The organism is Fodinicurvata sp. EGI_FJ10296 (assembly GCF_040712075.1).
GTDB lineage: Bacteria > Pseudomonadota > Alphaproteobacteria > DSM-16000 > Inquilinaceae > JBFCVL01.
The window spans coordinates 638,992-753,044 of sequence record NZ_JBFCVL010000001.1; the positions used below are offsets into that span (position 1 = coordinate 638,992).

Annotated in this window: 105 protein-coding genes and 1 tRNA gene (1 of these 106 running past the window's edge); 54 read left to right on the forward strand and 52 right to left on the reverse strand. The window is 64.0% G+C overall.

What is annotated here, in order from left to right; all coding sequences use genetic code 11:
* The 3 genes in view from ABZ728_RS02875 to ABZ728_RS02885 are tightly spaced (at most 19 nt apart) and all read left to right on the forward strand, a layout consistent with a single transcriptional unit that may run on beyond the window.
* Positions 1–606, forward strand: the 3' portion of a protein-coding gene (locus tag ABZ728_RS02875) for an acetyltransferase (protein ID WP_366654189.1). The gene continues 30 nt to the left of window position 1, outside the view; only the last 606 of its 636 coding nucleotides appear in the window; the start codon falls outside the window, past its left edge; the stop codon is at positions 604–606.
* Between the two features lie 19 nt (positions 607–625).
* Positions 626–1,681, forward strand: coding sequence for a nucleotidyltransferase family protein (locus tag ABZ728_RS02880; protein ID WP_366654191.1), 1,056 nt, complete (start codon positions 626–628; stop codon positions 1,679–1,681).
* Complete coding sequence (locus ABZ728_RS02885; RefSeq protein ID WP_366654193.1) at positions 1,678–2,379, forward strand: acylneuraminate cytidylyltransferase family protein; 702 nt, start codon at positions 1,678–1,680, stop codon at positions 2,377–2,379. The genes ABZ728_RS02880 and ABZ728_RS02885 overlap by 4 nt, the downstream gene beginning before the upstream one ends.
* A 42-nt stretch (positions 2,380–2,421) precedes the next feature.
* Here the strand turns inward: ABZ728_RS02885 and ABZ728_RS02890 are convergent, their stop codons facing one another.
* The 3 genes from ABZ728_RS02890 to ABZ728_RS02900 all read right to left on the reverse strand — a co-directional run bounded on the left by ABZ728_RS02890 (position 2,422) and on the right by ABZ728_RS02900 (position 7,092).
* Positions 2,422–3,042: an outer membrane lipoprotein carrier protein LolA gene (locus ABZ728_RS02890; protein WP_366654194.1), complete on the reverse strand. Its 621-nt coding sequence runs from the start codon at positions 3,040–3,042 to the stop codon at positions 2,422–2,424.
* 108 nt (positions 3,043–3,150) lie between these two features.
* Positions 3,151–5,814 carry a DNA translocase FtsK gene (locus tag ABZ728_RS02895; protein WP_366654196.1) on the reverse strand — a complete coding sequence of 888 codons (2,664 nt, stop codon included), beginning with the start codon at positions 5,812–5,814 and terminating at the stop codon, positions 3,151–3,153.
* Between the two features lie 3 nt (positions 5,815–5,817).
* Positions 5,818–7,092, reverse strand: coding sequence for an aminotransferase class I/II-fold pyridoxal phosphate-dependent enzyme (locus ABZ728_RS02900; protein WP_366654198.1), 1,275 nt, complete (start codon positions 7,090–7,092; stop codon positions 5,818–5,820).
* A gap of 305 nt (positions 7,093–7,397) precedes the next feature.
* On the opposite strand from ABZ728_RS02900, the gene ABZ728_RS02905 reads away from it, so the two are divergent.
* The 5 genes from ABZ728_RS02905 to ABZ728_RS02925 all read left to right on the forward strand — a co-directional run bounded on the left by ABZ728_RS02905 (position 7,398) and on the right by ABZ728_RS02925 (position 11,827).
* Positions 7,398–7,784, forward strand: coding sequence for a hypothetical protein (locus ABZ728_RS02905; RefSeq protein WP_366654200.1), 387 nt, complete (start codon positions 7,398–7,400; stop codon positions 7,782–7,784).
* A gap of 76 nt (positions 7,785–7,860) precedes the next feature.
* Positions 7,861–8,391: a DUF305 domain-containing protein gene (locus tag ABZ728_RS02910; protein ID WP_366654201.1), complete on the forward strand. Its 531-nt coding sequence runs from the start codon at positions 7,861–7,863 to the stop codon at positions 8,389–8,391.
* Between the two features lie 93 nt (positions 8,392–8,484).
* Positions 8,485–8,958, forward strand: a complete 474-nt coding sequence (locus ABZ728_RS02915; protein WP_366654203.1) for a DUF411 domain-containing protein — start codon at positions 8,485–8,487, stop codon at positions 8,956–8,958.
* A gap of 98 nt (positions 8,959–9,056) precedes the next feature.
* Complete coding sequence (locus ABZ728_RS02920; protein WP_366654204.1) at positions 9,057–11,402, forward strand: heavy metal translocating P-type ATPase; 2,346 nt, start codon at positions 9,057–9,059, stop codon at positions 11,400–11,402.
* A 50-nt stretch (positions 11,403–11,452) separates the two neighbouring features.
* Entirely contained in the window at positions 11,453–11,827 is a 375-nt protein-coding gene (locus ABZ728_RS02925; RefSeq protein WP_366654205.1) for an SHOCT domain-containing protein, read from the forward strand.
* 20 nt (positions 11,828–11,847) lie between these two features.
* On the opposite strand, the gene ABZ728_RS02930 is transcribed toward ABZ728_RS02925, so the two are convergent.
* From ABZ728_RS02930 to ABZ728_RS02990, 13 genes are all read right to left on the reverse strand, one after another.
* Positions 11,848–12,912: a dihydrodipicolinate synthase family protein gene (locus ABZ728_RS02930; RefSeq protein ID WP_366654207.1), complete on the reverse strand. Its 1,065-nt coding sequence runs from the start codon at positions 12,910–12,912 to the stop codon at positions 11,848–11,850.
* 61 nt (positions 12,913–12,973) lie between these two features.
* On the reverse strand, positions 12,974–13,666 hold the full coding sequence (locus ABZ728_RS02935; protein WP_366654208.1) for a TetR/AcrR family transcriptional regulator: 693 nt from the start codon (positions 13,664–13,666) through the stop codon (positions 12,974–12,976).
* Entirely contained in the window at positions 13,653–14,687 is a 1,035-nt protein-coding gene (locus tag ABZ728_RS02940; RefSeq protein WP_366654209.1) for an NAD(P)-dependent oxidoreductase, read from the reverse strand. The genes ABZ728_RS02935 and ABZ728_RS02940 overlap by 14 nt, the downstream gene beginning before the upstream one ends.
* Before the next feature lie 68 nt (positions 14,688–14,755).
* Positions 14,756–16,219 carry a hypothetical protein gene (locus ABZ728_RS02945; protein ID WP_366654211.1) on the reverse strand — a complete coding sequence of 488 codons (1,464 nt, stop codon included), beginning with the start codon at positions 16,217–16,219 and terminating at the stop codon, positions 14,756–14,758.
* Positions 16,216–17,064 (reverse strand): sugar phosphate isomerase/epimerase family protein, encoded by an 849-nt coding sequence (locus ABZ728_RS02950; RefSeq protein WP_366654213.1) that lies wholly within the window; start codon positions 17,062–17,064, stop codon positions 16,216–16,218. The genes ABZ728_RS02945 and ABZ728_RS02950 overlap by 4 nt, the downstream gene beginning before the upstream one ends.
* 5 nt (positions 17,065–17,069) lie before the next feature.
* Positions 17,070–17,591: a tripartite tricarboxylate transporter TctB family protein gene (locus ABZ728_RS02955; protein WP_366654214.1), complete on the reverse strand. Its 522-nt coding sequence runs from the start codon at positions 17,589–17,591 to the stop codon at positions 17,070–17,072.
* Positions 17,588–18,649, reverse strand: coding sequence for a Gfo/Idh/MocA family oxidoreductase (locus tag ABZ728_RS02960; RefSeq protein WP_366654216.1), 1,062 nt, complete (start codon positions 18,647–18,649; stop codon positions 17,588–17,590). The genes ABZ728_RS02955 and ABZ728_RS02960 overlap by 4 nt, the downstream gene beginning before the upstream one ends.
* The gene (locus ABZ728_RS02965; RefSeq protein WP_366654217.1) at positions 18,642–20,210 is read right to left on the reverse strand and encodes a tripartite tricarboxylate transporter permease; all 1,569 of its coding nucleotides are present in this window, start codon (positions 20,208–20,210) and stop codon (positions 18,642–18,644) included. The genes ABZ728_RS02960 and ABZ728_RS02965 overlap by 8 nt, the downstream gene beginning before the upstream one ends.
* Positions 20,211–20,332: 122 nt before the next feature.
* Positions 20,333–21,358 carry a tripartite tricarboxylate transporter substrate binding protein gene (locus tag ABZ728_RS02970; protein WP_366654218.1) on the reverse strand — a complete coding sequence of 342 codons (1,026 nt, stop codon included), beginning with the start codon at positions 21,356–21,358 and terminating at the stop codon, positions 20,333–20,335.
* 159 nt (positions 21,359–21,517) lie between these two features.
* Positions 21,518–21,634: a cytochrome bd-I oxidase subunit CydX gene (cydX, locus tag ABZ728_RS02975; RefSeq protein WP_366654219.1), complete on the reverse strand. Its 117-nt coding sequence runs from the start codon at positions 21,632–21,634 to the stop codon at positions 21,518–21,520.
* Positions 21,635–21,658: 24 nt separating this feature from the next.
* Positions 21,659–22,804, reverse strand: a complete 1,146-nt coding sequence (cydB, locus tag ABZ728_RS02980; protein WP_366654220.1) for a cytochrome d ubiquinol oxidase subunit II — start codon at positions 22,802–22,804, stop codon at positions 21,659–21,661.
* Between the two features lie 10 nt (positions 22,805–22,814).
* Complete coding sequence (locus ABZ728_RS02985; RefSeq protein ID WP_366654221.1) at positions 22,815–24,431, reverse strand: cytochrome ubiquinol oxidase subunit I; 1,617 nt, start codon at positions 24,429–24,431, stop codon at positions 22,815–22,817.
* 81 nt (positions 24,432–24,512) lie between these two features.
* On the reverse strand, positions 24,513–24,731 hold the full coding sequence (locus ABZ728_RS02990) for a hypothetical protein (protein WP_366654222.1): 219 nt from the start codon (positions 24,729–24,731) through the stop codon (positions 24,513–24,515).
* Here ABZ728_RS02990 and ABZ728_RS02995 point away from each other — a divergent pair.
* Positions 24,707–25,489 (forward strand): AAA family ATPase, encoded by a 783-nt coding sequence (locus tag ABZ728_RS02995; protein WP_366654223.1) that lies wholly within the window; start codon positions 24,707–24,709, stop codon positions 25,487–25,489. The genes ABZ728_RS02990 and ABZ728_RS02995 overlap by 25 nt on opposite strands.
* 28 nt (positions 25,490–25,517) lie before the next feature.
* Here ABZ728_RS02995 and ABZ728_RS03000 read toward each other — a convergent pair whose 3' ends face one another.
* Positions 25,518–26,192, reverse strand: a complete 675-nt coding sequence (locus ABZ728_RS03000; protein WP_366654224.1) for a lipid-binding SYLF domain-containing protein — start codon at positions 26,190–26,192, stop codon at positions 25,518–25,520.
* A gap of 118 nt (positions 26,193–26,310) precedes the next feature.
* Positions 26,311–26,979, reverse strand: coding sequence for a histidine phosphatase family protein (locus ABZ728_RS03005; protein WP_366654225.1), 669 nt, complete (start codon positions 26,977–26,979; stop codon positions 26,311–26,313).
* Positions 26,980–27,097: 118 nt separating this feature from the next.
* On the opposite strand from ABZ728_RS03005, the gene chrA reads away from it, so the two are divergent.
* From chrA to ABZ728_RS03025, 4 genes are all read left to right on the forward strand, one after another.
* Positions 27,098–28,321, forward strand: a complete 1,224-nt coding sequence (gene chrA, locus ABZ728_RS03010) for a chromate efflux transporter (protein WP_366654226.1) — start codon at positions 27,098–27,100, stop codon at positions 28,319–28,321.
* A 107-nt stretch (positions 28,322–28,428) separates the two neighbouring features.
* On the forward strand, positions 28,429–28,920 hold the full coding sequence (locus tag ABZ728_RS03015) for an Lrp/AsnC family transcriptional regulator (protein ID WP_366654227.1): 492 nt from the start codon (positions 28,429–28,431) through the stop codon (positions 28,918–28,920).
* 176 nt (positions 28,921–29,096) lie between these two features.
* The gene (locus tag ABZ728_RS03020) at positions 29,097–30,239 is read left to right on the forward strand and encodes a glycine cleavage T C-terminal barrel domain-containing protein (RefSeq protein WP_366654229.1); all 1,143 of its coding nucleotides are present in this window, start codon (positions 29,097–29,099) and stop codon (positions 30,237–30,239) included.
* A gap of 161 nt (positions 30,240–30,400) precedes the next feature.
* On the forward strand, positions 30,401–32,566 hold the full coding sequence (locus tag ABZ728_RS03025; RefSeq protein ID WP_366654230.1) for a M64 family metallopeptidase: 2,166 nt from the start codon (positions 30,401–30,403) through the stop codon (positions 32,564–32,566).
* 347 nt (positions 32,567–32,913) lie between these two features.
* On the opposite strand, the gene ABZ728_RS03030 is transcribed toward ABZ728_RS03025, so the two are convergent.
* From ABZ728_RS03030 to ABZ728_RS03050, 5 genes are all read right to left on the reverse strand, one after another.
* Positions 32,914–33,375: a helix-turn-helix transcriptional regulator gene (locus tag ABZ728_RS03030; protein WP_366654232.1), complete on the reverse strand. Its 462-nt coding sequence runs from the start codon at positions 33,373–33,375 to the stop codon at positions 32,914–32,916.
* 515 nt (positions 33,376–33,890) lie between these two features.
* Positions 33,891–35,342, reverse strand: a complete 1,452-nt coding sequence (locus tag ABZ728_RS03035) for a D-aminoacylase (protein ID WP_366654234.1) — start codon at positions 35,340–35,342, stop codon at positions 33,891–33,893.
* Positions 35,343–35,411: 69 nt separating this feature from the next.
* Positions 35,412–35,963 (reverse strand): TRAP transporter small permease subunit, encoded by a 552-nt coding sequence (locus tag ABZ728_RS03040; protein ID WP_366654235.1) that lies wholly within the window; start codon positions 35,961–35,963, stop codon positions 35,412–35,414.
* A 15-nt stretch (positions 35,964–35,978) separates the two neighbouring features.
* Positions 35,979–36,965, reverse strand: a complete 987-nt coding sequence (locus ABZ728_RS03045; protein ID WP_366654236.1) for a TRAP transporter substrate-binding protein — start codon at positions 36,963–36,965, stop codon at positions 35,979–35,981.
* Positions 36,966–37,011: 46 nt separating this feature from the next.
* Positions 37,012–38,295: a TRAP transporter large permease gene (locus tag ABZ728_RS03050; protein WP_366654237.1), complete on the reverse strand. Its 1,284-nt coding sequence runs from the start codon at positions 38,293–38,295 to the stop codon at positions 37,012–37,014.
* Positions 38,296–38,453: 158 nt separating this feature from the next.
* Between ABZ728_RS03050 and ABZ728_RS03055 the strand changes: the two genes are divergently transcribed.
* On the forward strand, positions 38,454–39,350 hold the full coding sequence (locus ABZ728_RS03055; protein WP_366654238.1) for a LysR family transcriptional regulator: 897 nt from the start codon (positions 38,454–38,456) through the stop codon (positions 39,348–39,350).
* Positions 39,351–39,460: 110 nt separating this feature from the next.
* On the opposite strand, the gene ABZ728_RS03060 is transcribed toward ABZ728_RS03055, so the two are convergent.
* From ABZ728_RS03060 to cobS, 3 genes are all read right to left on the reverse strand, one after another.
* Positions 39,461–41,155, reverse strand: coding sequence for an NAD(P)/FAD-dependent oxidoreductase (locus tag ABZ728_RS03060; protein WP_366654239.1), 1,695 nt, complete (start codon positions 41,153–41,155; stop codon positions 39,461–39,463).
* Positions 41,156–41,404: 249 nt separating this feature from the next.
* Positions 41,405–42,025 carry a LysE family translocator gene (locus tag ABZ728_RS03065; RefSeq protein WP_366654240.1) on the reverse strand — a complete coding sequence of 207 codons (621 nt, stop codon included), beginning with the start codon at positions 42,023–42,025 and terminating at the stop codon, positions 41,405–41,407.
* A 22-nt stretch (positions 42,026–42,047) separates the two neighbouring features.
* Positions 42,048–42,947 carry an adenosylcobinamide-GDP ribazoletransferase gene (cobS, locus tag ABZ728_RS03070; RefSeq protein WP_366654242.1) on the reverse strand — a complete coding sequence of 300 codons (900 nt, stop codon included), beginning with the start codon at positions 42,945–42,947 and terminating at the stop codon, positions 42,048–42,050.
* 17 nt (positions 42,948–42,964) lie between these two features.
* Between cobS and cobT the strand changes: the two genes are divergently transcribed.
* The 3 genes from cobT to ABZ728_RS03085 are packed head-to-tail and all read left to right on the forward strand — an operon-like array spanning position 42,965 to position 46,111.
* Positions 42,965–43,996, forward strand: a complete 1,032-nt coding sequence (cobT, locus tag ABZ728_RS03075) for a nicotinate-nucleotide--dimethylbenzimidazole phosphoribosyltransferase (RefSeq protein WP_366654244.1) — start codon at positions 42,965–42,967, stop codon at positions 43,994–43,996.
* 54 nt (positions 43,997–44,050) lie between these two features.
* Entirely contained in the window at positions 44,051–45,520 is a 1,470-nt protein-coding gene (locus ABZ728_RS03080; protein ID WP_366654245.1) for an ActS/PrrB/RegB family redox-sensitive histidine kinase, read from the forward strand.
* 18 nt (positions 45,521–45,538) lie between these two features.
* Positions 45,539–46,111: an ActR/PrrA/RegA family redox response regulator transcription factor gene (locus ABZ728_RS03085; protein WP_366654349.1), complete on the forward strand. Its 573-nt coding sequence runs from the start codon at positions 45,539–45,541 to the stop codon at positions 46,109–46,111.
* 22 nt (positions 46,112–46,133) lie between these two features.
* Here ABZ728_RS03085 and ABZ728_RS03090 read toward each other — a convergent pair whose 3' ends face one another.
* On the reverse strand, positions 46,134–46,601 hold the full coding sequence (locus ABZ728_RS03090; protein ID WP_366654247.1) for an OsmC family protein: 468 nt from the start codon (positions 46,599–46,601) through the stop codon (positions 46,134–46,136).
* Here ABZ728_RS03090 and ABZ728_RS03095 point away from each other — a divergent pair.
* Positions 46,600–47,175 (forward strand): GNAT family N-acetyltransferase, encoded by a 576-nt coding sequence (locus tag ABZ728_RS03095; protein ID WP_366654249.1) that lies wholly within the window; start codon positions 46,600–46,602, stop codon positions 47,173–47,175. The two genes, ABZ728_RS03090 and ABZ728_RS03095, sit on opposite strands and share 2 nt — an antisense overlap.
* Before the next feature lie 20 nt (positions 47,176–47,195).
* On the opposite strand, the gene ABZ728_RS03100 is transcribed toward ABZ728_RS03095, so the two are convergent.
* The 3 genes from ABZ728_RS03100 to ABZ728_RS03110 all read right to left on the reverse strand — a co-directional run bounded on the left by ABZ728_RS03100 (position 47,196) and on the right by ABZ728_RS03110 (position 50,139).
* On the reverse strand, positions 47,196–48,503 hold the full coding sequence (locus ABZ728_RS03100; RefSeq protein ID WP_366654251.1) for a hypothetical protein: 1,308 nt from the start codon (positions 48,501–48,503) through the stop codon (positions 47,196–47,198).
* A gap of 230 nt (positions 48,504–48,733) precedes the next feature.
* A complete protein-coding gene (locus ABZ728_RS03105) occupies positions 48,734–49,285 on the reverse strand; it encodes an MmcB family DNA repair protein (RefSeq protein WP_366654252.1) in 552 nt (183 codons plus the stop codon).
* Between the two features lie 35 nt (positions 49,286–49,320).
* The gene (locus ABZ728_RS03110; protein WP_366654254.1) at positions 49,321–50,139 is read right to left on the reverse strand and encodes a thermonuclease family protein; all 819 of its coding nucleotides are present in this window, start codon (positions 50,137–50,139) and stop codon (positions 49,321–49,323) included.
* 171 nt (positions 50,140–50,310) lie between these two features.
* Between ABZ728_RS03110 and pip the strand changes: the two genes are divergently transcribed.
* From pip to ABZ728_RS03210, 20 genes are all read left to right on the forward strand, one after another.
* Positions 50,311–51,261, forward strand: coding sequence for a prolyl aminopeptidase (pip, locus tag ABZ728_RS03115; protein ID WP_366654256.1), 951 nt, complete (start codon positions 50,311–50,313; stop codon positions 51,259–51,261).
* A 162-nt stretch (positions 51,262–51,423) separates the two neighbouring features.
* Positions 51,424–52,122, forward strand: a complete 699-nt coding sequence (locus tag ABZ728_RS03120; protein ID WP_366654258.1) for a response regulator transcription factor — start codon at positions 51,424–51,426, stop codon at positions 52,120–52,122.
* A 139-nt stretch (positions 52,123–52,261) separates the two neighbouring features.
* Positions 52,262–54,094 carry a stimulus-sensing domain-containing protein gene (locus tag ABZ728_RS03125; RefSeq protein WP_366654260.1) on the forward strand — a complete coding sequence of 611 codons (1,833 nt, stop codon included), beginning with the start codon at positions 52,262–52,264 and terminating at the stop codon, positions 54,092–54,094.
* 61 nt (positions 54,095–54,155) lie between these two features.
* The gene (locus ABZ728_RS03130) at positions 54,156–54,794 is read left to right on the forward strand and encodes an HPr kinase/phosphatase C-terminal domain-containing protein (protein ID WP_366654261.1); all 639 of its coding nucleotides are present in this window, start codon (positions 54,156–54,158) and stop codon (positions 54,792–54,794) included.
* A complete protein-coding gene (gene rapZ / locus ABZ728_RS03135) occupies positions 54,787–55,755 on the forward strand; it encodes an RNase adapter RapZ (protein ID WP_366654263.1) in 969 nt (322 codons plus the stop codon). Before ABZ728_RS03130 ends, rapZ begins: the two co-directional genes overlap by 8 nt.
* Before the next feature lie 56 nt (positions 55,756–55,811).
* Positions 55,812–56,246 (forward strand): PTS sugar transporter subunit IIA, encoded by a 435-nt coding sequence (locus tag ABZ728_RS03140; RefSeq protein ID WP_366654265.1) that lies wholly within the window; start codon positions 55,812–55,814, stop codon positions 56,244–56,246.
* A complete protein-coding gene (locus ABZ728_RS03145; protein WP_366654267.1) occupies positions 56,243–56,545 on the forward strand; it encodes an HPr family phosphocarrier protein in 303 nt (100 codons plus the stop codon). The genes ABZ728_RS03140 and ABZ728_RS03145 overlap by 4 nt, the downstream gene beginning before the upstream one ends.
* A 78-nt stretch (positions 56,546–56,623) precedes the next feature.
* A complete protein-coding gene (gene ptsP, locus ABZ728_RS03150; protein WP_366654269.1) occupies positions 56,624–58,402 on the forward strand; it encodes a phosphoenolpyruvate--protein phosphotransferase in 1,779 nt (592 codons plus the stop codon).
* Positions 58,403–58,640: 238 nt separating this feature from the next.
* Positions 58,641–59,027: a succinate dehydrogenase, cytochrome b556 subunit gene (sdhC, locus tag ABZ728_RS03155; protein WP_366654271.1), complete on the forward strand. Its 387-nt coding sequence runs from the start codon at positions 58,641–58,643 to the stop codon at positions 59,025–59,027.
* Positions 59,028–59,030: 3 nt separating this feature from the next.
* A complete protein-coding gene (gene sdhD, locus ABZ728_RS03160) occupies positions 59,031–59,426 on the forward strand; it encodes a succinate dehydrogenase, hydrophobic membrane anchor protein (RefSeq protein WP_366654272.1) in 396 nt (131 codons plus the stop codon).
* Between the two features lie 6 nt (positions 59,427–59,432).
* On the forward strand, positions 59,433–61,235 hold the full coding sequence (gene sdhA / locus ABZ728_RS03165; protein WP_366654273.1) for a succinate dehydrogenase flavoprotein subunit: 1,803 nt from the start codon (positions 59,433–59,435) through the stop codon (positions 61,233–61,235).
* A 131-nt stretch (positions 61,236–61,366) separates the two neighbouring features.
* Positions 61,367–62,149 carry a succinate dehydrogenase iron-sulfur subunit gene (locus ABZ728_RS03170; RefSeq protein WP_366654274.1) on the forward strand — a complete coding sequence of 261 codons (783 nt, stop codon included), beginning with the start codon at positions 61,367–61,369 and terminating at the stop codon, positions 62,147–62,149.
* Entirely contained in the window at positions 62,149–63,411 is a 1,263-nt protein-coding gene (gene zapE, locus ABZ728_RS03175) for a cell division protein ZapE (protein ID WP_366654275.1), read from the forward strand. Before ABZ728_RS03170 ends, zapE begins: the two co-directional genes overlap by 1 nt.
* Positions 63,412–63,636: 225 nt before the next feature.
* Entirely contained in the window at positions 63,637–64,596 is a 960-nt protein-coding gene (locus ABZ728_RS03180) for a hypothetical protein (RefSeq protein WP_366654276.1), read from the forward strand.
* 302 nt (positions 64,597–64,898) lie between these two features.
* Positions 64,899–65,849 carry a malate dehydrogenase gene (mdh, locus tag ABZ728_RS03185; RefSeq protein WP_366654277.1) on the forward strand — a complete coding sequence of 317 codons (951 nt, stop codon included), beginning with the start codon at positions 64,899–64,901 and terminating at the stop codon, positions 65,847–65,849.
* Between the two features lie 279 nt (positions 65,850–66,128).
* A complete protein-coding gene (gene sucC, locus ABZ728_RS03190) occupies positions 66,129–67,325 on the forward strand; it encodes an ADP-forming succinate--CoA ligase subunit beta (protein ID WP_366654278.1) in 1,197 nt (398 codons plus the stop codon).
* Positions 67,325–68,200, forward strand: a complete 876-nt coding sequence (sucD, locus tag ABZ728_RS03195; protein ID WP_366654280.1) for a succinate--CoA ligase subunit alpha — start codon at positions 67,325–67,327, stop codon at positions 68,198–68,200. The genes sucC and sucD overlap by 1 nt, the downstream gene beginning before the upstream one ends.
* A gap of 289 nt (positions 68,201–68,489) precedes the next feature.
* Positions 68,490–71,420, forward strand: a complete 2,931-nt coding sequence (locus ABZ728_RS03200) for a 2-oxoglutarate dehydrogenase E1 component (protein ID WP_366654281.1) — start codon at positions 68,490–68,492, stop codon at positions 71,418–71,420.
* Positions 71,421–71,574: 154 nt separating this feature from the next.
* Complete coding sequence (gene odhB / locus ABZ728_RS03205; RefSeq protein ID WP_366654282.1) at positions 71,575–72,897, forward strand: 2-oxoglutarate dehydrogenase complex dihydrolipoyllysine-residue succinyltransferase; 1,323 nt, start codon at positions 71,575–71,577, stop codon at positions 72,895–72,897.
* 39 nt (positions 72,898–72,936) lie between these two features.
* The gene (locus ABZ728_RS03210) at positions 72,937–73,845 is read left to right on the forward strand and encodes a CoA ester lyase (protein ID WP_366654284.1); all 909 of its coding nucleotides are present in this window, start codon (positions 72,937–72,939) and stop codon (positions 73,843–73,845) included.
* On the opposite strand, the gene ABZ728_RS03215 is transcribed toward ABZ728_RS03210, so the two are convergent.
* Positions 73,842–74,654: a M48 family metallopeptidase gene (locus ABZ728_RS03215; protein WP_366654285.1), complete on the reverse strand. Its 813-nt coding sequence runs from the start codon at positions 74,652–74,654 to the stop codon at positions 73,842–73,844. The genes ABZ728_RS03210 and ABZ728_RS03215 overlap by 4 nt on opposite strands.
* Positions 74,655–74,940: 286 nt before the next feature.
* Between ABZ728_RS03215 and glpK the strand changes: the two genes are divergently transcribed.
* The 5 genes from glpK to ABZ728_RS03240 all read left to right on the forward strand — a co-directional run bounded on the left by glpK (position 74,941) and on the right by ABZ728_RS03240 (position 81,008).
* Positions 74,941–76,440: a glycerol kinase GlpK gene (gene glpK, locus ABZ728_RS03220; protein ID WP_366654286.1), complete on the forward strand. Its 1,500-nt coding sequence runs from the start codon at positions 74,941–74,943 to the stop codon at positions 76,438–76,440.
* Positions 76,441–76,707: 267 nt separating this feature from the next.
* Positions 76,708–78,021: a sn-glycerol-3-phosphate ABC transporter substrate-binding protein UgpB gene (gene ugpB, locus ABZ728_RS03225; RefSeq protein WP_366654287.1), complete on the forward strand. Its 1,314-nt coding sequence runs from the start codon at positions 76,708–76,710 to the stop codon at positions 78,019–78,021.
* 150 nt (positions 78,022–78,171) lie between these two features.
* Positions 78,172–79,062 (forward strand): sn-glycerol-3-phosphate ABC transporter permease UgpA, encoded by an 891-nt coding sequence (ugpA, locus tag ABZ728_RS03230; RefSeq protein WP_366654288.1) that lies wholly within the window; start codon positions 78,172–78,174, stop codon positions 79,060–79,062.
* Positions 79,062–79,904, forward strand: a complete 843-nt coding sequence (gene ugpE / locus ABZ728_RS03235; RefSeq protein ID WP_366654290.1) for a sn-glycerol-3-phosphate ABC transporter permease UgpE — start codon at positions 79,062–79,064, stop codon at positions 79,902–79,904. Before ugpA ends, ugpE begins: the two co-directional genes overlap by 1 nt.
* Positions 79,905–79,910: 6 nt before the next feature.
* A complete protein-coding gene (locus ABZ728_RS03240) occupies positions 79,911–81,008 on the forward strand; it encodes a sn-glycerol-3-phosphate import ATP-binding protein UgpC (protein WP_366654291.1) in 1,098 nt (365 codons plus the stop codon).
* A gap of 48 nt (positions 81,009–81,056) precedes the next feature.
* Here ABZ728_RS03240 and ABZ728_RS03245 read toward each other — a convergent pair whose 3' ends face one another.
* Complete coding sequence (locus ABZ728_RS03245; RefSeq protein ID WP_366654293.1) at positions 81,057–82,184, reverse strand: aminotransferase class V-fold PLP-dependent enzyme; 1,128 nt, start codon at positions 82,182–82,184, stop codon at positions 81,057–81,059.
* Positions 82,185–82,466: 282 nt separating this feature from the next.
* Here ABZ728_RS03245 and ahcY point away from each other — a divergent pair, with 282 nt between their 5' ends.
* Both ahcY and ABZ728_RS03255 read left to right on the forward strand, forming a co-directional pair.
* Entirely contained in the window at positions 82,467–83,771 is a 1,305-nt protein-coding gene (ahcY, locus tag ABZ728_RS03250; protein WP_366654294.1) for an adenosylhomocysteinase, read from the forward strand.
* Between the two features lie 356 nt (positions 83,772–84,127).
* Entirely contained in the window at positions 84,128–86,548 is a 2,421-nt protein-coding gene (locus ABZ728_RS03255; RefSeq protein ID WP_366654296.1) for an ATP-binding protein, read from the forward strand.
* Positions 86,549–86,856: 308 nt separating this feature from the next.
* On the opposite strand, the gene ABZ728_RS03260 is transcribed toward ABZ728_RS03255, so the two are convergent.
* From ABZ728_RS03260 to ABZ728_RS03275, 4 genes are all read right to left on the reverse strand, one after another.
* Positions 86,857–87,255 (reverse strand): nitrile hydratase accessory protein, encoded by a 399-nt coding sequence (locus tag ABZ728_RS03260; protein ID WP_366654298.1) that lies wholly within the window; start codon positions 87,253–87,255, stop codon positions 86,857–86,859.
* A complete protein-coding gene (gene nthB / locus ABZ728_RS03265) occupies positions 87,252–87,938 on the reverse strand; it encodes a nitrile hydratase subunit beta (RefSeq protein WP_366654299.1) in 687 nt (228 codons plus the stop codon). Before nthB ends, ABZ728_RS03260 begins: the two co-directional genes overlap by 4 nt.
* Complete coding sequence (gene nthA / locus ABZ728_RS03270) at positions 87,935–88,621, reverse strand: nitrile hydratase subunit alpha (RefSeq protein ID WP_366654300.1); 687 nt, start codon at positions 88,619–88,621, stop codon at positions 87,935–87,937. Before nthA ends, nthB begins: the two co-directional genes overlap by 4 nt.
* A 73-nt stretch (positions 88,622–88,694) precedes the next feature.
* Positions 88,695–89,750, reverse strand: a complete 1,056-nt coding sequence (locus ABZ728_RS03275) for an NAD(P)/FAD-dependent oxidoreductase (RefSeq protein ID WP_366654301.1) — start codon at positions 89,748–89,750, stop codon at positions 88,695–88,697.
* A 134-nt stretch (positions 89,751–89,884) separates the two neighbouring features.
* Between ABZ728_RS03275 and tsaE the strand changes: the two genes are divergently transcribed.
* From tsaE to trxA, 4 genes are all read left to right on the forward strand, one after another.
* Positions 89,885–90,373, forward strand: a complete 489-nt coding sequence (gene tsaE, locus ABZ728_RS03280; RefSeq protein WP_366654302.1) for a tRNA (adenosine(37)-N6)-threonylcarbamoyltransferase complex ATPase subunit type 1 TsaE — start codon at positions 89,885–89,887, stop codon at positions 90,371–90,373.
* Positions 90,370–93,417: a double-strand break repair protein AddB gene (gene addB / locus ABZ728_RS03285; protein ID WP_366654303.1), complete on the forward strand. Its 3,048-nt coding sequence runs from the start codon at positions 90,370–90,372 to the stop codon at positions 93,415–93,417. The genes tsaE and addB overlap by 4 nt, the downstream gene beginning before the upstream one ends.
* Positions 93,414–96,977 carry a double-strand break repair helicase AddA gene (gene addA, locus ABZ728_RS03290; protein WP_366654304.1) on the forward strand — a complete coding sequence of 1,188 codons (3,564 nt, stop codon included), beginning with the start codon at positions 93,414–93,416 and terminating at the stop codon, positions 96,975–96,977. The genes addB and addA overlap by 4 nt, the downstream gene beginning before the upstream one ends.
* Positions 96,978–97,167: 190 nt before the next feature.
* Positions 97,168–97,494, forward strand: coding sequence for a thioredoxin TrxA (trxA, locus tag ABZ728_RS03295; protein WP_366654305.1), 327 nt, complete (start codon positions 97,168–97,170; stop codon positions 97,492–97,494).
* Positions 97,495–97,501: 7 nt separating this feature from the next.
* Here the strand turns inward: trxA and ABZ728_RS03300 are convergent, their stop codons facing one another.
* The 13 genes from ABZ728_RS03300 to aroA form a co-directional block, all read right to left on the reverse strand.
* Positions 97,502–97,864, reverse strand: a complete 363-nt coding sequence (locus ABZ728_RS03300) for a response regulator (protein WP_366654307.1) — start codon at positions 97,862–97,864, stop codon at positions 97,502–97,504.
* A gap of 116 nt (positions 97,865–97,980) precedes the next feature.
* On the reverse strand, positions 97,981–99,360 hold the full coding sequence (locus tag ABZ728_RS03305) for a hypothetical protein (RefSeq protein ID WP_366654309.1): 1,380 nt from the start codon (positions 99,358–99,360) through the stop codon (positions 97,981–97,983).
* A gap of 33 nt (positions 99,361–99,393) precedes the next feature.
* Complete coding sequence (locus ABZ728_RS03310) at positions 99,394–100,740, reverse strand: folylpolyglutamate synthase/dihydrofolate synthase family protein (protein ID WP_366654310.1); 1,347 nt, start codon at positions 100,738–100,740, stop codon at positions 99,394–99,396.
* Positions 100,691–101,845: an acetyl-CoA carboxylase, carboxyltransferase subunit beta gene (gene accD / locus ABZ728_RS03315; protein ID WP_366654311.1), complete on the reverse strand. Its 1,155-nt coding sequence runs from the start codon at positions 101,843–101,845 to the stop codon at positions 100,691–100,693. Before accD ends, ABZ728_RS03310 begins: the two co-directional genes overlap by 50 nt.
* An 80-nt stretch (positions 101,846–101,925) precedes the next feature.
* On the reverse strand, positions 101,926–102,834 hold the full coding sequence (gene trpA, locus ABZ728_RS03320; protein WP_366654312.1) for a tryptophan synthase subunit alpha: 909 nt from the start codon (positions 102,832–102,834) through the stop codon (positions 101,926–101,928).
* A gap of 7 nt (positions 102,835–102,841) precedes the next feature.
* The gene (trpB, locus tag ABZ728_RS03325) at positions 102,842–104,083 is read right to left on the reverse strand and encodes a tryptophan synthase subunit beta (protein ID WP_366654313.1); all 1,242 of its coding nucleotides are present in this window, start codon (positions 104,081–104,083) and stop codon (positions 102,842–102,844) included.
* 227 nt (positions 104,084–104,310) lie between these two features.
* Positions 104,311–104,964: a phosphoribosylanthranilate isomerase gene (locus ABZ728_RS03330; RefSeq protein ID WP_366654314.1), complete on the reverse strand. Its 654-nt coding sequence runs from the start codon at positions 104,962–104,964 to the stop codon at positions 104,311–104,313.
* 3 nt (positions 104,965–104,967) lie between these two features.
* A complete protein-coding gene (gene pyrF, locus ABZ728_RS03335; RefSeq protein ID WP_366654315.1) occupies positions 104,968–105,696 on the reverse strand; it encodes an orotidine-5'-phosphate decarboxylase in 729 nt (242 codons plus the stop codon).
* Positions 105,697–105,781: 85 nt separating this feature from the next.
* The gene (locus ABZ728_RS03340; protein WP_366654316.1) at positions 105,782–106,183 is read right to left on the reverse strand and encodes a LapA family protein; all 402 of its coding nucleotides are present in this window, start codon (positions 106,181–106,183) and stop codon (positions 105,782–105,784) included.
* Between the two features lie 295 nt (positions 106,184–106,478).
* Positions 106,479–106,769 carry an integration host factor subunit beta gene (ihfB, locus tag ABZ728_RS03345; RefSeq protein ID WP_366654318.1) on the reverse strand — a complete coding sequence of 97 codons (291 nt, stop codon included), beginning with the start codon at positions 106,767–106,769 and terminating at the stop codon, positions 106,479–106,481.
* 290 nt (positions 106,770–107,059) lie between these two features.
* Positions 107,060–108,781: a 30S ribosomal protein S1 gene (gene rpsA, locus ABZ728_RS03350; protein WP_366654319.1), complete on the reverse strand. Its 1,722-nt coding sequence runs from the start codon at positions 108,779–108,781 to the stop codon at positions 107,060–107,062.
* A gap of 143 nt (positions 108,782–108,924) precedes the next feature.
* Positions 108,925–109,548 (reverse strand): (d)CMP kinase, encoded by a 624-nt coding sequence (gene cmk / locus ABZ728_RS03355; RefSeq protein WP_366654321.1) that lies wholly within the window; start codon positions 109,546–109,548, stop codon positions 108,925–108,927.
* Positions 109,545–110,957 (reverse strand): 3-phosphoshikimate 1-carboxyvinyltransferase, encoded by a 1,413-nt coding sequence (gene aroA / locus ABZ728_RS03360; protein WP_366654323.1) that lies wholly within the window; start codon positions 110,955–110,957, stop codon positions 109,545–109,547. The genes cmk and aroA overlap by 4 nt, the downstream gene beginning before the upstream one ends.
* A 262-nt stretch (positions 110,958–111,219) precedes the next feature.
* Between aroA and ABZ728_RS03365 the strand changes: the two genes are divergently transcribed.
* The gene (locus ABZ728_RS03365) at positions 111,220–111,627 is read left to right on the forward strand and encodes a TIGR02300 family protein (protein ID WP_366654324.1); all 408 of its coding nucleotides are present in this window, start codon (positions 111,220–111,222) and stop codon (positions 111,625–111,627) included.
* A 200-nt stretch (positions 111,628–111,827) separates the two neighbouring features.
* A tRNA-Ala gene (locus ABZ728_RS03370) sits at positions 111,828–111,903 on the forward strand.
* Positions 111,904–111,995: 92 nt separating this feature from the next.
* Here the strand turns inward: ABZ728_RS03370 and ABZ728_RS03375 are convergent.
* Entirely contained in the window at positions 111,996–112,286 is a 291-nt protein-coding gene (locus ABZ728_RS03375; RefSeq protein ID WP_366654325.1) for a tyrosine-type recombinase/integrase, read from the reverse strand.
* 168 nt (positions 112,287–112,454) lie between these two features.
* Between ABZ728_RS03375 and ABZ728_RS03380 the strand changes: the two genes are divergently transcribed.
* Entirely contained in the window at positions 112,455–112,694 is a 240-nt protein-coding gene (locus ABZ728_RS03380) for a methyl-accepting chemotaxis protein (protein WP_366654350.1), read from the forward strand.
* Positions 112,621–112,800 (forward strand): hypothetical protein, encoded by a 180-nt coding sequence (locus ABZ728_RS03385; protein ID WP_366654351.1) that lies wholly within the window; start codon positions 112,621–112,623, stop codon positions 112,798–112,800. Before ABZ728_RS03380 ends, ABZ728_RS03385 begins: the two co-directional genes overlap by 74 nt.
* Positions 112,801–112,805: 5 nt before the next feature.
* On the opposite strand, the gene ABZ728_RS03390 is transcribed toward ABZ728_RS03385, so the two are convergent.
* Entirely contained in the window at positions 112,806–113,210 is a 405-nt protein-coding gene (locus ABZ728_RS03390) for a response regulator (RefSeq protein ID WP_366654326.1), read from the reverse strand.
* Between ABZ728_RS03390 and ABZ728_RS03395 the strand changes: the two genes are divergently transcribed.
* Positions 113,194–113,628 (forward strand): hypothetical protein, encoded by a 435-nt coding sequence (locus tag ABZ728_RS03395; protein WP_366654328.1) that lies wholly within the window; start codon positions 113,194–113,196, stop codon positions 113,626–113,628. The two genes, ABZ728_RS03390 and ABZ728_RS03395, sit on opposite strands and share 17 nt — an antisense overlap.
* On the opposite strand, the gene ABZ728_RS03400 is transcribed toward ABZ728_RS03395, so the two are convergent.
* Positions 113,625–114,053 (reverse strand): IS110 family transposase (locus ABZ728_RS03400; RefSeq protein ID WP_366654329.1); only part of this gene is annotated, 429 nt, incomplete at its 5' end. The genes ABZ728_RS03395 and ABZ728_RS03400 overlap by 4 nt on opposite strands.

Consider the following 114,053-nt stretch of genomic DNA (forward strand, 5'->3'; position numbering starts at 1 on the left):
GGCGCGGGTGGCCATGCCCGGGTTTTGCTTTCAGTGATGCGGGCGAATAGACTTTCTGTAGACGGTTGCATTTCCCCCGATGCGCCAAATGCGCTCTGGCCCGGCGACGTCCCGTGGCTCGGGGGTGACGAGGTCATGTCCGGACTTGATATTTGCCGATCCCAACTGATTAACGGCATAGGATCGACCGGTGACACAGACCGAAGGCAGAGAGTGTTCGATGCTGCAAAGTCTAAGGGATTTGATTTTCTGTCGATCCGACATGCATCCGCCATTATTGCAGACGGAGTATCGCTGGGAGAAGGGACTCAAATTCTTCCGCGGGTCATTGTTCAGACCGGATGCCGGATCGGTAATAACGCAATCTTAAACTCCGGATGCATTATAGAGCATGATTCAGTGATCGGAGATCACTGTCACATTGCTCCCGGAGCCTGTCTTTCAGGTTCGGTCGTCATCGAACACGGTGCTCATATCGGAGTGGGTGCCGTCCTGAAGCAGGGTATTCGGGTCGGCGCCAACGCGATCGTTGGCGCAGGTGCTGTCGTGTTGCGCGACGTCGCCAACGAATCAACCGTTGTGGGGAATCCTGCCCGTCCACTGTAAGTAGTTTCTGGAGAGAGTCTTGAGGGAAGAAATAACGCACCTACTGATTTCGCCGGACGCTACCTTGAGAGAAGCGGTCGCCACGATAGACAGAGGCGCGCGCCAGATTGCGCTGGTCGTCAACGGCGACGGCCTTCTGGTTGCCACGGTAACCGACGGTGACGTCCGGCGAGGACTCTTGAAAGGGGCAGACCTGGATACGCCGGTCGCCTCGGTGATGCATACGAACCCGGTCGTCACCAACGCTTCCGACGGGCCGGAAGCTGCACGCCGGCTGATGCGCGAACGCAACCTGCATCACATGCCCATCGTGGATGATTCCGGTCTGCTTGTTGATCTCGCAAGGATCGACGAAGTAGCCGGCCCTGCTCCGAACGCCACGCGCGTGGTTCTGATGGCCGGCGGCCTTGGCAAGAGGCTGCGCCCCCTGACGGAGTCGATACCAAAGCCAATGCTACCCGTCGGTGGCCGCCCGCTTCTGGAACTCATTATCCGAAACCTGTTGGGGCAGGGGTTCAGCCGATTCACCATCTCCGTCAACTATCGCGGAGACATGCTTCGCGATTATTTCGGTGACGGGACCCGTCTCGGCGCCGAGATCGACTACATCGATGAAGATACGCCCATGGGAACGGCCGGAGCCCTGTCCCTCCTGCCTTCGCGTCCCCAGACGCCGTTTATCGTCATGAACGGCGATATCCTGACCTCCGTTCCGTTCGAGTCTCTGCTCAGATTTCATGAAGAGACGGGCGCGGCCGCCACGATGTGCGCGCGGGACTATACGGTCCAGGTGCCCTATGGCGTGATCCGCATGGATGGTTCCCGCCTTGTGGACATCGAGGAGAAGCCGATGCACTCGCATTTCGTCAATGCGGGTATTTATGTATTGTCGCCTGAGTTGTTAGACGACCTGGAGCGGGGCATTCCGTTGGACATGACGAGCCTCTTCGAACGGCTGATCGCCCGGGGAGATCATGCGGCGGTCTTTCCGATCCGCGAATACTGGATGGATATCGGCCGTGTCGAGGATCTGGAGCGCGCCAGAGCCGACTTCGAGATGGGCAGAGCAAAGTGAGAATCGCGGTAATCTGCGCCCGTGGCGGCTCCAAGGGCGTTCCCGGCAAGAATATTCGTCCCTTCGCCGGGAAGCCGCTGATCGCGTGGTCGATCGAGCAGGCGCGCCAGAGCGGTTGCTGTTCGATCGTCGCTGTCAGCAGCGACTCGGCAGACATTCTCGATGCGGCGCGCTCTGCCGGTGCGGACCTTCTGGTCGAGAGACCGCCGGAACTGGCTACGGACACCGTCTCCAGTCTGCCTGCCGTGGTGCATTGTGTTAAGGCAGCCGAAAACCACCTTGGCAGAGAATGCGACAGCATCCTTTATCTGCAGGCGACGAGCCCGCTTCGCATGGTCACCGACATCCAGGGGGCCGTCGCACTGCATGACAAGTCCAGGCCAGGCAGTGTGATTACCGGATGCGAAGCTCGGAACTCACCGTATTTTACGCTGCTCGAAGAAACCGCCGCCGGCGGGGTCGCGCTGTCGAAGACGACGGTTCCGCCGGTTGTCCGCCGTCAGGATGCGCCGCGCTGCTACGACATGAATGGCTCGATCTATGTCTTCACCCGCAGCCGTTTCATCGAGTCTCCGAAAGTCCTTTATGAGGACACCCGGCTCTATGAAATGCCGCCGGAGCGTTCGGTTGACATCGATACCGAACTCGACTGGATACTGGCCGAGGTGGTAGCTGACAGATACGGATTCCCATGGTAGCCGGAGTCCGGCTACGTCAGGGGTTCGGCAAACCCTGGCGGTTCATCGGAACCGTTCCGGTGTCTGGAACAGCGAACTGCTCAGGGAGATATCGGTTTCGAGGTCTTCCAGTGTGATCTCGGTCGTTACGCCCTGGGCATCGTGGACCAGCCAGCCCTTGAGTTCGATCGGGTCGCGGTCGAATACCAGCGACAGCTCGCCGGCTGACGGCTCTTCGGTCTGGACGACATCGATCCGGATGACGTCGAATTCGGTGCTGACGTCGCGCACGGTGACATCGCCCGACAGGCTGATCTGCTCGCGGGCGATGAAACCGGCCAGCGAGGATGACAGGAACTGGTCGCTGCGCTGCCCCAGTTCCAGGTCGTAATAGGTAATGAACGTCCCGTTGGCGATGATCAGGTCGGGCGCGTCTTCGTATTCGATGCGCATGCGTCCGGGACGGTCCAGATAGAACTCACCCTCGGCATAGCCGCCGCGGTCGGTCTGCTGGATAAACGTCGCCCGCAGCGACCGTATCCCCTGCAGATAGGATTCAACCTCCGAAACGATCGCGTCGGGATTCGACCAGCCATCGGCCGATGCGCCGGTGGCAGTGAGGCCGGGCGCCAGCGCGAACGCGGCCGCCGTCCCGGCAAGTGTGAGAAAACGGCGTGTCATCATACGGTGCACCTTGGCGGTCGATGGTGGCGAAACTTGGTCGTCGGCGCGGCGTTCCGAAGCCCGCAGTCGAATTTCGCGGCCCCTTTGGGATTATTCACCGGGGTCGAGCTATTCATTGGGGTCGCGCACCAGAACCTCGCGCTTGCCGACATGGTTGGCGCTGCTGACGACGCCATTGCGCTCCATCTCTTCGATGATGGTCGCCGCGCGGTTATAGCCAATCTGCAGATGGCGCTGGATAAAGCTGGTCGACGCCTTGCGCTCGCGGGCGACCAGATCGACCGCCTTGTCGTAGAGTTCGTTGCCCGAACCCGACCCCGAACCGGCCCCATCGCCACCGCCACCGCCACCGCCGATCCCGCCGCCGTCGTCGTCGGCTTCCTCCAGCACGGTGTCGTTATAAGCCGGCTCTCCCTGCCGTTTCAGATGCGCAACGACCTGCTCGACCTCGTAGTCGGACACGAAGGGCCCATGGACACGGGTAATGCGCCCGCCACCGGCCATATAGAGCATGTCGCCCTGACCGAGCAGCTGTTCGGCGCCGCCTTCGCCCAGAATCGTGCGGCTGTCGATCTTCGACGTGACCTGAAAACTGATCCGGGTCGGGAAATTCGCCTTGATCGTGCCGGTGATGACATCCACCGACGGCCGCTGGGTCGCCATGATGATGTGGATTCCCGCCGCCCGGGCCATCTGGGCAAGGCGCTGGATCGCCCCTTCGATCTCCTTGCCGGCGACCAGCATCAGGTCGGCCATCTCATCGACGACGACGACGATATAGGGCAGTTCCGTCATGTCCATGGGCTGGTCTTCAAACACCGGCTTGCCGGTATCGGGATCGAATCCGGTCTGCACCCGACGCATCAGCGTTTCGCCGCGCTCGCGGGCGTCGCGCAGCTTCTGATTATAGCCCTCGACATTGCGCACGCCCATCCGCGACATGCCGCGATAGCGGTCCTCCATTTCGCGGACCGTCCATTTCAGCGCCACGACCGCCTTTTTCGGGTCGGTCACCACCGGCGACAGCAGATGGGGAATGTCGTCATAAACCGACAGTTCCAGCATTTTCGGGTCGATCATGATGAAGCGGACCCGCTCCGGCGGCATCCGGTACAGCAGCGACAGGATCATGGTGTTGATCGCCACCGACTTGCCCGAGCCGGTGGTGCCGGCAACCAGCAGATGCGGCATGCGCGCCAGATCGGCGATCACCGGATCGCCGCCGATATCGCGCCCGAACATCAGCGCCAGCTTGGCAGAGGTCTGTTCCGCCGCCCGGGACTCCAGCAATTCGCGCAGATAGACGGTCTCGCGGCCCGGATTGGGCAACTCGATGCCCATGGCGTTCTTGCCCGGCACGACGGCCACGCGCACCGACACGGCGCCCATCGACCGGGCGATATCGTCGCTCAGGCCGATAACGCGGCTCGATTTGGTGCCGGGGGCCGGCTCCAGCTCGAACAGGGTGACCACCGGACCGGGATTGACCTTTACGATCTGGCCCTTGACGCCGAAATCCGACAGCACGCTCTCCAGCGACGCGGCGGTTTCCGACAGCGCCTCCTTGGTCAGGACTTCGGCGCGCTCCTCGGTCGACGGCAGCGACAGCAGCGCATAGGGCGGCAATTCGTATGTCGTGTCGCCGCCCAGGCTGAGGATGTCCTGCCCGATACTGGCGCTGGCGCCGCCACTGCCCGCGGCCACAGGCTTCGGCGCCGCGCCGATCGCGGCCCCGAGCGCATCCTCGGTTGCCGCTGTTGCGTCCGCCGACTCCTTGGTCCGGGGGCGCGGCGCGGGGGTGTCGGTGCGGTCGGCCGTGGCGGGCGCCTCCTCTGCGGTGGCGGCCTCGTCGCCCGATCGCGGTTTGGCGGCCTTTGGCGTCTTGCGGACGGCGGGCGTTTCATCTTCTGTGCCGGTGTGAGGGCCTTCCCGGCGACGCAGCGTGCGTTGCGCCGCCCGGCCAGCGGCGACAGTCAGTTTCGCCGTCCGTCCGGCGGCCTTGCCGACCGCGACACCGGCAACCTGACTGCCGCGCGCCGTCTGTCGGCCGAGCAGACCCCACTCGCCCCAGCTAAGGCCAAAGGCGAGCAGAATCGTGAGGACGCCGAGGACGGCGAGAACGGCTGCGGTCATCCCCCGTCCGGCTGTCACGCCCATATCGCCTGCCAGACTCATGACGCTGTCCAGGACGATGACCCCGACCGCACCGCCCGGCATGCCGGCCGCTGCCCAGTTGGTCAGTGCAAAGGGCGTGTTGGCCAGCGGCGTGACGGCGGCGGCGAACAGCGCCAGCGCGATCATGGCGGCAAGCAGGCGGACCCACGCCCGGCCCATGGTGCCGCGCCGGATCAGCCGCCATGCCCAGGCCGTCAGGATGACGCAGAACAGGAACGACACGACGCCGAAAAGCTGGACCAGCAGATCGGCCGGATAGGCACCCCAGGCGCCCAGCAGGTTGTGATACTCGCCCGTTCCGCCGGCGGTGTTCCACGATGGATCGATCGGGGTATAGGTCGCCAGCGCCAGCAGCAACAGCGCCGCCAGGGCGCCGAACAGCAGGCCGATGCCCTCGGTCGCGCGCCGGGACAGCAGCTCCGCCGTTTCGGGCGGCAGCAGCCCGCCCTTGGCCTCACGGTTGCGCCGATTGCGCCGCGCACCGCTGCCGTTACCAGTAGCGTTGCCGCCGGATCCGGCACCGGTTTTCCGGTTCGCCCGTGCGCCGCCGCCGCGACGGCCGGACCGGGCCGCCGGTGCGCTCAAGGATGCCGCCATTGCTCAGCCTCCATCCGCGGCCACGCCTTCGGCCACCATGCGTCCCGGCGCTTTCGCCGCCTTCAGGCAGGCCGCCGCCCGTTCCAGCGCCGGCGCCAGGGTTTCCATCGGATGGACCAGCGCCAGCCGGATCCGCGCCGCCGCCGGATTGCGGCCCTCGGCGTCGTCATGGGCGAGATAGGCGCCCGGCAACACGCGCACCCCGGTCTGTTCCCAGAGCAGCTTGGTGGCGGTCACGCCGTCGAGGCCGAAGCGCGTCACGTCGAGCCAATAGAAGAAGCCGGCGCGAGGGCCGGTCTGGCCGAACAGGTCTTCCGCCAGCCGTACCTTGTCGGCGTACAAACGGCGGTTCTCGGCGGCGTGGCCGTCGTCGCGCCATAGCGCGGCACTGACCGCCTGGACCGGCAGCGGCATTCCCGCGCTGGCATAGGAACGCAGGCGGTCGAACCGGCTGATGATGTCCTTGCCACCGGCGACGAAGCCCGAACGCATGCCCGCGATGTTCGATCGCTTGCTGAGCGACTGGAATACCAGGACATGCTCTGCCGCCTGCGGCAGCTCGCCCGACAGGGCGGCGACCCGCTCCAGCGCCCCTGGCGGTGGTGTGTCGCCGGAATAAAGGTCGATATAGCACTCGTCGACGATCAGCACGAAATCATGGGCGACCGCCAGCCGAATGGCGCGGTCCAGCGTATCGGCCGGGATCAGCGCGCCTTCGGGATTGGTCGGCGAGCAGAGGTAATAGACCGACAGCCGGTCGAGCGTCGCCGCATCGAGCGACGACACGTCGGGCACGAAGCCGTTTTCCGCAAGCGACGGCAGAAAGACCGGCTGCGCGCCCGCCATGACCGCGGCGGCCTCGTACGGCGCATAGGCCGGGTTGGGCATGGCGGCCAAGGGGGCGGCGAGCGGCGGTTTGCCGCGCGGGCCGGTATCGTCGACGGCCAGCAGGGCGGCCATGAACAGTCCCTCGCGCGTGCCCGAGACCGGCAGAACGCAATCGGTCCCGAACCGCCCGGCGGCGCCAGGAAAGCGGCGGTCGAGCCAGCCGCAACAGGCGTCGCGGAAATCGGCCGTGCCGTCCTTGGGCGGATAGCGGGTCCAGTCCGCGGCGTTCGCGCGCAGGATCGCTTCGACGAAGGCCGGCGGCGTGTGCTTGGGCTCGCCCACGCTCAGCCATACCGGCTCGATCCCCGTCGGCGGCGCGATCGGGTCGAGCAGGGTACGCAGCCGGGCAAAGGGGTAGCTGTCGAGTTGGTCGAGGCGGGTGTTCAGCATGGTGGCTCCGTCGATTGCCGCCCGCCCGTTCCACCGATTCCACCGACCGGGCACAGGGCGGCGAAGAAGAACGTTTGCAGGCCCCCTGACCATAAACGCCGGCGATGATCCGGACAAGGCGGCGATGGAGGTGGGTGCCTCGTCTTCGGCCTGCCCGATCTCCCCGACATCATGCGGCAGGTGGCTGAGGGCTGGTGGCGCTGACTGCCCTCGCACATATTGCTCTTGGGAGAGGCAGTTCGACGCGGGCCGAATTGTTCCAGATCAACGACAGGCCGGGTCCGTGGTGTTAGTGTTGTGAAATCATGAGATACTCGCTCGGCACATTCCGGATGATCCTGCACCTCGCGCTCGTTGCGGTCGCGTTGGCATTTGGCGCGCCGGCGTCGGCCCACCTTACCGAACCGGCGGTGTCCATTCAGCATGAGACGATGCCGGTGATGGCCCGACTCGATCCCCAATTGATCGCCTGTTGCGAAGACGAGGCACCATCGGATTCTTCGCCGGCCGAATCCCCACCGATCTGCCACACGGCGTGCCCCGGCATGGCCGGTTGCGGCTTTTCCATGGTTTTGATCGATACCCGTTTCCAAACCTTGTCTGCCGACCGTCAGGCTTTTCATTCATCGACCGACAACATAGTCGGGATCGCGATTCTGCCGCCGACACCTCCACCGAAAGCACAGGTCTGACAAAGGCGCCTGAGTGTTTCGGGCGCATTCGACCTTGATGCGTGCTCGCGCGAGCGAGCTTCGATGGAGAAGACAGATGAAAACCCGTTTGACGGCGCTTGTCACAGTAATGGTGCTGGCGGCGGCTCCCGCCTTTGGGCAGGGGCCGGGCGCAGGCCATACCGATCATGGCGGTCCTGCGGCCGAGGGTGCTGACCAGGCGCAAAGCGCCGATCCCGCCCGCGGCCCCCAGGGACCGATGATGCAGGGCGGCATGATGCCCCCCACTCAGATGCCCATGCAGATGCCGATGGATCAAATGGACCAGCGGCGTGGCGCCATCGATGACACCCGCGACATGAGCGCGTCGTCGATCGCATTCCGCGCCGTGAACGAGGCGATGCATCACCAAATGAACATCGAATTGACCGGCGATGCCGATGTCGATTTCGTGCGTGGCATGATCGCCCATCACCAGGGCGCGATCGATATGGCGAAGATCATTCAGGTCTTCGGCTCCGATTCCGAGATCGCGGCGCTGGCTGAGGAGGTCGTCAACGATCAGGAAGCTGAAATCGCCATGATGCGCGACTGGCTTTCGCGCAATGCGCCGGACCAGCAGGACTAGGCAATCGGCAAGGAACTGGCCGGCGCCGCACTGCGTGGCGCCGGCCGGCAGGGTTCCGATGTTTCTCCTGATCCGAACAACAGGATTTCTCTCATGAAAAGACGCAATTTTCTGATCGGCGTCGGTGCCTTTGCGGCCCTTGGCGCCCCCCTCGCGTTTTCAGCGCCACAAAGCCGAGCCATGGTCGTTCATTTCGACCCGCTATGCGGTTGCTGCTCCGACTGGATAACGCATATGCGCGAAGCTGGTTTCGCGGTCGAAAGTCAACCGACCCAGTCGCTGGACGCGGTCAAGGAACGATTGGGCGTTCCGCTCGATCTGTCCTCGTGCCACACGGCCGAAATCGACGGCTATGTCATCGAGGGTCACGTGCCGTCCGGTGCGGTTGAGCGGCTGTTGCGCGAGCGTCCGAGCGCGATCGGCCTGAGCGTTCCCGGCATGCCCATCGGCTCTCCGGGAATGGACGTCGCCGGCGTCGAAGGCGCCGATTATGACGTCATCCTGTTCGGCCCCGAGGGCGGGATCTCATTCGAACGGTACCGCGGTCCCGAACGGATCGACAGCTAGACCTCGGCTGTTGGCGACTGCGCCTTGACCTTGCCACCGTGGGAAGGTGCAGATGAATCGAATACGTGAGTACGGACGTTTCACAAAGGAGATCTGCAATGGCCGGCAATGCAGCCGACACGACGGCAACGGTGAAGGATCCCGTCTGCGGCATGGATGTCGATCCGCACACCACGGATCACAGGGCCGAGCATGCCGGCCACCCATATTACTTCTGCTCGGCCAGATGTCGGACGAAGTTCGTTGCTGATCCGGATCGGTACCTCGACCCGGCGGCTGCAGCGGCGGCGGCCGAAGAGGTGCCCGAGGGTACGGTCTATACCTGCCCGATGCATCCGGAAATCAGGCAGGTCGGGCCGGGCAGTTGCCCGATCTGCGGCATGGCGCTGGAGCCAGAGACGGTGACTGCCGACTCTGGCCCGAATGCTGAACTTATAGATATGACCCGGCGGTTCTGGATCGGCCTGGCTCTGGCGGTCCCTGTGATCGTGCTCGAAATGGGCGGCCATTTTCTCGGCCTCGACCATTACGTCAGTCAGCCGGTCTCGAATTGGCTGCAATTCCTGTTCGCCACGCCCGTCGTGCTCTGGGCGGGATGGCCGTTCTTCGTGCGCGGCTACCACTCTGTCGTGAATCGCAGCCTGAACATGTTCACGCTGATCGCCATGGGTACGGGCGTGGCCTGGGTCTACAGCACGGTGGCCACCGCTGTGCCCGGCATCTTTCCCGACGTGTTCCGGGGGGATAACGGCGCGGTCGCCGTCTATTTCGAGGCGGCTGCCGTCATCACCGTGCTCGTGCTGCTCGGCCAGATACTGGAACTCCGGGCGCGCGAGCAGACATCCGGCGCCATCAAGGCGCTGCTGAATCTGGCGCCGGCGACCGCGCGGCTTGTCCGGGACGACGGCACCGAGGAGGAGGTGCAGCTCGAAAATGTTCAGGTCGGCGACCGCCTGCGGGTGCGTCCGGGCGACAAGGTGCCGCTCGACGGCGAAGTGCTGGAAGGCCGCTCCAACGTCGATGAATCGATGGTCACGGGCGAGCCGCTGCCGGTAAAGAAGGAGGTCGGCGCCAAGGTCATCGGCGGCACGATCAACGGCCAGGGCTCGTTCCTCTTCCGTGCCGAGAAGATCGGCCGCGATACCATGCTGAGCCAGATCGTCGAGATGGTGGCCAAGGCCCAGCGCAGCCGGGCGCCCATCCAGCGGCTGGCCGATCAGGTGTCGGGCTGGTTCGTGCCCGCCGTGATCGGCGTCGCCCTGATCGCGTTTGCCGTCTGGTCGATCTGGGGTCCCAGTCCCCAGATGGCGTATGCGCTGATCGCCGCGGTCAGCGTGCTGATCATCGCCTGTCCGTGTGCGCTGGGGCTTGCCACGCCGATGTCCATCATGGTTGGCGTCGGGCGCGGCGCGCAGGCCGGCGTTCTGATCAGGAATGCCGAGGCGCTGGAACGTTTAGAGAAGGTCGATACCGTCGTCATCGACAAGACCGGAACGCTGACCGAGGGCAAGCCCACCGTGACGGCGCTCCGCCCGGCATCGACGGCGCTCCGCCCGGCATCCGGCATGAACGAAGACGACTTGCTGCGGTTTGCCGCCAGTCTTGAGCAGGCGAGCGAACACCCCCTTGCCGCCGCGATCGTCGACGCCGCTGTCGAGCGTTCGCTGGAACTGTGGCAGGTCTCGGATTTCGACTCGCCGACCGGCAAGGGCGTCGTCGGCACGGTGGACGGCCGGACCGTGGCGCTCGGCAACGGGCGGTTTCTTGCGGAACTGGGTGCGGATGTCTCGGGGCTGGAAAGCGAGGCGGACAGCCTGCGCCGCGACGGCGCGACCGTCATCTTTGCCGCGGTCGACGGCAAACCGGCCGGCCTGCTGGCCATCGCCGATCCGATCAAGGAGACGACGCCGGCGGCGATCAAGGCGCTGCACGACTACGGCATCCGCGTCGTGATGCTGACCGGCGACAATCGAACGACGGCGGACGCGGTTGCCCGCAAGCTGGGTATCGACGAGGTCGAGGCCGAGGTCCTGCCGGAAGACAAGGGAAAGATCGTCGAACGCCTTCGCAAGGAGGGCAGCGTGGTGGCGATGGCGGGTGACGGCGTGAACGACGCCCCCGCGCTGGCCGTCGCCGATGTCGGCATTGCCATGGGCACCGGCACGGACGTCGCGATCGAAAGCGCCGGCGTGACGCTGCTGCGGGGCGATCTCGGCGATATCGCCCAGGCGCGCCGACTGTCGCAGGCTGTGATGCGCAACATCCGGCAGAACCTGTTCTTCGCGTTCATCTACAACGCGGCCGGTGTGCCGATTGCCGCGGGTGTTCTCTATCCCGTTTTCGGAATTCTCTTGTCCCCGATAATAGCGGCAGCGGCCATGGCCCTTTCGTCGGTCAGCGTGATCGCCAATGCGCTTCGGCTTCGCACGACAAAGATCACCTGAGGTTAAGCCGATCAACGACGGAGGAAGAAATGTCGAGGATTTCGAGTTCAATGGCCGCAGCAGCAGGGACAGCCCTGGGCCTTGTTCCAGCCTGGGCCCCAGGCTGGGCGTTGGCCGAGGGTCTATCCGATTCCGGGAGATACGGCTATGGCGGGCACATGATGGATTGGGGCGGCGGGTGGTACGGCATGATCTTCGGGCCGCTGTTCATGATCCTCGTGCTCGTCGTGGTAATCGCGGGTGCGGCCTTGCTCCTGCGCTGGCTCGGCGGTCCGTGGCCCGGTGGGGCAAATCACCCGCCACATCAGGCATCGCATCAGGCGCTACCCGGCCGGGCGCCGATCGACATTCTCAAAGAGCGTTTTGCCCGTGGCGAGATCGACCGGGAGGAGTTCGAGGAACGCCGCCGCGTGCTTGGCGACTGACCCCCTCCGCGCGGTGAACGCTACGCCAGCCAGCGATCGAGGTTCGCCCTCACGAACGCGTCGTCGGTAAGGTCGGGGTAGTCGCGGCAGACGCGGGTCAGTTCCTCCGCCTGGCCCGGTCCCATGGTCTCGTTCGGATCGAGGCACCAGATGCCGTCCAGCAGCCCCTGGCGGCGCAGCACCTCGTGCACGCCGGCGATGCAGCCCTTGAAGCCGTTGGCGGCGTCGAAGACGGCGGCGTTGGCGTCGGTGGTCCGGGCGTCCAGCGCCAGCCATTTGGCCACGCTGTCATTGGGCTCGGCCTTTTTGACGGCGTCGAGCAGCGCGACCGCGCGTTCGGTCCACACCGCCCAATGGCCCAGCAGGCCGCCGCGGAACCGGACCGTCACCGGTTCGCCCTCGCGCATGAAGGTGAACGGCGTCATCAGGTCGCCGACGATATGGTCGTCGTTGCCGGTATAAAGCGTAATCCGCTCCTCGGCCCGCGCATCGACCAGCGCCCGCACGACATCCAGCGTATAGTACCGGTTGAACGGTGCGACCTTGATGCCGATGACGTTGTCCAATTCGGCAAACCGCTTCCAGAAGTGATAGGTCAGCTTCTGGCCGCCGACCGCCGCCTGCAGGTAAAAGCCGATGATGGGCATGACCCCGGCGACCGTCCGGCAATGCTCGATCAGCGTGTCCTCGTCGGCATCGGCCAGATTGCGCAGGCTGAGCAGCACGGCGTGATAGCCCAGCTTGCGTGCGGTTTCGGCCTCGGCCACCGCCTGCTTGGTGCCGCCGACGGCACCGGCGACCATGAAGGCCGTGCCGCCCCCGGCGCTGGCGCGCTCGGCGGCTTCCTCGGCGGCCAGCGCGAGCACCGGTTCGAACAGACCGGCCTCGCGGATTTCGAACTGCGTGGTGTGCACACCGACGGCGATGCCGATGGCGCCGGCGTCGAGGTAATAGCGCGACAGCGCCCGCTGCCGCCGCTCGTCCAGGCGACGGTCGGCGGTCAGCGCCAGCGGATGGGCAGGGATCACCCCGCCATCCTTGAAGGCGGCCAGTGTGTCGGCGGGGATATCGGTGATGCGCAGCATGGCGGCAATCCGTTCGTTAGGCGAGTTCATCGGGTGGGCGAGAGCAGCGGCACGGTCGGTCTCAGACCCGGAGATAGCCCAGAATGACGGCAATCACGTGCTCGCGCCGGGCGGTGCCGCAGACGGCCGCCGGTTCGAGATCGAAGATCGCCGACATGGTGTGCCGGTTCGAGACGTGGAAATACGAGACGGCGGCGATGGTGATATAAAGCTGTACGGGGTCGACATCGGTGCGAAACCGCCCCATGCGTGCGCCTTGTTCCAGAAGCGTACGGATGGTCGCGACCAGCGGGCTGTTCAGTTCCCGCGCCCGGCGCGAGTCGCGTACATGCACGCCCTGAAGCATATTTTCGTCATTGATGATGGCGACGAACTCGCGGTGGCCGGCGACATAGTCGAAAGAAAAGGCAACAAGTTCGCGCATCGCCTCGACCGGATCGCGGCTGGTCAGTTCCAGCTTCTGTTCGGCGGCCCTGATATCGGCATAGGTTTTTTCCAGCACGGCGGCGAACAGGCCGTCCTTGTTGTCGAAATAGGAATAGATCAGGCTCTTGTTCGAGCCCGCCCGGTCCGCGATCCCGTCGATCCGGGCGCCCTGGAAACCCTTGGCCGCAAATTCGATCACCGCCGCCGACAGGATGCGCCGCCGGGTGGCGGCGGCGTTGCGCGTAGCGGGACGCGACGCCGTTCGCGACCGCGAGCCTTCAGCGCCGTTCCCCTTGTGCCCGGCCCGCTCCTGCTCAGTAAGTGCCATCACGCACCTCGAAATGCGTGGGCTTGGCCAGCGACCGGCCGCCGGCACCGATCCAAGCCGCCGTCCAGTCGATCAGCGTCGACAGCGCAACCGACGGATAGCCATAGAGCCGGTTCTGCAGCCCCGTGTTGACCAGCCATGCCGTGGACTGTTCTTCGCCCTCCAGCACCGGCGTACGGCCGAGCCGTTCGCCGAACGCATGCGCCAGTGCGCGTACGCTGACAAGTTCGGGTCCGGACAGATTGATCAGGAATGGCGGGCTTTCGGCGCGGGCCAGCGTCCGCAGCGCGATGTCGTTGGCATCGCCCTGCCAGATGACGTTGCAATGCCCATTGCCCAGAGGAATTGACCGGCCGTCGCGCACGGCAGTGGCGACGTCATGCAGAACGCCGTAGCGCATGTCGATGGCATAGGAAAGCCGGATGATCGAGGTCCGCGTGCCGTGGCGCTGGGAGAAATGCTGGAACATGCGTTCCCGGCCGACGCAGGAATTGGCGTACTCGCCGGGCGGTTCCAGGGCGATCGGCTCCAGCGCGCCTTGCCCGGTCACGCTGACGAACGGATAGACGCAGGCGGTGGAGAATGCGGCAATCCTGGAATCCTTGAACGCCTGTGCCACGATGGCCGGCACATGCACGTTCATGGCCCAGGTGAAGGCCGGATTGCCGCTGGCGCCGAATTTGTGCCCGGCCATGAAGACGGCATTGGCGGTTTTCTCCAGGCCATCGACCGCGGCCGCGTCGAGCAGGTCGCAGGCCTTGGTCTCGATGCCCCAGTTTTCGAGCTTGTCGCGCAGGCCGGATTCCGAGAAGCGCGCGACGCCGATGATGCGCTTGTCCGGCGCGGCCCGTTTGGCCATCCGCGCCAGCGTCGGCCCCATCTTGCCGCCGACGCCCAGAATGGTGATATCGCCATCCAGCCCGGCCAGCGTTTCCACCAGGGCGGCGCTTGGCGTGGACATCAGGTCTTCCAGGTGATCCTCGTCGCGGATCGCGGTCGGAAGGGTGTCGGTGGCGGTCATGACAGTCGGTTCCATTTTCGCTTCGGGTATCAGGGTTCACGTAAAAACTATCGGCGGGGGGATTTCATTTATGGCTTTGCGTCCATTTCCAGCGAGGCGAACTGCCAGCTCGACGGGGCCTCGCGCGCCGACATATCGGGAAGCGGCGTGAAGCCCATCCCCGGCACCTGCAGGGAGCCGATGGCCAGATCGCCGCCATCGATCCTGAGCGCGACGCTGCCGCCGGTCCGCTCGTAAAGGTCGCCATGAGCCTGAAGGGCGGCTTCGGCCTCGGCCGTGGGCAGGTGGTCCAGGCCGTGGAAATAGTGATGGCCGTTGCGCTCGACATGGTCGATGCCCAGCATGGCGACCACGGCCAGATCGGCTTGCAGCGATACCACCGGCCGGCAGGTCAGATCTTCTGCCGACATGAAATAGCGGCCCTGTCCGCCGGTCGTTGTCTCGTTCAGCTTGCGGGCCAGCAGCGCGTTCAGCATCGATCGGGTCACGCCCTTGCAGTTCTTGTGGCTGACGCCGAAATAACCGAGATCGACGGCCTCGCTGTAGGCGGTCGTCCAGCCGTCGGCCTCGTCGATCAACAGCGGCTTGCCGATGATCTCCAGCGCGCGCGGATCGAGCGGACCGGACAGCGCCACCGACCGTTCCAGCGGTTGTTCGATGAACAGGATCGAGCGATAGAAATCGGCCAGGCTGCCGCGTTCGCGGACGGCCTCGATCAGTGCGGCAAAGCCGTCCAGGCTGCGATACTGCTCGTTGCCGTCCAGCGTCACCGTGGGCGTCACGCCCATGGATGCCGTCAGGCTGGCGATTTTTTCCAGCCGCTCCAGATCCTCGTCCAGATTGCCGCCGACCTTGACCTTGAGATACGAGATGCCGTCCTGGTCCAGATAGTCGCGCAGGGATTCCGGCAGGCCGTCGCCGATGCGTTTGCCGGCCGGCAGGTCGCCGTCATCGATCGGATCGACCAGGCCGACGGTATGGCGCAGATGCAGCGACCGGGCCGGGGCGGCGGGCAGGATTTCGGCCACCGACCGGCCCGCCAGCGCCGGCATCACCGCACCCGGATCGATGCCGAGATCGCCGTCCCGTACCATGTCGAAGACCGGCTTGCCCAGATGACGGCCCAGCGCGTCGATCATGGCCCGCTCGACCATCGAGGTGCCGAATGATGCGCCCAGCCGGTTGAAACCGGCGGCGACGCTGGCACGGTCCACCTCGGCGTCGATCGCGCGCCACACCTCGAAAAACGGACCGGCGGGCTGGCCCCTGGCGACATCGATCGCTCGTTCGACTACCTGGATCAGGTCGGCGACATTGTCGGCCGGCGTTTTTTCCGGGCGCTTGTCGAACCATTTATAGGCCAGCATGTCGGCGGCATAGCCGCGGACGCGGGCGCCGTCGATCTCGACCTCAAGCTCCAGCGTGGCCTCGGCGGCAGCGCGCATGGTGACGACGCCAAAGCGAAACGGCATGCGGGCGCGGGAACTCGCGATCCCGAGGCGCCCGTCGATGATCTTCAGGGCTGTACTCATTGGCTTTCGTACTCCTCCAGCGCTTCGCTCAGGCCGCGCAGATAGCCGCGGGCCACGGCCGCCGCCGCCACGCCGCTCGGCTCATATCGGAATGGCTCGATGCCGATGACGCCGTCGTACTGACGCGCGATCAACATGCGCATGATCGCCAGGAACCGATCGTCCCCCTGACCCGGTGCCCGGCGGTCGCGGTCGTTGAAATGGATGTGCGCGATATGGCCGCTGGGCAGCCAGCGGTCGATGACCTCGTGATGCGGTGCGGTTTCGCTGTCCGCCGCTGCCGAGGTATCGAGCATTGTCTTCAGGCCCGGCAGGCCGATTTCGTCGACGATGGCGGCGGCTTCGCCGACCGTGTTCACGAACGCCGTCAGCTTTGGCGACAGCGGCTCGATGCAATAGACGACGCCCATCGGCCCGGCGGCCTCCCCGACAGCGCGGAAGTGGTCGAGCGCCGTGGCCCGGGCGGCTTCCGGCGAGCTTGCGTCCTCCAGCCGGCGCTGGTCGGGCGAGCCGTGGACGATGACCGTGCCGCCCAGCTCGGCGCACAGATCGACCATCGCCAGCATATGGTTGCGCGTCCGCCGCAGCGTTTCACCGTCGTCGCTGGTCAGCGACAGGTTGGCCGGCGCGCTGAGCACCCAGTGCAGGCCGGTGATCGTCAGGCCGTTATCGGCGGCGATCGATCGCACATCAGCCCGTTCGACCGCCGTCAGCCGGGCCGGGTCCTCCGCCAGAGTGAACGGCGCCACCTCCAGCCCGTCATAGCCCAGAGCAGCGGCCATTTCGCACTGCTCCTCGAAAGACAGGTCCCGCAGGACTTCGTTGCACAGTGATATGCGCATCATGTCGGTTACCCCGGTAGTCGGACGCGGAAAAGTTCCTCGAACACGTATTGGACGCCAAAGGCGATCACCAGTGCCAGCACCAGCGCGAAAACAGCGGTGATTGCCAGTGAGCGCGGTCGGGTGCGGTTGAGCCACTCGGCGCCCACGGTGAAAGCGAAGACGAACAATGTCGTTGCGATCACGAAATGGACCTGCCCGAACAGAAATCCGGCATAGCCGATTGTCGTGGCCAGCGCCAGAAAGACCCGTTTCCAGGAATCGGTCAGCCGGGGGCCTGGCACGATTTCCAGACCCTCATCCGTCGCGCGGCGCGGGCCTTTCAGGCCCCGCAGCAGCAGCATCAGGCCGAGAACGGTCAGGATGGCGCCCAGAATACCCGGCACCAGACCCGGCACCGTATAGGGGTTGATGTTCTGGTCGGCCAGTCGCGGCATGCGCAACGATTCCACCAGCGCAAACAGGCCGATGACCAGTGTCGCCAGACCACTGTAGAAATCCGTGCGGTCGATCCGCGTGCGGCTGTTCATGCGGGTCTCCTGATCTCGATCATGGGGGCGGGTTGCCGGGTCAGGGCGGTTTCGATGGCCGACATCGTTTCCAGCATCGACACCGCGCCCTCGCTCAGGTTGCACAGCACCGGCCAGCCGGTCTCTGGCGTGCCATTGTCCAGCGCAGCAAGAAAGACGGTGAAGGTTTCGGCGAGCAGGGCCACAGGCGTAACGGCCGGCGGCTGTTCCCAGACCAGGTCGCCCGGCACCGGATGCCATCCGTCCTCGGTCGGCTCGTAGCGGACCCGGGCGAGGAACAGCCGCCCGGCGTTGAAATCGAGGTCGATAGTGCCGGCGTCGCCGATCAGGCGCAGGCGCTTGGTCGTAACGGCGCCGGGGACGAACGGGTCGTCGTGTGTGCCCGCCCGCAGAACGCCCAGGCGCAGATGGCCGGCAATCTCACCGGGAAAGCCGAGGTCGATGTCGACCTCGTCGGCCACCGGGCCACCCAGATGGTGGTGTGCGCGGGCGTCGGCGGCCACGGGCGGTCCGCCGATCAGATTGCTCATCAGGTCCAGGAAATGGACGCCGTCATTCTCGATCAGCGATGAGTCCGCACGCATGCGCTTCCAGCCGGAGAAATCGCCCTCGACCTTTACGACCCTGCCGATTGCGCCCTGAGCCAGCAGCGCCGCCGCCCGGCGCACGAGAGGGTGCGCCCGCAGCACGAACTGCACCTGGACCGGACAGCCGGCCGCGCGGGCCCGGTCGGCCAGATCGCGGGCGTGGTCGAGGCGCCGGACTGCGGGCTTTTCCACGATCGCCGGTTTGCCGGCATCGATCGCCATGCGCACGGCGGCATAATGGTCGTCCGGCGGCGTGACCACATCGACGATGTCCGCGTCGGCGAGAAACGCCTCCGGCTCGGCGGCGATGTCGCTTTCCGGCACGAGGGCTTGCGCCCGCCGGCGTGCCGCCGGTGACGGGTCGGCGATCGTCAGCCGGGCATCGGGCAATGCGCGGCGCCACGCCTCGGCATGAACCGCGCCGAAAGCACCGAAACCGCACAGCAGGATCGTGGATGGGCGATTACCCACGGGGCGACTCCCTTGACGCAGTTCTCGGCGACGCAGTTCCCGGATCCGGTGCGGCGTCCGATGGGCGCGGCCCCCGCAGACGGGCGAACCAGCGTTGCACCGGCGGCAGGCTGACGATGATCAGGGTCAGGATCGTGATCCACAGTACGGCGCTGATCGGCCGCATGAAAAACGGCGCGAGGTCACCGTCGGTGAGCACGAGACTTCGGCGCAGATTGGCGTCCAAAATCGGTCCCAGCACGACGCCCAGGATCATCGGCGCCAGCGGGAAGCGCATTTCGCGCATCACGAAGCCCAGGACGCCGAAGGCCAGCATCACCCAGACGTCGAACAGCCGCCCGGCGATGGCGTAGGCGCCGACGGCGCAGAGAACGAAGATGGAGCCCATCAGCCATTCGCGCCGCACTTTCAGGATGAACAGCATCGGGCGGATCAGCGCCAGACCGAGAACCAGCATGCAGCAGGTGGCTACGAAAACCATCGCCACGACCTGATAGAAGAATTCCGGTTGCTGTATCATGATCAGCGGCCCCGGCCTGATGCCGTGGATCACCATGGCGGCGAGCAGCACGGCCGCCGGTGCCGAACCCGGTATCGCCAGCGTCAGTACCGGGATCAACGCGCCGGGAACCGCGGCATTGTTGCCGGTTTCAGCAGCGACCAGCCCTTCGGTCGAGCCCTTGCCATAGCTGTCCGGATCGCGTGAGACGCGCCGTGCGGCGGCATAGGAGACCCAGGCGCCCATATCCTCGCCAACGCCGGGCACGATGCCCATGAAGGTGCCGATGATGCCGGAACGAACCCAGGTTCGGACATAGCGCACCGCACCCAGGGCGGACCGCATGACGCCGGACACCTTGCTCTGGATCATGACATGTGATTCCTGGCGCATGACCGAGATGATTTCCGAGAATCCGAAGGCCCCGACCAGCACCGGCAGCAGCCCGAATCCGCCGGACAGATCGGACCAGCCATAGACGAACCGCTGATAGGCGTGGATGCTCTCCTGCCCGACCATGGCGATCAGCAGGCCGAAAAATCCCGATATCCAGCCCCGGATGGGATCGTCGAAGGCGGTCAGCTGCCCCGCGATCACGACCCCGAACACGGCCAGCCAGAAAAACTCGAACGAGCCGAATTCCAGGGCGAATTCCGCCAGCCAGGGCGCCACGACGGCCAGCGCGACCATGCCGATCATCGACCCCATGAACGAACCGGTGGTGGCGACGGCCATTGCCTTTCCGGCATGACCGCTGCGCGCCAGCGGATAACCGTCGAGCGACGTGGCGGCATTGGCCGGCGTGCCGGGAATGTTCAGCAGAATCGCGGTGCGGCTACCGCCATAGATGGCGCCGATATACATGCAGACCAGAACCAGGATGGCGTTGTCCGGCTCCATGGTGAAGGTCAGCGTCGTCAGCAGAGCGACGCCCAGGGTTGCCGTCAGGCCCGGCGTCATGCCGACAATGATTCCCAGCAGCGTCGCCCAGAGGGCATCGACCACCTGCCAGGAAAACAGGATGTTCTGAATGGCGGCTATTAACTGCGGCAGCCCGTCCATGATGTCTCCGAATGGGTTCTCGGTCGGAAGCCGTAAGGCGGGTGATATAACAGGCCGCGCCCGCTCCCTTGTCCGGAGCAGACGCGGCCAGCGCCGTCATGACTGGAAAATGTCCGTCAGGCTCAGTTGCATTCGATACCGAAATCGGCCGGATCGTTCGCTGCCTGACCGCCCTCGAAAAGCTGGCAGGCGTTGATCCGCAGCATCGGCATCACGGCTTCCTGCGCCGCTTCGCCATAGCTGGGGTCGAAGACCGCGCCGCTATCCGCTGCATACTCGGCCAGCGCTTCGGAATTGGCGATTTCTTCTTCCCATACACGGTCGAGAGTGTTCAGCACCTCTTCCGGGGCGTCCGCGGGCACGAAGATGCCGAAATAGTTGTTCGCGGCTTCGATGTCCGGCAGCCAATCGGTGATCGACGGAATCTCGCCATAACCTTCGATCTCCAGCGGACGGGCGGCCACGACGGCCAGCGGCTTCAGCCGGTTGCCGCGGATCATTTCGGCCTGCTCCGAGGCAAGCTGCGAGGTGACGTCGACTTCGCCGGACACGGCAGCGATGACAGCGGGGTTGCCGCCGTCATAGGTGACGTGCCGGTATTCGATATCGGCCGCGCTGCCGATCGCCGATATTGCGATGTGCCCGGCCGACGAGACGCCTGCCGTCGACACCGTGATTTCGCCCGGGTTCTCTTCCCAGGCGGCCATCAGGTCGCCGAAATCCTCGTACTCGGAGTCGGGATGGACCGAAATCACCGACACGTTTGCGATGTGAAGGTACAGGCGCCATTCATCGAGGGTGACGTCAAGCATGTCGAGAACCGGATAGGCGCCCAGATCGGCGGCGGCGCCCGCGGCGATCATCATGCCGTCATGGTCGGCTTCCCAGACCGACCGGCTTCCGACCGACCCCGATGCGCCGGGCTGATTGTTGACGACGAAGGACTGGCCGATCGCCTGTTCCAGTTCGTTCGCCAGCACCCGGGTGACGGTATCCGTCGACCCGCCGGCAGCCCATGGCACGATGATCGTGACAGGCTCGTCCGGCTGCCATTCGTACTCCTGCGCCTGAACCTGGCCCGCAATCAGTGCGGGTCCGGCGACTCCTGCCGACAGTGCGGCAGCAAGAATGTACAAGCGGTTGGTCATTTTTTGTCCTCCCCAGGATTGTTGGCAATGCCATAACTAAATAACTAGTTAGATAACTACCTTGTGCGAAGGAGGGACGGTTTGTCAATTCACGCAAAAAAGGGCCGCACGGATGAACCGTGCGGCCCTTGATCGGCGCAGTCCGGACGTCTGACGACGTCAGCCGTCTTCGCGGGCGTCGGCGTTGTCGTCGAGGTAAAGCTCGTACCACATGGCGTTCAGGATGGCGAAAGCCGCCGCGAGGCCGAGGCCGAGGATCCAGGCGAAGTACCACATGCGATTGATCTCTCCGATAAGGCGTTAATAGGCTTGGCTGTTGGCGTCGATTTCGTCCTGGCTGACCCGGCCGAACAGGACCTTGTAGACCCAGGCGGTATAGGCCAGCACGATCGGCAGCAGCACCACGGTCGCCACCAGCATGATGAACAGCGTCAGATGGCTCGACGTGCTGTCATAAACGGTGAGCGAACTGCGCGGATCGGTGCTCGACGGCAGGATGAACGGGAACATCGACAGCCCGACGGTCGAGATCATGCCCAGGATGCTGATCTTCGAGCCGATGAAGCCGATCCAGTCGATACCGGCGCGCAGCCCCGCCAGCGCGACCAGCGCACCGCCGAAGCCCAGGATCGGGGCGATGGTCATCCACGGATAGGTGCCATAGTTGGTCAACCAGCCGCCAGCCACGGTTTCCACCGTCTTGCGCAGCGGGTTGCTGGGGCCGTCGCCGTCGATGGTCGAGGTGATGACATAGCCGTCGATGCCGAAAGCGATCCACAGCCCGGCAAGGGCGAACAGGGCGATGACCCCCAGTGCCGCCATTGACCCATAGGACCTTGCGCGATGGTAAAGGGCGCCCGTGGTCTTCATCGACAACCAGGTGGCGCCGTGCATGGACAGCATCAGCACCGAAAGAACGCCGCAGAGCAGGGCAAAGGGGTTCAGCAGGCCGAAGAAGCTCCCGGTATAAAAGCTGCGCAGATCGTCGTCGAGGTTGAACGGCACGCCCTGCAGCACATTGCCGACCGCCACGCCGAAGATCAGGGCCGGCACGAAACCGCCGATGAAATGCGCGACATCCCAGGTCTTGCGCCAGCGTTCATTGTCGACCTTCTGGCGGAACTTGAACGCCACCGGCCGCAGGATCAGCGCGGTCAGAACGACGAACATCGCCATATAGAAGCCGGAAAAGCTGACCGCGTAGAGCGGCGGGAAGGCGGCGAATATCGCGCCGCCGCCCAGGATGAACCAGACCTGGTTGCCTTCCCAGACCGGGCCGAGCGTGTTGATGATCATGCGCTTTTCGTCGTTGGTCCGGGCGATCACCGGGGACAGGATCGCCGAGCCCATGTCGAAGCCGTCCGTGGCGGCAAAGCCGATCAGCAGGACGCCGAGCAGCAACCACCAGATCAGGCGCAGGGTTTCGTAATCGAGCAGCATTGTCATGATCTCCCGGTCACTCGGCGCCGGCCGGTTGGTTGGAATTGGGGCCATAGATCGGCGTATTGCCGCGTCTGGCGCTGTCGGGCTGCATCCGGTCCGGCAGGAAGGGGGCTTCGCCGTAGGGGCCGATCCTGATGTATTTCGCCAGCAGATAGACATCGATCACGGCGAGCACGCTGTAGATCAGGCAGAAGCCGACGATGGTCGTCACCAGTTGCGCGACGCTGAGCGACGAGGCGCCGAGAAACGTCGGCAGCATGCCTTCGATCACCCAGGGCTGCCGGCCGTATTCGGCGACCAGCCAGCCGAGCTGGGCCGCAATCCAGGGTGTCGGCAACGAGGCCACCGCGACATAGAGGAACCAGCGCGTCTGGTGCCGCCGGGTCGAGCACAGATAGAAAGCGACCGCGAACAAGGCGATGAAGAAAAAGCCCAGCCCGACCATGACCCGGAACGACCAGAACAGCACCGGCACGTTCGGCACCGTGGACCATGCGGCTTCTTCCAGCTGCTCCGGCGTCGCGTCGAGCGGATTCTCAACGAATGGCCGCAGCAGATGGGCGTATCCCATATCGAGCTGGTGTTCGTCGAAGACGGCCTGAGCTTCGGCGTCGTCGGGCGTTTCGCGCAGGGTCAGCAACGCCTCATAGGCCAGCAGGCCGTTGTCGATCCGCCCGCGGGCGTCATCGACCAGATCAAGAATGCCGGGCACTTCCTGACTGATCGACCGGGTGGCGATCAGACCGAGCGCCCACGGCACCTGTATCTCGTAGTGTGTCTCGCGGTTCTCCAGATCGGGCAGGCCGACGATCGTGAACGGTGCCGGCGCCGGCTCGGTGTGCCACATGCCTTCCATGGCGGCGAGCTTCATGCGCTGGTTGTCGGTGATCGTGTAGCCGCTTTCGTCGCCCAGGACGACGACCGACAGCGCCGAGGCCAGACCGAACGAGGCGGCGACCGTCATCGAGCGCTTGGCGAATCCGATATGACGGCCCCAAAGCAGGTAAAGCGCGCTGATCGCCAGCACGAAAACGGCGCCGGTCACGTATCCGGCGCTGACTGTGTGCACGAATTTCGACTGGGCGACCGGGTTGAAGATGACCGCCCCGAAATCGACGATCTCCATGCGCATGGTGTCGAGGTTGAATTCCGCGCCGACCGGGTTCTGCATCCAGGCATTGGCGATCAGGATCCACAGCGCCGACAGGTTCGAGCCCAGCGCCACCATCCACGTCACGCCCAGATGGGCCAGCTTGGACATCCGGTCCCAGCCAAAGAAGAACAGCCCGATGAATGTGGCTTCCAGGAAGAACGCCATCAGCCCTTCGATCGCCAGCGGGGCGCCGAAGATATCGCCGACATAGTGACTGAAATAGGCCCAGTTGGTGCCGAACTGGAATTCCATGGTGATGCCGGTCGCCACGCCCATGGCGAAGTTGATGCCGAACAGGATTCCCCAGAACTTGGTCATGTCGCGCCAGACCTGGCGGCCGGTCATGACATAGACGCTTTCCATGATCGCGATGATCAGCGACAGGCCGAGCGTCAACGGCACGAACAGAAAGTGATACATCGCCGTTAGGGCGAATTGCAGGCGCGACAGCTCAACAACTGTCGGATCAATCAGCATGACGCCAACTCCCATACGGTAGGGGGGAATGCCAGTCGGCAAAAGGCTCCCGAATATCCGCATGGGGTAAGCCGATGTGAATTAGCGATCATTGATATGAATCAAGCCGACGCGCTGCATCGGTAAAATTTGCGGCAACGGTGTGGGGAAGATCGGACAATCATTTGATGTCCCGTGGCCGATGGGCCATTGAATGGCCGGGTCAACCATTGGCCACCCTTCTTTCCCCAGGTGTTCAAGGAAGGCAACAGATGCGTCCGCCATATCTGAAAGAAATGCGACTTCGACCGGATCGCGCATCACCGGGCGTGTTTCCCTATACGCTGCCCTTCCTGCGGACGGGGGAGTTCTCGCTGGGATTTCGGCGCCCGGTCACGATCCTGACCGGCGAGAATGGGTCCGGCAAGTCGACCTTGCTGGAGGCAATTGCGGTTCAATGCGGGTTCGACGCCGGCGGCGGGGGGCGCAACAATGCTACCCAGATGAGCCGGCGCACCGGAGACCCGGATGTCGATAGCGATCGCGACGAGATCGGCGATGCCGATGTTGGGGCGGACTCCGAAGCGGACAGCAGGGCGGCATCGGCCTACCCGCTGGATCAGGCGCTGCGGCTGTCATGGCTGCCGAAGGTGACGAACGGCTTCTTCTTCCGCGCCGAGACCTTTCATCGATTCTCGACCTATATCGATCAGATGGCGCGGCGCTGGCCGATGATGCGCGACGCCTATGGCGGCGGCCGCGATCTGGGGACGATGAGCCATGGCGAATCGTTCCTGGCCTTGTTCGAAAACCGGCTGGCCGCCGGGCATCGCAGCCTGTTTCTGCTCGACGAGCCGGAATCCGCCCTGTCCCCAGCCCGTCAGCAGCGGCTTCTGGACCTGATGTCCAACTGGGACGGATCGAACAAGACCCAGGTCATCATGGCGACTCACTCGCCTTTGCTGATGAGCCAGTGCGACGCCGAGGTGCTGTTGATCGACGGCGCCGACATCCGGCCGGTCGATTTCCGCGAGACGCCGCAATTCAGGGTGATGAAGGCCTTCTTCGATCGGGTTTGACCGACCCAGTGGCGGCGGAAGTCACCGCTTACGGCAAAACGCTGCGCAGGGTGTCGGCCTGCGAATTGGTGAAGCGCCCGTCGAGGATCGCGCCCGGCGTGGCGCCTGCACCGTAATAGGATTCGTTCCAGCTATAGCGCGGCTGAATGACGGTGCCGTCCAGCTTGCCGCCGGCGTAAAGGCCCTGATTGCGCGAGAAGACATAGCTGTCGGCGTCGAAGTCGAGCCCGGTTCGCGCCCCGGCGCCGGCCCCGACGGGACCGAGCGCGCCGCTGAGATCGACGCCCAGCGTCACCCGCCGGTCGAGAATGGCCATCAGACCGCGCTGGCTCATGATCGACACCACGATCTCGGAGATCTGGCCGCCGATCTGGAACCCGACGCTGCCGCCGATCAGCAGATAAAAGGCCGGATAAGACCAGCCGAGTTCGGGGTGACGGCGCAGCAGGACGCCCGACCCGCCTTCGCCGCCGAAGATGAAGCCGGCGCGCAGCAGTTCCGGAACGATAAGGACGGCCTGGGAGGCGGATAGATAGCGGTCCATCAGCCCATAGGAGGGATCGCTGCGCAGGCCGTCGATGGTGATCGCGGCTCGTGAGACCAGCGTTTCCTGGTCCGTCGAGGCCAGGGCCGGGCGGGCGACCGACAGCGCGGCCAGCAGACCGGCGGAACCGGCCAGAAAATCACGGCGGCGAAGGCTCATGGTCGACTCCTCAACTTGCAAGCGGATCGGCGAACGCTGAGCGGGCGTCGATCGCAAAACGTGCCTAACCTTAACGCTATGCTGGAACTTTGTCCACTTGAAGGCTGAATCCATTAGGTTATTCAGATTCAGAAACATTGGATTGTATGGGTTTGACGGCGGCGCTGGTGCCCATAGCGTTGACGGTCGTCACGCTCCAGGTCGTGGTGCCGGCCGAAGCAGGCAGGAAGGATGTGATTCGTGTCAGGCCCAGCGGGTCCAGATGAAACCGCAGCGCCGCTGCCGGCGAGAGATCCAGTGCAACCGCCAGAGCGGCGCGGATCGGGCCCGCATGGCCGACGACGATGACCGGACCTGCGGTTGACGTGGCCAGTCGCGCGATGGCGATGCGGATGCGGTCGATCACGTCGGCAAAGCTTTCGCCGCCGGGTACCGGCGTCGTCGCCGGCGCCTGCCAGAACGGATGGTCCGGCCCCATGGTGCCGTAGACATCGGCTTTCGGGCGGCCCTGCCAGTCGCCGAAATGCTGTTCGATCAGTTCGGGATCGACGACGAGGTTTGCAGGCACGCCCACCCGGTCAGCCAGAGCCCGGGCCGTCATGCTGGTTCGTTGCAGAGGCGATACGACCCAGACCGCATCCGCCGGCAGCAGGGACGCCAGCCAGTCCAGGGAACCGGCGACGGCCGAAGACCCGATGTCGGCGGCCAGATCGGTCCGGCCATAGATGGTTTCGGCCGGGTCGATGACCGGCGCGTGTCGGATCCACCACCACTCGATCGTTTTCATGATTATGACAATACGGTTAAATTGCTGCGGCGGGGGGTACCCCGGCCACCGTTATACCGGTAAATCCGGCACGGAGACAACGCGCCGCCGACGGCGGCCTGACCCCGGGGAAACGCTCATGACGCGTCGGCAAACCGTGCGCCCGCAAGGCACGGCGTGGGAAGTTTTTTGCCTGTTCCTGACGCTGGGGCTGACATCGTTTGGCGGGCCGGTGGCTCATCTGGGATATTTCCGCGATGCTGTGGTGACCCGCCGTGGCTGGCTGGGCGAGCGGGCTTATGCCGATCTGGTCGCGCTGTGCCAGTTCCTGCCCGGTCCCGCCTCCAGCCAGGTCGGCATGGCGATCGGCCTGCAGCGTGCCGGGTATGCGGGCATGCTGGCGGCCTGGACGGCCTTTACGCTGCCGTCGGCCATGCTTCTGGTCGCGTTCGCCTTTGGCATCGGCGCCTTCGAAACGAAGATGGGAGCAGAGGCGGGCTGGGTTCAGGGGCTGAAAGCTGCCGCCGTGGCCGTCGTCGCTCATGCCGTTCTGGGGATGGCGCGCAATCTGGCGCCCGACAAACAGCGCGCCACGATCGCCGTCGGCGGCATGATCGTGGCGATGCTGATGCCGACGGCCGTTGGGCAGGTTTTGGCGATTGCCATTGGCGCGGCGGCCGGTCTGCTCTGGCTGAAACCGGCTGACGCCTCGGCTGATGGCGCTGACAACGTTCGCGTGCCGGTCAGCCGCCGCGCGGCGTTCGCCTGTCTCGCGGCTTTCGCGGTGCTGCTGGTCGTTCTGCCGCTGTGGGCGGCAACGGGCGATGGCGTGGCGACGATGGTCGACAGCTATTACCGGGCGGGCGCGCTGGTGTTCGGTGGCGGGCATGTGGTTCTGCCGCTGCTGCAGGCTGAAGTCGTCGGTCCCGGACTGGTTGACCGCGATGCCTTTCTGGCCGGCTATGGCGCGGCGCAGGCGGTGCCGGGGCCGCTGTTCACCTTTGCCGCCTTTCTCGGCGCCGTTCACCAGCAGGGCCCGTCGGGCCTCGTCGGTGCGGTCATCGCGCTGCTGGCGATCTTTCTGCCATCGGCGCTGCTGATCGTCGGCACGTTGCCGTTCTGGGACCGTCTGCGCACCGCGCCCAACGTCCGGCGTGCCCTGATGGGCGTGAACGCGGCGGTCGTCGGCCTGCTGGCGGCGGCGCTTTACGATCCCGTCTTCAGTCAGGGAATCGCGTCGGCGCCGGCCATGGCCATAGCGGCGGCCGGGTTCGTCGCCCTGACGGTCTGGAAGGCGCCCGCCTGGGCCGTCGTCGTTGTCTCGGGGGTCGTGGGGGCTGCGGTATTGGGCGCCGGGGCGTAGAAGTGGCGGCCTCGTGATCGGACAGAGGCCTTGAATCGGCCGGTCTCCTCGGCGAGGCTGACCGCTCCACGACTATTGGAGCGAAGCCCGGAAATGGCGACGGTAAAATGAAGAAGCCCGGCCTTGATGCTGCGGATATCCGCATTCTGAGCGCGGTTCAGCAGCACGGACCCTTGAGCAAAACCAGACTGGCAGAAATGGTCAATCTGTCGCCGACACCGTGCTGGGCCCGGCTGAACAAACTGAAGGCGGCGGGATACATTCGCGGGTATCGCGCTGAAATCGCGCTCGGTCGCATCGGGGGCTTTACCGAGGTCATTGTGACCGTCGCCCTGACACATCATCGCAAGTCTGATTTTGACCGCTTCGAGGACCATGTTTGCGGATTGGACGCGGTCACCGAATGCATCGCGACGGGCGGCGGTATGGACTATGTCCTGAAGATTTTCACCCCAAGTCTGCCGGACTTCCAAGCCCTGATGGAATCCCTGCTCGTCGCCGAACTCGGAATCCAGCGTTACATGATCTACATCGTAACGCGCGAGATCAAATCCAGTCCGCCCAACCTTGCGGCACTGATCGCCGAGGCCGCTACCTGATGCCATACTACGCCTGACCATCCGCCTGAACGGTCTGTCGGACCGGAAAAATCGGTCTGATCTGTCTTTCATTTCGCCAATTTCAGTCTGCATCCAGACCGGGTTCCGGGATAAAAAGATCGATCAAGCTAAATTTCCCGCCGACGGTTGGGCGTTGGTGCATACAGGTGAGTATAATGACACAATCAGACGATTTTGGTTTCGGCACGCAAATTCGCAAATCTCCGTATTTCGACGCGACGGTCCGGTGGGGCGCGCGGGCGTTTTCCGTCTATAATCACATGTATATTCCGCGCGACTTTGGCGATCCGGAGCAGAACTTCTGGAATCTGGTGAACGACGCGATCCTTTGTGATGTCGCGGTCGAACGTCAGGTTGAAATCACCGGCCCGGATGCTGCGGCTTTCACGCAGATGCTGACGCCGCGCGATCTGTCGACCATGGCCGTCGGGCAGTGCAAATATATCCTGATCACGAATGCCGACGGCGGCATTCTGAACGATCCGATCCTGTTGCGGCTGGCCGAAAATCACTTCTGGATCTCGATCGGCGACAGCGACATCCTGTTATGGGCTCAGGGCGTCGCCGTGCATTCGGGAATGGATGTCACGATCCGCGAACCGGACGTATCGCCGCTGCAATTGCAGGGCCCGAAATCCGGCGACGTGATGCAGGCGCTGTTCGGCGACACGATCATGGATCTGCGCTATTACCGACTGCGCGAAATGGAACTGGACGGCATCCCGCTGATCGTGTCGCGCACGGGCTGGTCCAGCGAACTCGGCTACGAGCTTTACCTGCGCGACGGGAACCGTGGAGACGAACTGTGGGAAAAAATCATGGCGGCCGGGGCGCCATTCGGCATCAAGCCCGGCCATACCTCGTCAATTCGCCGGATCGAAGGCGGCATGCTCTCGTATCAGGCCGATGCCGACATCAATACGAACCCTTTCGAACTGGGCATGGACCGGCTGGTCAATCTGGACATGGAAGCCGATTTCATCGGCAAGGCCGCGCTGCGCCGCATCCGTGACAATGGCGTCAGCCGCAAACAGGTTGGCCTGCGCATCGAAGGTGCACGACTGAAGGGACCGAACACGACCTTCTGGCCGATCACCAAAGATGGCGACACCATCGGCAAGGTCACATCCGCTGTCTATTCGCCACGCCTTGAGCAGAACATCGCCCTTGCAATGGTCTCCGCCGACTGGGCCGAGATCGGCGCGGTGGTGGACGTTGCAATGCCCCAGGGGCCGGTTCAGGCCACGATTGTGGAACGGCCGTTCTTCGATCCCAAGAAGAAGATCGCCACCTCCTGAATAGCCCGGCCGATAGAACGGTCCGGTTCATGTTCCGCAAAAAGCGACTTCCCGATTTGCCAAGACACACCCCACTCCAATCCGCAAACTGAACAGGAAAAAGCATACGGGCATCCGTCGTCCGGGGGCGCGGTCGACCAGTCGCGACAGCGGAGGCAGTGATGAGCGATCGCCGGAATCACATCCGATATCTCAATCGTTTTCTGCATCAGGTCTGGCCGTCGGCTGCCGACATTCTGGGGCCGGAGATCACGCATATGGCGATGGTCGAAGCAGACGACAGCCTTCCGAAGATCGCCAGGATTTCCCGGGCGCAGACCCGGATCGATCTGTCCGACGAACCCCGTTTCTTCGCCGACGGCCCCGACGGTCTGGAACTGCGCATCCCGGCCAGCGGCGAGAACGGGTTCCGGACCCGCGTCTATCTGCTGCCGCTGTTGCCGCGCCCCCGGATCAATGTCGATGTCGGCCTGTCGATCAGGCTTGGCATATCGCCGGATGCCGGGCCGACGGTGAACAGCGAGGTCGATGTCGGCGGTAACGTCACCGGCGACATCGTTGACCATTGGGCGGACTGGGAGGACGATATCCGGAGCCAGTTCGAAGGGCACGACCTGAAATCCGAACTGGGATTTTTCAGTGCTGCTCGTTACGACGGCGCATCGGTTCCCGATATTCCCGATCCGGTGCGCCATTATCCCCGCCGGGCGCCGCTGGACGGCGCCGTCGATCTGGTGTTCGTCCCCGACGGCTTTCCGCCCGATGACATGGCCGCCTTCGACCGGATCGTCGACGCCGCGGTCGAACGTCTGACAACGCCCGCTGACGATCGCGCCAACGAGCCCTTTTTCAGCTTCAAGACCGTCACCAATGTGTGGAGCGTCAAGCCCGATCAGACGCCCGACGGGGACCATGTCGTGGCAAGCTATACTGACCCGCGCGGCAAGCACCGTGTGGCGCTGGGCAATCTCGCCCGCCTCGCCGCCATCGGGCACGCGGCAGAGGCGCTGGGCACCGGCCCCACCATTCTGATCTTCCTCGCCGATCACCGGGCGCCGCGCTTCGGCGGCGCCCCGCCGCTTGCCATGGCGCTGGGGCCGGTGATCCTTCAGCCGACCCGGCAGGGCGGGGACGCCGACGACCCGCCCCATAGCGGTGACGTGTCGGTGCTGCTGCACGAACTCGGACACACCATTCTGGCAAGGCTGGGCGATGAGTACGATATGGGCCGCGACGAGACCTATCTCGGCCAGCCGCTCGCCGCTCCAAATCTGACCGCCGACTCCGGCTTGAAGAAATTCCGCCGCTGGATCGACGCGCCCTCCGAATTGCCCGACTGGGACCAACAGCCGGTGATCGGCGCCGAGGGCGGGGGCTATTTTACCCGTGGCATCTGGCGGCCGGCCGAGGACTGCGCCATGCGGCGGTCGTCCGCCGGGTTGGCCTTTTGCGCGGTCTGCCGCGAGGCGCTGACCAACGGATTCGCGCGGGTTCTGCCGCAGGGCCGGTTCCTGTTCCGGGTGGATTATCCGTCGGGCGATCCGGTGATGATCGAGGTCGATGCCGAGGACGACGGAACCCCGGCGTCCGAACAGATCGTCATCGATGCCGGCGGATCGGTGCCCTTGACGGTGGAGCTGGTCGCCGCCACCCTGCCGGAGCCGTGGCTGCTGTCGGCCCAATTGCGGGGCGACGGCGACCTTCGCACCATCAGGGATCATCGCGCGCTCGACGGTGGCCCGACCCCGCCGCGCACGCGCTGGCGCTTTACCGCTGACCCCGGCGACCGGCTGACGGTCGATGTCCGGTCGCGGTGCCCGTTCACGCCGTGGGATCCGATGCCGGACTATCGGATCGGCCTTCACTGCGTGCCGGACCGCGAAAGCGTCGAGCCCCCCTCGACCCCCAGCGATGTTTCGGTGCGGCAGGTTTCGGTCAATCCCGAAGGAACGCGCCAACGCATCAGGATATCGGCGCGCACCGCCGACCCGAACGGCCAGGATGTCCGTTTCAGCGCCCAGATCACGCGGCGCGATCAATCCTTTCGCGGAACGCAGGCCCGTAGCGACTGGACGGCGCTGACCACGGGCGGCGAGGCACAGGCCGATTTCTCGCACGCGCTGAGCCTGTCCGGCGGTTACAAGCTGCGTGTCCGGGCCGAAAACCGGTCGGGCCGCAAATCCGGATGGTCCGATACCGAATTCTTCACCATCCGCGCCCAGACCGGCGGCGGAAAGGGGGGAGGAACCGGCGGCGGTCATGGCGGAGGCGGTCAGGGCGGCGGCACCGGCGGCGGTCACGACGGGGGCGACATCCACATCCCGTGATTGCTCCCTTCCTGATCCTCCCTGGCATCGATCCAATCGTGTTCACGCATTGGTACCGATTGCGGGAATAATGATTTCCGCACCCTGATCGTCCCGTGCGTTGCGCGGTCACGAAGTGACGCGCTGCCGACCCGGGACATCGTGCAGCTACTTTCGATCGTGAAACACGAACCGGGTGCATCCGGCTCGGGGTCCCCGATCGGTGTCGGGGACGATCAGGGTGGAGGACTATCAGGGTGGGGCGAGGATGCGCGGATGATCTGTGAATGTCGTAGGACATCGATCAGGGGCCTCGATCCGTGTCACCGCTGCAGACAATCGATCGAGGTCACGCCCGCGCCAACGCCTCAGCCTCGCCATTGAGTGGCGATCAGCCGGTCCAGGTCGGGCATGAAGGGGTCATCGTAGATCAACTCACCGGCATGGTCGCCGGGCAGGTCGTTGTCGGCAGGGGGCGCCGGGTTGGGCGCGTCGAGGAAGGCTTGCGACGGTTTCGGCGGGCTGGCGAGCGGCATCAGCATGCGCTCCAGCGGCACGTCGAACAGCCCTGCCAGCCGCAGGGTTTCCGCCAGCGACGGCAGTGAGCGGCATAATTCCAGTTCCGCGATCCGCCGTGGCGACACGCCCAGATAAAGCGCGACCTTGCGCATGGACCATCGCCGGGACTGACGGCATCGGATCATGTTGTAGGCGACGGCGCGGCCGGCCTCCCGCTCCACCGAGGCGCCGCGCCATGGGCTGTCGGCTGCCAGATGGGCATCGGCGGGATTGGCGGTGTGAGTGGTCCTGTCGGCGTGCGAAGCGGCCATCGGTTCCCCTTGACGATCGGCGCCCATCCGTCATCCCCGCTGAATTGCGGGAATGACGAACCGGGCGGAGGTCGGGGGGTTAGAAGGCCGCGTTAGTCGGCTCCGCCTGCCTTTAGCGCCGAAGCGCCTGGACATGCGCAGGCGGCCCCCCGACCCCGAAAGGGTGACGGGCCTTTAGGGAGGTGAGTGGGTACACCATCCCCTTTGCCTGTCAACCGATCCACGGGCCAGGGTTCCGGGCGCCGATAAGGCGACGCCACCTCTAACGCGGGGCTTCTACACCCCGGGGCCGCAGTGGGCGTCCCCGGAGACACGCTATCATGTGGAGATGTTTTTCGCTATAGGGTTGTGCAGGATGCCGCTCAACCGAGTGTTGTCGCGAGTAGGGGAGGGTCGCGTTTCGTCCGCCGGAAGCCAATGCGCGGGGCTCCCGCTCAAGGCGGGAGCGATCAGGAAGGGTGGCGGCGGGAGCGATCAGGATGATGGCAACGGGAACGATCAGGGTAGCGACGGGCTCACACCACCTGAACCGGCTGTTCCTTTGTCACGGTGCGGCCGGGGCGGGTGCCGGTGGATTGGCCGTCGGCCCAGACGGCGCGGCCGTTGACATAGACGCGGGCGATGCCCTTGGCCGGCTGGATCGGGTTCTCGAACGTCGCCGCATCGGCGATCGTTTCGGGATCGAACAGAACCAGGTCGGCGAAGGCGTCCTTGGTGATCCGGCCGCGTCCCTTCAGGCCGAAGCGGTCGGCCGGCATCGAGGTCATGCGTCGCACGGCGGTTTCCAGCGTCATCAGCCCGACATCGCGGACATAGTGGCCCAGCACGCGCGGGAAGGTGCCCCAGACGCGTGGATGCGGGTGGCTGCCCTTGGAAATGCCGTCGGAGCAAACGATCGTGTGCTCATAGCCCAGAATGCGCCGGACATCGCCTTCGTCCATGATGAAGAAGATGCCGAGCGCGGGCAGCAGGCGTTCCACGGCCGTGTCCAGATCGACGCCCCAGTCGGCGGCGATGGCCGACAGGTCGCGGCCCGCCTGTTCCGGGTGCGGTTCGGATTCCGTGACGATGACGCGGGTCGCCTGTTTGTGCCGCCCCGAATTCAGCATGGTCGCACTGGCGGTATAGGGTGTGGTGTCGAGGCCGACATCCTGTTTTGCCATGGCGTCGTCGATTATCTTCAGTGTCGTTTCCGACAGGCCGTGATTGGCCAGCCCTGCGCATTTGTGGTGCGAGACATGCACACCGCAGCAGGCATCGCGGCCGACGGCAAACGTCTCGTACAGCGCCGCGATCACGCCGTCGCCCTCGTCGCGCATATGGGTGACATAAAGCTTGCCGTGGGATTTCAGCACGCTGGAAACGTCGATCAGTTCCTGCGTCGTCGCGGCCCGTGCCGGCGGGTAGAAGGTGCCGGTCGACAGACCGATGCCGCCTTCGGTCAGCGCCTGGTCGAGTTGGCGGCACATGGCGGCGGTCTCGGTCGCGTCGGCGGCGCGGGTCAGGTCGTCCATGGCGTTCAGCCGCAGCGTCCCGTGCCCGATCAGACAGGCGGCATTGACGGCGGTCGGCTCGGCGTCGAGTCGGGCCTTGTAGTCGGCATAGCTGGCAAAACGCGGTGCATCGTTCGACACGATGGCGCTGATCGGCGGCGGCAGATCGCGCGCGGTGGTCAGCGGCGCGATGGAGAATCCGCAATTGCCGTTGATGACGGTGGTCACGCCCTGGCTGGTCATGCAGGCCAGCAGCGGGTCGGTCAGCATGGCTTCATCGTGGTGGACGTGCGGATCGATGAAACCGGGCGCGAGCGCCAGGCCGGTGCAATCCTCGACCTTGTTGGCCGTCCAGTCGCCAAGCTGGCCGACGGCGGCGATCCGGTCATCGATCACGGCGACGTCGCCGGTAAAGGAGGCGGAACCCGTGCCATCGATGATGCGGGCACCACGAAACAGAATATCGGCGCGCAAAGCGGTTCTCCGTCGAGCGGTCGGTTGATGGATAGAGGCGTCAAAGCATCGGCAATGCCGGTCGCGGCGTCAGTCGAGTACCTGACGGCCGGAAATTTCCGGGTCGCTGACGTCGGCGGGGCGGTCGTCCCCGCACCAGCGGGCGGACAGATGGATCAGGATCGTCACGATCATGATCGGCACCGAGATCGCGACCAGAATCGTCGGAAACGGCAGCGCGTCGGCCATCATGCGGCTGTGCCGCAACAGGAAGCCGCGCGTGGGGTTCATATAGGGTCCGTAGACCGTGTGCCAGAGTATCGGCAGCAGATAGATCAGCACGATGGCCGACTGCATCAGCAGCGACGCCGTTGCCAACAGGGCGGATTGGCCCGGCTCCTTGAACAGGGCAGGGTCGAAGCGCCGTTTGAACGACATGGTCGCGCCCAGAAGGCCCGCCCAGATCATTGCATAACGGGCCGCTTCCTCGGTCCAGGGCGGTGGCGACGCGAACACATATCGCGCCACCACCTGAAGCATGACGACGGCGACGAGCACGACCAGAAAGACGATCGTGCAGCCGCTGATCACCCGGTCGAGACCGCCGCTGAGTGCCAGGATCGCTTTTCTGAAGCCGTGCATAGCCGCCTCCGCCGGTTAGTTGCGGACCTGGTCCAGGGCGCTGACGAAGGCGTCCAGGTGCTCAGGGTCCATGACGTCTTCCCAGGTCGTGCTGGCGGCCTCGACCATTTTCTCGCGCTCGCCGGGCTCCAGTTCCGAGATCGTGACGCCGGCTTCCTCGTGCCGCTGGCGCACCGACTCCGACCAATCGGCGATCCAGGCGCGATTGGCCTCGATGCCGGCCTCGATGGCCTCGTCGATCGTGGCCTGTTCCTCGTCGCCCAGCGACTGGTACCAGTCTTCGGAGATCAGCACCAACCGGGTCGACGGCGCGATGTTGGCTTGCGTGAAGTGCACCAGGAATTCGGTATGGCCGGTGCGGATGGCCGAGTTCGGTGGGTTGAAATAGCCGTCGGCGATGCCGGTCTGGATGGCGTTGGCGACTTCGGACCACGCGACGATCGTGCCGCTGGCGCCCAGCGCCTCCTGGTAAGCGAGCTGTTCGGCGTTCAGCGCCCGAAAGCGCAGGCCTTCCAGGTCGGACATTTTCGTGATCGCCCGTTCGGCGTTGTGGATGCCGATGCTGGTGCCGATATAGTTGAACCCGGCCAGCCGCACGCCGTTGGGGCTCAACGGCTCGTTCATCTCGTCCAGCAGGTCGGTGTCGTTGATCAGCGCGTCGAACTCGTCGTTGTTCTCGAACATGAACGGCAGCGCGACGCCAGCAACCAGCGGGCTCATGCCATAGGCGGTCGATGCGGTCGCCAGGTTGACGTGGATAAGCCCCTGGGCGATCTGGTCAAAGCGCTCGTCTTCGCCGCCGATGGTGTCGGACGGAAAGACGCTGACGGAGAACGACGAGTCTTCCAGCGCGTCCTCAAAGCCTTGAACGAAGGCCGCTTCGGCATTCGTCTCCGGATCGTCGACGCCGTTCATGGCGACCTTGACTTCCTGAGCCGAGGCCGAGGTCCAGGCGATGGTCGCCAGGGCCGTCGCGGCCAGAATCGTGGAATATACTCTCATGGATGCCTCCATTGCCGGTTGTCCGGTCGGTGGTGGTAAACAGGCCCTAAACCAGTCCCAGGGCCCTCGGCAGGGTGAGCGTAATCGCCGGGAAGAACGTCAGCAGGGCGAGAACGCCGATCTCGGCGAACAGAAAGGGCAGGGTCGCCCGGATCAGGCGCCAGTAATTCATGTTCACGGTGGTCGCGAGGATCAGAAGGACGCCGCCCAGCGGCGGAGACAGCAGGCCCACGGTGATGTTGAAGCAGATCACGATGCCCAGATGGACGGGGTCGAGGCCCATGGACAGGGCGACCGGCACGAAGATCGGGGCGAACAGAGCGACGGCCGCCTTGACGTCCATCGCCATGCCCGCGACCAGAAAGACCAGATTGATCAGCATCAGATACTGCAGCGGCGACAGGCCCCATTCGTTGATCTGGGCGGCGATCGCCTGCGGCCATTGCTCCAGCGCCGCCAGATAGCTGAACGTCGAGATCGCGCACAGAATGATGAACAGGGCGCCCAGCAGTACGCCGGTGCGTGTCAGGCTTTCCATGATCCGGGCATAGTTCAGGTCGCCCTGGATAAGGCCGATGGCCAGTGCCGCGACCACGGCCACCGCCGCGGCTTCGGCCGGGGTCATGAACCCGAACAGCGTGCCGCCCAGAATGATCACCGGCAGGGTCAGGGCGGGAATGGCGCGAAGAAACGACGGCAGAATCCGGGGCACGTCCATGTCGGCGCCGCCGGGATGGTCGTCGCGCCACGCATAGAAGGCGTTCATGACCATCAGGACGCCCGCCAGCAGCAGGCCGGGCAGAATGCCGGCTGCGAACAGGGCGGCCACCGACGTTTCCATCAGCGCGCCATAGAAGATCAGTATGGAACTGGGCGGAATGATCGGGCCGATGATCGACGACGCCCCGGTGATGGCTGCGGCATAATCGAGCTTGTAGCCGCGTCGTTGCATTTCCGGAACGAGGGCGTTGCCCAGTGCCGCGGCGTCGGAAACCGCCGAGCCGCTGACGCCGGCGAAGAATACGCTGGTCATGATGTTGACGTGCCCGAGACCGCCCTTGAGACGGCCCATCAGCGACATCGAGAAATCGATCAGCGAGCGGGCGAGGCCGCCGCGGTTCATCAGGTCGCCGGCCAGGATGAACAACGGCATGGCGAGAAAGGCGAATACGTCGAGCTGGCTGTAAAGCCGCTGCGGAAGGACGGCCAGATACTGGAAATTGCCGCCGACGACAAATGTCAGGACCGCCGAGGCGCCGATGATATAGGCGATCGCAGCGCCCGAAAGCAGGCCGAGCGCCAAAAAGCTGAGTATCGCGATCGTAGGCAAGGTACTGGGTCCCCCGAGGGGCGCGCGGCCCCCTCTTCGTTTTCCATATCGGCCCCGAAAGGCTAAGGGCCGGAAACCCTATTCATGAATAGAAAACTTTTGGGTATTTCATAGTGTTTTGCTATGGAGGGGCTCGATACCCGACGAATGCGGTTCCGATGCGCCCGATCACCCTTCAGCGATTGCAGGTCTTCTGCGCCGTCTACGAGCGCAACGCGATCAGCGCGGCCGCCCGCTATCTGCGCCTTTCGCAGCCGACCGTCAGCCGGCATCTGCGCGATTTCGAGGCCGGGCTCGGCGTTCCGCTGTTCACGCTGGATCACGGCCGCATCACGCCGACGGTCGAAGCCGATACGCTCTATGCCGAAAGCCGGTTCCTGGGTGACGGCGTGGCCCGCCTGGAAGCGACGGTGAATGCGCTGCGCAAGGGCACCGGCACGCGGCTGTCGATCATGTGCATCGGGCTGCTGTCACACCGCCATCTGCCGCGGGCGCTGAGCCGAATGTTTCAGGCGATGCCGGATGTCAGGCTGAATGTCGACATCGCCACTGCCGCCCAGCAGATCCGTGCGATTCGCGCCGGGCAGGTCGATTTGGGTCTGGTCGCCGGCACGATCGACAGCCCGGATCTGGTGACGACGCGGATCGGGCAGGGAAAGCTGGTCGTTCTGGTGCCGGTCGAATCGCCGCTGGCGGAAAAGGACGCCGTGACCGTCGGCGATCTGGCCGACCATTCCGGCTGGATCCGGATGACCTCGCGCGGGCCGATCGGCCGGATCCTGAACGACGTCTTCGTCAAGGAAGGCATCAGCGTCGACGACCAGATTACCGCCTATTCCCTGATGGCGATACCGCAACTGGCGGCCGAACTGCGCCGTTGCGTCATCGTCGACGAGTTCACGGCGGCGGCCGCCGAACTGGCCGATATGAAGGTGGTCGCGCTGGCATCGCCGATCTTCTTCGACATCTTCGCCCTCACGCCCGACCGCCTCGGCCAGCGCCAGGCCGCAGAAATGCTGGCAACAGAGATGCGCGACCTGCTCGGCCCCGGCTGAGTCGGGCCAAGTATCCCCTTTCGAGCGAGTCGTCTCGCATGATGATTTTGCGGGTCTTCGATGGAGTCCGTCGGGCGTCCAGTGCAGTCGCCACTCGGCAGTCGAACCTGTTAGCGCGCCACTTGCGGCGAAGATTGGCGGAAGCTGGAGTGAGTCCGACCCACGAGATATTCGTCGCCCTTCTTGCGTCGGTAGGTGAAATGCCGCTTCATTTCCAGCGGCGAGCCTGATCTTACGTGTCCACCAACGGACCTCAAAGCAGCGCAGGCCGCCTGCAGTCCGGTTTGCAACGCGCCCTCGACCCATCCGCCGGACCAGGATATCCCCTCACCAGCGAGGATCAGCGCTGGTTGGCCAAATTCGGCACGCTGGAACTGAAAGAACAAGGCATCATTGTTCGCCTCCTGCCCTGGCAGGTTGAGTTTGAACGCTCCGTGCATGTGCGGTTCGTCCTGCCAGTCGATTGACAGAATTTCGCCGTTGACGGGATCAAGCGCAGTAGCGAACTCTGGGAAGGCAACCGCTAGCTGGTTGCGCAGGATCCGGAATCGGTTCGCCGCATCCAGTGCCTGAAGTTTCTGCGAGTCCTCTTCCCAAGTATAGCTCACCAATACCACGCCGTTGTCGGTTTGCGGGTAATCCAGGCAATAGACCCCGCGTGGCAGTTGGTCAGTTTGGATGTTCTGGGGCAGGTTTGCGTGCTTCCAGAACTTGGTCGCGGTCCGAATGAACAACTTAGACGACTTTGTCATGTGCAGTCCGCGAATGCCAGCATTCTCTGCTGGATCGGCAAGCAGTGTTTCGTCCGGCACGTCACCTATGCCAAGTCCCATCATTTGCATCGACTGTGTCGTTGTCGCGACAATGACGGTATGGAAACTTTCGGTTGTAGTTTTACCCCCCGTTTCCCAGGTGACATGATACCGACCGTCGTTAGAGTCGCGTGAGATAGAGACGACGCGCGCATTGAATTTCACGGCATTCAAGCTTTCTAGAGAAGCGAGTGAACCGGCAAGTGACACGTTATGGCGGTAGAAGCCCTCATCGAGCGCCGATATACCCTCGACGATACCACGTTGATCTACTTCGAGCTGGTTGACCACAATGCGCAGAATTTCGAGAAAGCCTATACTGTAAAAGCAGCCGAAGCCACCAGAGCCGATCCCCAGTGCTCCGAATAGATATAGGTCGTCCTCGTCCCATTGGGGAATGCCCTGAACCAGTGCCTCGTAAAATGATACATGGGAATATTGATCGATTAGTCGTTGCCAGGCCGAGACGATGCCCGCCAGATCGCTTGCAGCCCAAGCAGTCATGAGGCGACTGGTAAGGTTCGTAATAAAATTGTCCCAGTCTCTGGCGATCTTGTCGAAAGGAGGCGGTGGTGTATCGTGATTGCCGGCAGGCCAGGGAATTTTTTTACCTTGTACCCACAGCATCGTTTCGACGGTGCCCGGATCCGGGAAGTCGTCCATCGCTCCAAGTCCGAATGTGTTGGTCACATAGTGCCACAAAAGGTGGCTGGAGGCCGGAAAGCGCATCGCCCCCATTTCGGCGAATGCTGATACTGGCCTACCATCGTGATTCGTAAAGGGACGGCTCCAATTGCGTCCGCCCACCCTGTCGTTTGCCTCGAGGATCGTTGGTACAAGTCCGACTCTCAGCAATTCGTAGCCCGCGCACAAGCCGGAAGGCCCAGCCCCGATGATGCAGACATCGCCCTCCATCGATATGGGAGGTGATCCAATCGGTCCGCCTCCGAGGAACGAGCGATAGTCGTAAAGGATGTCGACGAAGCTTTGCACGACGAATTCCGGATTCGTCGCGGGTACAGGGCAGTGGTGCAAGTCTGGCATTGGCTCACTTTTGCAACAGCTATGTGCGGTGATACCCGACCCTGCCCGAGCAAAGCACTAAAAACAACTACAAGAATAATTACGTTGCATATAATCGTTCACAGGTTGCAAATTTTCCTGTGATCTACTCAAGTCACAAGATGATCGCGGGGGAAAGACGCACGGACTCGCCCCGGAAAGGAATGAGTTGTCAGGGTTCTACCGCTCCGAGAACAGGATCGTGCCGCCTACGCCCATGAAGGCGCCGCCGGTGACGCGGTTGAAGACGCGGCCATGGCGGGCGATCCAGCCGGCCACCTGGCGTCCGGCGCCGGCCAGCATCAGCTCATAGGCGAACTCGATCGCCGCGAAGGTGCCGGCGAAGATGGCGAATTGCAGCCAGAGCGAGACGCCGGGCTGCATGAACTGGGGCAGGAACGTCGCGAAGAACAGCAGCGCCTTGGGGTTCGACAGCGCCACCATGGCACCCTGGAATCCGGCCCGGCGCCGGGAGATGACGTCGAGGCCCGTCGCCTCGCGCACCGTCACCGTGGCAGCGGGGGCAAACCACATGCGCAGGCCCAGCGCGATCAGATAGGCCGCGCCGATCCATTTGACGACCGAGAACAGCATTTCCGAGGTCAGCATCAGGGCGCCGAGGCCGGCCATTGACGCGCCGATGAGTATTGTCATGCCGACGATGCTGCCGAGCGCGGTGAAGACGGTGCGGCGAAAGCCGAAACGCACGGCGTGGTTCAGGCACAGCAGGCCGTTGGGGCCCGGAGTCACCGACAGTGCCAGGGCGGCGAACGCGTAAACGACCCAGATCTCCAGGCTCATGACGGTGTCCCTTTCTGCTGGTCTATACCGCTGCGGCGGCGATAAGGGCGGTGAGGGCCGCGATTTCGGCAACCTGCTGCACCGCGCCGAACACGTCGCCGGTGTATCCCCTGACCTGATGGCGTGCTATCAGAGCGAGCACGATGACGGCGGCGGCGGCGGCGGTCAAGGCCGTCAGTGCCGCTCCGGGGCCGAGGGCAATCAGGGCGAGCAGCGCCGTCGCGCCCAGCGCCGCGGCGAGCCGGGTCGGGGTCGGTCCGCCCGATGTGGCGGCGACGCCGTCGCGCCGGGCCGGTGGCAGCAGGGCGGCAATCGGCAGAATGGCCGCTCGCGACGCCGCGCCGGCGATGATCAGGGCAGTGAAGGCCGTTGCAAGCCCGTGCGGCGGGGCGACCAGCACGGCGATGGCCGTCGTGCGCAGGCCCACTGACAGGATCAGGGCCAGCACGCCATAGCTGCCGACCTGACTGTCGCGCATGATCGCCAACTTGCGCTCGCGCGTTGCCCCGCCGCCGAAACCGTCGGCGACATCGGCCAGGCCATCTTCGTGCAGCGCGCCGGTCAGCAGCATCTGGGCCGCGACGGCAAACAGCGCCGCCATGATTGGCGGCAGCGAAAGCCACCACGCGGCGGCCAGGACGATGCCGCCGACGATGCCGACCAGCGCCCCGACCAGCGGGAACCAGGCCTGCGACCGGCGTTGCATGGTGTCCGGGAAGTCCCCCGACCAGCCCACGGGCAGCCGCGTCAGAAAGAGCATGGCGGCGCGCAATTCCAGCAACGCCATGGCGGCGATGGCCCTGGGATTGGCGCGAGGTCCGGCGGTTCTGTCTTCTGGGCCCGGTGGCGTCATGGCGGCCTTTGACGGTTGTTCGGCTTCGTGGCAGACAGAAGGCTGCGTATCACCCCTGCTTAACACCATTGATCCGGATCCTGTCCATGACCGAAACGAACAGCACCGTCGGCTTCGACGAAATTCGCGACCTGATCCGGGGTATGCCGGGCCCGGACCTCGAGGCCGGGACGGCCTGCATGGAACGCGAGCGGCAGTTGACCAAGCCGCCCGGCGCGCTGGGTCAGCTGGAGCATGTCGCGCATTGGGTGGCGTCCTGGCAGAACCGCCATCCGCCGGAAATGCGCCACCCGCGCGTGGCCGTCTTTGCTGCCAATCACGGCGTCGCCGCGGCGCGCCCGGTGTCGGCGTTTCCGGTCGGTGTGACCAGACAGATGGTCGCGAACTTTCAGAACGGCGGTGCGGCGGTCAATCAGCTTTGCCACCTGGCCGACAGCGATCTGCGCGTCTACGAAATGGATCTGGACAATCCGACGGCCGATTTCACGCAGGGCCCGGCGATGTCGGAAGAGGCCTGCGCCCAGGCCATGGCCTATGGGATGATGGCGGTCGAGCAGGGCATCAGCATCCTGTGCCTGGGTGAAATGGGCATCGGCAATACGACCTCGGCCTCGGCGATCTGCACGCGGCTGTTCGGCGGCGATCCGGAAGATTGGGTCGGGCCTGGAACCGGCGTCGACGGTGAAGGTTTGTCGGTAAAGGCGGCAGCGGTGCGGGACGGACTCGCTGCGAACGATGCTGCCATGGACGAGCCTTTGAATGTGATGCGCTGTCTCGGCGGTTTCGAATTGTCGGCGATCGTTGGCGCGATCGTGGCGGCGCGCATGGCGCGGGTGCCGGTTCTGCTGGACGGGTTCGCCTGCACGGCGGCAGCGGCGGTGCTGTGGGCGATGGATCCCAAGACGCTCGACCACTGTCTGGTCGCCCATGTGTCGGCCGAACCGGGACATCGGAAATTGCTCGACCGGATCGGTCGCGAGGCGCTGTTGTCTCTCGACATGCGGTTGGGCGAAGCCTCTGGCGCAGCCCTTGCCCTGCAGATCGTGCGGGCCGCCGTGGCCTGTCATTCCGGTATGGCAACGTTTGCCGAGGCCGGGGTCAGCGGCAAGGACGGCTGACCACCGCCGCCACCTGGCGGTTGCAAGCGATGCCACGGGGAAGTGAAGAATGCGATGACGACGAGGGATCAGGCGACGGGGGATCAGGCGACGGGGGATCAGGCGGCGGGCATCGCGCGGGAGAGCGAAACAGAGCCGGGGAAGAGCAACTTTCCGGCGCTATTGGCCCCGAACCGTATCAGTTTGCGAACGCTGATCGCAATTCGCTGGATCGCGATCGCCGGACAACTCGTCACCGTTCTGATTGTCCATTTCGGGATCGGCTATGCGGTCCCGCTGGCTGCCGCCCTTGCCGTCATCGCCGTATCGGTGCTTTTGAACGTCGCGGCGACGATACAGGGGCGGGCGCCGTTCCGCCTCGCCGAACGCGATGCCGCGCTGTATATCGCGTTCGACATTATCCAGCTTACGGTTCTGCTGACCTTGACGGGCGGCATCCTGAACCCGTTCGCCATCATGATCCTGGCGCCGCTGACCGTTTCGGCGACGATCTTTTCGCGGCGGGCCACGCTTGCCCTGTCCGGGCTTACCGTCTGCTGCATCCTGGTAATGTTCGCGTGGCACTATCCCTTGCCCGGACCGCTGGCCGTGGGGTCGCTGCCCGTGGGTTCCTTCCCCGTGGGATCGCTGGGTGGAGATGCGGCCGGCATCTACAAGCTGGGCCTCTGGCTGGCGCTGACGGTGTCGGCCCTGTTCATCGCCGCCTATGTCTGGCATGTCGCCGATGATAGCCGCCGTATGGAAGCGGCGCTGAAGGCGACCGAACTCGCCCTGTCGCGGGAGCAGCGGGTTTCCTCGCTCGGCGCGCTTGCCGCGGCCGCGGCCCACGAGCTTGGCACGCCCCTGGGAACCATCGCGGTGGTGGCGCGGGAACTGGTCGACGATCTGCCGGCCGGCAGTCCGGCGGCCGATGACGCCCGGCTATTGCAGTCGGAAGCCAAACGCTGCCGGGATATTCTGGCCAAGCTGGCGCAACGCCCCGAAGCCCCCGATGCCACGAGGCACACGGACGACGACCCGTTCGAGCGGCTGAGCCTGTCCGCTCTGGTGGAAGCGGCTGCGGCCCCGCATCTCCGGCCCGGAATTTCGTTGAATGTCGAGGAGTTCGGGCGGGACGGGGCAGAGCCGGCATCGGTGCGCCGGACGCCGGCCCTGATGCACGGCCTGGGAAATCTGCTGGAGAACGCCATTCAGTTCGCACGGTCCAGGGTCGTCGTCCACGCCGAATGGAGTCCGCGCGAAGTGCGGCTGGTTATCCGTGACGACGGTCCCGGATTTCCGGCGCCCCTTATCGGCAAGCTCGGGGAACCCTATATCTCTGATAGGGGCCGTGCCCGCAACGGCGGCGGTGGTGGCTTGGGGCTCGGCATATTCATCGCCAGGACGCTGCTGGAAAACAGCGGCGGGCGGCTCGCATTTCTGAACGCCCGGGACGCAGGGGGCGGCGATAACGGTGCCATGGTTGCCGTTACGTGGGACCGTCCTATCTTGGAAATCGGGGGATCGAACATCTCCACGGAGTGAACATAAATGACCGTCGATATGGTAGTGAACGAAGAAGCAAAGCCGCTGCCGCCTCGTAATGCGGAGCGCAGCCTGCTGATCCTCGATGACGATGCGGCGTTTCGAAATCGCCTCGCCCGTGCCATGGAAAAACGGGGGTTCGATGTCGTCTCGGCCCAGTCCAAAGAGGAGGCGCTTGAGCTTGCGCGGCAGGTGGCGCCGGCCTATGCGGTCCTGGATCTGCGCGTCGGCGACGGCAATGGCCTGGAAACCGTGCCGTTGCTCCGCGAGATGCGGCCGCAATGCAAGATCGTCGTGCTGACCGGATATGGCAACATCGCGACTGCCGTTTCGGCCGTTAAAGCCGGGGCCGTCGACTATCTGGCCAAGCCGGCCGACGCCGATCAGGTCGAAGCGGCTTTGCTGGGTGGCGGCGAAGAGGGTCTGCCGCCACCGCCGGAAAATCCGATGTCGGCCGACCGGGTCCGGTGGGAGCATATTCAGCGCGTCTTCGAGCAGTGCGACCGCAATGTGTCGGAAACTGCACGCAGGCTGAGGATGCACCGCCGCACGCTGCAGCGGATCCTTAACAAGCACGCGCCGCGGGCCTGATCCGGGGCCTGATCCGGGGGGGTCAGGCGTCCGTCAGGATGGTTGGCCGGCACTCGATCGGGAATTTTACCGACCGGGCGATAAAGCATTTGGTATGTGCTTCGTCATGCAGTCGTCGGGCCATGCCTGCGTCGCCCGAACCTATGGTTACCATTGGGTTCAGGGTGGCGGCGTCGATCGCTCCGATACCGTCGGCCCCGAGGGTCATGGTGGCGGTTGCCCGATCGCGATAGGCGATCACAACGACCTTGTTTACCGCGCATAGATGCAGGTACCACAGCATATGGCAGGCCGACACGGCAGCCACGAGCAGTTCCTCCGGATTGTAGAGATCGGCGGCCCCCAGAAAGGCCGGGTCGGCCGATCCGGCAAAAGTCTCCTTTCCGGGTGCTGCGACGCTGTACGATCGGTCGTAAGAGCGGTAGTCGCGCGTTCCCGGGCCGCGATTGCCGGTCCAGTCGATGGTGGTTTCATAGGCATGGCTATTCATGATGCGTGGTCTCCAGTCCTTTGCGATCCGGCCCGCCGGGCGGCATGATATCCAACCCCTGCGCGCCGCGGAAGACGCGGCTGCCCAACGATTCCGGTCAATCGGGATGGCATGGCTGGCCGAAGCCGGCGTGACGCCTCCCGCAATCGTACAACGCTATATCGAGGCGGGTACGGCGCTGATCGCGGTTCCGCCGAGGGGCGGGATAGCGGGCTTCGCCTTTTACGAAATCTGCGGACAGACCTGTTATCTGGCCGAGCTGTCAGTCGTGCCCGAATACTCGGGTCGCCGCCTGGGCGCGTGGATCATCGAAAGGACAGCGGAACGGGCGCTTTCGGCCGGTGCCGCCGTGATGGTGCTGCGCACATTCAGAGATGTACCGTGGAACGCGCCCTATTACGCCAGACTCGGGTTCCGGCCGGCGGAGCCGGGTGCCGAGGACAGGGCGCCCTACACCGAGCCGCCGCTCAGGGAAATTCCGTCGAGCGAAGCCGCCGGCGGGCTGGACCCAGATCAGCGGCTGTTCATGGAAAAGCCGATCGGCCAGCGGCCGGCAAAAGCGTCCCGAACCTAGAGCTCGTTGCGGCCTCCGGCTTATCGTCGGCGCATGGCTGCTTTCTTGGGTCCGACCGACCCCATGGCGGCGCCCGGCGCGCGGCGCTTCGCCAGCAGCTTGTCGATGTGGTAGCCCTGAAACAGGCTGATGCCAAGGCGCCGCCCCATCTCGATCGCGTTTCTGTCATCACAGCGGGCCATGATGATTCGCGCGCGGCCGGCCTTCTGGACATGTGTTTCGAGGTCGTCCAGCAGCTTCTCGCGCCCCGGCGTCAGCAATTCGGGGCTCCAGAAAATCTTGACAAGGTCCAGGCCCAGACGCTCGCGGTCGACGAAAGGCAGCGTCAGATGTGTCATGGCATCCAGGCACACCTTGTACCCCTTCTCGTGGAGGTAGTCGCGGGCGAACATATAGGCGCCCATATCCGAAAAAATGTCCATCTTCTGGAGCTCGATGACGAGCCGGCCCTTGAGTCCGATGCCGACGCCCTTGTCGAATCGTTCGAACTCTTCGGACAGGATCGTACCGACATTCAGGTTGAGGCTGAACGGCTGCTTGTCGCTTCCCTGGTCGCTTTCGATCTGGCGCATCATGCGCTTGTCGAGAGTATAGGTCAGGTGTTTGAACAGCCACGGATCGGCCGCTATCGAAACATTGTCCAGCGCGGTTTTTTCCAACTCGCCGATCGAGACGAATTTCTCACTGAACACCGGCTCGGGGTCCTGATCGCCCGCCAGCGCGCAAATTGGTTGCATGCGGATCATCGACGACAGATCCGCCTTTTCCAGGGCGCTGACGAGGCTGCCGAGCATCTGCGGTGTCAGCGGCTTGCGGGGCGGTTCGGCCCCCCGGCTGCTCATCGTGGCATTGACGCGCTCGGCCTCGCGCTTTTCGCGCTCGCTCGTCTCATAGAGTCGCCGAACGCTCTCCAGAAACCGTTCGTAGTCGCTCTCCAGCCGGTACCAGGTGCAGAAACCGGCATCGGTATCGTCGTCCTTGTACTGCGTAAGGGGGTCTTCGCTGAACAGATAACGCAGTCTCAACACCGCCTGATCCAGGTCGCCGACATAGCCGCCTTTGCAGACGAACACGAGATCCTTGTTCGAGAGTTGGAACAACTGCCCGTCGAAGGATTTGATCGTGTCCTCGAATGTTGTCGTGGCAACCCGCGTGTGATGTTCGCGGCGGTTATAGGATTGCAGACGAGAAAGATGAATATGGACCGCCATTCGCCCGGCGGTGAATCTTTCCAGACGCTCGGCATAATCGAGCAAAGCGTATTCCGCGCTGGCACGAGGCTGGTCCGCCATGTCACGGCGAATGCTATCCCTGTTTCTTGTTGCCATGAAGATTTCCTGTTGGCGGATTCGAATATCATAGAACCGATCCGCCCCTTTTTACCGGGCCGCTATCGGCAATTGTTCCGTCGAGCCGTTTCCGTCTGCGGCGTCTCGCCGTCCTGCAGGTCGTGCCCGCCATGGACGCGAGTTGGTTCGACAAGAGGGAGACGATCGTGAGGCGCCACGCAACCCCGACAGCGAACCACAGAAAAGTTAAGTCTCAGTGAATGGTTAATTTACAACCGTGACGGGATGCTTGGTATCGCGTCGGCGAGCGAACCGGTCGTCGGATCCGTCGGGTCCTCGACGCGCATCAGCCGGGTCGCGGCGGTTTGAGCGAATCGTATCATCATCGCCTTGCGGCGCGCTGGCGCCAGCGGCGATGGGGTGCAGTCGCGATGCACGACCGCTTCATAAGCGTCACCAAGAATTATGCCGGCTTCCTCGGGCAACAGTGTTAACGGAAAGGATGGTGAAACACCGAAATAGAACCGGTCACAATAGTCCAGATAGGTCTGCCATTTCGAATCGGCCTTCAGGTCTTCCGGGCCGCTCTTGATCTCGACAATCGTCACGATCCCCCGGGCGTCTATGCAGGCGATGTCGGCCCGGCGCCCGGACGCCAGGCGCAGCTCGGTCACCGTCGCGCCGCCGCAGGCAACGAGATATCGGCGGATGCCGCGGGTCAACGCGGTGGTCGTTGCGGGGCGGCCGTCCGGAACGGCGCTTGCCTCGCGGCAGTTATCCCGCTGGGCACCCGGCTCGGTGTATTTGTTTTGTTCCCTCATGGCCGCTTGAGTTTCTTTTACGGCGCCATCTCATGTCAAGGCCGCCACTCCGGCGTAATCGGGAATTCCAGTTGTTCGGGATGGGTAAGGTCGATGGAGGGACCGTTGTGGTGGTAAATCCATCCCCGCAGGCGGACCGGACGTCCTTCGACGGCGCGCAGATCGACGTCGGCCGCGTCGAACAGTGCAACGGCATCGGGGGCTATGGTGGCGGACAGCGTGGTCCGCCAGTCCCGGCCGAAATTCAGGAAGATCCGGCCGTTGCCCAGCCGTCGCACGGCGACGACGACACCCTCGACCACCTGGAAGCTGTCGATTTCTTCGCTGGCCTGATCCGGGGTGCGCACGGCGTAATGGTCCAGCGCCCAGATACCGCGCCGTCCACCGCGGGCCAGACGTTCCTTGTCCAGCATTGTTGGAACCGCCGCCCGGTTGTCGGCAAAGCTGTAGACGCGCGCCATGCCGGCTTCGAGCATGGCGCCTTGGATCCAGAGATGGTCGCGATCCCGGATCAGATGGGCCAGAGCGCGACCATGGCGGTCGGTGCGCCGCCCGCCATAGGCCAGCATTACCGATTCGTCCAGCACCAACCGGGCCAGCGCGTCCCGCGAGTCTCCGGCCAGCGGCCAGGACTGGAATCCACGCCGGCCGAGCGGCAGTTTCGGGGCTTGCAAACCGACCAGGCGGACCTCGCTGCCGTCGTCCAGGACGACGGTGTCACCGTCGATGACCTCCGTGACCTCGGCCGTGCCTGCGGCCGACAGGTCGTCCGGAATCTGGGCTGCCGCCGGTGAGACAACAACTGCGGCCGCCAGTACGGCGAAGACCCGGAGCCATGCGGCAGCAGGAATCAATTGCCGAATTCGCGCAGAAATGGGAACACGGATGTTGAAGCGCTGCATCGGGGGCGACTAAACCTGTCCTGGCAATGGCACGCGAGCGGCACAGAGACAGAATATCTGGTCTCCGTCGCTGGCGTAACCATTTACCGTCTTGAACTTCCTATTGCAAATGCCGGAACGTCGATGCCCCGTGATGTGATCTTTCCGCCGGTCGACCCTTATGCCACCGGTTATCTACAGGTCGACGGCCTGCACAGTGTCTATTGGGAGGAGAGCGGCAACCCCGAGGGGACCCCGGTCGTGTTTCTTCACGGTGGGCCCGGTGCCGGTGCGTCCCCGGTCCATCGCCGGTTCTTTGATCCGGCCAGCTATCGCATCGTGATCTTCGACCAGCGCGGTGCCGGGCGTTCCCGGCCGCTGGGGGAAACCCGCGACAATACCACCGATCATCTGATTGCCGATATGGAGCGGCTTCGGCTGCACCGTGGCATCGACCGATGGCACGTTTTCGGTGGCTCGTGGGGCAGTACGCTTGCTCTGGCCTATGCCCAGAGCCATCCCGACCGCGTAGTATCGCTGGTCGTGCGCGGGATATTCCTGATGCGCCAGTACGAGATCGACTGGTTCCTGTATGGCATGCGCAAGATCTTCCCCGAAGCGTGGCATCGGTTCGTCGCGCATCTGCCGCAGGACGAGCAGGATACGCTGCTGGAATCCTATTATCGGCGGCTGACGTCCCCCGATCCCTCGATCCATATTCCCGCGGCGCGTGCCTGGAGCCTGTACGAAGGCGCCTGTTCGACCCTAATGCCGAGTCCCGACACCATGGCGCTGGCCGGCAGTGACGATCATGCCGTCGGCCTCGCCCGGCTCGAAGCGCATTATTTCCGCAACAATATGTTCGAGCCTGAAAACCGGTTGCTGGACCGTCTGGACCGGATACGGCACATACCAACCGCGATCGTGCAGGGCCGCTACGACATCGTGTGCCCCATCGAGACCGCGGATCGGCTGCATCGGGAATGGCCCCAGGCGCGCTATGTGGTCGTCAATGACGCCGGCCATTCGGCCATGGAGCCGGGCATCCGATCCGCCCTGGTGGAAGCGACCAGCCGTTTTCGATCGCTGAAATAGCCGTGTCGTCCGGACCTGTCGCCCGCAGGCGAAAGGGGACCGGGCACGTCCGTCCATTGCTTTGGCCTTTGCTCTGGAAGTACCGCCGACGATAACAATATGTTATATGCTGACGATCGCCGTCACGTCGATAACTGGCCACCGGACGGAGGAAGAAGAAAATTGTCCCAAACGATTGCCCTGGTGGACGACGACAGAAATATTCTGACGTCGGTCTCGATCGCTCTCGAAGCGGAGGGATTCGATGTCCGAACCTATGCCGATGGCGACGAGGCGCATCGCGGTCTGACAGCGCGGCCCGTCGATCTGGCCGTGCTCGACATCAAGATGCCGCGTATGGACGGAATGGAACTGCTGAAGCGCCTCCGGCAATCGTCGAACATGCCGATCATCTTTCTGACCTCGAAGGATGACGAGATCGACGAAGTGCTCGGGCTGCGGATGGGGGCCGACGACTATATCAAAAAGCCGTTCTCGCAGCGTCTGCTGATCGAGCGGATTCGCGCGCTGCTGCGCCGCCGCGAGCTTGGCGCGGCCGCGGAAGGGGGCGACCCGGATGCGATCATCGTGCGCGGCAATCTGACGCTGGACAGCAATCGGCATGCATGCCTCTGGAAGGGCGGCGCGATCGACCTGACGGTGACCGAGTTTCTGCTTGTCAATGCCCTGGCGGTCAGGCCGGGCCATGTGAAAAGCCGGGATCAACTGATGGATGCGGCTTACGGCGAGCACATTTACGTCGATGACCGGACCATCGACAGCCACATCAAGCGGATTCGCAAGAAGTTCAAAGCAGTTGACGACGATTTCAATCAGATCGAAACGCTCTACGGCGTCGGGTATCGGTATAAGGACGAATAGCGAATCCAGGGGAACGCTTTGGATAGCGCCCGGGCGGGGAGTATCCTGTATCGGCGATGTGGCGCAGCCGCCATTCGTGCCAGCGTCACAGTCCTGCGGATGACGATCGCGGGGATCACGGCCGCCGAGGATCACGACAATGGCTGACGGGTCCGCTGAAAGCCGACATGCGGCGACGACCGCCGAACAGGAAACCTGGAGGCGGCGTATCGGCGTCTTTCTCCGGCGCCGCTTGAATGCCGGGACCGGAACACCGGAGGATCCCTCGTCCACCGGGGTTGCCTCGACCGATCGGATGGGCGGTCGCGGCCGGGATGCGCCGACCTCGGCCGCCGGAGAGCGGCCGGACGACACTGCGGCAGGCGATGACTGGGCCGGGCCGCGCGATTATCCGCGGCGGCGGCTGATATCCGTATCAAAGCTGACGGCACGGGTGCTGGCGGTCAACATCCTGGCACTGGTCATACTTGTCTCGGGGATATTGTATCTTGGCCAATATGAAGAAGAACTGATTCAGGACGAGTTGGAGTCGCTGCGCACCGAAGCGCAGATCTTTGCGGGACTGGTTGCTGAAGGCGCGATCGTTGACCGCTTGAGTGATCCGGCCGGTCTCGATCCGGAACTTGGCCGGCAGATGGTGCGCCGGTTCTATGAAGCGACCGACACCCGCACGCGCCTGTTCGATCCGGACGGCACACTGATCGGCGACAGCCGACTTCTTGTTGGGGGCGGCGGTCTGGTCGAAGTCGAGCCGCTGCCTGAGGTCGGCAGCGACGGCTGGCTCCGCGCCGCCTTCGACACGCTCTACGGTGTCGTCGTCGGTGCCTTTCCCGAACGCAAACGCTGGCCGGTTTACGAGGAACTGCCGTTTACCGATGCGGCGCAATATCCGCCCGTTCAGCGTGCCCTTGATGGCAGTCTGGGCCAGCAGGTGTGGTCGCTCGATCATGGCGGGCAAAAGGTCGGCGTCGCGGTACCGGTCCAGCAGCTTCGGGCCGTGCTGGGTGTCGTGATGCTGACAAGAGATACGACGCGTGTCGACCGGACCATCCAGTCGCTGCGCGAGAACATCCTGAAAGTTTTCGGGGTCTCGCTCGGTGTAACGATCCTGCTCTCGATCTATCTCGCCGCCTCGATCACAGTCCCGATCCGCCGTCTGGCTGCCGGCGCCGATCTTGTTCGTCGAGGGCATGGCCGTCAGCAGGTCATTCCGGATTTCACCCGCAGGCGGGACGAGATCGGCGAGCTTTCCGGCTCGCTCCGCGACATGACGGCTGCGCTCTGGGCGCGGATGGACGCGATCGAAAGCTTTGCGGCGGATGTGTCCCACGAAATCAAGAATCCGCTTTCATCGCTGCGGTCGGCGGTGGAGACGACGACGCGGATTCAGGATCCCGAAAAGCTGAAGCGTCTGATGACCATCATCGAGGAGGACGTTCAGCGTCTGGACCGCCTGATCACCGACATTTCCAATGCCTCACGGCTCGACGCCGAATTGTCGCGCGCCGAAGCCGAGATCGTGGACATGGCCGAGTTGCTCGACATGCTCGATGGCATGTATCGCGAGACGAGCGAGGATGTTGCGCTGGATGTGCGGGCCGATCAGTCCGTTGACCTCACCGTTCTCGGGCTGCGCGACCGCCTGGTTCAGGTCCTGCGCAATCTCGTCGCCAACGCGGTGTCGTTCTCGCCGCCTGATGGCCGTGTGGTGCTGAGAAGCTGGCGCGAAGACGACATGGTGGTGGTAACGGTCACCGACGATGGTCCCGGCATCCCCGAAGGGAAATTCGAGACCATTTTCGACCGCTTCTACACCGAGCGGCCGGCCGGCGAGAAATTTGGCACTCATTCGGGACTCGGCCTCAACATTTCCAAGCAGATCGTGCAGGCCCATCACGGCCGCATAACCGCGCGCAACCGGACTGACGGAATCGGTGCCGTCTTTCGGGTGGACATACCGGCGGCCCGATAACCGGCCGATAAGCGTGAGCGTGGCAAATGGCTGGCCGACAGGGCAAAGCGGCGACAGCTGATTGACAGGGGGGAGGCGCGCGGCCAAGTTCGTCACGATGGATACCATGCATGCGACCTGCGTTTCCGTTTTCGGCGACCGCTTGTCGGGTTGCCTGTTGCTCGGTCCGTCCGGGTCGGGGAAATCCGATCTGGCCGTGCGCCTCATCGACGGCGGCGGTACGCTGGTCGCCGACGATCGCGTAATCATAACCGCCCGCGATGGCCTGGCAACCGCCGCGCCGCCGCCCTTGCTGGCGGGCCTGCTGGAGATCAGGGGTCTTGGTGTCATGACCGTTCCGTTCCTGGGCGAGGCCGATATCCGTCTGCTCGTGTGCCTGACGAACGCTGACGATATCGAACGGATGGCGCCGATCACGAGCCAGCATCTCAATGGCGTCGACATACCCTGTCTGCTGGTGGATGCCTCGAAGGCATCGGCGGCGGCGCGGGTGCGCTGGGCGGTGCGCCGAGTATTGGCATACGGCACCCTGAATAGTGTAAAGACGCTTGTGCCGAAGCCGGCGGCGGAATCGGGGCCGGCGCCGGATAATGAGCGGGACCGATCCGCAGACGGAACCGAATGCGGCGTTGGCGTGGGGCCCGGGCCGGAATCTCGGCCAGAATCCGGTCCGGAAGATAATGAGGATCGCGATGGTTGATCGGGCCGCTGATGAGCGCCGGCGCCGGGTGGTGGTGGTAACGGGACTGTCCGGTGCGGGCATGTCGACGGTGCTGAAGGCTCTGGAGGATCTGGGTCACGAGACGGTTGATAACCTGCCGATCGGGCTGGTCGGGCCGTTCCTGTCGCTTCGCGATGTCCCCACGGTGCCCGGGCTGGGCACGGATCCGGGACCAGTGGCGCTGACGATCGATGGCCGGACGCGCGGCTTTACCGCACGGGCGCTGGGCGCGGCCGTGGCGGCGCTCAGGGCCGATCCGGCCCTCGATGTGCGGATGGTGTTCGTCGATTGCGACCGTGAAAAGCTGCTGCAACGGTACACAGAAACACGCCGCCGGCACCCGCTGGCCAAGGATCGGCCCGTTGCCGACGGGCTGGTCCTGGAGGAAGCTCTCGTCGGACCTGTACGCGAACATGCGGACCTGTACGTGGATACGTCCTTGATGACGATCCATGACTTGCGTCGCTATGTTGGCGAGGCACTGGCCGTTGCCGAGGGTCCCTCGGTGGTCGTCACGGTCACCAGTTTTGCCTTCACCAAGGGGCTTCCGCGCGAAGCCGATCTCGTGTTCGATGTCCGGTTCATGGACAATCCCCATTGGGATCCGGATCTGCGGCCGTTGACCGGCACCGATCCGCGTGTGGCGGCGCGCGTCGAGGCGGACAAGGACTTCACGGCGTTTTTCGACGGTCTGACGGCGATGTTGGGGCCGCTGCTGCCCCGGTACAATCGGGAGGGAAAGAGCTATCTGACGATCGCCATCGGCTGTACAGGTGGCAAACACCGGTCGGTGGTCGTCGCAGGGCGGCTCGGGTCATGGTTCGAGGATAGTGGGTACCGCACGACGGTCGTGCATCGGGATATGCCGATGGTCTCCGGCCCCGATGGTACGCCCACGCCGGGAAATCCTCCGAATTCGGACATTCCGCGCGGGATCTGACACGGTGACACAACATGACGGCGCGGCGCACAAACGACAGCGAGATGGGGCGAAATATGAGCGGTGGAAAGAATGCGGCGGGCAGGATCGGCATGGTGCTGGTCACTCACGGCCGCCTGGCCTCGGAATTCATCGCAGCCCTGGAGCACGTCGTGGGAGAGCAGACCGGCATGGCCGCGATCTGCATCGGTCCCGACGACGATATGGAAGCCCGCCGTGCGGAGATCCTTCAACGGATCGACGAGGTGGATGAAGGGCGCGGTGTCGTGCTGCTGACCGATATGTTCGGCGGGACGCCCAGCAATCTGGCCATCTCGACGATGGAGCGGGGCAATATCGAGGTTATAGCCGGTATCAATCTGCCGATGCTGATCAAGTTGGCCAGCGTTCGCGGCACAGAGACGATGGCCGACGCCGTCATGAAGGCGCGCGAGGCGGGGCAGAAATACATCAATGTCGCATCGGCGCTCCTGGCGGAGAGGGACGCATGACGGCTGGAAAGGTCGAGAGCTTGAAGGTCGCAAGGGTCGTCCGCACCGTTACGGTATGCAACCAGCGGGGTCTGCATGCCCGGGCCGCCGCCAAATTCGTCAAGACGGCTGCCCAGTTCTCCGCCGATGTTACCGTCAGCCGATGCGGTCAATCGGTCGGCGGCGGAAGCATCATGGGGCTGATGATGCTGGCGGCCGGCCCGGGTTGCGAGATCGAGATCGAGGGCGCCGGCGACGGAGCCGCCGAAGCGGTCGAAAGGCTGGTCGAACTGGTCGAACGCGGATTCGACGAGAACTGATCCCCGAAATTCGATCCCTGGCACAGAGCTACCATCCGCTGCCGTACGCAGCCACCGCCGATCCGCAAGAGGCCGCTCATGAGCGATGACCCGAACCCGACCCCATACGGGACGATCTATGCCGGCACCGGCGTGTCGCCGGGTATTGCCATTGGCCCGGCGCATCTGGTCGAAACGGGATTGGGCGACCTGCCCCGCTATCACCTGCCGGAAGAAGATCGGGGGGCGGAGTGCGTCCGGTTCGAGGAGGCGGTGACGACGGCAGTCGGCCAGATCGAGAATATCCGGGTGCGCACGGAATCGATTCCCGGCGAAGGTGGGCGCGACGTCGGCCATCTTATGGATGCGCATTTGAGCATGCTCAAGGGATCGCGGCTCATCCGGGGCGTCGAGCACCGGATACGGGACGAGGGTCTGAATGCCGAGGCTGCCGTCCAGGCTGAGACAGCGGCCATCCGCGCCCGATTCGAGGCCATCGACGACCCGTATCTGGCGGCCCGGATCCAGGATATCCGCGACGTCGCCGGGCGTCTGATCCGGGCCCTGACCGGCCAGCGGTATCGCGCTTTCGGCAAATTGCCGGCGGGCAGCATCATCATTGCGGACGAAATCACACCGGCCGATACGGCTTTGATGCGTCCCGAACAGGTCGCCGGATTCGCGACCCTGACCGGCGGCGCACAGGGGCATACGGCGATCATGGCACGGTCGCTCGGCATCCCGGCGGTGCTCGGCGCCGAGGGGCTTTCGAGCGGTGTCGTTTCCGGCGATACCGTCATCGTCGACGGGTCAGCCGGCAGGATCATCGTCAATCCGCCTGCCGATGTCCTCGCCCGGTACCGCGACAGCCAGAGCCTGGACCGTCGCGCCCGGAACCGGCTTCGCTCGTTGATCGGCGTGCCTTCGCAATCTCGCGACGGGACGGCGTTCGATCTGATGATCAATATCGAACTGCCGTGGGAAGTGCAGTCCGTCGCCTCACTCGATGCCGCCGGAGTCGGCCTGCTTCGAACAGAATTCCTGTTCATGAATCGCGACGATATTCCCGACGAGGAAGAGCAGACCGCCGTTCTGCAATCGATCGTCGAGGGGGCAGAGGGCCGGCCGGTTACCATACGGACACTGGATGCGGGCGGCGAAAAGCTGGTCGGCGCGCTGGGGCGCCCCGGGGCGCCGTCGCCAAACCCGGCGCTCGGGCTGCGGGCGGTGCGCCTGTCGCTACGGCATGCCGGATTGTTGACCAGCCAGCTTTCCGCGATATTGCGCGCTGCCGCGCTGGGGCCGGTGCGCATTCTCCTGCCCATGGTCATCGCGCCGCAGGAAGTAAGCGACGTTCGCAACGCACTGAACCGCTGTCATGCCGCCCTCAAGGCGCGGGGTGAAGCCGTTCCCGACGCGCCGCCGCCGCTCGGCGCCATGATCGAGGTGCCCGGTGCGGCGGTGACGGCGGATATCCTTGCGCAGTGCTGCGATTTTCTGGCGCTCGGCACCAACGATCTGACGCAGTACACGCTTGCCGCCGACCGCGCCGACGACAGCGTCGCCGCGTTGTACGATCCGTTGCATCCGGCCGTCCTGCGGCTGATCGCAATGGTTGCCGACGCTGCCGGCCGGGCTGGACGTCCGCTCAGCCTGTGCGGTGAAATGGCCGGCGATCCGAGGATGCTCCCGCTGCTGGCCGGAATGGGGCTGACGTCGCTGTCCATGGCGCCCGGCAGTCTGTTGCCGGTGAAGGAGCGTCTGCTGCGCCTCGATCTCCCGTCGGCCCGGCAGAGAGTGGCCGATATCCTTGCCCAGACGGACCGCACCAGAATCGGGGTGTTGCTGGACGACTTCAACGATGCCGTGTCGGCCTGATCCCGGCACGCGCAAACGTACCCGTGACATGCGATTCACGATGTTGCAGCGCGGGGGCGTTCGTTGACTTGTCGGGGCCGAGCGGGTACATCTGTCGACATATTTCCGGGATGGCGGCATGCATGCCGCCCTGGTATCCCGTCCGGCAAGTAGGCTTGGGCAGGTTACGGGGTTAAGTTCCGGGGGGTAAATTCCGGGGGTAACTTCGGGGGCTCGCAAAGAACGAGGCGATGACGGCATGGCGTCCAAGGCAAGACCAATTTCGCCGCACCTGCAGATCTACAGGCCTCAGATCAGCAGTGTGCTTTCAATCCTGCATCGGGCGACCGGCATCGCGCTGACAGTCGGCCTGCTCGTTCTCGTATGGTGGCTGCTTGCGGCCGCCTCCGGTCCCGAGGCCTATGCGACGGCCCAGGGCTTCATAGGGTCGTTCATCGGGCAAATCCTGATGTTCGGGTGGACCTTTGCTTTCTTCTTCCATCTCTGCAACGGAATCCGTCACCTGTTCTGGGACGCCGGATATGGATTCGACCTTCCCGTCATGAACCTGACGGGCCAGATCGCCGTGGGTGCGTCAGCCGGCCTGACGCTGCTCTCCTGGATCATCGCCTATATCGTCTGGTGACCGATGTCCGAAAATAATCGTGATTTCCGCTCCGCCCTGTCCCGCGTCCGTGGTCTGGGATCGGCAAAGTCCGGCACCGGTCACTGGTGGTCGACCCGGCTGTCGTCGCTGGCCCTGATCCCGCTTGGCGTCTGGTTCGTCGTTTCGCTGCTCGGCCTGATCGGTGCGCCGCATGCGACCGTCGTGTTGTGGATGTCGTCGCCGTTCGTCGCCGTGATGCTGATTTTGCTGATCGTTGCGACGTTTCATCATGCGGCGCTCGGTATGCAAACCGTCTACGAGGACTATATCCACGACCACACGTTACGGCTCATGGCGGATCTCGGCACAAAGGGCCTGCTCGCGGTATTCGCCGTGGCGACGATCATTGCTGTTATTCGCACCGGTTTGGGAGGGTAGGTCACAATGGCGGCCGCCGCACGAAACAGTTCTTATGAAATCATCGACCATTCATATGACGTCATCGTCGTCGGCGCCGGCGGCGCCGGGCTGCGGGCGACATTCGGGATGGCGGAGAAGGGCCTGAAAACGGCCTGCATCTCGAAGGTGTTCCCGACGCGCAGCCATACGGTTGCGGCCCAGGGCGGCGTTTCCGCCGCGCTCGGCAATATGGGCGACGACGACTGGCGCTGGCACATGTACGACACCGTCAAGGGGTCGGACTGGCTGGGCGATCAGGACGCGATCGAGTATATGTGCCGCGAGGCCGTGCCGGCCATCATCGAGCTGGAACATTACGGGCTGCCATTCTCGCGGACCGAAGACGGCAAGATCTATCAGCGTGCGTTCGGCGGCATGACGACTCATTTCGGCGAGGGGCGCGCCTATCGCACCTGCGCCGCCGCCGACCGGACCGGCCACGCGATGCTTCACACGCTCTATCAGCAGGCGCTGAAGCATGAAGCGGAATTCTTCATCGAGTACATTGCCCTTGACCTGATCATGGAAGACGGCGTCTGCCGTGGCGTCATGTGCTGGAACCTGGATGACGGCACGCTTCACCGCTTTCGCGGGCATATGGTTGTGCTGGCCACGGGCGGTTACGGCCGCGCCTATTTCTCATGCACGTCGGCGCATACCTGCACCGGCGACGGCAATGCCATGGTCGCCCGCGCCGGACTGCCGCTTCAGGACATGGAATTCGTCCAGTTTCATCCCACGGGCATATACGGCGCCGGGTGTCTGATCACCGAGGGCGTGCGCGGCGAGGGCGGGTATCTGACCAACGCCGAGGGTGAGCGTTTCATGGAACGCTATGCCCCCAACGCGAAGGACCTGGCATCGCGCGATGTCGTCAGCCGGGCAATGACGATCGAGATCAACGAGGGACGCGGCGTGGGGCCGAACAAGGACCACATCCACCTGAACCTCCATCATCTCGATCCGGCGGTGATTCTGGAGCGTTTGCCCGGTATCGCCGAGACGGCCCGCGTCTTCTCCGGCGTCGACGTCACCAAGGATCCGATCCCGGTGCTGCCGACCGTTCACTACAACATGGGCGGTATCCCGACCAATGTCCGGTGCGAGGTGCTGAGCCCGACGCCCGACGATCCCGACCGGACCGTGCCGGGGCTGATGGCGATTGGCGAAGCGGCCTGCGTCTCGGTCCATGGCGCCAACCGCCTCGGCTCGAATTCACTGCTGGATCTGGTGGTGTTTGGGCGGGCGGCGGCGATCCGCGCTTCGGAAGTGATCGCGCCGGATACAACTCACAGGGCGCTTCGAGACGACGCCGGCGACGATGCCGTCGACAGGCTGGATCGGGTTCGCCACGGCAAGCAGCAGGTCGATACCGCTGATCTCCGCCTGGAGATGCAGCAGGCGATGCAGCGCAATGTCGCGGTTTTCCGGACGCAGGAAACGCTCGAAAAGGCCGTCGATGAGATTTCGGTGGCCTGGGACAAGAAGGCGGGCCTCGGTGTCACCGACAAATCGATGATCTGGAATTCTGATCTGGTCGAGACGCTGGAACTGGACAATCTGATGATCCAGTCGGTGGCGACCGTGCATTCCGCCGTCAATCGGACCGAAAGTCGTGGCGCCCACGCGCGTGAAGATTTTCAGGACCGCAACGACGATGAATGGATGAAGCACACGGTCGTCTGGGTCGATGAGCACGGCAAGAGCCGGATCGACTATCGTCCGGTTCATCTGACGCCGCTGACCAACGAGGTTCAGTCCTTCCCGCCGAAGGTGCGATCCTATTGACGGCTGCGTCCCGGCCGGCCATCGGTGGTTGGCCGGCGATGTCAATGTAGATCCGATGGATTGGGCGGCGACGGACATTCATTGTGTTCGGTTATGCCGTCATCGGCTCCGGGGTTGAGGAACAGGAAAGTATGGTTGAACTAGCTCTGCCGCGTAACGCCAAAGTCGAAAAGGGATCGCGGTATCCGGCGCAGCCCGGGGCAAAAAAGACCCGTACGTTCAAGGTCTATCGCTGGTCGCCCGATGACGATCGCAATCCGCGGCTCGACGAGTTCGAAGTCGATACGGAAACCTGCGGCACGATGGTGCTGGACGCTCTTATCCATATCAAGAGCCGGCAGGACAGTTCGCTGACCTTCCGCCGGTCCTGCCGCGAGGGCATCTGCGGCTCCTGCGCGATGAACATTGACGGCGTCAATACCCTGGCCTGCCTGAAGCCGATCGAGGAGATCGAGGGCGACGTCCGCATCTATCCTTTACCGCATATGCCGGTGATCAAGGATCTGGTGCCTGATCTCAATCACGTCTATGCGCAATACGCATCGATCAAGCCGTGGTTGCGCACGGAAACCCAGCCGCCGCCGGATCGCGAACGGTTGCAGTCACCGGAGGACAGCCGGGCGATCGACGAGGCGACGACCTGCATTCTCTGTTTCTGTTGTTCGACCTCGTGCCCGAGCTACTGGTGGAATGGCGACAAGTTTCTTGGACCGGCCATTCTGCTTCAGGCTTATCGTTGGCTTGGCGATAGCCGGGACGAGTACACGGGCGAACGACTCGACGACCTGGAAGATCCTTTCCGGCTCTATCGCTGTCACACGATCATGAACTGCACCAAGTCTTGCCCCAAGGGCCTGAATCCGGCGCGTGCGATCGCCGAGATCAAGAAGATGATGGTCGAGCGCCGGATCTGATGCCGGAGGCGGCGGGATCGGCGGAACCGCGGATCGGCAAACCGGCCTCCACCGTTACGCCGGACGGCGAAACCGGCTTTGCGACGGCGTTCGAATCGGCCGTCGGCGAGGGCGGCCCGATCGCCGCCTATCGGTCACTGGTGCGATCGGGTGCGATTACGCAAGACCCCCACCAGGAACTGGCGGCTGAAAAACTGCAGAGCCTGGCCAAGGCGCTGCAGGGCTACGATCCGGGGCAGGGCCAGACCGGCTGGCGGGTCCGGCTGGGTTTGGCGCGCCGGCCGGACCCGGCGCCTCAAGGACTGTATCTCTTCGGCGGCGTCGGCCGCGGAAAATCGATGCTGATGGATATTTTCCACCGCACGGTTCCGGTCACTGAGAAGCGCCGCGTTCACTTCCACGAATTCCTCCTTGACGTACATAATCGGCTGCACGCCGCGCGCCAGGCCGAAACCGAAGCGCCGACATTGATCCGCAAGCTGTCCGGCGGTGCGTCCGATCCGCTGATTGATGTCGCCGACGAACTGGCGCAAGAGGCGTGGCTTTTGTGCTTCGACGAATTTCATGTTTCCGACGTCGCCGATGCCATGATCATGGGCCGGTTGTTCACGGCGCTGTTCGACCGTGGCCTTGTTATGGTGGCCACCAGCAACATTGCGCCCGACGATTTGTATAAAGACGGGCTTCAGCGGCGGCGATTTCTCCCGTTCATCGACCTGCTGAAAGAGCGGCTGGACATTCTCCATCTTGATGGCGGCCGCGATTACCGGCTCGACAGCCTGCGGGGAACGACCGTCTACCATACCCCCGCAGGTCCGGCCGCCGACAAGGCGATGGGCGCGACATTCGACCGTCTGGCCGGTGCCGCAAAGGCTGAACGGCGGACGTTGCACATGCGCGGCCGGGACGTACCGATACCGAAGGCCGCCGCCGAGGTGGCCTGGTTCGGCTTCGACGATCTCTGCCGTCGACCCCTGGGCGCGGCGGATTATCTTGCTCTGGCCGATGCGTTCGACACCATCATGATTTCGGACATACCGAAGCTGACCGAGGATGAGCGCAACGAAGCCAAGCGATTCGTCAATCTGATCGATGCCCTTTACGATCAGGGTACGAAGATTATCGTTTCGGCCGATGCACCGCCCCATGAACTGTATGTCGGGGAGACAGCCGCCTTCGATTTCGAGAGAACAGTGTCGCGGCTGATCGAGATGCAGTCCGCCGAGTATCTGGCGACAACGCCGAAGCATCGACCGGCATAGGGCCGCCGGACCTCCGGCCATGCACGAAAACCGCGCGGACTCCTGCCTCGATCAAGCTGCGATGGTATATCCCGCATTTGCGGCAAGCATTTGTTAACGCAGTTGCTGCTAGGGTTGCCGGGTGCATGTCGGCACGCATCAGCGAACCATTCGTAAACGCTAGTCGCCACTTACCGGGCAGGGGTCGAGAGATCGATGGGATACCGCAGGGATTTCTCTTGGAAGATGGATCCTGATACCAGTGAATATCTGGATGCCTTGAAATCGCGCTATCGTATGGGGTTGCCGGCGTTGGCGCCCGATCTTGAAGATCGCTATCTTCAGCCCGAGGATCTGCTGAACGACGACCTCGATCTCGGCGGTTTCGAAAGCCCGATCGTCCTGTCGATGATGGCGGTCAAGGATCCGTTCTGCCCGGCCGCGTTGGCCGCCGCGAACCGGTTGCTGCCCCGTGCGGCCGGTAGCCGCGTCCGCAATCAGGTCGCCAAGGTGATGCATTCCCGCAGCCGCCATCCCGTCGTCCGCAAGGGCGTGCTGATGGTGGCGAAGCAGGGTTTCGACATCGATGCTCTCAAAAGATTTGCCACGGCGACCAGCCGGCGCATCGAAGACGATCGCGCCAATGCCCAGCAGGCCATGGCGGCCTATCTGCGCCGGCTCGCGGTCGATGGCGAATCGCCGCCGACGATCATGGACGACCTGCTGTGCCTCAGCTATCGCTGTTCGCTATCGCCCGCGACCGTCCGGCAGTTGATTCTGAACACCATCGAAAGTCGCAAGGTTTCCGTGCAGGCGAAGGTGGCAATGCTGCGCAATATCAAGCGTTTGCCGCGACAATTTCAGCTCGAACTCATCACCCGCATCACGTCGATGCGCAAGAGCCAGAGCACCGACATCCTGCGCCGGTGCCTTGAAGACGTCTTCCTCGGCGAATCCGGTCGGCCCGAAGCCGCGAAGTCCGACCCCAATTGGGTGGACTCCCATTGGGGGGGTGCCAACGGGAGCGATTCCAGCCGTCGCATTGTCTTGCCCTCGGCTGCGGATGCCGCACGACGCGAGGGCGGCGGTCAGTTCTGGATGGTGCCACGCCACCGGGCGCTCGACTCCGGCCTTTCCGCCCGCGATGCCTCGCAGCGGCCGCAATGGCCGGGTGGCCGAAGCGGCGACTCCGCGCGCGCGCGCTGAAATTTCGCTCGATTGGCCGGTATCGTGCCGACGCCGGAGTCATGGAATGTCCTCGAACCCGGACTCCTGCCGGGAGCCGGGCATGCGCACAGCTTGTCAGGCCGGGCGAAAAGCGATACCAAACCCCATGATGTTTTGCTGCGGCGCGCAATCTGCCGAACGACCGGTGCTTTGCCGATCGCCTGCGGGACGGCCGGTCGGGCACTCGGCGGCCGCGCGAGACGAATCCGGAACTCCGGAGATGAATTGGGCGTTTTGGAACTAGGCCGCGCCCGGTCACAGCATGAAGGGGAATCTAAAGGATGGCTCGTAAGAAGATCGCGCTTGTCGGTGCCGGTCAGATCGGCGGCACACTGGCGCTGCTCGCTGGTCTGAAGGACCTGGGCGACATCGTTCTGTTCGATATCATCGAGGGCGCGCCCCAGGGCAAGAGTCTCGACATTGCCCAGGCCGCGCCGGTCGAAGGATTCGATGCCAGTGTCAAGGGCACGAACGACTACGCCGATATCAAGGACGCCGATGTCGTGATCGTGACCGCCGGGTCGCCCCGCAAACCCGGGATGAGCCGCGACGATCTCGTCAGCATCAACACCAAGGTCATGACCTCGGTCGGCGAAGGCATCAAGGCCCATGCCCCGGACGCTTTCGTCATCGTCATCACCAACCCGCTCGACGCCATGGTCGGTGTGATGCAGAAGGTTACCGGCTTCAGGCCGGAAAAGGTCGTCGGCATGGCCGGCGTCCTTGACAGCGCGCGATTCCGCCATTTCCTGGCCGAAGAGTTCGACGTCTCCGTCGAAGACGTAACGGCCTTCGTTCTCGGTGGTCATGGCGACACGATGGTGCCGCTGGTGCGCTATTCGACCGTAGCCGGCATCCCCATTCCCGATCTGATCAGGATGGGATGGTCGACACAGGAACGCATCGACGACATCGTGCAGCGCACCCGCGACGGCGGCGCCGAGATCGTTGGCCTGCTCAAGACCGGGTCAGCCTTTTACGCACCGGCTTCGTCCGCTATCTCGATGGCGGAAAGCTATCTGAAGGACAAGAAGCGCGTCCTTCCCTGTGCGGCGCACCTGAGCGGACAATACGGCGTGAACGGGCTCTATATCGGCGTGCCGGCTGTCCTCGGCAAAAACGGCGTTGAGCGGATCGTCGAGGTCGAGTTCACCGACGAGGAACGCAAGAATTTCGACGCGTCGGTGAACGCGGTCAAAACTCTGGTCGAGGTCGTCAACTCGGTTTCCTGATTTGCCACTTTCAAGCGGCCGACGCCCTGATGCGGCGTCGGCGGTATCGCGGGACGACAGTAATCGTCGCTCCACGGCCTCACTGCGTGTTGTGCCGGGTGCCCCTTGGTGCATTGCTGGCGAAAAATCACCTGTTCCCGGTTGCCCCCGGCGCGACAGATGGTATGGTGCAGCGCCATTGAGGCATTCCGGGCCGGGCGCGGCGGTCATGCGATCGCCTGCCGGGTCCGGTACCGCCAACGCTGTCATGTCGGGTGGCCACCAACCGGACGGGATCAAATGAACATCCACGAATACCAGGCCAAAAGCCTGTTGAAGCGATACGGAGTCGCCGTACCCTCGGGCGGTGTTGCTTATACACCGAACGAAGCGGCGGAAGCGGCCAAACAGCTTTCCGGCCCCGTTTACGTGGTCAAGAGCCAGATTCATGCAGGTGGCCGCGGCGCCGGCCGCTTCAAGGAGGATCCGGACGGCAAGGGTGGCGTGCGCGTCGTCAAGTCGGTCGAGGACGTCTCTGCCAATGCCGCGGCGATGCTCAATCACACCCTCGTGACGAAGCAGACGGGTCCCGACGGCAAACTGGTCAACAGGGTCTACATCGAGGAAGGCTGCGACATCCGCCGCGAGTTGTACCTCTCGCTGCTGGTCGACCGGGCAACCTCGCGCGTTACCGTGATTGCCTCGACCGAAGGCGGGATGGAAATCGAGGAAGTCGCCGCCGAAACGCCGGAAAAAATCATCACGATCGACATCGATCCCGTCACCGGATTGTCGGGGTTTCATGCCCGGCAGGTGGCGTTCGCGCTGGGGCTGGAAGGCAAGCAGGTGTCGGCCTGCGTCAAGTTCCTTACTGCCATGTACCAGGCGTTCATCGAACTCGATGCCTCCACCGTCGAGGTTAACCCGCTGGTCGTCACGGGTGACGGCGAAATCCTCGCCCTCGACGCCAAAATGAACTTCGACGACAACGCGCTCTATCGGCATGCTGAAATCGCCGAAATGCGCGACGAGTCCGAAGAAGATCCTGCCGAGATCGAAGCCGGCAAGCACGATCTGAACTACATCAAGCTCGACGGCAATATCGGCTGCATGGTCAACGGCGCCGGTCTCGCCATGGCGACGATGGACATCATCAAGCTTTATGGCGGGTCGCCGGCCAATTTCCTGGACGTCGGCGGCGGTGCGACCAAGGAAAAGGTCACGGCCGCCTTCAAGCTGATCCTCAGCGACGCCAATGTTGAGGGCATTCTGGTCAACATTTTCGGCGGGATCATGCGGTGTGACGTCATTGCCGAGGGCATCGTGGCCGCAGCGCGTGAGGTGGCGCTTCATGTGCCGCTCGTCGTCAGGCTGGAAGGCACCAACGTCGAACTGGGCAAGAAGATACTGGCCGAGAGTGGTCTGGCGATCGTTTCCGCCGACAATCTTGCCGATGCCGCCGATAAGATCGTTACTGCCGTGAAGGAGGCCAGGTAATGGCTGTTCTCGTCGACAAGAACACCAAGGTAATCTGCCAGGGCTTCACCGGCAATCAGGGTACCTTTCATTCCGAGCAGGCCATTGCCTACGGCACCCGTATGGTCGGCGGCGTGAGTCCCGGCAAAGGCGGAACGACGCATCTCGATCTGCCGGTCTTCAATACGGTTGCCGAAGCCCGCGACAAGACCGGTGCCGATGCGACGGTCATTTACGTGCCGCCGCCCTTCGCCGCCGATGCGATCCTTGAGGCGATCGACGCGGAGATTCCGCTGGCCGTCTGCATCACCGAGGGCATCCCCGTCCTCGATATGGTCAAGGTCAAGCGCGCCCTTGAGGGGTCCGGCACGCGCCTGATCGGGCCGAACTGCCCGGGCGTGATCACGCCGGATGCCTGCAAGATCGGCATCATGCCGGGGCACATCCATCGGCGCGGCAAGATCGGCATCGTCAGCCGGTCGGGCACACTGACCTACGAAGCCGTCGCGCAGACGACGGCGGCGGGGCTGGGGCAGTCGACCTGCATCGGGATCGGCGGCGACCCGGTGAACGGCACCAACTTCATCGACTGCCTCGAAATGTTCCTGGCGGACAACGAGACCGAAGCCATGATCATGATCGGCGAGATCGGTGGATCGGCCGAGGAAGAGGCAGCCGAATTCCTGAAGGCGGCCAAATCGAAGAAACCCGTAGTCGGCTTTATCGCCGGTCGCACGGCCCCTCCGGGACGTCGCATGGGGCATGCCGGTGCGATCATCGCCGGAGGCAAGGGCGGCGCCGAAGACAAGATCGATGTCATGCGATCGGCAGGCGTCCACATCGCCGACAGCCCTGCGAGTCTCGGATCAACGATGGTTGAGGCCCTGAAAGGCTGATGGTGGTCGTCCATCCGTCCCGAAATGTCGCAGCCGTTGCAAGGGCGCCGGAATTGTCTCGGACGATGAGCGCCCTTCCGGCGCTGGAGCGATCTGATCGGGGTCGGTCCGGCCGGCATGGGATTTCGGGACATCATAATGGACAGCAAATGGATGCCATCGGGAGCGGTTCCGGTGGCGTCTTGCTGTTCTGGCGCCGTGGAGAGCAATGGCTCTCCACGCAAGGCCGGGACGGCAGGGAACCGCGTTAACAGGGCGGCGGACGGTATCGTTCGCCGAATCGAGTACGATGGGCAGTCAGGCAGAGCAGACTTCGTTCCTTTTTGCGCACAACGCCAGCTTTATCGGCGATCTGTTCGCACGGTATCGGGAGGATCCGACTTCCGTTGACGAATCCTGGCGGTCGTTCTTCGGGTCGCTGGGCACGGAGGCCCAGGAGGCGCTCAGTGACGTGACGGGGCCGTCCTGGTCGCAGCCGCAAAACGGCGCGGCTGATCTGTCGCCGGATACGGCGCCCTATGCCGACGCTTTCGAGCTGACCGCGGCGCTCCCGCCCCCGGCAAAGGGGGCGAAAAAAGGGAACGGTGCCGCTGCGCCGGCCGAGGGGGCCAGCCACGAACAACTCGTCCAGGCAACGATGGACAGCATCAGGGCGCTGATGCTGGTGCGCGCCTACCGTGTCCGCGGACACCTCGAGGCTCAGCTCGATCCGCTCGGTCTTGAAAAACGCGAACATCACCCTGAGCTCGATCCGAAGACATATGGCTTTACCGAAGCCGATATGGATCGGCCGATCTATCTGAATATGGTGCTGGGCTTCGAACGGGCGAGCCTGCGGCAGGTCATGGAGCGGCTGCGGGCCACTTACTGTGGTCATATCGGCGTCGAGTACCTCCATATTCAGGATCCGGAACAGAAAGCCTGGATACAAGAGCGTATCGAATCGGCCGAAAACCGTACGGATTTCACGGAGCGGGGGCGTCGGGCCATTCTTGACAGGCTGACGGCATCGGAAATCTTCGAAAAATTCCTGCACCTCAAATACACCGGGACCAAGAGATTCGGCCTCGATGGTGCGGAGTCGCTGGTGCCGGCGATCGAACAGGTCATGAAACGCGGCGGCCAGCTTGGTCTTCAGGAAATCGTCATCGGCATGTCCCATCGGGGGCGGCTGAACATCCTGGCCAATGTTATGGGCAAGCCGTTCGCCGCGATTTTCTCCGAGTTCCAGGGCAATCCTGCAAGTCCTGAGGATGTTCAGGGCTCCGGCGACGTCAAGTACCATCTCGGCACGTCGTCGGACCGCGATTTCGATGGCAGCACCATCCATCTGTCGCTGACGGCGAACCCCTCCCATCTCGAAGCCGTCAATCCCGTCGTCGTCGGCAAGGTCCGCGCCAAGCAGGCCCAGCAAAAGGACACCGAGCGCGAGAAGGTCATGGGGCTGCTGCTTCATGGCGACGCGGCTTTTCCCGGCCAGGGCGTCGTGCCGGAAACACTGATGCTGTCCGAATTGAAGGGCTATCGGATCGGCGGGACCGTTCACTTCATCGTCAACAACCAGATCGGCTTCACGACGTCGCCGAAATTCGGGCGCTCGTCGCCCTATCCGACCGATGTTGCAAAGGGAATCCAGGCGCCGATCCTTCACGTCAACGGCGACGATCCCGAAGCCGTCGTCCATGCCAGTAGGATCGCCATCGAGTTTCGCCAGCGATTCAAGAAGGACGTCGTCGTCGACGTCGTCTGCTATCGACGGTTCGGGCACAACGAGGGTGATGAGCCGGCCTTCACCCAGCCGCTGATGTACAAGACCATCGCCGGGATGCCGACCACACGGCAAGTCTATGCCGAGCGGCTTGAGGCCGAAGGCGTTCTGGAGAAGGGCGAAGGCGAGCGGCTCGCGGAAGAATTCCAGCAGAAGCTCGAAAAGGAATACGAGGCCTCGTCCAGCTACAAGCCCAACAAGGCCGACTGGCTGGGCGGTGCGTGGGAGGGCCTTTCGATCGCAACGGGCGAGGAGCGCCGGGGACGGACGGCCGTTGCGGAGAAGACACTGCGCGAAGTCGGCCGGGCCATTACCCATGTTCCGGAGACGTTCAACGCCAACAGCAAGATCGTCCGCCAGCTCAAGGCCAAGGCCAAGGCCATCGACGAAGGCAAGGGCATCGACTGGCCCCTGGCCGAGGCGCTTGCCTTCGGCACGCTGTGCCACGAGGGTTTCCCGGTCCGTCTCAGCGGCCAGGACAGCGGCCGGGGTACGTTTTCGCAGCGTCATTCGGTGTTGATCGACCAGGACACCGAGAAAAAATACGTTCCTCTCAACAATGTCGCCCCGGGGCAGGCCGCCTTCGAGGTGCATGACAGTCCGCTATCGGAGTTTGCGGTCATGGGCTTCGAGTACGGCTATTCGCTGGCCGAGCCGAAAGCCCTGACGCTTTGGGAAGCCCAATTCGGCGATTTCTGCAACGGCGCCCAGATCATCATCGACCAGTTTCTCTCCTCCGGTGAGCAGAAGTGGCTGCGGATGTCCGGGCTCGTCCTCTTGCTGCCTCACGGTTACGAAGGACAGGGACCCGAACACTCGTCGGCCCGGCTGGAGCGGTTCCTGAACCAGAGTGCAGAGGACAACTGGCAGGTCATCTATCCGACGACTCCGGCCAATTATTTCCACGCCCTTCGGCGCCAGCTTCACCGTGATTTCCGCAAGCCGTTGATCGTGATGACGCCGAAGTCGATGCTTCGCCAGAAATATTTTGTCTCCGACATCGAGGAATTCGTCGGCAACAGCACGTTCCACCGGGTGCTTTTCGAGAATGGACGCGACAAGCAGGACAAATCGGTCAAGCGGGTCGTTCTGTGCACAGGCAAAGTCTATTACGACCTGCTTCAGGAACGCGACGCCCGCAAGCTGAACGACATTACGCTGGTGCGGCTGGAGCAGCTCTATCCGTTCCCTGAAAAGGCGCTGTCCGAGGAAGTCGAGAAATACCCGAACGCCGACGTCGTCTGGTGCCAGGAAGAGCCGGCCAATATGGGCGCATGGTATTTTGCCGACCGACGGATCGAGGCAATGCTGGAAAAGATCGGTCACAAGGCGAAGCGGCCGAAATATGCCGGCCGCCCGGAAGCCGCATCTCCCGCGACAGGCGTCGTGCGCTGGCACCAGCGCGAGCAGGCGGCTTTGATCGATCAGGCCCTGACGATTGACGGAAGCTAAAGGGCAGGACCCGGGTTTTGCCGGGAATGACTGAGTTCCGGGCATCGATTGCCGTCGTCACCGCTGAAAAAGTGGAAACCGCCGGTACCCGATGCCCACGCACACTCCTTGTCGGCGCATTGGCGCGGAAGTAGAAAACAGCAGGTATCCGACCATGAGCACAGATATCGTCGTTCCGGCCCTGGGCGAATCCGTAACGGAAGCAACCATCGCCAAATGGCTGAAAAAGCCGGGCGATAAAGTCGATCGTGACGAGGCCGTCGTCGAACTGGAGACGGACAAGGTAACGCTGGAGGTGAACGCCTCCGAAGCCGGCGTGCTGGAGGACATTGTCGTGTCCGAAGGCGAAACCGTCGAAGTCGGCGCCAAGCTGGGATCGATCGGTGCCGGCAGCGGCGCAGCCGCGAGCAGCAAAGAGGCGGCTTCTTCCGACACCCGGGCTGCCGAAACCAAATCCGCTGAAACGTCCGGTTCGGAAAAGGGCGGCAGTACCGCGCAGTTGGCGGCGGACGCTTCCCAAGGGTCGGATGACGATACGGCGGTGATGCCGGCGGCCCGCAAGATGATTGCCGACAACAAGCTGGATGTCGGCAAGATTGCCGGTACGGGCAAGGACGGCCGCATCACGAAGCAGGACGTACAGGATCATCTGGACGGCAAAGGCGGGGCCGCCAAACCCTCCGGCGGAAAGGCCGAGGCCAAACGCGATTCCGGCGGTACGATGACGATCGATATCCCGGCATTCGAGCGGCCGGCGACGACCGATCGCCCGAAAAAGGACCGCGAGGAGCGGGTCCGGATGTCCAAGCTGCGCCAGACGATCGCCCGGCGGCTGAAGGAAGCCCAGGACACCGCGGCCATGCTGACCACCTTCAACGAGGTCGACATGACCGCTATGAAGGAGGTACGCGAAGCGTACAAGGCCGGATTCGAGAAGAAGCACGGCGTACGGCTTGGATTCATGTCGTTCTTCATCAAGGCCTGTGTACAGGTTCTCCAGGAACTGCCGGCGGTTAACGCCGAGGTCGACGGTACGGACATCGTCTACAAGAACTATTACGACATCGGTGTCGCGGTCGGCACGCCGCAGGGGCTGGTGGTGCCGGTAGTCCGCGATTGCGATCGGCTTTCCTTCGCCGAGGTCGAGCAGACGATCAACGGCTATGGCAAGAAGGCGCGGGACGGAAAGCTGAGCATGGCCGACCTGACCGGCGGCACTTTCACGATCTCCAACGGCGGTGTCTATGGCTCGCTGATGTCCACGCCGATCCTCAACCCGCCGCAATCGGCCATTCTGGGCATGCACAAGATCCAGGACCGGCCTATGGCGATCAATGGCAAGGTCGAGATCCGGCCGATGATGTATCTGGCGTTGAGCTACGATCACCGCATCGTCGACGGCAAGGAAGCGGTGACGTTCCTGGTCCGGGTGAAGGAATATCTGGAAGACCCGCAGCGCTTGCTGCTTGAGGTCTGATTTGCCGGCAAGAGGCGTCCAGTGGGTTGGGGTGAACCGATGAGCGCAACGACCAGGCCGCGGCGGTCCATGCTGTTCATGCCGGGCCAGAACGAGCGCGCGCTGGCGAAGGCGGGAACGCTTGCTGCCGATTCGGTGGTTTTCGATCTGGAAGATGCCACGGCGCCCGATGCGAAGCCGGCGGCGCGCAATGCGGTCGTTGAGCGATTGCGGGCCGGCGGGCTGGCGCCGCGTGAGGTGCTGGTGCGGATCAACGCCCTGGACACCCCATGGGGACCAGCCGATCTGGACGCACTGGCCACGGCCGGTGCTGACGGAATCGTCCTTCCCAAGGTCGAGTCACCGGACGTCATCACCGACGCCGGCCGGCGGCTGGACACTTTGGGAGCGCCGCCCGGCCTGGCGATATGGTGCATGGTTGAAACGCCGATGGGAGTCCTCAATGTCCGGGAACTGGCCGCCGTTGCTGCAGTTGGCGGTGGGCGCCTGGCCGGTCTCATCATGGGCACGCAGGATCTGGCCAAGGACCTTCACGTAAACGACACCGCCGACCGTTTGCCGATGGTGGTTGCTCTGGGCACCTGCCTCATCGCTGCGCGAGCCTATGGGATAGTCGTGATTGACGGCATCCATGCCGATCTCACCGATGCGGCGGGTCTGGAGGCCGTTTGCCGGCAGGGCGCCGATCTGGGCTTTGACGGCAAATCGCTGATCCATCCCAAACAGATCGATGCGGCCAACGCGGCCTTCGCGCCGTCATCCGAGGCGGTCGACCGGGCCCGGCGGATCATTGCCGCGCATTCCGAAGCGATTCGCGACGGCCGCGGCGTTACCGTCGTGGACGGGCGTCTCATCGAATCGCTTCACGTCACCGAGGCGCAACGCCTCGTCGCGCTCGCCGAAGCGATTGGAAAGATCGGAAAGGCCGGCGGCCAGGGACACAGTTAGTTCTTCCCGGACTCTGGAGCCTTTTGAGGGACCGGTGCCGGACCGCCGTATCGGTGCAGACCCGTGCCATGGTGCCGAAGCCAGGCCCGTGCTGCGTCGGTCTCCGGAAACAGTTCCCGACACAGGCGCCAGAAGCGCGGGCCGTGATTCATCTCGGCCAGATGGGCCACTTCATGCGCGGCGACATAAGAGGCAATCCATTCCGGCGCCAGAATCAGCCGCCAGGACAGGTTGATACGGCCGGTTGAGGAACAGCTGCCCCAACGCGAAACGGTATCGCGCACGGCGATGCCGGTTACGGGCCGTCCCAGACGCTGGGCGTGGTGCCGGACATGGCTGCCAAGGCTGTCGCGGGCCAGCAGTCGCAGAAAATCCTCGACCCGGCGCGGGACGTGGCAGGGATCGCCGCCGGTGGTCAGGGCATCGTCACTCATGATCACGCGGTGGCCGGTTTCAGGATCGTGACGGATCAGCCGGTCCCGTCCGCAAACCGGAACTGGAACCCCCGGCTCGAAAGCGACTTTCTGAGGGCTCTTTCTGATTTGCGCGGCCAGCCAACCGCTATGGCGCCGGACCATGTCATCGGCCGTCTGCATCGACACGCCCAGCGGCAGCGTCAACCTGAACCCGCCACTGCGGATGTCCTGACGCAGCGTCAGGCGCGTCGCCTGGGCGGACCGGACAATCCTGATCTCGATATCCTGGCCGTCGATGGCCAGTGATAGCGACGTCGGCGGAGTCGAAAGCAACCCCGGCCGTTTGACCGAACGGGTCCCCGATCGGGACAAGGCCTTGAAGAAATCGGGCATCCGCGCCCTCTGGGGAATCACCGGCAGTTACGGACTTATCATAGCCGAAACACGGCAGCGGCCGATACAAGGGATTGCGACGGCAAGGCTTTGACGTCCTGAGGGAATGCGCCACAACGAGTGCCCGAGGGTGGCGGTGTTGGTGCCCGCTATCCGTGTCCGGTGGCCTCTTTGCGCCGCGACCAAAGGATGCTAAGAGAACAACAATGTCATAAACGCAACATGAATGTTCATATTCGAAAATCGGCGTAGATCAGGCGCTCGATCGAATGGGGAGGGACAGACCGTGGCAGCATCCGCCTATATCGTGGCCATCGATCAGGGAACGACATCGACGCGCGCCATCGTCTTCGACGCTGGCGGCCGCCCCGTCGCGACTGCGCAGAAGGAATTTACCCAGCATTATCCCGCCGACGCTTGGGTCGAGCACGATGCGGAGGAAATCTGGGCGGATGTCGTTGCCGTCGTGCGCGATGCGGTCGCCAAGGCCGGCGTGCCGGCTGAATTGATCGCCGGGATCGGCATCACCAACCAGCGTGAAACGGTGGTCGTGTGGGACCGCGAAACCGGCAAACCGATCCACCGGGCGATCGTCTGGCTTGATCGGCGGACCAGCGACTATTGCCGGTCGCTCGTCGACAGCGGACACGGACCGATGATTGCCGAGCGGACCGGCCTCGTCATCGATGCCTATTTTTCGGGATCGAAGATCAAATGGATCCTGGACAACGTGGATGGCGCGCGCAGCCGGGCAGAGCAGGGGCGGCTGTGTTTCGGCACCATCGACAGCTGGCTGCTCTATAAGCTGACCGATGGCGCCGTCCACAAGACTGACGCCACGAACGCCTCGCGCACGATGCTGTTCAACATTCATACACAGCAATGGGACGACGAGCTGCTCGATCTGTTCGGCGTACCGCGCGCCATGATGCCGGAGGTCTGCGACAATTCAGGACGATTCGGGCTGGCGTCCGAGGCACTGCTGGGGAACGCCATTCCCGTCAGCGGCATGGCCGGCGACCAGCAGGCGGCCACGTTCGGGCAGGCCTGCTTCGATGTCGGCATGACCAAATCCACCTATGGCACCGGGTGCTTTGCGTTGATCAACACGGGCGAGACGGCCGTCGTTTCCCGGCACAAGATGCTGACGACAGTGGCCTATCGGCTGGATGGAAAGACAACCTATGCCCTGGAAGGGTCGATTTTCGTCGCCGGCGCCACGGTGAAGTGGTTGCGCGACGGCCTGGGGATCATCGATTCCGCCGCGCGTACGGCATCGCTGGCGGTGACGGTGCCGGACAATCACGGCGTCTATTTCGTGCCGGCGTTTTCGGGACTGGGCGCACCCCACTGGGATCCCGATGCCCGCGGCACCATCAGCGGCCTGACATTCGATGCCGGACCGGCCCATATCGTTCGCGCCGCACTGGAAAGCGTCGGCTTTCAGACCGCCGACCTGATCACGGCGATGCGCGCCGATGGCGCGGCCATGCCGCCGGCGCTGCGAGTCGACGGGGGCATGGTGGTGAATGACTGGGTCTGCCAGTTCCTGGCCGATATTCTCGATCTTCCTGTCGAGCGTCCAGTCGTGACGGAAACGACAGCCCTTGGCTCGGCCTATCTCGCAGGGCTCGCGGAGGGCGTGTATGGCGGGCTGGAATCGCTGTCGGCGCAATGGGCATCAGAGCGGCGGTTCGAGCCATCGATGGAGGCCGGCAGGCGCGAACGGCTTCTGGCCGGATGGCACAAAGCCGTTCGCCACGCCCGGGGCATCGCGTCCGATTGACACCACCTCCACCCGGGGGGGGCACCCCAGGGTCCGCCCTGGGGCCACCTTTGGGCCTTGGTTGGGCTGAATGCGTCATTCACGCGCGGTTCGGTCTCGCGAATGTTCGCAGTTCGACGCTTCGGGGCGTATTTCTGCGCTTGGATTTGCGCAACGAGTCAGCTAGACAGGGAGTGTGTAACAAAAGGTTCATAAATCGGTCACGCGGCCGTCATTGCATACGGTGCATAAGCAAAGTCGCATGACAATTTGGGAGGGCTATTAGAAATGAAGCTTCGTCATCTGCTGGCAGCGTCCGCCACTGCAATGTTGGTCGCCGCGCCGGCTCAGGCTCAGGTTGAAATTCAGTGGTGGCACGCAATGTCCGGCGCGCTCGGCGAATGGGTCGATGACCTGGCCGAGGGCTTCAACGAAAGCCAGGATGATTACGTCGTCGTCCCATCCTATCGCGGCACCTATCCCGAAACGATGACGGGCGGCATTGCTGCCTTCCGTTCCGGCGAGCAGCCGCACATTCTGCAGGTCTTCGAGGTCGGCACCGCCACCATGATGGCCGCCGAAGGCGCGATCTATCCGATCCATGAGTTGATGGCGGACACGGACACGGCGTTCGACCCGGACGCCTATCTGCCGGCCGTCGTCGGATACTACACGACACCGGAAGGCAACATGCTGTCGTTGCCGTTCAACAGTTCCACGCCGGTCATGTACTATAACCGGGATGCCTTTGCAGACGCTGGTCTCGATCCCGACAGCCCGCCGGAAACCTGGCCGGAGTTCGGCGAAGCCGCTCAGCAGCTCGTCGACAGCGGCGCGGTCGACTGCGGCTTCTCGACCAACTGGCAGGACTGGATCCACATCGAGAACTTCTCGGCGTGGCACAACCTGCCGATCGGCACCCGGCAGAACGGCTTTGCCGGCTTCGATACCGAACTTCAGGTCAATTCAGACACCCATATCGCCCATATCGAAGCGCTGAAGGGCTGGATGGATGACGGACTGTTCACCTACGGTGGACGGCAGAGCGACGCGACTCAGCTTTTTGTCAGCGGCGAATGCGGCATGTTCTTCGAATCCTCCGCCGGTTACGCCAACATCAGCGCCGGCGCTGACTTCGATTTCGGCATCGGCATGCTGCCGTACTGGCCGGACGTCGAGGGCGCACCGCAGAACTCGATCATCGGCGGCGCGACGCTCTGGGTCCTCCAGGGGCACGATCAGGAAGATTATGCCGGCGTGGCCGACTTCTTCAACTATCTCTCGTCTCCGGAAGTACAGGCATCGTCGCACCAGCGGACCGGCTACCTGCCGATCACCAATCAGGCGTTCGAGCTGACCGAGGAGCAGGGTTACTATGAAGAAAATCCCGGCTTCGACACGTCGATCCGTCAGATGAATCTGAACCCGCCGACCGATAATTCCCGTGGTCTGCGGTTCGGCAACTATGTTCAGATCCGTACGATCATCAACGAGGAACTCGAGGCCGTCTGGGGCGACGACAAGTCGGCCGAAGAAGCGCTCGACGCGATCGTCTCGCGCGGCAACGAGCTGCTGCGCCAGTTCGAGGAAGACCTCAACTAGTCGAACTGCTCAATGAGCCGGACCGGGCGCAGGGGTGGCAGTTCGCCACCTCTCGCCCGGTTGCATTTCAGTCAGCGGGGCTGCCCGTGCCGGATATCGGCAGTTTGAAGGCCGAGCGGCGGTATCATCACTTTTTTAGGCGGGTCGCCTATGCACAAGCGCGTGACTTTCAGGCACGGGCTCCTACCGTATCTCCTGGTAGCGCCACAGATCATCATCACACTGGTCTTCTTCATCTGGCCGGCAAGCCAGGCGCTCTATCAATCCGTCCTCAGACAGGATCCATTCGGCCTGCGAACGACCTTTGTCGGGTTGCAGAATTTCCAGCGCCTGTTCGCGGACCCGTCCTATCTGAGCAGCCTGCAGGTAACGGTGGTATTCAGTATCAGCGTGGCGGCGCTGTCGATGGGGGCGGCACTGTTGCTGGCCGTCATGGCCGATCGCGTCATCAAGGGCGCAGGTGCCTATCGCACATTGATCATCTGGCCCTACGCCGTTGCGCCGGCCGTGGCCGGCGTCCTGTGGCTGTTCATGTTCACGCCGTCGGTTGGCATCATATCGTATTTCCTGCTCCATGAATTCGGCGTGCGGTTCAATCACCGGGTGGATGGAACACAGGCAATGGGGCTGGTGATATTCGCCGCCGCCTGGAAGCAGGTTAGCTATAATTTCCTGTTCTTTCTGGCCGGACTTCAGTCCATCCCCAAGAGCCTGATCGAAGCGGCGGCCATCGACGGTGCCGGGCCTTCGCGGCGCTTCTGGACGATCATCTTCCCGCTTCTATCCCCGACGACGTTCTTCCTTCTCGTCATCAATGTGGTTTTCGCGTTCTTCGAAACCTTCGGGATCATCCATGCCGTCACCAACGGCGGTCCGGGCTCGCCAGGGGCGACGAACATCCTGGTCTATAAGGTGTATAACGACGGATTCATCGGCCTGAACCTCGGCAGCAGTGCGGCTCAGTCCGTCATACTGATGTCGATCGTCATCGTCCTGACGGTGGTGCAGTTCAAGTTCATCGAACGGAGGGTGCATTACTGATGGTCGAACGCCGCCCTTTCATGACCTTCATGAGCCATGCCCTGATCGTGCTGGGCATCGGCATCATCATTTTCCCTTTATACATCGGCTTCGTCGCCTCGACGCACACCTTGCAGGACGTGTCGAGGGCACCGATGCCCCTGGTGCCCGGTACCCAGTTCGTCGAGAATTATATGCGGGCCATTCAGGCGGGCGGTGCCTTCTCCGGTGCGACGCCGGCCTGGTACATGATGATGAACAGCTTCATCATGGCGATCGTCATCACGGTCGGAAAGATCGTCATATCCCTGACTTCGGCCTTCGCGGTCGTCTATTTCCGGTTCCCGTTCCGGATGTTCTTCTTCTGGATGATTTTCGTCACGCTGATGCTGCCGGTGGAAGTGCGCATCCTGCCGACTTACGAGGTCGTTGCGCGACTGGGTATGATCGATACCTATGCCGGGCTGACGATACCGCTGATCGCATCGGCAACGGCAACATTCCTGTTCCGGCAATTCTTCCTGACGGTACCCGACGAACTGACGGAAGCCGCGCGCATGGATGGCGCCGGTCCGATGCGGTTTTTCTGGGATATTCTGATTCCGCTGTCGAAAACGAATATCGCCGCTCTGTTCGTCATCCTGTTTATCTATGGCTGGAACCAGTATCTCTGGCCGCTACTGATAACAAATAACCTGGAGACGATCGTGATCGGTATTTATCAGATGATCAATGTCGGCGACGATCGGATACAATGGAACATCGTAATGGCCACGACCATGCTCGCCATGATCCCGCCGGTACTGGTGGTGATTCTCATGCAGCGTTGGTTCGTCAAGGGCCTTGTGGATAGCGAGAAGTAAGCGACAATGGCGACACTCACGATATCGGACGCTCGCAAGACTTATGCCGGCAGCCGCGAAGAGGTGATCAAGGGCATCGATTGCGCTGTTGCCGACGGCGAGTTCCTGGTGATGCTGGGGCCGTCGGGGTGCGGGAAATCTACGCTGTTGCGCATGGTTGCCGGACTGGAGGAAATCTCGTCCGGCGAAGTGGCGATCGATGGCAAGCGCGTCAACGATCTGGAGCCAAAGGATCGCGACATCGCGATGGTGTTTCAGAACTATGCGCTTTATCCGCATATGTCGGTTTTCGACAACATGGCCTATGGCCTGAAAATTGCAAAGGTGCCAAAGGACGAGATCACGCGGCGCGTCGAAGAAGCCGCAACGCTGCTGGAAATCCGGGACTTCCTCGATCGACGCCCCCGTCAGCTTTCCGGCGGTCAGCGCCAGCGGGTGGCGATGGGCCGGGCGATCGTCCGCAAGCCGTCGATCTTTCTTTTCGACGAACCGCTGTCCAACCTGGACGCCAAGCTTCGGACGCAGATGCGCGTGGAGATCAGAAGGCTGCAATCCCGGCTGGGTGTCACGTCGCTCTATGTGACCCATGACCAGGTCGAAGCCATGACGCTCGGTGACCGCTTGATGGTGATGAATGGTGGAATCGCCGAACAGATCGGAACGCCGATCGATGTCTACAGCCATCCGGCATCGGTCTTCGTTGCCGGTTTCATCGGTTCCCCGGCAATGAACTTTCTTCCCGCCCGCGTCGATCCCGACGGACGTCATGTTCTGCTACCCGGCAATCACAGCGTTGCGTCCTCCAAGGCCGCGGGCAACGGCGGCCGGTCGGTCACGGCGGGCATCCGGCCGGAGCATCTGCGTCAGGCGACCGAAGCCGATGCTGAACGGGTCATTGACGGTCAGGTCGAACTGGTCGAAGCCCTCGGCGCCGACACCATCATTCATCTTCGTATGGATGCCGAAGGGGCGACATTGCTGGCGCGGTTGCCCGGAACACCCGGGTTGCGCCACGGCGACCGCATCCGGCTCGCCGTGGAAGAAGGCCAACTGCACCTTTTTGACGAACAGTCGGGCCGCTCCGTGGCGGCCGACCCCCGCTAGCGCAGCAGGAGGCCGGCACCCGCCATCGGCGGCGGACGGGGTGCGATCCTAGAGAACGCGGTCCACGACGCTTTTCAGTCGCGCCATCGTGCCGTCGACATCGGTCAGCTTGTCCAATCCGAACAGACCGAGCCGGAAGGTGCGGAACGTGTCGCCTTCTCCGACCTGAAGGGGCACGCCAGCCGCGATCTGCATGCCCTCGGCGGCGAATTTCTTGCCGTTCTGGATGTCCGGATCGTCGGTATAAGATACGACCACCCCCGGAGCGCCGTAACCGTCTGCGGCGACCGATACGACACCCTTTTCCCTGAGCATGGCGCGCACACCGTCGCCGAGCGCCCATTGCGCGGCTGCCATGGCTTCGAGTCCATGTGATTTCGTTTCGACCATGGCATCCCGTAGCCCGACCAATGCGTCGGTCGGCAAGGTGCCGTGATAGGCATGGCCGCCGGCTTCGTACGCGGCCATGATCGACTGCCACTTCTTCAGGTCCAGGGCGTAGGAATCGGAGGTCGTTTCCTGCAGGCGCTCGTGCGCGCGCGCCGACATCATGACCAGACCCGTAGACGGGGAGGCCGACCAGCCTTTTTGTGGGGCGGAGATGAGTATGTCGACGCCGGTCTCGACCATGTCGACCCAGACGCAGCCGCTGGCGACGCAGTCCAGAACGACAAAGGCGCCGACTTCGTGGGCCGCACTGGCCATGGCCTTGATGTAGTCATGCGGCAGGATCAGGCCCGACGATGTTTCTACATGGGGCGCAAAAACGAAGTCCGGCCGGACCTCGTGGATTTTCGCCACGACATCGGCGATCGGCGGCGGCGCGAAGGGGGCACGGACGGTGTTGTCGGCCGATCGCGCCATCACCACCGTCGTCTCTTCGGTGAACCCGCCCGCTTCGAAAATCTGGCTCCAGCGATAGGAAAACCAGCCATTGCGAACGACCAGGGCTCGGGCGCCTGTCGCGAACTGCCGCGCCACTGACTCCATGGCAAAGGTGCCGCCGCCCGGGATGAGGGCGACCGACTCGGCGGAATAGACGTCTCGCAGCATTCCGCTCAGATCGCGCATCACGCCCTGGAATTTGGCGGACATGTGATTGAGCGACCGGTCGGTGAAGACGACCGAGAACTCCATCAGGCCATCGGGATCGACATCGGGGCGCAAACCGGGCATGCGGATTCTCCTTTTTTCCAGAATTTGGCGCAGCCTAATGGCGAACATACTATCGAGACCAGCAGAATTTGCCCTCTGCCGTTGGACCTGTCCGACCGAAGCCGGTTCGCAGCCCACAAGCCAAGCCCGAAACCGGACCCTTCGGCCACAAAGACATAAAGATATCTTTATGCTTGATAGGTAGGGTCGATGCTGCTAGAAGGGGGCACGGAAGCCGTCCGGCGCGATCGGACGCGCGGCGGCTATTCACGATTTCAAAGACTATTCCAAGGAGTTTCATCCATGCCTGACGCAAGCGGTTCGCAAGATTTCAAGGTCAAAGACATTTCGCTTGCTGCCTGGGGCCGGAAGGAAATCGCCATCGCCGAGACGGAAATGCCCGGTCTCATGGCGACCCGCGAAGAATTCGGTGCTTCCAAGCCGCTGAAGGGCGCCCGTATTGCCGGCTGCCTGCACATGACCATTCAGACTGCGGTTCTGATCGAGACCCTGACGGCGCTGGGCGCCGAGGTTCGCTGGTCGTCCTGCAACATCTTCTCGACCCAGGATCAGGCTGCCGCGGCCATTGCGGCCACCGGCGTTCCGGTCTTTGCCTGGAAGGGCATGTCGGAAGAAGAGTTCTGGTGGTGCATCGAGCAGACCGTCAAGGGTCCGGACGGCTGGACGCCGAACATGATCCTCGACGACGGCGGCGATCTGACCGGCCTGATGCACGAGAAGTACCCCGAGCTTCTCAAGGACGTTCTCGGCATCTCCGAAGAGACCACGACCGGCGTGCTGCGTCTCTATGAAATGGCGAAGAAGGGTACGCTGGCCGTTCCCTGCATCAACGTCAACGACAGTGTCACCAAGTCCAAGTTCGACAACCTCTATGGTTGCCGCGAGAGCCTGGTCGACGGCGTCAAGCGCGCCACCGACGTGATGATTGCCGGCAAGGTTGCCGTGGTCGCCGGTTATGGCGACGTTGGCAAGGGCTCTGCAGAGAGCCTGCGCAGCCAGGGCGCCCGGGTCATGGTCACCGAGATCGACCCGATCTGTGCGCTTCAGGCCGCCATGGAAGGCTATGAAGTCGTTACCATGGACGAGGCCGCTTCGATGGGCGACATCTTCGTCACCGCGACTGGTAATGTGGACGTCATCACCGTCGACCACATGCGCCAGATGAAGGACCGGGCGATCGTCTGTAACATCGGTCACTTCGACAGCGAGATCCAGATCAACGCTCTGTCCAACTTCAAGTGGGACGAGATCAAGCCGCAGGTCGACGAAGTCGAATTCCCTGACGGCAAGAAGCTGATCGTTCTCGCCAAGGGCCGCCTGGTCAATCTGGGCTGCGCCACCGGCCACCCGAGCTTCGTGATGAGCGCCTCCTTCACCAACCAGGTGATGGCGCAGATCGAGCTCTGGGAAAACCACGCCAAGTACGACAAGCAGGTTTACGTCCTGCCGAAGCACCTGGACGAAAAGGTCGCTGCTCTTCACCTCAAGAAGCTGAATGTGCGTCTGACGCAGCTCAGCGACGAGCAGTCCAAGTATATCGGTATCGAAAAGAACGGCCCGTTCAAGCCGGATCACTATCGCTACTGATCGAACGGTTTCGGCGAACGGAGACGGCAGGCAACGCCTGCAGTACCCGAGCGCCGACTGAAAAAGCGGATGTGCCTCCAGCCCCGGCCGGCGCCTTTTGGGTGTCGGCTTGGGTGGAGAGACTTGGGTGGCTTCTCCTTGGGAGGGCCGCCCTTTTTTGCGTGTCGTATACTGCTTTCGAATGACGCCGCTGACGCGTTCTTGTCCGCAAGAGGTAGCGCTGACGTTGCGAATGGCGGTATCCATCCATTAAAGTAAATTTCGAACGCTGGCGAGGGTGCCCTTGCTGCCGTCGGCATTCATCCGTTCGCGGCAGTCTGCCGCCCTCTTTTTTTAGCCCGATGGGACCTCGAAAAGTGGACACCGTGTCTGTCCCCGTCTTTATGGTCGTCATCGTTGCCGTCGCCGTTCTCTCGGCGGGACTGGCGATCGTGGCTTTTCGGCTCTATCGACGGGCCGAGGCCGCCGAACGTGAAGCGGCACGGATCAAGGCCATTCTCGAGCGCCTTCCGATACGGCTTGGCTATGGTGGGGGGCAACCCTATCGAACCGGCGCCTGGTCGATGCTTCTGGGCGATCACGAGCCAGGCGACAGGGCGGGGCGCGTACGGCCTTCGGAGGATCCCTCGCTATTTGTCGAGGATCATACAGTTGCGGGGCGTACGGTCCGTTTGGTCGACACGCTCGTGCGTTTGCCGACGAGCGGTACTGTTTCGATCGCTCTGGGCACGGATGTGACCGATCTCGTCGCTGCCACTTCCAGCGCCCAGGCCGGCGCGTCGACGCATCAGACCGAAGCAGCCGAGGCCCGTGCCGGGGTCGAGCGGGCCCGCGCGATACTCGATACATTGCCGATCCCGATTTGGGAGCGCGATGGTGACGGCCGTGTCTGCTGGGGCAATAAAGCGTACCGGGCGGCTGTCGACACCGACGAGCGCGGAGTATCCGCGAACGGGACGGAACTGGTCCGGGGACTCGATCTTTATCGCCGTGCAAGTGAAGCTTCGGCGGAAGAGTCGACGGATCGCCATGTCATCGTCGGCGGTCAACGCCTCTACATGCGGATCGCCGAAGCGCCGCTGCCGTTGCCCGGAAACGGGGCAGCCCGCGGCGGCCTGCACCGGACGGTTGGCTATGCGTTGGATCAGACGTCGCTGGAAGACGCCCGTGCCGATCTCGGTCGCCATATCGCGGCTCACGGCGAGGTGCTGGAGCATCTGAAGTCGGCGATCGCGATATTCGGGCCGGACCGTCGGCTGAAATTCTACAATTTCGGTTATGTCACACTCTGGGGTCTGGACGAAGAATGGCTGGATGCCGGGCCGACGCTGGGCGAGGTGCTCGAACATCTGCGCGAACGCCGGATATTCCCCGAATTCGCCGATTTCCAGACGTACAAGCGCAGCCAGACCGAACTGTTCACATCGGTGCTCCAGCGCCAGGAGGACATGCTGCACCTGCCGGACGGCCGAACGCTGCGACAATTCATTACACCGCACCCTTTCGGGGGACTGTTGTTCGTGATCGAGGACGTCACCAGCACCCTGGCACTTGAGCGGAGCTATAATACCCTGCTCCAGGTTCAGAACGAGACGTTGGACAATCTTGAGGAGGGGGTCGCCGTTCTGGGGAGTGACGGCCGTCTCAAATTGTATAACCCGGCATTTCTCAGCATCTGGGGACTGAGTCCCGAAGACGTCGGCGGATCGCCCCATTTTTCGGCGATCGTCGATTCCGTTCAGTCGCGATTTGCACACGAACAGGATTGGCCGGTGCGCCGGAGCGATCTGCTGTCGCTGGGGCTGGAACGCAACGCCGAAACGCGCCGGCTGCGGCGCGACGATGGATCGGTGGTGTCGATCTCGGCCGTCCCCTTGCCCGATGGCGGCAAGCTGATTTCCACCCTCGATGTGACCGACAGCGATCGTGTGGAGCAGGCGCTGCGGGCGTCGAACGAGGCGCTGGAAACAGCCGACCGGCTGAAATCGGAATTCATCGCCAACGTATCCTATCAGCTTCGCACACCGCTGAACGCGATTCTGGGCTTCGCCGAAATCCTGAACAACCGGTATTTCGGCGAACTTAACGAACGTCAGGGCGACTATACCGGCAGCATCATCGACGCTTCCAACCGGCTGCTGCAGTTGATCGATGACATTCTCGATCTGGCGACCATCGAGGCCGGCTATATGTCGCTGGAGCGCCGCAGCATCGATATCCGCGAGATCCTAGGCAAGGTTCATGACCTGACGCGGGAATGGGCCGGCAAGCAAGGTCTCAAAGTCGAGATGGATTGCCCGGACGACATCGGCGGCGTGGACGCCGATGACCGGCGCCTACGCCAGGCGCTTTACAATCTTGTCTCGAATGCCATTAAATTCACCCCGCCCGGCGGGCGGATCACGCTGTGGGGCCGGCGCGAGGGGGGCGTGATTCGTCTTGCCGTCAGCGACACCGGTGTCGGCATCCCCGAGGCCGACCAGCGTCGGGTCTTCGGGCGGTTCGAAAAGGGCCAGCGGCACGTTCGTAACGGTGGCATCGGTCTGGGGCTCGCCCTGGTCAAAAGCTTCGTGGAACTGCACGGCGGGCGTCTGGAACTCGTTTCCAATCCCGGCGAGGGGACGACAATAAGCTGCTTGCTGCCGGCAAGCGGCGGGTCGATCCCTCCCGACGATGCGCAATACGCGATCGGCCTGTCGGGTGCGTCCGTCGCTGATCGCCAGCCTGCCGCCCGACCGGCGGTCGAGGCCTTGCACAGCGTTGCGGAACGCGAGTAGCGCACCTCCGGTTGTCACTGGGCCGACCGGGCCGTCCGCGCGCCGCCCCACACGGTATTCGCGGATCGGTATCGATAGCGAAAATGGTGATCTCCCCACACCCTGATCGTCCCGGGCGCAGCGCGGCACGGAAGTGGCGCGCTGCTTGACCTGGGACCTCGGGCAGCAACTCTCGATCGTGATACACGAACCGGGTGCATCCGGCTCGGGGTCCCCGATCGGTGTCGGGGACGATCAGGAGGAGGGGCCGAGGCCGCACAAGACAACGGCGAACCTCGAAGGGGGCGCCCCGGATCGCCGTCCAGGTCTCACCCGTCCTGCGGCGGAAGCGAAACGGGCCGGCCGTGCGGCGTGTCCAGATAGGCCGCACGCCAGTCCTGCTTGAGCGAAGCCAGCAACTCGGGCGTCGCCAGCCCTTTTGCGCAGGTCACGTCTTCCAGAGCCGCCAGCCAATGCCGGTAATAGTCGTCGGACCTGTCCCCGGAACTGTCGCGGCGGGCACTTTCGAGCCGCGCGCCGAGGGCGGCGGCCCATTCCGGCCAGCTCACGACGCCGGCGTCGATCAGCCGGACCGCGAGCGCGAAGGCCGAAGCCTCCCATGGCGCGCGGAAAACGGGACCGTCGTCGTCGCGGGGGACGAGCCGGGTCAGTTCCGGAGAGATGCCCGGGGTAGGTGCAGGGGAAGATGCCGGCGCTTCGTCGCTCATGACGCCCGCCTGACTTCCGGCGCCGGTTCGAGGTGGTCGTCCCACAGATCGAGATTGACGCTGTCGCGGGCGTTGGCCTCGGCGCCCCACAGTTCCTGCGCGGAAAACCGGATGTTATAGAGATGCTGCCCTTCGCGGATGCCATGTGCGCTCTTGTCCGCGAACAGATGGACGCCGCGACGTGCCGCCACGGTGCCGATCCGGCCCCGGGCATAGCGGGTGGCGCGGGTATGGCCGCGCGGATGGGCGTTGATGACCCGAACCCGGTCGCCGACGCTGAAGCGTGGCGCGATTTCGCTGTCCATGGCCGAGGGTTTGCCGACGGCAAGCATCGGGGCCACCGCTTCCGGAAGAAGTGGCGAAACCGGGGGCGCGTTTGATCCGCCATCCGGTTGACCGGTCTGATATTCGGCGGCCGAGATCAGCCCCGCGCCGATCAGTTGCCGGGTCAGGGCTTCGAGCCAGATTTCGTAATAGCTGGAGGTGAGATAGAGCGCCGGCGGCAGGCTTTCGCGCGTGTGGCGGGAGGCATCCAGAGACCATCCGGCGGCCGCGCCCGAGGCCAGCGTTACTGCGAATACCCGCCGCTCCCACTCGGCATGGAAGACGGGTTCCCCGGTCTCCGGCTCGGGGTTGACGGGCCCGAACGCCTGCATGCCGCCGAGGTCGTGGACGTTGTTCATGATCCGGCTCCCCCCGAAGATGTAGCGGGGTCGAGAGCCCGCTCTGCGCCGACCATGGCATTGCGTGTGACGATGGCGGCGAGGCGTTCCTCGTCCCAGCCGTCGGTGCCGGCGGGCCGCTCCGGCAGCACGAAGTACCGCATTTCCGATGTCGAATCCCAGACCTGGACCGCGACGTCGGCGGGAATATCGGTGCCGAACTCCGCCAGCACGCCGCGCGGATCGATGACGGCCCGGGCGCGATAGGCCGGCGACTTGTACCAGACCGGCGGCAGGCCGAGAAGCGGCCACGGATAGCACGAGCAAAGCGTGCAGACGACGAGGTTGTGGACCGATGGTGTATTGGCCACGGCAGTGATGTGTTCGCCGCCACGCCCGGAAAAGCCCATTTCCGCTGCCGCCGCCGATGCATCGGCCAGCAATCGGTCGCGGAATGCCGGGTCGGTCCAGGCCCGGGCGACGACGCGCGCGCCGTTGCGAGGTCCGACACGGTGCTCGTAAGTGTCGATAAGGACGTCGAGCGTCTGCGGATCGACCAGCCCCTTGCGGGTCAGCAGGGTTTCCAGCGCCTTGACCCGCAACTCGGGATCGGGTGGCGGGTCGGTGTGGTCATGATGATGGGCATGCGCATTGGCATCACCGGGGCCGGATCGGGTGTCGTCGTCGGGCGAAGGGGAAGTCATGACCGGCGCTCGCTGCTGTCAGGGATTACGATAGTGAAGCAGATTGCGCCCGCAGTCGGCAAGCCGATCGCGCTTAATCGGGCACGCCGCGCGTCGTGGAATATTCGAAATGACGCGGCGTGTCCGGGTGAAGGTGCCGGTGGATGGCATGGGCGGCAGCTGCGGCCTCGGCGAATCCGGTGAGGATCAGCTTGAGCTTGTGCGGATATGTCGCCACGTCACCCACGGCGAACAGGCCCGGCGTGTCGGTTGCTGCCGTGCCGGGGTCCACCGGAATCCGCCCGCGTTCGATCGCTGGTCCCCAGTCGTGTATCGGCCCCAGCGACGTCGCCAGACCATGGAACGGCAGCAACAGATCGGCCGGAATGCTTTGGCGTTGGCCATCGAGATCGGTGATTTCGACAGCCGTCAGGCGTTTGCCGTCGCCGGTGAGACCGGCGAGCTGCCACGGAGTCATCAGCGTGACGCGCCCCTCAGCGGCCAGCGCGTGCAGGCGGCCGACGCTGGCCGGTGCGGCACGAAACTTGTCGCGCCGGTGGACGAGCGTGACGGCGGCCGCCACGCCGGCGAGGTCGACGGCCCAGTCCACGGCGCTGTCGCCGCCGCCGGCGATCACGACCCGCCGTCCGCGCAGATCGTCCTTGCGGCGGACGACATACTGAACGCTGCCACCGGCCTCATAGCCATCGAGTCCCGGCAGCGGCGGACGATTGGGGCCGAACGCACCGACGCCAGCGGCGATGATGACCGCACCGGCCGCGATATGAGTATCGGCCGTGGTCACCGCGTGCCAGCGGCCGTCAGGAGTGGCGGCGAGGTCGCGCACCTGCTGGCTCAGGTGATACTGGGGCCGGAACGGACGCGCCTGGGCTTCGAGCCGGTCGATCAGCCCCGACGCCGTGACATGGGGCATGCCGGGAATGTCATAGATCGGCTTTTCCGGGTAAAGCGCCGTACATTGCCCGCCGGGCGCGTCAAGCGCATCGACCACATGACAGGTCAGGTCCAGCATGCCGCACTGGAAAATCGCGAACAGGCCCACCGGTCCGGCGCCGACGATCAGGACGTCGGTTTGATGGTGGACAGGGCCGGGCACGGCGTTTACGGCTGAAGTGTCGGCGGCAGGCATGGGCTGGCATCCGGTGACGCCGGGCGCGCCCGGCACTGCGGTGCTATTTGGCCGATCGCCGCCGCAGGCGCAAGGCCGGGGCTCGGTGATCCCGGGTTCAGTGATCGTTGACGGCGTATCGAGGGAGAGGCTGGATGACGTTTCTCGCGGACGAGCAGGCGACCGCCGATTTCGGCGCGCGACTGGCGGACGTGTTGCGGCCGGGCGATGTCGTCTGCCTTCACGGCGATCTGGGCGCGGGCAAATCGGCGCTGGCGCGGGCGGCGATCCGCAGCCTTGCCGCCGATCCGGCGCTTGAGGTGCCGAGCCCGACCTTTACCCTGGTCCAGGTATACGATACCCGAATCGGCAGCGTCTGGCACTTTGATCTCTATCGTTTGTCCGACCCCGAGGAAGCGATCGAACTGGGCTGGGAGGAGGCGCTGGTGTCGGGGATCGTGCTGCTGGAATGGCCCGAGCGATTGGGCACGTTATTGCCGACCGATCACATCGATGTCCGGCTCGACATCGGCGCTGGCGGGGCCGGGCGGACGGTGACGGTTTCGGTGCCCGATACCGATGACGATCTGGGCGCGCGCTTTGCCGGATTTCACGAAGCCGGTGCCGCTTCGAGGCGCGCATGACGGCGGTTACCGATCCGCAGTGCCGGGGCGTGTTCACCATTGCCTCGGGGCGTCCGTTTCTGGACGATCTGGTTGCGGGCATCGTGGCCCGCTGGGGCGACGCGCCCGAGGCGCTTGCCGATATCACGCTGCTGTTGCCGAACCGGCGCGCCTGCCGAGCCCTGCGTGAGGCTTTCCTGCGCCGGGCGGGCGAGAAGGGTCAGCACAGTCTGCTGCTGCCGACCATGAGCCCGATTGGCGACATCGACCCCGACGCGCTCGGTCTCGCGGCCGAAGACCTTCCGGCCATCGCTGCGGCGATGGATCTGCCGCCGGCGGTCGATCCCATGCGCCGGCGCCTGCTGCTGGCCCGGCTCGTGGCGCGCTTCGACCCCACGATGTCGCCCGACAGATCGGTCTGGCTGGCTGACGAACTGGCGCGGCTGCTCGATCAGGTGGCCACGGAACAGGTATCGTTCGACGGCCTCGACGTGCTGGTGCCTGAAGAATTGGCCGGGCATTGGCAGAGCATTCTCGACTTCCTGAAAATCGTAACCCAGGCCTGGCCGTCGGTGCTTGAGGACGAGGGCGCCGTCGACGCGGCCACCCGCCGCAACGCCGTGCTGGCAGCCCAGGCGGCCGCGTGGCGCCAGTCGCCGCCGGCAACGCCGGTCATCATCGCCGGGTCGACCGGCTCGATTCCGGCGACATCGGCGCTGATGGAAGCCGTGGCCGGGCTGCCGGCGGGCTGTGTCGTGGTGCCGGGGCTGGATGCCGCGCTCGATGACCTGAGCTGGGAGGCGGTTGACGAAACGCATCCGCAGTTCGGTTTGCATGGGTTGCTGTCCCGCATCGGCGTCGACCGCACCGCCGTTGGGCCCTGGTCGGACCCGCCGGAGGGCGAGCCGGGCCGCCACGACTTGCGGCCCGGCGTGGCCGCGGCGCGGCGCCAGCTTGCGTCGGAGGTCATGCGGCCGGCCGTGACGACCGAGCATTGGCGTGTCGGCGCCATACCGCCGACATGCCTTGAGGGGTTGATCCGCATCGATGCCGACAGCCCGCGTGAGGAAGCCGACGTCGTCGCCCTGATCATGCGCGAAGCATTGGAAGAGCCCGAGCGCACCGCCGCGCTGGTCACGCCGGACAGGGCCCTGGCGCGGCGCGTCGGCGCCGTGCTGACCCGCTGGGGCGTCAGCGTCGACGACAGTGCCGGCCGGCCGCTGCGCGAGGCACCGGTCGGGGCGTTCCTTCATCTCGTTGCGCAAGCGGCGGAAACCGGCTGTGCACCGGTGCGTCTGCTGTCCTTGTTGAAGCACCCGCTGGCAGCTCTTGGGATGGACCGCGCCGCCGTGCGGCGCATGGTGGAGGCGCTGGAAGTCGGCGTGTTGCGGGGACCGTCGCCGGAGCCTGGGCTGGCCGGACTGCGCCGCCGTGTCGAGCGTGTCGGCGACCCTGCCGCGCGCGAGGAAATATCCGTCCTGATCGATCGACTGGCGGCCTGCGCGGAAGGATTTCTGGACAGCCTCTCTGTTGATGGGGAGATGGAAACCGGCGGGGCGCGGACGCTGGCCGATCAGGTCGAGCGCCATCTGCGGTGCGCCGAAGCCCTGGCTGCAACCGCCGACGCGCCCGGTGCCGCCCGTTTGTGGCGCGGCGACGACGGCGAGGCCGCGGCCATGGCCGTGCGCGCCATCCTTGACAACAGTCGCGATCATCCGCCAGTCGCGGACGGCCGCTATGCCGCGGTTTTCGACGCGCTGGCCGGCGAAACGCCGGTCCGCCCGCGCCATGGGACCCATCCGCGCCTTGCCATTCTGGGGCCGCTCGAAGCCCGCCTCATCCAGGCCGACGTGGTCATTCTGGGCGGGCTGAACGAGGGGACGTGGCCCGGCGATCCCACGGTCGATCCATGGATGTCGCGGCCGATGCGCCGGTCGTTCGGGCTCTCGGCGCCCGAACGGCGCATCGGACTGTCCGCGCATGACTTCGTTCAGGCGTTCTGCGCGCCGGATGTCGTGCTGACCCGGTCGGCGCGGGCCGACGGCGCGCCGACGGTGCCGTCGCGCTGGCTTTTGCGTCTCGATGCCGTATTGAAGGGCGCCGGGCTGGAGACGCCGCAGAGCCTATACCACCGGATGCGCGCGCGACTGCTGCACGAGTCCGGGGGCTATCGCCCCGTTGGCGATCCCCGTCCCCGGCCGGCGCTTGCCCTGCGCCCCGGCACCGTCCGCGTCAGCGAGGTCGGCATGTGGATCAACGATCCCTATGCCTTTTACGCCCGGCGAATCTTGGCGCTGGAGCCGTTGCGCGCTCTGGCCGAGAACCCCGGCGCGCCCGAACGCGGCACCGTCATCCACGAGGTGTTGGCCACCTATGTCCGCCATCACGGTCTCACGCTCCCGCCGGATGCCGAGGCGCGTCTTCTGGAATATGGCCGAAAGGCATTCGAGCCGCTGACCGTTTTTCCGTCGGTCCGCGCGTTTTGGTGGCCGCGATTCGAGCGGGTCGCGCGCTGGTTCCTCGGCTACCTGGCCACCATGCCCCGGGATCGGACGTCGATCGCGATCGAGGACAAGGGGCGCCTGTCGGTGCCCAGACCGGTTTCGGGGCCGCTGATGGTCACCGGGCGGGCCGATCGAATCGACCGGACCGCCGATGGCCTTGTCGTCGTCGACTACAAGACCGGGACCGTGCCGCCAAAGAAACAGATGGTTTCCGGGATCGCGCCGCAATTGCCGCTGGAAGGCGTCATCGCCGAGGCCGGCGGGTTCGACGAACTGGCGCCAGGGCCGGGGACGGGCCTTGAGGTTGCGGATCTCGAACACTGGAAGGTCGGCGGCGGACGCGAGCCCGGCCGGGTCGACGGTATTGGCCGGGACCAGATCGCGGCAGCGATCGAGGCGGCGCGCACCGGCATCGCCCGGCTGGCGGCCGATTACGACACCGACGCAACGGCCTATCTGTCGCGGCCGCGCGGCGCCGTTCGCCATACCGACGACTATGCCTATCTCGCGCGCATCGCCGAATGGGCCAACGACCGCACGGGCACAGAGGGGGAATCATGAGTGCACCGGCAGTCGATCCGGACATCCCGCAGCGCCGGGCGGCCGATCCGTCGGCGTCGGTCTGGGTCGCGGCGTCGGCCGGTACCGGCAAGACCCGCGTTCTGACCAATCGCGTGCTTCGGCTGATGCTGGCGGGCACCGCGCCGGAACGGATATTGTGCATCACCTTCACCAAGGCGGCGGCCTCCGAGATGGCCAATCGCGTCAACGAGATCCTGGCCGAATGGGCGACGATCGACGACGCGGTGCTGTCGGAACGGATCGAGGGGCTGACGGGAGAGACGCCCGACCCGGAAATGCGCAGCCGTGCGCGCCGGTTGTTCGCGCGGGTGCTCGACGCGCCCGGCGGCATGAAGATCCAGACCATTCACGCCTTCTGCCAGTCGCTGCTGCGGCGGTTCCCGATCGAGGCCGGCGTGTCGCCGCATTTCGAGCCCGCCGACGAGCGTTCGGCCGGCGACATCCTGAGACAGGCGCGAGACGGGCTGCTGCTGAGCCGGGATCAGCGTGTCGCCAAGGCGTTGACCACGGCGGCGGCGCTGACCGACGAGTCCGGATTTCTCACGCTGATGAACAGCATCGTCGCCGACAGGTCGCGGGTGATGCATGCCGTCGATGCCGCCGGCGGTCTCGATCCGGCCCTGGACCGGCTGGCCGAACTGCTGGACGTACCGCCGGACATGGAGGGCACGTCGATCATCGCTGCGGCCTGCGCTGACGCGGCACTGGACGCTGACGGGCTGCGCCGCATCCTGATGGCGATCGAGCGGGCCGGTACCGCAAAGGAAAAGGAAAAGGCGGCGGTGATGGCCGATTTCCTCGCCGATCCGGACCGGCGGGCCGACCGCTTCGAGGCCTGGTGCGCGTGTTTTCTGACCCGGGCGGGGGAACCACGGGCGAAACCGGCGACCAAGGCTGTGCTGGCCGCCGATCCGGTCGTCGCCACGGTCATTGCCGACGAAACCGATCGACTCCTGCGGCTCAAGGACAGGCTTTGCCGGGCGCGGCTGCACGCGGCCAGCCGGGCATACCTGGTACTGGGCCATGCGCTGCTCGAAAAATACGAAGCCCTGAAGGAAGCCCGCGGGATTCTGGATTTCGACGATCTGATCATGAAGACGGCCGATCTTCTCACGGGGCCGGGGGTGGCACCCTGGGTGCTCTACAAACTCGACGGTGGCCTTGACCATATCCTGATCGACGAGGCTCAGGACACCAATCCGGATCAATGGCGCGTCGTGGCGGCGCTCTCGGCGGAGTTCTTCACCGGTTATGGGCTGCGCGAGGACCGCGACGGCGTCGAGCGGACGATCTTCGCCGTCGGCGATGAAAAACAGTCCATCTATTCATTCCAGGGCGCCGATGTGGCCGAGTTCGGCCGCATGCGGCGTCTTTTCGCCCAGAGGGTCGCCGATGTCGACCGCCTCTTCGACACGGTGGATCTGCAGGTCTCGTTCCGGTCCACACCGGCGATTCTGGACATGGTCAATGCCGTATTCGCCGATCCGACAGCGCGCGACGGGCTATCCGAAGACGGCGGCGCGATCCCTGAACACGTCGCCCACCGTGCGGGGCAGGCGGGGCTGGTCGAGATATGGCCGCTGGTGGAAAAGCAGGACACGCCCGACGCGCCCGGTTGGGAAACCCTGTCCGAACGCATTGCGCAACCGTCGCCGGCCCGCCGGGTCGCGCGTGCGGTTGCCGATACGGTGCGCGGCTGGCTCGATGCCGGGCGCCCACTGGCCGCCCGTGGCCGACCGGTCGCCCCCGGCGACGTGCTGATCCTGGTCCGGACCCGGGGACCCTTCTTTCACGACGTCGTGCGAGCCTTGAAGGAAACCGGTGTTCCCGTTGCCGGCGCCGACCGGATGATCCTGTCGCAGCAGATGGCGATCATGGATTTGTTGGCGCTGGCACGTTTCGCGCTGTTGTCCCGCGACGATCTCGTGTTGGCGGGGTTGCTGAAGTCGCCTTTCATCGGCTTGACCGACGAGGATCTGATCGACCTCGCGCCCGGCCGCAACGGATCGCTATGGCATGCGCTGAAGCGGCGGGCTGTAGAGCGCTCGCAGTGGGAGGATGCGCGGCGCTGGCTGGGCGATATCCTGGCCCGGGTCGACTATCTGACGCCGTTTGAACTGTTTTCGCGCGTGCTGGACCATCCCTGTCCGGCCGATGCCGTCAGCGGCCGTCGCGCCCTGATCCGCCGGTTGGGGCAGGAAGCGGAGGATCCGCTCGACGAGTTCCTGTCGCTCAGCCTCTCCTACGAGGCGGCGAACCCGCCGTCGCTCCAGGGATTTCTGTCCTGGCTCGATTCCGAGGAGACCGATATCAAGCGCGAGCAGGGCGGCGATGCCGGAGTGGTGCGTGTCATGACGGTCCATGGCGCCAAGGGATTGCAGGCGCCGATCGTCTTTCTGCCGGACACCGTCGGACGGCCGAGAACGGCCAAACCGGTACACTGGGCGCCGTTCGAGCGATCCGACATGTCCGGCGCGCTGCCGCTCTGGGTTCCCAATGCCGATGTGAAGCCGGAGCTGGTCAGCACACTGGAGGCTGCTGCCGCGCACCGGCAGATGCAGGAGCATCGCCGTCTGCTCTATGTTGCCCTGACCCGTGCCGAAGACGAGCTTTATGTCTGCGGGTTCTCCACCGGCAAAACCGTGCCCGACGATTGCTGGTACACGCTCTGCCGCGACGCGGCTGAACGTCTGCCGTCTGCCGAATCCGCAGCGATGCCCCTGCTCGATTTCCGGGACGGGCAGGATGGGCCGGCGGTCGGGATCCGGGCGGCAAGTGGAGTGGCTGCGCCGGGGTCTCACAGCGATGCGCGCCCCGAGTCGCCACCCGCGGCTCGTCCTGAGTTGGGGCCGTCCCCGTCCCCGTCCCCGCCCCAGTCGCCAGTGTCGACCGATATCGGCGACTGGATGTTTGAACCGGCGCCCACCGAACCGCACCCGCCGCGACCTCTGGTCCCGTCCCGGCCGGATACCGACGAGCCGGCCGTCCGATCACCACTGGAGTCCGGTGTGCGGCCGGATCGGTTCAAGCGGGGCCGCGTGATGCATACGCTGCTTCAGATGCTGCCGGCGATTGCGCCGGAAGGGCGCGCCGCAGCGACCGAACGCTATCTGGCCGCGCGGTCTCTGGACCTGTCGGACGACGAGCGCGCCGACTATCGACGCAAGATCATGGCCGTACTGGACGATCCGCAATTCGCCGTGGCGTTCGGGCCCGGAAGCCGTGCCGAGGTTCCGGTGGTTGGCAGAATCGCTGGGCGCGGCGATCGGGCGCGCCCGTTCATCCTGTCAGGCCAGATCGACCGGCTGGCCGTTGGTGAGCGCGAGGTGCTGATTGTCGACTACAAGACCAACCGGTCGCCACCGGACGGCCCGGACGGTGTGGCGCCGCATTATATCGGTCAGATTGCCGCCTATCGTGCCGCCCTGGCGCCGCTTTATCCGGGTCGCGTCATCCGCTGCGCCCTCTTGTGGACGGACACGCCGGAATGGATGGCGATTCCGGAGGCCATGCTCGACGACTGGTATCCCCGGAAATGACCGGCAACGGGACTGGTCCACGACCCTGCTCCGGTTTATCCGTACGGGCGGTCCTTGACCGGCGCCGATGTCGACACCTAGTTTAGGTGGACAGCCCGGGTTCAGGTGTCTTGCCTGGGGTTAAGGTGGAACACCCGGGCGTATTGCCCCCGCCGCTTCCGCGCGGCCGAGTATCAAGGATAGGCCCAATATGAGCACATCTCCCGTCAGCGTCACCGACGCCTCGTTCGAACAGGACGTCCTGAAGTCGGACACGCCCGTTCTGGTCGATTTCTGGGCCGAATGGTGCGGTCCGTGTAAGGTCATCGCCCCGGCGTTGGAAGAACTCGCAAAGGACAAGGCCGGCGCGGTTACCATTGCCAAGCTGAACATCGATGAAAATCCCGGAACCCCCAATCGCTATGGCGTTCGTGGAATTCCGACCCTGATTCTGTTCAAGAACGGATCGGTCGCGGCCACGAAAATCGGCGCGCTGCCCAAGGGTGCGCTTTATGAATGGGTCGACAGCGTACTGTAACGCGCAGCTAAAGAAGGGTTTCGATCGTTTCTATCAGGGCCTTGCGGCGGAACGGCTTGCAGATTATGGCGTCTGCGCCCAGCTTTTGCGCCCAGGCCAGATAGGATGGCGGCGCGCCGGAAATGGCAATGATCCTGGTGTCGGCCGATGTCAGACGAACCTTGCGGATCACCTCGATGCCGTCGACCTCCTGCATCAGCAAGTCGCTTATGACGATGCCCGGCTTGAATGTCGCGATATGGTCCAGGGCGGCGACCGGACTGCTGAAGGCCACAACATCGAATTTGGCGACGGAAAGCATGCCGACGATCGTCTGTTGAACGTCGATTTCGTCTTCAATGATCGCGATACTGCATCTGCCGTCGTTCATATCGCCACTCATACGACGTGTGGGGGTGTCGGACAATGACCCGGATTATATTACCCAAGTGTGAAGGCTCCTGACATTTGAGGTAAGCCGGTTGTAGGCGCGGTCAAGCGTGGCAGTCAGGTGGCGGCGCCGGTCAGTCGACGCACGAGGCGGATAAAGGGCTGAATACCAAGACAGACGACGGCATCGTGGTTTCCCGCAGCGACGAGCCTTTCGATCGTCCGCCTGACCGCTCCTTCGTCGTCGTAGTCGATCGTGGCGACGATACGTTCCGGCCATTGCTCGCGTATCCGGGCGAATCCGTGCATTGCAGCGTCGGACAGGATCACGAAATACGTCGGCAGGCCGATGCTTGTGAGCAGATCCGTCATTCCGTCGGGGTCCTTCTGGTCCGACAGGCAGGCGATGACCACCGGATTACGCCAACCTTTGCGTTTCCGCTGGTACCAGATCGTGTCCAATGCTTCCGGCCGGCCGGTTGCGTCATAGACCAGTTCGACCGTCGGGCCTTTCTGGCCGAGCGTCAGTTCGGTGATTCCGAATGAGCCCGCGCTGTGGGGCGGCAGCGGCCGCCCGGCGATGGACGGGTCTGCGGACAAGAGGTTGCCGGCAGGGCCCGGTGCCGCCAGCAGGGCAGCCGCGCGCCGACCGAGCGCCCGATCGACGGCCAGCCAACGCGGCAACCCGGTATCGGCCGGATCGACCCATGCCGGATCGAACGTCAGAGCGTTCGGTGGGAGAGCCACCCCGACCCGTTCCAGGATTTCCGGCATGTCGGGCCCGAGCAGGCATAGTCCGGCGGTCTCGGCGATTGCCAGTTTGTCCCGGGCAATGTCGGCCAGCGTGGGGCCGAGTTGCTCGCGATGCTCCGGCGCGACGGTGGTGACAATCGAGACCCGGGCAGGTATGCGCCCGACCTCGTCAAAGGCTGCACCGCGACCTCCTTCCAGAACAACCCAATCGGTTCCGATATCGCGGAACCATTGCAGCCCGATCAGCAGAAACGCACCGAACGGCGACAGATAGCGCGAGGGCGGCAGCGCCCGGCGCAGACGGTCCAGGTCGGGTTCGAGGCTGCGATAGGCCGTCAGAAAGTCATCATCGGCGATCGGCACGCCGTCGAGCCGAAGTCGGTCCGTCTGAGTTACCTCATTCGGGCTGACGATGAGGCCTACACGTCCCGTGCCCGGACCATCGTCCGGTGAATGTCGACGGGGAGCGCCAAAGGCATCGGCATCCCGCGCGGTAAGCCCAAGCAATGCCTGGGCCGCGGCACGGGCCACGGTTCCCTTGCCCTTCGATCCCGTCACCGTGATGACCCGGTCGCCGGCAGGGATCAGGCCCCGGTCGGCTGCCGCATTCAGGATAATGGCCGGGTCGCGGACGTCGCGGTCGAAACCGCCGGCGGCGCTGCCGCGTTTTGCCAGATAGTCGCTGAATATGCCGTTGAGCGCCCGGGTTACCGGGTTGCCGTCATCGGGTCGGGGGCCGGGCACCGCGCGCTCCTGACATGCACTGGCCAGCGGCCATTACGGACACTGCTCGTTGGCGGCGAGGACGCGGCCGATCAGGGCCAGTGACCCCGCGATGACAAGCCTGCGCGTTCCGGGCGCAACGAAGGCGGGCAAAGCATCCGGCCTGTCAGCGATCCGCGTCTCGAAGCCAGCCGCCCTGGCTGTTTCAGCGATGGCCGCCGCCGGCTGCGCCGGCTGTTCGCCGTCGACTGCCATGGCAATGACATCGGTCACGCGACCGTGAAAATGTTCAAGAAAGGCGGCTGCATTCTTGCCTTGATACATGCCGAGAGCGAGCGTCGCCGGTGCTGGCGGCAGCGTGTCCAGGAACTCGGCCAGCACCCGGCCGCCATCGGAATTATGGGCGGCGTCGATCCAGATTTCCACGTCCGGCATTGACCTTGTGACGGGCCCGGGCGCGAGGCGTTGCAAACGGCCCGGCCAGACAGCGGCCTCGACTCCGGCGGCGATGATCGACGGCTGGATCGGCGCGCTCTGCAGGTGATCGGCGATCAGCACGGCCATGGCCGCGTTCAGCCGCTGGTGGGCGCCCGGCAAAGCCGCCGGGCTGGCAAGCTGTCGGTCGGGCACACCGGTCGCCTGCAGGATCGCGGGTTCCCGGGGCGACGTGGCTGGCGTCAACGACCAATCGATGCCATGAATGATGGCCGGCGCCTGCAGCGACGCGGCTTTCTCTTCCAGCACACGCAAAGCCTCGGCGGGCTGCGGTCCGATGATCACCGGGCGATCCCGCTTCAGGATGCCGGCCTTTTCGCCGGCGATTGCCGCCAACGTGTTGCCGAGAAAGGCCATATGGTCGAAGCCGATCGGCGTGATCGCCGTTACCGCCGGTTGCTCGATGACATTGGTGGCATCCAGGCGCCCGCCGAGCCCGGTTTCGAGCAGGGTGACATCGGCTGGCGTTCTGGAAAACGCGAGCAGGGCGGCGGCCGTCGTCGCCTCGAAAAAGGTGATGTCGCCCCGCGTATCTGCGGCCAGCACGGTATCGAGAGTATCGGCAAGGACACCGTCGGCGATCATCGTTCCGGCGACGACGATTCGCTCGTTGAAGCGGCAGAGATGGGGTGACGTGTAGGCGTGAACGGTGTTGCCGTCGGCTTCCAGCAGGGCTCTGACGACGGCCAGCGTTGACCCCTTGCCATTGGTTCCGGCAATGTGGACGATCGGCGGCAAAGCAGCCTGAGGATTGCCCAGCCGGTCCAGAAGCCGAAGAACGCGATCGAGCGACAGATCGATATGGGCCGGCTTCAGAGCCTGAAGCCGGCGGATCAGGGAAGCGGCCGCCTCCCGGTCAGGATTTCGACCGTTCATCGCCCCCGGCTTTACCGTTGGCTTTGGCATTGCGGCTCGACTTTTCTCCGGCCGTATGGCCGCCGCCACTGTCCGTGCCGTCGGTGGCATGGCTCACGGCTTTGGCCCCCGCGCCATTGGATTTCGTTGCTGTGTCGCTGCCGCTCTTGTCGGCTTTCGAGGCAGCCTTGCTGGTGGCTGCAGGTCCGGGGGGTGCGCCGGCGCCGGATTTCTCCAGCGTGGCGCTTTTTGAGTCCTTTTGAGCGGCATTGCTGGCCGTCTTCGCCGCCGTAGCGGGTTTGGGGGCCTGGGCATTGAGCAGCAGATCGATGATGCGGCCAAGGGTGCCCGGCAGGTCCTGGCGGTGACAGACAATGTCGACCATGCCGTGTTCGAGCAGATACTCCGCCCTCTGAAAGCCCTCTGGCAGGGTTTCGCGGATCGTCTCCTCGATGACTCGGGCACCGGCAAAACCGATCTGCGCACCGCGCTCGGCGATGTGGACATCGCCCAGCATGGCGAAACTGGCCGTGACCCCACCGGTGGTCGGGTCGGTGAGGACAACGATATAGGGGAGGCCCGCTTCCTTTACCTGCTGAACGGCGATCGTCGTGCGCGGCATCTGCATCAGCGAGAGCATGCCTTCCTGCATGCGAGCGCCGCCCGACGCGGGAATCGCAACCAGCGCCGCCCGCTGGCTCACCGCCAGCCGGGCCGCCGACACAAGTCCTTCACCAACCGCCACTCCCATGGATCCGCCCATGAACGAGAAGTCGAATGCGGCAATGACGGTCTTGTTTCCCTTTACCTTGCCATGGGCGACAATGATCGCGTCACTGCGGCCGGTCTTCGTTTGCGCTTCTTTCAGGCGATCCGTATAGCGCTTGCTGTCCCGGAACTTCAGCGGGTCGACCACCGCCTTTGGCAATTCGATGGTTTCATAGAGACCATCATCGAACAGATGTTCAAACCGCTTTTTTGGCGGCAGGCGCATGTGATGCCCGCAATGCTGGCAGACATAATGTGCCTCTTCCAGATCGCGGTGGAATATCATCGCCTCGCAGTTCGGGCATTTGTCCCAGAGGCTGTCGGGTACGTCCTGCTTGGCGACGAGCGCACGGAATCGGGGACGAACGAAATTGGTAAGCCAGTTCATGGGCCGAAAATCCCTGCCGTGATCGCCATCTCGCCGCGCTCGCTGTCATTCGAATCCGAACTGGCCCGCAAACCGACGCCTCAGCGCCGGGCCGCTCGCACGCTCGCGCTCAAGTCTTCTACCAGAGCGAGCGTATTCTTGACCAGATCGCTTTTTGCGTGTCCGGACTGATCGAGGTTCTCCGCGATACGCTTGATGATCGCAGAGCCGACCACCGCCGCATCCGCGACCTTGACCACCGCCGCAGCCTGATCGGGCGTCGAAATACCGAATCCAACGGCAATAGGCAAGGAGGTGTGTGCATTCAGCCGATCGACGGCCGATTTGATATCCGCATCCGCCGCTGATCCCGCCCCGGTTATACCGGTTATGGAAACGTAATAAACAAATCCGCTGGTATGCGCGAGGACAGCCGGCAGCCGCTTTTCGTCGGTGGTCGGCGTTGCCAGCCGAATGAAATTGAACCCGGCCTGGAGCGCGGGCACACAGAGTTCGTCGTCTTCCTCAGGTGGCATATCGACGACGATCAGGCCGTCGACGCCTGCCTTGCGTGCATCGGTGAGAAAGTGATCGATGCCATAGCTGTGTATGGGGTTGAAATAGCCCATGAGCACGATCGGCGTCTCGTCGTCGCCAAGGCGAAATTCGGCGACCATCGCCAGGGTGCGGGCGAGGGTCATGCCCCCGGCCAGCGCCCGGAGATTGGCGGCCTGAATGGCGGGACCGTCGGCCATGGGATCGGTGAAGGGCATGCCCAGTTCGACCACATCGGCCCCGGCCGCCGGCAGGCCCTTGAGCAGTTCCAGGGCGGTGCCATAGTCAGGATCGCCTGCGGTGACGAACGTCACCAGACCGCCACGGCCTTCGGCCTTCAGGGCGGCGAACCGCCGTGTCAGGCGGGTTTCCCCTGTCCTATTGTTATCGGGCGTGGAGGCGGGTCCGCCCGCACGGTCATTGCCCACGCCGGCCGCTGCTGTCGTTTGAGCCATATTGGCGTCACCCTCCCATATCGACGCCGAGGGCGTCGGCAACCGCGAAAATATCCTTGTCGCCGCGCCCGCACAAATTCAACACGACGAGGTGGTCCCGCGGCAGGTCCGGAGCGATCTTGACGAGATGCGCCAGCGCATGCGCAGGTTCCAGAGCCGGAAGAATGCCCTCTTTCCGGGCGCAAAGCTGGAATGCCTCAAGAGCTTCGCGGTCGGTCGCCGAGACATATTTGACGCGGCCGGCTTCATGCAGCCACGCGTGCTCCGGACCGACGCCGGGGTAGTCGAGGCCTGCGGAGATCGAATGCGGCTCGGTAATCTGCCCGTCCTCGTCCTGAAGGAGATAGGTCTTGTTGCCATGCAGCACGCCGGAGCGGCCGCCGGTGAGGCTGGCGGCATGGCGGCCCGTCTCGATTCCGTCGCCACCGGCTTCGACGGCGATCATGCCGACACTCGGGTCGTCGAGGAAAGGATGGAAAAGCCCCATGGCGTTGGAGCCGCCGCCAACACAGGCGATCAGAGTGTCGGGCAGGCGGGCTTCCGCCTCCAGCAACTGATCCCGCACTTCACGACCGATGACGGACTGAAAGTCCCGCACCATGGTCGGATAGGGGTGAGGGCCGGCGACCGTCCCGATCAGATAGTATGTCGTATCGACGTTTGTGACCCAGTCCCGGAGTGCCTCGTTCATGCTGTCCTTGAGGGTCCGGCTGCCCGACGTTACCGGCCGCACCTCGGCGCCGAGCAGGCGCATGCGGAACACGTTGGGCTTCTGGCGCTCGACGTCGCGTTCGCCCATGTAAACGACGCAGGGGATGTCCATCAAGGCACAGACAGTGGCGACGGCGACGCCGTGTTGTCCCGCGCCGGTTTCAGCAATTACCCGCTTCTTGCCCATCTTCTTGGCGAGAAGAATCTGGCCCATGCAGTTGTTGATCTTGTGCGAACCGGTGTGATTGAGCTCATCGCGCTTGAAGTAGATCTTGGCGCCGCCGAGATGCTCGCTGAGGCTTTCAGCAAAGTACAAGGGACTCGGCCGGCCGACATAGGTGGAGAGGTAGTGCTTCAGCTCCAGCCGGAATGTCGGATCATCGCGCGCCTGATCATAGGCCTGCTCGACTTCGAGAATGAGTGGCATCAGGGTTTCGGCGACATAGCGTCCGCCGAAAGCGCCAAAATGGCCGCGCTCGTCCGGGCCATTGGAATAGGAATTCAACGGCGGGCTGGACTGTTGCGTGTTCCTGGGCATTGACACGGCCAATGGCTGCTCCCCAACAAATAACTGGTTCCGGTCGCCGGTCCTGGTACTGTCGTGCCCAACCGGCGTTGGTTTCATGACATTAGACGTCGTTCTCGTGAGAACTCAACAGACTCTCTGTAATGCAAGGGTTGCGTCTGCGGCAGGGGCGGGGCAGGGAAAGGACGAAGCCAGGGCGGGCCGGTGGCCGGAAGCAAAGGCAGGCGGCGGAAAGTTCGTCAGCCGGATATGCCGGCCTGTTTCGCATTCTCGATAAATGCGGCGATCATTTCAATGTTCTTCCTGCCCGGCCGGTCTTCGACGCCTGACGAAACATCGACGCCTGAAGCACCCGTGGCCGCGACCGCGTCGGCGACCGTTTCCGGCGTCAGGCCGCCGGACAACAGCCACGGGAGCGGCCATTGCCGCCCCTGGATCAGCGACCAGTCGAATGACAACCCGTTGCCGCCGGGCAGCGCGGCGACATTGGCCGGCGCGCGGGCGTCGAAAAGCAGCATATCGCAGCAATCGGCATACTGATCCGCCGTCTCGACATCGGCTGCGTCGGCGATCCGTATGGCCTTCATGACCGGCATGCTGACCGAGTCCCTGACTTCCCGGACACGGGCCGGTGTCTCGTTGCCGTGCAACTGGATCATATCGAGCGGCACCGTTGCCAGCACATCGCGCAGAACCTCGTCCGCCGGCTCCACGAACAGACCGACCGCACGCACGCCCGTGGGCAACCGCCGCGCGAGGTCGCGCGCAATCGATGGCACGATGCTGCGCGGACTGGGCGGGTAGAAGACAAACCCGACATAGGCGGCGCCGGCGGCGACGCAGGCATCCACGACTTCCGGCGTCGTGACGCCACAGATCTTCACGCCGGCCATGATCTATGCATTCCCTTCTGCGATGAGAGTCGAGAGCGATGCCGCAATCGATCTGGCGGCGTCGCCAGGATCGGCCGCCGCGGTGATCGGACGCCCGATGACCAGCCGCGTGGCGCCGGCAGTCATTGCCTCGATCGGCGTTCGGATCCGGACCTGGTCGCCGGCCGGCGCGCCGGCCGGACGGATGCCGGGGACGACGATTTCCGGGCCGGGACCGACCGCGGCGCGGATGGTTTCGATTTCCCATGGCGAGCAGACAATGCCATCCAGCCCGGCATCATGCGCCAGCCGCGCCAGCCGTTCGGCCTGTTCGGTTGCCTCGGCATGTTGTCCGATGGCCGTAAGATCGTCCGGCCCGAGGCTGGTAAGTACGGTGACCGCCAGCAATTTCGGCCGCGCCACGCCCAGCCGCGCCGCCGCATCGCCGGCCGCGTCGAGGGCTGCCGCCATCATGGCGCTGCCGCCGGACGCATGAACCGTCACGTAGCCCGGCTGCAGGGGGGTGAGCGACCGCATGGCGCCAGCCACGGTGTTTGGAATGTCATGGAGCTTCAGATCGAGAAAGATCGGCAGGCCCTGATCGGCCACAGCGCGGTATCCCTCCGGTCCGGCGCCATAGAAGAACTCCATCCCGATTTTCAGCCCGGCCACATACGGCCGGACATTCTCCGCCACGCGCAGAGCCGTCTGGATGTCGTCGGTGTCGAGTGCGCAAAAGACAGGCGCGGTCATAGCGGCGTCCATGGGGTCGTCGGTCGCTCCTGTTGGCATTGCGTCTTGAAATCGGCGGTGGTCGAACCTGTCGGTCAATGCGGCCTCAGACCTGGCCGGCGGCCGTCAGACGCTTTGGCTCGGACGATGCAGCGCGGTTGGCGGCGTCATTGGCCGCGGCCAGCCGCGCTTTTTCGTTGGCTGTGCGCGCTGCGGCCTCGGCGGTTTCGGCGCGCGTGCGGTAACGGCTCAGCTCGTCGGCAAGTACGGCCACCCGGGAGCGGTTCTGGCGGGCTTCCTTGCGATATTTGTGCTGGGCGAACCACGCCACGATCCCGCCGGCGATGAAGCCGACCGCCACCGCGCCCAGCACCAGCAGATACAAGGGGGCATCAATCGTGAACGGCAGCGGCCACAGTTCGAGCATGACCGAAATCCGATTGGAGATCGCGAACGAGATGGCGAACAGCGCCACGGGTATGGTGATGATCAACGACAGGTAACGCATAACGCGGAGTTCCCGATCGGTTGGTGGGCCGGTAGTGGGTCATCGCGGTGTCCGGCATTCTTGCCGGCAGACTGGATGACCCGTGAAGTCAGTCGGAGCCGGGCCCGTTCCGTTGTGAGTATAATCCGGTAGCGATCCTGCCGCCAGTGCCGCGAAAGGCCACCTTGGTTCCCGATCTTTCGTGCATCCTCGCCCCCGCCTTGCTCGTCCATTCCTGATCGTTACCGGCCACCGATCGCGGACCCGAGCCGGATGAACCCGGTTCGTCGTGCAAACGACGTCGTCGGGCGCGGCGTCAGGAGTCCGAACCGCCGTTGAGCCGCTCGCGAAGCTGCTTGCCGGTCTTGAAGAACGGTACAGCCTTGCCGTGTACGCGCACGGCTTCGCCTGTACGAGGATTGCGCCCGATTCTGGGGTCGCGTTCCTTGACTGAAAAGGCGCCGAATCCGCGCAATTCAACCCGCGCACCCCTGGACAGTGCATCGGCGATCTCGTCGAAAATCGTCGACACGACCTTTTCGACGTCGCGCTGATACAAATGCGGATGCTTCTCCGCAAGGCGCACGATCAGTTCCGATTTCGTCATGAAGGGGTCCCCGGGATTTCCGACGCTGTGGCAGGACCGTCGATGTCCGGCGCTACGGTGCCAGACCGGTGGCGTGATGGCAAGGCCCGCTCGTTGTCGATTCTCCGATTCTTCCCGATTTTTCCTTGGGTTAGCCCTGGTGAAACTGCACTTCGGAGCCAATGGTTCCTTCGGAAATCGAGTGCGGAGTGCGAAAACAAAGACGCCGCCGGCGGTGCCGGCGGCGTCTTTGGTCTCTGGCCCTGATATTCCCGGTTCGGTCAGGCCCCGGTGCCGGGGCCTGAGCAGGATCAGGACTTGTCGTCGTCGTCCTTGGGATCGGTCTGTGCCCTCTTGAGCGCCGCGCCAAGGATTTCGCCCAGGCTCGCGCCGCTGTCGGAGGAACCGAATTCCGCCATCGCCTCTTTTTCTTCGTGCGTTTCGCGGGCCTTGATCGACAGCGTCACCTTGCGGGCGTTGCGGTCGATCTGGGTCACCTGAGCGTCCAGCTTCTCGCCGACGGCGAAACGTTCCGGGCGCTGCTCGGCGCGGTCCCGCGACAGTTCCGACTTGCGGATGAAGCCCGTCAGGCCTTCGCCGACCGCGACTTCGACGCCGCCATCGTTGGTGGCGGTGACCGTGCAGGTCACGACGTCGCCACGCTTGAGGGCGCCGGCGCTGCGTTCGAACGGATCATCGGCAAGCTGCTTGATGCCGAGCGAAATCCGCTCCTTGTTGACGTCGACGTCCAGCACCTTGACCTTGGTGTCGTCGCCCTTCTTGTATTCCTGAATGACTTCTTCGCCGGAGCGGTCCCAGGACAGGTCCGAGAGATGAACCATGCCGTCGATATCGCCCGGCAGACCGACGAACAGACCGAATTCGGTGATGTTCTTGATCTCGCCTTCCAGTTCGGTACCCGGCGGGTACTTGTCGGCGAAGCTGTCCCACGGATTGTCGAGGCACTGCTTGAGACCCAGCGAGATCCGCCGCTTGACCGGATCGACATCCAGCACCATGACCTCGACTTCCTGAGAAGTCGAAACGATCTTGCCCGGATGGATGTTCTTCTTGGTCCAGGACATTTCCGAGACGTGGACCAGACCTTCGATCCCCGGCTCCAGCTCCACGAAGGCGCCGTAGTCGGTGATGTTGGTCACGCGGCCGGTGAATTTCGTGTTGACCGGATACTTGGCCTCGACGCCTTCCCACGGATCGGCTTCGAGCTGCTTCATGCCCAGGCTGATGCGCTGGGTTTCCGGGTTGAACCGGATGACCTGAACCTGAACGTTCTGGCCGATCTGCAGCGCCTCGCTGGGATGATTGATACGCCGCCACGCAATATCGGTGACGTGCAGCAGTCCATCCACACCGCCGAGATCGACGAAAGCGCCGTAATCGGTGATGTTCTTGACGACGCCCTGCAGGACCTGGCCTTCCTTGAGGTTGGCGACCAGTTCGGACCGGGCCTCGGCGCGGCTTTCCTCCAGTACGGCGCGGCGGGACACGACGATGTTGCCCCGGCTGCGGTCCATCTTGAGGATCTGGAACGGTTGCGGCGTGCCCATGAGCGGGCTGACGTCGCGCACCGGCCGGATATCGACCTGCGAACCGGGCAGGAAAGCCACGGCGCCGGAAAGATCGACGGTGAAGCCGCCCTTGACCTTGCCGAAGATGGTTCCGCTGACGCGCTGCTGCTCGTTGAACGCCTTTTCCAGCTGGGTCCATGCCTCCTCCCGGCGAGCCTTCTCGCGCGAGAGCACGGCTTCGCCGTTCTTGTCTTCCATCCGGTCGACATAGACTTCGACCGTGTCGCCGGGCTTCAGCCCGCCTTCACGTTCGGAACCGAATTCCTTGAGCGGCACGCGCCCTTCGGATTTGAGGCCGACATCGATCAGCGCCACGTCGTCTTCGATGGCGATGATCCGTCCCTGGACAACGGTGCCTTCGAATCCTTCGGACACGCTGAGCGATTCGTCCAGCAGTGCGGCAAAGCTCTCGGCTTTGAACTCAGCGGTTTGGGTTTCAGTCATGTAGTCTCCATTGGGGTGATCGCCAGCGAAGATGCCGCGGGTCGTCCCGCATTGGAAAGCATCGACACAGGCAGTCCGGAAGGCCGATCAATGCCGCCGGACGCGATCGTCGTTCCTTTGAAAGCCGTCAACGGATCGAAGCGTCACCGCATCCGCGACGAAACGAGGTCGACCACCTGGTGGAAGACATCGTCGGCATCGCGATTGCTGGTGTCGATCACGAAAGCATCATCGGCCGCCACAAGAGGCGCCACCGATCGCTTGCTGTCGCGTTCGTCCCGTTCCCGCATATCATTGAGAACGGCGTCGTATATAACGTGTGGATCGCTTTCCCGCAACTCCTTGAATCGCCGTTGTGCCCTTGCATCGAGCGATGCCGTCACGAACAGCTTCAACAGGGCGTCAGGGCAGACGACGGTACCGATGTCCCGGCCGTCGAGAACCGCCCCCGGCGGCTGCGCGGCAAAATCCCGCTGGTATTGCAGCAGGGCCTGCCTGACCTCGTTCCGGGCCGCGATCTTGCTGGCCGCCTGGCCGACATCGTCGCGCCGGACGGCGGGGTCCTTCAGCAATGCGGGGTCCAGAGTCCGCGCGGCATCGACTGCCGTTCCGGCGTCGTCCGGGTCGCCGCCGGCGCGCAGAATGGCAAGGCCACAAGCCCGATAAAGAGCACCGGTATCGAGATGCCTGAGCCCGTAGCGCGCGGCGAGTCGGCGTGCCAGGGTGCCCTTGCCCGACGCCGCCGGACCGTCGATGGCGATAATCATGGGCCGATAACCTCCCTGCCATCGAGAGTCCCGTCTTCTCCCTCCGCCTGCCGGCAGGCGCGATTGATCAGTTCGGCAAACCCGGGGAAACTCGTGTCGATGGCCGTCGCGTCGTCGATGGCAACGGGGGCGGCTGCCGACAGTCCGAGCACCAGAAAGCTCATCGCGATGCGATGGTCGAGATCAGTGGTGACCGTCGCGCCGCCAGGCACCTTCCCGCCGGTTCCCACCACCACGAGATCGTCGCCTTCGACCCGGACCGTCACGCCGCAGGCGCCAAGTCCGGTGGCCATGGCCGACAGCCGATCACTCTCCTTGACGCGAAGCTCCGCCAACCCGCGCATGCGAGTCGTGCCGGTCGCGGAGGCGGCGGCAACGGCGAGAATGGGGTACTCGTCGATCATGGTTGCCGCCCGGTCCGGCGGCACGTCGACGCCGGTCAGCGCCGAAGCGCGCACGACCAGATCAGCCACCGGCTCGCCGGCCTGCAGCCGGCGGTTTTCGTAGGTGATGTCGGCCCCCATCTCGGCCAGCGTGGTCAGCAGCCCGATACGGCGCTCGTTCAGGCCGACATCGGGGATGCGTACGTTCGAGCCGGGACGGCACAGCGCGGCGACGATCGGGAAGGCGGCGGAACTGATGTCGCCCGGCACGGCAATCGGACCGGCAATGAGGTCCGGCTGGCCGACCAGGCTGATGGCGTTGCCATCCGGCGTGGAATCCACCGTGACCGTGGCCCCCATGTGCTGCAGCATATGTTCGGTGTGGTCGCGGGTGGCGACCGGCTCGATCACGGTGGTGATGCCCGGCGTGTTCAGCCCGGCCAGCAGGATGGCCGACTTCACCTGAGCCGATGCGACAGGCAGGCGATAGCTGATCGGCGCCGGCCTGTCCGTGCCGACGATCGCCATCGGAAGCCGCGTCCCCGATCGACAGAGAAATGTCGCGCCCATATCGGTCAGCGGCTTGGTGATCCGTGCCATGGGACGTCGGACGAGGCTGGCGTCGCCGGTCATGAAGCTGGTGATCGGATGTGTTGCCAGCAGTCCCGCCAGCAGCCGGGTGGAGGTTCCGCTGTTGCCCATGTCCAGAACCGCCTCGGGTTCCAGCAGCGTGCCGACGCCGACGCCGTCGACCGTCCATGTTCGTTTCAAACGGTCGCCGTCCGACTTTGGTTCACCCGTTTCGGATTGCGGCGGTTCGACCCTGGCGCCGAGCGCGCGCATCGCAGCGGCGGTCGCCAGTACGTCGTGACCTTCCAGTAACCCGGTGACCGTGGTGCGGCCCACCGCGAGTGCCCCCAGCATCAGCGCCCGATGGGAAATCGATTTGTCGCCGGGGATCGAGATCGTTCCGGTCAAGGGCCCTGCCTGGCGCGCGCGCATCGGTGTCGGAGTCGTCGTGGTCATGGACGTCGGGCTTTCGGTTGGAGCGTCGCGGGCGCGCTTTCGGCCATAGGTCTCACTGAGGGATCGTTGCGTGCCGTCGTTCCGGCCAGCGAATGGACTGCTCTTATCACAGTCGCGTCGCCGATGCGAAGCTCCCGGATACGCGATGTGCGTCCGCCGCATGGCAGTCCGTGATATCGCAAAACGGTATTAGGCTTTGACAGTTGCGCCCGAGCGTGGCATTCGCCGCCGACTGAGGAGCCAGAGTCAAGGAGAGCAAGGCGTGGCAAAGCCGGAATGGGGTGCAAAGCGCATCTGCTATAGTTGCGGCGCACGGTACTATGACATGCGCCGGGAACCGCCCGTTTGTCCGAAATGCGGTACTCAGTTCGATCCGGAAGCATTTCTGAAATCGCGGCGCGGACGGACGGCTGCCGTCGATACGGCTGCGGCCAAGCCTGCGGCGGCCAAGGCGCGGCCCGCGGTCGAGGACGATCTGGCCACGGATGCCGAAGAGCCGGAGGTCGAGGCCGAAATCGAGACGCCGGACGCCGAAGACGCCGAGCCGGCGGAGGCGGATGATCTGGCGGCCGATGATGATGTCGACTCGGTGATCGAGGATGCGGACGATCTCGACGACTCCGGCCTGGACGATGTCGCGCCGGACGACGATGACGAGGACGACAGGTAGCGGCAAGACCCGCTGCCTGCGTGGCCGCGGGGGTAAGTCCCCCGCTCAGCCGCGCCGATTGTCCGCCGATTGCGGCACGGGTAATTTTTCTCTTGAAATGCAGGCCGGTGGTCTTTTATATCCGGCTGCACGTTGCCCAGGGCAGCGTGGCCGGCAGCTCCAGACTGCCGGCGCAGACACGATGAAGATCGTGTCTCGGTGGGGCCATAGCTCAGCTGGGAGAGCGCTACAATGGCATTGTAGAGGTCAGCGGTTCGATCCCGCTTGGCTCCACCAATTTTTCCAAGGACTTAACGGTACATTAGGCGCCCCTCGATCTGGGGGCTTTCCGTGTAATTATCTTTCAAGGCCCTGACGCTCCCCTCCATTTATTCGGGATGGTGGTGTGCGTAGAGTTCTGTGGTGCGGCTCATGGCGTGTCCGAGGTAGCCTGCAATTTCCCAGAGAAGTACCCCTTTTCGGGCCTGCCACGTCCCGCAGGTGTGCCGCAAAGTGTGCGGTGATACGTCAACCGTGTAGATTGCGTTTCCATTCTCGTCGTTATCATTGGTGAGAGCAATCAAGCGAGCGTTGCGGCACGCGGTCGCGAACGACTTTTTGACGGACTTGATCGGTTTGCCGTTAAAAGTGAGAACCGGCCCGATCCTTGGCGTCCGCATTCTTGCAGTGCAGCCAGCTCTAGCGAGCGGACCGCCAGCAACGTCCAGGCCGTCTCAACAACCGCTGAGCAACTCGCTGCCTCAACTTCGGAAATCTCCCGTCAGATCGATCAATCGAATAATATGGTCCGCAAAGCGCGAGAAGAAGCCCTGGCGACGAACGAAACGATGCAAAAGCTTGCCGTCACTGCAGATGCCATTGGCAAGGTGGTGGACCGAATCCGCGGCATCGCCGAGCAAACCCACCTACTGGCACTCAATGCAACGATTGAGGCAGCGCGCGCCGGTCAGGCCGACAAGGGCTTCGCCGTGGTAGGCCGGCGAGGTGAAGTCGTTGGCCAACCAGACACCGAATGCGACCGACGAGATCGCCGGCCAGATCGCCGAGGTGCAGGGGGTCTCACGTAACGCCGTTGAAGCGATCGGGTGCGGTTTGACAGCCGATCCTCTCGAACCCAACGGCTGGAGGAAAGCGCTGCACGACTGCCGTCCGCACCGTGAACGGCATGGGTGATGGATTTAAGATATCTTGGAGCCCTGCAATGCCGCCATGATTTGGCACGCCAGATCGCATCTGCAATAGGGCTTGCACAACAGAGGTCCGAGCACAGTCGCTTCATCTTTTTCACCGTTGTGGATGTCAGCGAAGCCCGAGGTAAAGATCACCTTGAGGGTGGGGCGATGCCGCCGCGCCTCCCGGGCCAGGTCGATGCCTGTCTTACCGCCGGGCATCACGATGTCGGTGAACAGGAGATCGATTTGTTCATCGCTTTCGATGATGCGGACTGCCGCCGCGGCGTTCTCTGCTTCGATGATCTGATAGCAAAGGTCCACAAGTTGATGGGTCACGACCTGTCGTACCTCAAGACTAAAGAATTCAACGCCGGAGTCCCGGTCCTTTGCCTGGATGTCGGGGCTGCTCATGCCGTGCGGCATCGTGCTTGTCGGGTCGTTTCCTGCGTTCCTGACCATCCGGGGCCGTCCGGCCGTACGGGGTGAGGCGGCCGTGCGCAAACGCCTTCTGCCAATTGTGGCCGACCATCTCGGGCTGGACTACGATCCCGAGGCAAACGATCCGCCGGATCCCACGCATTTCGGTCAGCGCGGGATGATCATTCGCGCGAATGCTGCTCGGTTTGCGGACGCCCTGATCGCTCGCGCCGGTGGGGTGGCCGCAATCATGCTGGGCGCCGATTTCGCGCCTCCAGGCAAGAAGAGCGCCGCGAACTGGCATGGGTTCTTGCTGCAGGCCGAGTTGCCCCCACCCGCGCCGGCCACGATCCGTATCGGAGGCGACGATGCCTGGCGCCTGGTTGAAAGGGGGGGACTCCCCACCGTTTAACAAGGAGATTCTTGTGTGGCGGTTGATGGGTTGAATGTGGTGCCGGTTTTCAACATGGCGCAGGTAACGTTGAGGAGTCGGTCGGCGACAGATCGCAGGGCGCGGCCATGGCTGTGACCTCGGCTACGAAGGGCGGTGTATTTCAAACGGCTTCTGATGTCGTGCTGAATGGCGACGCGTGCCCAATGGTACATGGCGTTGGCGAGCCGGTCATGGCAGGCCTGTCTTCTGATGACGATGCAACTCTTACCCGATCGCTTGGTTACCGGCGCGACTCCTGTCAAACTGCGCAAGGCGGCGTAGTCACGTCGCTGCAGGGCATCGAAGGCTTCTGCAAGCAGTGTGGCGAGGACGATCCTTCCCACTCCCGGCAAGGATGCGAGGATCTCCACGTCATGCTGCTTCCTCTGCCCAGGCTCGGTCTC

Excerpts from the sequence above, each read along its gene's own strand:
- ABZ728_RS02890 (WP_366654194.1), bottom strand. The coding sequence starts at position 3,042 with ATGATGACACGCCGTTTTCTCACACTTGCCGGGACGGCGGCCGCGTTC.
- ABZ728_RS02895 (WP_366654196.1), bottom strand. The coding sequence starts at position 5,814 with ATGGCGGCATCCTTGAGCGCACCGGCGGCCCGGTCCGGCCGTCGCGGC.
- ABZ728_RS02900 (WP_366654198.1), bottom strand. The coding sequence starts at position 7,092 with ATGCTGAACACCCGCCTCGACCAACTCGACAGCTACCCCTTTGCCCGG.
- ABZ728_RS02905 (WP_366654200.1), top strand. The coding sequence starts at position 7,398 with ATGAGATACTCGCTCGGCACATTCCGGATGATCCTGCACCTCGCGCTC.
- ABZ728_RS02910 (WP_366654201.1), top strand. The coding sequence starts at position 7,861 with ATGAAAACCCGTTTGACGGCGCTTGTCACAGTAATGGTGCTGGCGGCG.
- ABZ728_RS02915 (WP_366654203.1), top strand. The coding sequence starts at position 8,485 with ATGAAAAGACGCAATTTTCTGATCGGCGTCGGTGCCTTTGCGGCCCTT.
- ABZ728_RS02920 (WP_366654204.1), top strand. The coding sequence starts at position 9,057 with ATGGCCGGCAATGCAGCCGACACGACGGCAACGGTGAAGGATCCCGTC.
- ABZ728_RS02925 (WP_366654205.1), top strand. The coding sequence starts at position 11,453 with ATGGCCGCAGCAGCAGGGACAGCCCTGGGCCTTGTTCCAGCCTGGGCC.
- ABZ728_RS02930 (WP_366654207.1), bottom strand. The coding sequence starts at position 12,912 with ATGCTGCGCATCACCGATATCCCCGCCGACACACTGGCCGCCTTCAAG.
- ABZ728_RS02935 (WP_366654208.1), bottom strand. The coding sequence starts at position 13,666 with ATGGCACTTACTGAGCAGGAGCGGGCCGGGCACAAGGGGAACGGCGCT.
- ABZ728_RS02940 (WP_366654209.1), bottom strand. The coding sequence starts at position 14,687 with ATGACCGCCACCGACACCCTTCCGACCGCGATCCGCGACGAGGATCAC.
- ABZ728_RS02945 (WP_366654211.1), bottom strand. The coding sequence starts at position 16,219 with ATGAGTACAGCCCTGAAGATCATCGACGGGCGCCTCGGGATCGCGAGT.
- ABZ728_RS02950 (WP_366654213.1), bottom strand. The coding sequence starts at position 17,064 with ATGATGCGCATATCACTGTGCAACGAAGTCCTGCGGGACCTGTCTTTC.
- ABZ728_RS02955 (WP_366654214.1), bottom strand. The coding sequence starts at position 17,591 with ATGAACAGCCGCACGCGGATCGACCGCACGGATTTCTACAGTGGTCTG.
- ABZ728_RS02965 (WP_366654217.1), bottom strand. The coding sequence starts at position 20,210 with ATGGACGGGCTGCCGCAGTTAATAGCCGCCATTCAGAACATCCTGTTT.
- ABZ728_RS02970 (WP_366654218.1), bottom strand. The coding sequence starts at position 21,358 with ATGACCAACCGCTTGTACATTCTTGCTGCCGCACTGTCGGCAGGAGTC.
- cydX (WP_366654219.1), bottom strand. The coding sequence starts at position 21,634 with ATGTGGTACTTCGCCTGGATCCTCGGCCTCGGCCTCGCGGCGGCTTTC.
- cydB (WP_366654220.1), bottom strand. The coding sequence starts at position 22,804 with ATGACAATGCTGCTCGATTACGAAACCCTGCGCCTGATCTGGTGGTTG.
- ABZ728_RS02985 (WP_366654221.1), bottom strand. The coding sequence starts at position 24,431 with ATGCTGATTGATCCGACAGTTGTTGAGCTGTCGCGCCTGCAATTCGCC.
- ABZ728_RS02995 (WP_366654223.1), top strand. The coding sequence starts at position 24,707 with ATGCGACTTCGACCGGATCGCGCATCACCGGGCGTGTTTCCCTATACG.
- ABZ728_RS02990 (WP_366654222.1), bottom strand. The coding sequence starts at position 24,731 with ATGCGCGATCCGGTCGAAGTCGCATTTCTTTCAGATATGGCGGACGCA.
- ABZ728_RS03000 (WP_366654224.1), bottom strand. The coding sequence starts at position 26,192 with ATGAGCCTTCGCCGCCGTGATTTTCTGGCCGGTTCCGCCGGTCTGCTG.
- ABZ728_RS03005 (WP_366654225.1), bottom strand. The coding sequence starts at position 26,979 with ATGAAAACGATCGAGTGGTGGTGGATCCGACACGCGCCGGTCATCGAC.
- chrA (WP_366654226.1), top strand. The coding sequence starts at position 27,098 with ATGACGCGTCGGCAAACCGTGCGCCCGCAAGGCACGGCGTGGGAAGTT.
- ABZ728_RS03015 (WP_366654227.1), top strand. The coding sequence starts at position 28,429 with ATGAAGAAGCCCGGCCTTGATGCTGCGGATATCCGCATTCTGAGCGCG.
- ABZ728_RS03020 (WP_366654229.1), top strand. The coding sequence starts at position 29,097 with ATGACACAATCAGACGATTTTGGTTTCGGCACGCAAATTCGCAAATCT.
- ABZ728_RS03025 (WP_366654230.1), top strand. The coding sequence starts at position 30,401 with ATGAGCGATCGCCGGAATCACATCCGATATCTCAATCGTTTTCTGCAT.
- ABZ728_RS03030 (WP_366654232.1), bottom strand. The coding sequence starts at position 33,375 with ATGGCCGCTTCGCACGCCGACAGGACCACTCACACCGCCAATCCCGCC.
- ABZ728_RS03040 (WP_366654235.1), bottom strand. The coding sequence starts at position 35,963 with ATGCACGGCTTCAGAAAAGCGATCCTGGCACTCAGCGGCGGTCTCGAC.
- ABZ728_RS03045 (WP_366654236.1), bottom strand. The coding sequence starts at position 36,965 with ATGAGAGTATATTCCACGATTCTGGCCGCGACGGCCCTGGCGACCATC.
- ABZ728_RS03055 (WP_366654238.1), top strand. The coding sequence starts at position 38,454 with ATGCGCCCGATCACCCTTCAGCGATTGCAGGTCTTCTGCGCCGTCTAC.
- ABZ728_RS03065 (WP_366654240.1), bottom strand. The coding sequence starts at position 42,025 with ATGAGCCTGGAGATCTGGGTCGTTTACGCGTTCGCCGCCCTGGCACTG.
- cobS (WP_366654242.1), bottom strand. The coding sequence starts at position 42,947 with ATGGTGTTAAGCAGGGGTGATACGCAGCCTTCTGTCTGCCACGAAGCC.
- cobT (WP_366654244.1), top strand. The coding sequence starts at position 42,965 with ATGACCGAAACGAACAGCACCGTCGGCTTCGACGAAATTCGCGACCTG.
- ABZ728_RS03080 (WP_366654245.1), top strand. The coding sequence starts at position 44,051 with ATGACGACGAGGGATCAGGCGACGGGGGATCAGGCGACGGGGGATCAG.
- ABZ728_RS03085 (WP_366654349.1), top strand. The coding sequence starts at position 45,539 with ATGGTAGTGAACGAAGAAGCAAAGCCGCTGCCGCCTCGTAATGCGGAG.
- ABZ728_RS03095 (WP_366654249.1), top strand. The coding sequence starts at position 46,600 with ATGATGCGTGGTCTCCAGTCCTTTGCGATCCGGCCCGCCGGGCGGCAT.
- ABZ728_RS03090 (WP_366654247.1), bottom strand. The coding sequence starts at position 46,601 with ATGAATAGCCATGCCTATGAAACCACCATCGACTGGACCGGCAATCGC.
- ABZ728_RS03100 (WP_366654251.1), bottom strand. The coding sequence starts at position 48,503 with ATGGCAACAAGAAACAGGGATAGCATTCGCCGTGACATGGCGGACCAG.
- ABZ728_RS03105 (WP_366654252.1), bottom strand. The coding sequence starts at position 49,285 with ATGAGGGAACAAAACAAATACACCGAGCCGGGTGCCCAGCGGGATAAC.
- pip (WP_366654256.1), top strand. The coding sequence starts at position 50,311 with ATGCCCCGTGATGTGATCTTTCCGCCGGTCGACCCTTATGCCACCGGT.
- ABZ728_RS03125 (WP_366654260.1), top strand. The coding sequence starts at position 52,262 with ATGGCTGACGGGTCCGCTGAAAGCCGACATGCGGCGACGACCGCCGAA.
- rapZ (WP_366654263.1), top strand. The coding sequence starts at position 54,787 with ATGGTTGATCGGGCCGCTGATGAGCGCCGGCGCCGGGTGGTGGTGGTA.
- ABZ728_RS03140 (WP_366654265.1), top strand. The coding sequence starts at position 55,812 with ATGAGCGGTGGAAAGAATGCGGCGGGCAGGATCGGCATGGTGCTGGTC.
- ABZ728_RS03145 (WP_366654267.1), top strand. The coding sequence starts at position 56,243 with ATGACGGCTGGAAAGGTCGAGAGCTTGAAGGTCGCAAGGGTCGTCCGC.
- ptsP (WP_366654269.1), top strand. The coding sequence starts at position 56,624 with ATGAGCGATGACCCGAACCCGACCCCATACGGGACGATCTATGCCGGC.
- sdhC (WP_366654271.1), top strand. The coding sequence starts at position 58,641 with ATGGCGTCCAAGGCAAGACCAATTTCGCCGCACCTGCAGATCTACAGG.
- sdhD (WP_366654272.1), top strand. The coding sequence starts at position 59,031 with ATGTCCGAAAATAATCGTGATTTCCGCTCCGCCCTGTCCCGCGTCCGT.
- sdhA (WP_366654273.1), top strand. The coding sequence starts at position 59,433 with ATGGCGGCCGCCGCACGAAACAGTTCTTATGAAATCATCGACCATTCA.
- ABZ728_RS03170 (WP_366654274.1), top strand. The coding sequence starts at position 61,367 with ATGGTTGAACTAGCTCTGCCGCGTAACGCCAAAGTCGAAAAGGGATCG.
- zapE (WP_366654275.1), top strand. The coding sequence starts at position 62,149 with ATGCCGGAGGCGGCGGGATCGGCGGAACCGCGGATCGGCAAACCGGCC.
- ABZ728_RS03180 (WP_366654276.1), top strand. The coding sequence starts at position 63,637 with ATGGATCCTGATACCAGTGAATATCTGGATGCCTTGAAATCGCGCTAT.
- mdh (WP_366654277.1), top strand. The coding sequence starts at position 64,899 with ATGGCTCGTAAGAAGATCGCGCTTGTCGGTGCCGGTCAGATCGGCGGC.
- sucC (WP_366654278.1), top strand. The coding sequence starts at position 66,129 with ATGAACATCCACGAATACCAGGCCAAAAGCCTGTTGAAGCGATACGGA.
- sucD (WP_366654280.1), top strand. The coding sequence starts at position 67,325 with ATGGCTGTTCTCGTCGACAAGAACACCAAGGTAATCTGCCAGGGCTTC.
- ABZ728_RS03200 (WP_366654281.1), top strand. The coding sequence starts at position 68,490 with ATGGGCAGTCAGGCAGAGCAGACTTCGTTCCTTTTTGCGCACAACGCC.
- odhB (WP_366654282.1), top strand. The coding sequence starts at position 71,575 with ATGAGCACAGATATCGTCGTTCCGGCCCTGGGCGAATCCGTAACGGAA.
- ABZ728_RS03210 (WP_366654284.1), top strand. The coding sequence starts at position 72,937 with ATGAGCGCAACGACCAGGCCGCGGCGGTCCATGCTGTTCATGCCGGGC.
- ABZ728_RS03215 (WP_366654285.1), bottom strand. The coding sequence starts at position 74,654 with ATGCCCGATTTCTTCAAGGCCTTGTCCCGATCGGGGACCCGTTCGGTC.
- ugpB (WP_366654287.1), top strand. The coding sequence starts at position 76,708 with ATGAAGCTTCGTCATCTGCTGGCAGCGTCCGCCACTGCAATGTTGGTC.
- ugpA (WP_366654288.1), top strand. The coding sequence starts at position 78,172 with ATGCACAAGCGCGTGACTTTCAGGCACGGGCTCCTACCGTATCTCCTG.
- ugpE (WP_366654290.1), top strand. The coding sequence starts at position 79,062 with ATGGTCGAACGCCGCCCTTTCATGACCTTCATGAGCCATGCCCTGATC.
- ABZ728_RS03240 (WP_366654291.1), top strand. The coding sequence starts at position 79,911 with ATGGCGACACTCACGATATCGGACGCTCGCAAGACTTATGCCGGCAGC.
- ABZ728_RS03245 (WP_366654293.1), bottom strand. The coding sequence starts at position 82,184 with ATGCCCGGTTTGCGCCCCGATGTCGATCCCGATGGCCTGATGGAGTTC.
- ahcY (WP_366654294.1), top strand. The coding sequence starts at position 82,467 with ATGCCTGACGCAAGCGGTTCGCAAGATTTCAAGGTCAAAGACATTTCG.
- ABZ728_RS03260 (WP_366654298.1), bottom strand. The coding sequence starts at position 87,255 with ATGAGCGACGAAGCGCCGGCATCTTCCCCTGCACCTACCCCGGGCATC.
- nthB (WP_366654299.1), bottom strand. The coding sequence starts at position 87,938 with ATGAACAACGTCCACGACCTCGGCGGCATGCAGGCGTTCGGGCCCGTC.
- nthA (WP_366654300.1), bottom strand. The coding sequence starts at position 88,621 with ATGACTTCCCCTTCGCCCGACGACGACACCCGATCCGGCCCCGGTGAT.
- ABZ728_RS03275 (WP_366654301.1), bottom strand. The coding sequence starts at position 89,750 with ATGCCTGCCGCCGACACTTCAGCCGTAAACGCCGTGCCCGGCCCTGTC.
- tsaE (WP_366654302.1), top strand. The coding sequence starts at position 89,885 with ATGACGTTTCTCGCGGACGAGCAGGCGACCGCCGATTTCGGCGCGCGA.
- addB (WP_366654303.1), top strand. The coding sequence starts at position 90,370 with ATGACGGCGGTTACCGATCCGCAGTGCCGGGGCGTGTTCACCATTGCC.
- addA (WP_366654304.1), top strand. The coding sequence starts at position 93,414 with ATGAGTGCACCGGCAGTCGATCCGGACATCCCGCAGCGCCGGGCGGCC.
- trxA (WP_366654305.1), top strand. The coding sequence starts at position 97,168 with ATGAGCACATCTCCCGTCAGCGTCACCGACGCCTCGTTCGAACAGGAC.
- ABZ728_RS03300 (WP_366654307.1), bottom strand. The coding sequence starts at position 97,864 with ATGAACGACGGCAGATGCAGTATCGCGATCATTGAAGACGAAATCGAC.
- ABZ728_RS03310 (WP_366654310.1), bottom strand. The coding sequence starts at position 100,740 with ATGCCAAAGCCAACGGTAAAGCCGGGGGCGATGAACGGTCGAAATCCT.
- accD (WP_366654311.1), bottom strand. The coding sequence starts at position 101,845 with ATGAACTGGCTTACCAATTTCGTTCGTCCCCGATTCCGTGCGCTCGTC.
- trpA (WP_366654312.1), bottom strand. The coding sequence starts at position 102,834 with ATGGCTCAAACGACAGCAGCGGCCGGCGTGGGCAATGACCGTGCGGGC.
- trpB (WP_366654313.1), bottom strand. The coding sequence starts at position 104,083 with ATGCCCAGGAACACGCAACAGTCCAGCCCGCCGTTGAATTCCTATTCC.
- ABZ728_RS03330 (WP_366654314.1), bottom strand. The coding sequence starts at position 104,964 with ATGGCCGGCGTGAAGATCTGTGGCGTCACGACGCCGGAAGTCGTGGAT.
- pyrF (WP_366654315.1), bottom strand. The coding sequence starts at position 105,696 with ATGACCGCGCCTGTCTTTTGCGCACTCGACACCGACGACATCCAGACG.
- ABZ728_RS03340 (WP_366654316.1), bottom strand. The coding sequence starts at position 106,183 with ATGCGTTACCTGTCGTTGATCATCACCATACCCGTGGCGCTGTTCGCC.
- ihfB (WP_366654318.1), bottom strand. The coding sequence starts at position 106,769 with ATGACGAAATCGGAACTGATCGTGCGCCTTGCGGAGAAGCATCCGCAT.
- rpsA (WP_366654319.1), bottom strand. The coding sequence starts at position 108,781 with ATGACTGAAACCCAAACCGCTGAGTTCAAAGCCGAGAGCTTTGCCGCA.
- cmk (WP_366654321.1), bottom strand. The coding sequence starts at position 109,548 with ATGATTATCGCCATCGACGGTCCGGCGGCGTCGGGCAAGGGCACCCTG.
- aroA (WP_366654323.1), bottom strand. The coding sequence starts at position 110,957 with ATGACCACGACGACTCCGACACCGATGCGCGCGCGCCAGGCAGGGCCC.
- ABZ728_RS03375 (WP_366654325.1), bottom strand. The coding sequence starts at position 112,286 with ATGCGGACGCCAAGGATCGGGCCGGTTCTCACTTTTAACGGCAAACCG.
- ABZ728_RS03380 (WP_366654350.1), top strand. The coding sequence starts at position 112,455 with ATGCAAAAGCTTGCCGTCACTGCAGATGCCATTGGCAAGGTGGTGGAC.
- ABZ728_RS03395 (WP_366654328.1), top strand. The coding sequence starts at position 113,194 with ATGTCGGGGCTGCTCATGCCGTGCGGCATCGTGCTTGTCGGGTCGTTT.
- ABZ728_RS03390 (WP_366654326.1), bottom strand. The coding sequence starts at position 113,210 with ATGAGCAGCCCCGACATCCAGGCAAAGGACCGGGACTCCGGCGTTGAA.